At 66.9% G+C, this 111766-nt stretch carries 94 protein-coding genes and 2 pseudogenes (1 of these 96 only partly in view); 51 read left to right on the plus strand and 45 right to left on the minus strand.

What is annotated here, in order from left to right; translation table 11 throughout:
- A protein-coding gene (locus ABD768_RS38420) for an LLM class flavin-dependent oxidoreductase (protein ID WP_344849170.1) crosses the window boundary here: on the minus strand, positions 1 to 1011 show its 5' portion. It extends 600 nt beyond the left edge of the window; 1011 of the gene's 1611 nt are visible here — the first part of the coding sequence; it begins with the start codon at positions 1009 to 1011; the stop codon falls past the left edge of the window.
- Positions 1012 to 1103: 92 nt separating this feature from the next.
- Between ABD768_RS38420 and ABD768_RS38425 the strand changes: the two genes are divergently transcribed.
- Both ABD768_RS38425 and ABD768_RS38430 read left to right on the plus strand, forming a co-directional pair.
- Positions 1104 to 1535 carry a MarR family winged helix-turn-helix transcriptional regulator gene (locus ABD768_RS38425; protein ID WP_344849172.1) on the plus strand — a complete coding sequence of 144 codons (432 nt, stop codon included), beginning with the start codon at positions 1104 to 1106 and terminating at the stop codon, positions 1533 to 1535.
- Between the two features lie 17 nt (positions 1536 to 1552).
- Positions 1553 to 2476, plus strand: coding sequence for a PLP-dependent cysteine synthase family protein (locus ABD768_RS38430; protein WP_344849174.1), 924 nt, complete (start codon positions 1553 to 1555; stop codon positions 2474 to 2476).
- On the opposite strand, the gene ABD768_RS38435 is transcribed toward ABD768_RS38430, so the two are convergent.
- On the minus strand, positions 2453 to 5521 hold the full coding sequence (locus tag ABD768_RS38435; protein ID WP_344849176.1) for an AfsR/SARP family transcriptional regulator: 3069 nt from the start codon (positions 5519 to 5521) through the stop codon (positions 2453 to 2455). The genes ABD768_RS38430 and ABD768_RS38435 overlap by 24 nt on opposite strands.
- A gap of 123 nt (positions 5522 to 5644) precedes the next feature.
- On the opposite strand from ABD768_RS38435, the gene ABD768_RS38440 reads away from it, so the two are divergent.
- The 5 genes from ABD768_RS38440 (at position 5645) to ABD768_RS38460 (ending at position 8714) form a co-directional block, all read left to right on the plus strand.
- The gene (locus ABD768_RS38440) at positions 5645 to 6220 is read left to right on the plus strand and encodes an NADPH-dependent FMN reductase (RefSeq protein ID WP_343966421.1); all 576 of its coding nucleotides are present in this window, start codon (positions 5645 to 5647) and stop codon (positions 6218 to 6220) included.
- Positions 6221 to 6250: 30 nt separating this feature from the next.
- Positions 6251 to 6790 carry a dihydrofolate reductase family protein gene (locus tag ABD768_RS38445; RefSeq protein ID WP_344849178.1) on the plus strand — a complete coding sequence of 180 codons (540 nt, stop codon included), beginning with the start codon at positions 6251 to 6253 and terminating at the stop codon, positions 6788 to 6790.
- A 98-nt stretch (positions 6791 to 6888) separates the two neighbouring features.
- The gene (locus ABD768_RS38450; protein WP_343966425.1) at positions 6889 to 7461 is read left to right on the plus strand and encodes a hypothetical protein; all 573 of its coding nucleotides are present in this window, start codon (positions 6889 to 6891) and stop codon (positions 7459 to 7461) included.
- Positions 7458 to 8033: a hypothetical protein gene (locus tag ABD768_RS38455; protein WP_344849182.1), complete on the plus strand. Its 576-nt coding sequence runs from the start codon at positions 7458 to 7460 to the stop codon at positions 8031 to 8033. The genes ABD768_RS38450 and ABD768_RS38455 overlap by 4 nt, the downstream gene beginning before the upstream one ends.
- An 81-nt stretch (positions 8034 to 8114) precedes the next feature.
- On the plus strand, positions 8115 to 8714 hold the full coding sequence (locus ABD768_RS38460) for a class I SAM-dependent methyltransferase (protein ID WP_344849184.1): 600 nt from the start codon (positions 8115 to 8117) through the stop codon (positions 8712 to 8714).
- Here ABD768_RS38460 and ABD768_RS38465 read toward each other — a convergent pair.
- Positions 8711 to 10081, minus strand: coding sequence for an FAD-binding oxidoreductase (locus ABD768_RS38465; RefSeq protein WP_344849186.1), 1371 nt, complete (start codon positions 10079 to 10081; stop codon positions 8711 to 8713). The two genes, ABD768_RS38460 and ABD768_RS38465, sit on opposite strands and share 4 nt — an antisense overlap.
- A 305-nt stretch (positions 10082 to 10386) precedes the next feature.
- On the opposite strand from ABD768_RS38465, the gene ABD768_RS38470 reads away from it, so the two are divergent.
- Positions 10387 to 10944, plus strand: coding sequence for a dihydrofolate reductase family protein (locus ABD768_RS38470; RefSeq protein WP_344849188.1), 558 nt, complete (start codon positions 10387 to 10389; stop codon positions 10942 to 10944).
- A gap of 39 nt (positions 10945 to 10983) precedes the next feature.
- Here ABD768_RS38470 and ABD768_RS38475 read toward each other — a convergent pair whose 3' ends face one another.
- On the minus strand, positions 10984 to 11553 hold the full coding sequence (locus ABD768_RS38475) for a flavodoxin family protein (protein WP_344849190.1): 570 nt from the start codon (positions 11551 to 11553) through the stop codon (positions 10984 to 10986).
- Between the two features lie 93 nt (positions 11554 to 11646).
- On the opposite strand from ABD768_RS38475, the gene ABD768_RS38480 reads away from it, so the two are divergent.
- Together ABD768_RS38480 and ABD768_RS38485 are read left to right on the plus strand one after the other, a co-directional pair.
- Complete coding sequence (locus tag ABD768_RS38480) at positions 11647 to 12681, plus strand: alpha/beta hydrolase family protein (RefSeq protein WP_344849192.1); 1035 nt, start codon at positions 11647 to 11649, stop codon at positions 12679 to 12681.
- Between the two features lie 5 nt (positions 12682 to 12686).
- A complete protein-coding gene (locus tag ABD768_RS38485) occupies positions 12687 to 13433 on the plus strand; it encodes a DUF429 domain-containing protein (RefSeq protein ID WP_344849194.1) in 747 nt (248 codons plus the stop codon).
- Between the two features lie 193 nt (positions 13434 to 13626).
- On the opposite strand, the gene ABD768_RS38490 is transcribed toward ABD768_RS38485, so the two are convergent.
- The 3 genes from ABD768_RS38490 to ABD768_RS38500 form a co-directional block, all read right to left on the minus strand.
- Positions 13627 to 14442 carry a methyltransferase domain-containing protein gene (locus ABD768_RS38490; protein WP_344849196.1) on the minus strand — a complete coding sequence of 272 codons (816 nt, stop codon included), beginning with the start codon at positions 14440 to 14442 and terminating at the stop codon, positions 13627 to 13629.
- Positions 14443 to 14503: 61 nt separating this feature from the next.
- On the minus strand, positions 14504 to 15199 hold the full coding sequence (locus tag ABD768_RS38495; protein ID WP_344849198.1) for a hypothetical protein: 696 nt from the start codon (positions 15197 to 15199) through the stop codon (positions 14504 to 14506).
- On the minus strand, positions 15196 to 15549 hold the full coding sequence (locus ABD768_RS38500) for a hypothetical protein (RefSeq protein WP_343966443.1): 354 nt from the start codon (positions 15547 to 15549) through the stop codon (positions 15196 to 15198). The genes ABD768_RS38495 and ABD768_RS38500 overlap by 4 nt, the downstream gene beginning before the upstream one ends.
- A gap of 169 nt (positions 15550 to 15718) precedes the next feature.
- Here ABD768_RS38500 and ABD768_RS38505 point away from each other — a divergent pair, with 169 nt between their 5' ends.
- Positions 15719 to 17737: a sensor histidine kinase gene (locus ABD768_RS38505; protein WP_344849200.1), complete on the plus strand. Its 2019-nt coding sequence runs from the start codon at positions 15719 to 15721 to the stop codon at positions 17735 to 17737.
- Positions 17734 to 18381 carry a response regulator gene (locus ABD768_RS38510; protein WP_344849202.1) on the plus strand — a complete coding sequence of 216 codons (648 nt, stop codon included), beginning with the start codon at positions 17734 to 17736 and terminating at the stop codon, positions 18379 to 18381. The genes ABD768_RS38505 and ABD768_RS38510 overlap by 4 nt, the downstream gene beginning before the upstream one ends.
- Here ABD768_RS38510 and ABD768_RS38515 read toward each other — a convergent pair whose 3' ends face one another.
- On the minus strand, positions 18382 to 19347 hold the full coding sequence (locus ABD768_RS38515) for a helix-turn-helix transcriptional regulator (protein ID WP_344849204.1): 966 nt from the start codon (positions 19345 to 19347) through the stop codon (positions 18382 to 18384).
- A 61-nt stretch (positions 19348 to 19408) separates the two neighbouring features.
- On the opposite strand from ABD768_RS38515, the gene ABD768_RS38520 reads away from it, so the two are divergent.
- From ABD768_RS38520 to ABD768_RS38550, 7 genes and pseudogenes are all read left to right on the plus strand, one after another.
- Entirely contained in the window at positions 19409 to 20560 is a 1152-nt protein-coding gene (locus ABD768_RS38520; RefSeq protein ID WP_344849206.1) for an epoxide hydrolase family protein, read from the plus strand.
- 135 nt (positions 20561 to 20695) lie between these two features.
- Positions 20696 to 21103, plus strand: a complete 408-nt coding sequence (locus ABD768_RS38525) for a hypothetical protein (RefSeq protein WP_344849208.1) — start codon at positions 20696 to 20698, stop codon at positions 21101 to 21103.
- Positions 21104 to 21201: 98 nt separating this feature from the next.
- Positions 21202 to 21573, plus strand: a complete 372-nt coding sequence (locus ABD768_RS38530; RefSeq protein ID WP_344849210.1) for a hypothetical protein — start codon at positions 21202 to 21204, stop codon at positions 21571 to 21573.
- Positions 21570 to 22217: a hypothetical protein gene (locus tag ABD768_RS38535; RefSeq protein ID WP_344849212.1), complete on the plus strand. Its 648-nt coding sequence runs from the start codon at positions 21570 to 21572 to the stop codon at positions 22215 to 22217. Before ABD768_RS38530 ends, ABD768_RS38535 begins: the two co-directional genes overlap by 4 nt.
- Before the next feature lie 24 nt (positions 22218 to 22241).
- Positions 22242 to 22652: pseudogene (locus tag ABD768_RS38540) on the plus strand (RibD family protein); the annotation flags it as partial.
- A 100-nt stretch (positions 22653 to 22752) separates the two neighbouring features.
- Positions 22753 to 22911, plus strand: a complete 159-nt coding sequence (locus ABD768_RS38545; protein ID WP_344849325.1) for a hypothetical protein — start codon at positions 22753 to 22755, stop codon at positions 22909 to 22911.
- Positions 22904 to 23350 (plus strand): cytidine/deoxycytidylate deaminase family protein, encoded by a 447-nt coding sequence (locus ABD768_RS38550; RefSeq protein WP_344849214.1) that lies wholly within the window; start codon positions 22904 to 22906, stop codon positions 23348 to 23350. Before ABD768_RS38545 ends, ABD768_RS38550 begins: the two co-directional genes overlap by 8 nt.
- A gap of 49 nt (positions 23351 to 23399) precedes the next feature.
- On the opposite strand, the gene ABD768_RS38555 is transcribed toward ABD768_RS38550, so the two are convergent.
- The 7 genes from ABD768_RS38555 to ABD768_RS38585 all read right to left on the minus strand — a co-directional run bounded on the left by ABD768_RS38555 (position 23400) and on the right by ABD768_RS38585 (position 32780).
- On the minus strand, positions 23400 to 25064 hold the full coding sequence (locus tag ABD768_RS38555) for a TIGR02391 family protein (RefSeq protein ID WP_344849216.1): 1665 nt from the start codon (positions 25062 to 25064) through the stop codon (positions 23400 to 23402).
- 10 nt (positions 25065 to 25074) lie between these two features.
- On the minus strand, positions 25075 to 25842 hold the full coding sequence (locus ABD768_RS38560) for a DUF6339 family protein (protein WP_344849218.1): 768 nt from the start codon (positions 25840 to 25842) through the stop codon (positions 25075 to 25077).
- Positions 25842 to 26666, minus strand: a complete 825-nt coding sequence (locus ABD768_RS38565; protein ID WP_344849220.1) for a hypothetical protein — start codon at positions 26664 to 26666, stop codon at positions 25842 to 25844. Before ABD768_RS38565 ends, ABD768_RS38560 begins: the two co-directional genes overlap by 1 nt.
- Before the next feature lie 68 nt (positions 26667 to 26734).
- The gene (locus tag ABD768_RS38570; RefSeq protein ID WP_344849222.1) at positions 26735 to 28594 is read right to left on the minus strand and encodes a hypothetical protein; all 1860 of its coding nucleotides are present in this window, start codon (positions 28592 to 28594) and stop codon (positions 26735 to 26737) included.
- Between the two features lie 11 nt (positions 28595 to 28605).
- Positions 28606 to 29616: a PD-(D/E)XK motif protein gene (locus ABD768_RS38575; protein ID WP_344849224.1), complete on the minus strand. Its 1011-nt coding sequence runs from the start codon at positions 29614 to 29616 to the stop codon at positions 28606 to 28608.
- Between the two features lie 4 nt (positions 29617 to 29620).
- Entirely contained in the window at positions 29621 to 32203 is a 2583-nt protein-coding gene (locus ABD768_RS38580) for a Z1 domain-containing protein (protein WP_344849226.1), read from the minus strand.
- A gap of 82 nt (positions 32204 to 32285) precedes the next feature.
- Positions 32286 to 32780 (minus strand): very short patch repair endonuclease, encoded by a 495-nt coding sequence (locus ABD768_RS38585; protein ID WP_344849228.1) that lies wholly within the window; start codon positions 32778 to 32780, stop codon positions 32286 to 32288.
- 119 nt (positions 32781 to 32899) lie between these two features.
- On the opposite strand from ABD768_RS38585, the gene ABD768_RS38590 reads away from it, so the two are divergent.
- The 8 genes from ABD768_RS38590 to ABD768_RS38625 all read left to right on the plus strand — a co-directional run bounded on the left by ABD768_RS38590 (position 32900) and on the right by ABD768_RS38625 (position 39489).
- On the plus strand, positions 32900 to 34012 hold the full coding sequence (locus tag ABD768_RS38590) for a DNA cytosine methyltransferase (protein WP_344849230.1): 1113 nt from the start codon (positions 32900 to 32902) through the stop codon (positions 34010 to 34012).
- Between the two features lie 195 nt (positions 34013 to 34207).
- On the plus strand, positions 34208 to 34444 hold the full coding sequence (locus ABD768_RS38595) for a hypothetical protein (protein ID WP_344849232.1): 237 nt from the start codon (positions 34208 to 34210) through the stop codon (positions 34442 to 34444).
- The gene (locus tag ABD768_RS38600) at positions 34425 to 34934 is read left to right on the plus strand and encodes a DUF6879 family protein (protein WP_344849234.1); all 510 of its coding nucleotides are present in this window, start codon (positions 34425 to 34427) and stop codon (positions 34932 to 34934) included. Before ABD768_RS38595 ends, ABD768_RS38600 begins: the two co-directional genes overlap by 20 nt.
- 36 nt (positions 34935 to 34970) lie before the next feature.
- Positions 34971 to 35828, plus strand: coding sequence for a helix-turn-helix domain-containing protein (locus ABD768_RS38605; RefSeq protein ID WP_344849236.1), 858 nt, complete (start codon positions 34971 to 34973; stop codon positions 35826 to 35828).
- Between the two features lie 375 nt (positions 35829 to 36203).
- Complete coding sequence (locus ABD768_RS38610) at positions 36204 to 36464, plus strand: hypothetical protein (RefSeq protein WP_344849238.1); 261 nt, start codon at positions 36204 to 36206, stop codon at positions 36462 to 36464.
- A 137-nt stretch (positions 36465 to 36601) separates the two neighbouring features.
- Positions 36602 to 37348 carry a DNA/RNA non-specific endonuclease gene (locus tag ABD768_RS38615; protein WP_344849240.1) on the plus strand — a complete coding sequence of 249 codons (747 nt, stop codon included), beginning with the start codon at positions 36602 to 36604 and terminating at the stop codon, positions 37346 to 37348.
- A gap of 26 nt (positions 37349 to 37374) precedes the next feature.
- Entirely contained in the window at positions 37375 to 37767 is a 393-nt protein-coding gene (locus ABD768_RS38620) for an antitoxin YezG family protein (RefSeq protein WP_344849242.1), read from the plus strand.
- A 42-nt stretch (positions 37768 to 37809) separates the two neighbouring features.
- Positions 37810 to 39489: a M14 family metallopeptidase gene (locus ABD768_RS38625; RefSeq protein ID WP_344849244.1), complete on the plus strand. Its 1680-nt coding sequence runs from the start codon at positions 37810 to 37812 to the stop codon at positions 39487 to 39489.
- Positions 39490 to 39588: 99 nt separating this feature from the next.
- Here the strand turns inward: ABD768_RS38625 and ABD768_RS38630 are convergent, their stop codons facing one another.
- Positions 39589 to 40338 carry a DinB family protein gene (locus tag ABD768_RS38630; protein ID WP_344849246.1) on the minus strand — a complete coding sequence of 250 codons (750 nt, stop codon included), beginning with the start codon at positions 40336 to 40338 and terminating at the stop codon, positions 39589 to 39591.
- 145 nt (positions 40339 to 40483) lie between these two features.
- On the opposite strand from ABD768_RS38630, the gene ABD768_RS38635 reads away from it, so the two are divergent.
- Positions 40484 to 41458: an aldo/keto reductase gene (locus ABD768_RS38635; RefSeq protein ID WP_344849248.1), complete on the plus strand. Its 975-nt coding sequence runs from the start codon at positions 40484 to 40486 to the stop codon at positions 41456 to 41458.
- A gap of 32 nt (positions 41459 to 41490) precedes the next feature.
- On the opposite strand, the gene ABD768_RS38640 is transcribed toward ABD768_RS38635, so the two are convergent.
- Entirely contained in the window at positions 41491 to 42387 is an 897-nt protein-coding gene (locus ABD768_RS38640; protein ID WP_344849250.1) for a LysR family transcriptional regulator, read from the minus strand.
- Positions 42388 to 42519: 132 nt separating this feature from the next.
- Here ABD768_RS38640 and ABD768_RS38645 point away from each other — a divergent pair, with 132 nt between their 5' ends.
- The 6 genes and pseudogenes from ABD768_RS38645 to ABD768_RS38670 all read left to right on the plus strand — a co-directional run bounded on the left by ABD768_RS38645 (position 42520) and on the right by ABD768_RS38670 (position 48070).
- Complete coding sequence (locus ABD768_RS38645; protein WP_344849253.1) at positions 42520 to 43410, plus strand: SEC-C domain-containing protein; 891 nt, start codon at positions 42520 to 42522, stop codon at positions 43408 to 43410.
- Between the two features lie 580 nt (positions 43411 to 43990).
- Positions 43991 to 44398 carry a hypothetical protein gene (locus ABD768_RS38650; protein WP_344849255.1) on the plus strand — a complete coding sequence of 136 codons (408 nt, stop codon included), beginning with the start codon at positions 43991 to 43993 and terminating at the stop codon, positions 44396 to 44398.
- Positions 44399 to 45191: 793 nt separating this feature from the next.
- A complete protein-coding gene (locus ABD768_RS38655; protein WP_343966478.1) occupies positions 45192 to 46055 on the plus strand; it encodes a L,D-transpeptidase family protein in 864 nt (287 codons plus the stop codon).
- A 58-nt stretch (positions 46056 to 46113) separates the two neighbouring features.
- Positions 46114 to 46812 carry a hypothetical protein gene (locus ABD768_RS38660; protein WP_343966480.1) on the plus strand — a complete coding sequence of 233 codons (699 nt, stop codon included), beginning with the start codon at positions 46114 to 46116 and terminating at the stop codon, positions 46810 to 46812.
- Positions 46802 to 47158 (plus strand): annotated as a pseudogene (locus ABD768_RS38665) (helix-turn-helix domain-containing protein); the annotation flags it as partial. The gene ABD768_RS38660 and the pseudogene ABD768_RS38665, both read left to right, overlap by 11 nt.
- 69 nt (positions 47159 to 47227) lie before the next feature.
- Positions 47228 to 48070 (plus strand): ImmA/IrrE family metallo-endopeptidase, encoded by an 843-nt coding sequence (locus ABD768_RS38670; protein WP_343966610.1) that lies wholly within the window; start codon positions 47228 to 47230, stop codon positions 48068 to 48070.
- Here the strand turns inward: ABD768_RS38670 and ABD768_RS38675 are convergent.
- The 8 genes from ABD768_RS38675 to ABD768_RS38710 are packed head-to-tail and all read right to left on the minus strand — an operon-like array spanning position 48049 to position 56915.
- Entirely contained in the window at positions 48049 to 49449 is a 1401-nt protein-coding gene (locus tag ABD768_RS38675; protein ID WP_344849257.1) for an amidase, read from the minus strand. The two genes, ABD768_RS38670 and ABD768_RS38675, sit on opposite strands and share 22 nt — an antisense overlap.
- Positions 49450 to 49501: 52 nt before the next feature.
- A complete protein-coding gene (locus ABD768_RS38680) occupies positions 49502 to 50305 on the minus strand; it encodes an SDR family NAD(P)-dependent oxidoreductase (RefSeq protein ID WP_344849258.1) in 804 nt (267 codons plus the stop codon).
- A 25-nt stretch (positions 50306 to 50330) separates the two neighbouring features.
- A complete protein-coding gene (locus ABD768_RS38685; RefSeq protein ID WP_344849259.1) occupies positions 50331 to 51785 on the minus strand; it encodes an aldehyde dehydrogenase family protein in 1455 nt (484 codons plus the stop codon).
- Positions 51782 to 52660, minus strand: coding sequence for an ATP-binding cassette domain-containing protein (locus ABD768_RS38690; protein ID WP_344849261.1), 879 nt, complete (start codon positions 52658 to 52660; stop codon positions 51782 to 51784). The genes ABD768_RS38685 and ABD768_RS38690 overlap by 4 nt, the downstream gene beginning before the upstream one ends.
- Positions 52653 to 53642 carry an ABC transporter ATP-binding protein gene (locus ABD768_RS38695; RefSeq protein ID WP_344849263.1) on the minus strand — a complete coding sequence of 330 codons (990 nt, stop codon included), beginning with the start codon at positions 53640 to 53642 and terminating at the stop codon, positions 52653 to 52655. Before ABD768_RS38695 ends, ABD768_RS38690 begins: the two co-directional genes overlap by 8 nt.
- On the minus strand, positions 53639 to 54457 hold the full coding sequence (locus ABD768_RS38700; protein ID WP_343966495.1) for an ABC transporter permease: 819 nt from the start codon (positions 54455 to 54457) through the stop codon (positions 53639 to 53641). Before ABD768_RS38700 ends, ABD768_RS38695 begins: the two co-directional genes overlap by 4 nt.
- On the minus strand, positions 54454 to 55401 hold the full coding sequence (locus ABD768_RS38705; protein ID WP_344849265.1) for an ABC transporter permease: 948 nt from the start codon (positions 55399 to 55401) through the stop codon (positions 54454 to 54456). The genes ABD768_RS38700 and ABD768_RS38705 overlap by 4 nt, the downstream gene beginning before the upstream one ends.
- The gene (locus ABD768_RS38710) at positions 55401 to 56915 is read right to left on the minus strand and encodes an ABC transporter substrate-binding protein (RefSeq protein WP_344849267.1); all 1515 of its coding nucleotides are present in this window, start codon (positions 56913 to 56915) and stop codon (positions 55401 to 55403) included. The genes ABD768_RS38705 and ABD768_RS38710 overlap by 1 nt, the downstream gene beginning before the upstream one ends.
- A 170-nt stretch (positions 56916 to 57085) precedes the next feature.
- Here ABD768_RS38710 and ABD768_RS38715 point away from each other — a divergent pair, with 170 nt between their 5' ends.
- Positions 57086 to 57835 (plus strand): FadR/GntR family transcriptional regulator, encoded by a 750-nt coding sequence (locus tag ABD768_RS38715; protein WP_344849269.1) that lies wholly within the window; start codon positions 57086 to 57088, stop codon positions 57833 to 57835.
- Here the strand turns inward: ABD768_RS38715 and ABD768_RS38720 are convergent, their stop codons facing one another.
- The 10 genes from ABD768_RS38720 to ABD768_RS38765 all read right to left on the minus strand — a co-directional run bounded on the left by ABD768_RS38720 (position 57836) and on the right by ABD768_RS38765 (position 77483).
- Positions 57836 to 58840 carry a type IV toxin-antitoxin system AbiEi family antitoxin domain-containing protein gene (locus ABD768_RS38720; protein WP_344849271.1) on the minus strand — a complete coding sequence of 335 codons (1005 nt, stop codon included), beginning with the start codon at positions 58838 to 58840 and terminating at the stop codon, positions 57836 to 57838. It abuts the gene before it with no gap.
- A gap of 170 nt (positions 58841 to 59010) precedes the next feature.
- Complete coding sequence (locus tag ABD768_RS38725) at positions 59011 to 59511, minus strand: hypothetical protein (protein WP_344849273.1); 501 nt, start codon at positions 59509 to 59511, stop codon at positions 59011 to 59013.
- Positions 59512 to 59603: 92 nt separating this feature from the next.
- Entirely contained in the window at positions 59604 to 60023 is a 420-nt protein-coding gene (locus tag ABD768_RS38730) for a hypothetical protein (protein WP_344849275.1), read from the minus strand.
- Entirely contained in the window at positions 60020 to 60625 is a 606-nt protein-coding gene (locus ABD768_RS38735; RefSeq protein WP_344849277.1) for a hypothetical protein, read from the minus strand. The genes ABD768_RS38730 and ABD768_RS38735 overlap by 4 nt, the downstream gene beginning before the upstream one ends.
- Positions 60585 to 63458, minus strand: a complete 2874-nt coding sequence (locus ABD768_RS38740; protein ID WP_344849328.1) for an RHS repeat domain-containing protein — start codon at positions 63456 to 63458, stop codon at positions 60585 to 60587. The genes ABD768_RS38735 and ABD768_RS38740 overlap by 41 nt, the downstream gene beginning before the upstream one ends.
- Positions 63458 to 65683 carry a SpvB/TcaC N-terminal domain-containing protein gene (locus tag ABD768_RS38745; protein WP_344849279.1) on the minus strand — a complete coding sequence of 742 codons (2226 nt, stop codon included), beginning with the start codon at positions 65681 to 65683 and terminating at the stop codon, positions 63458 to 63460. Before ABD768_RS38745 ends, ABD768_RS38740 begins: the two co-directional genes overlap by 1 nt.
- Before the next feature lie 25 nt (positions 65684 to 65708).
- The gene (locus ABD768_RS38750; protein ID WP_344849282.1) at positions 65709 to 72359 is read right to left on the minus strand and encodes a LamG domain-containing protein; all 6651 of its coding nucleotides are present in this window, start codon (positions 72357 to 72359) and stop codon (positions 65709 to 65711) included.
- A 168-nt stretch (positions 72360 to 72527) separates the two neighbouring features.
- Positions 72528 to 74147 (minus strand): amidase, encoded by a 1620-nt coding sequence (locus ABD768_RS38755; RefSeq protein ID WP_344849284.1) that lies wholly within the window; start codon positions 74145 to 74147, stop codon positions 72528 to 72530.
- On the minus strand, positions 74147 to 74449 hold the full coding sequence (locus tag ABD768_RS38760) for a hypothetical protein (protein ID WP_343966516.1): 303 nt from the start codon (positions 74447 to 74449) through the stop codon (positions 74147 to 74149). The genes ABD768_RS38755 and ABD768_RS38760 overlap by 1 nt, the downstream gene beginning before the upstream one ends.
- Before the next feature lie 391 nt (positions 74450 to 74840).
- Positions 74841 to 77483 (minus strand): MXAN_6230/SCO0854 family RING domain-containing protein, encoded by a 2643-nt coding sequence (locus tag ABD768_RS38765; protein ID WP_344849285.1) that lies wholly within the window; start codon positions 77481 to 77483, stop codon positions 74841 to 74843.
- Positions 77484 to 77940: 457 nt separating this feature from the next.
- On the opposite strand from ABD768_RS38765, the gene ABD768_RS38770 reads away from it, so the two are divergent.
- Positions 77941 to 79182, plus strand: coding sequence for an MFS transporter (locus tag ABD768_RS38770; protein ID WP_344849287.1), 1242 nt, complete (start codon positions 77941 to 77943; stop codon positions 79180 to 79182).
- A gap of 83 nt (positions 79183 to 79265) precedes the next feature.
- Here ABD768_RS38770 and ABD768_RS38775 read toward each other — a convergent pair whose 3' ends face one another.
- The gene (locus tag ABD768_RS38775; RefSeq protein WP_343966524.1) at positions 79266 to 79451 is read right to left on the minus strand and encodes a DEAD/DEAH box helicase; all 186 of its coding nucleotides are present in this window, start codon (positions 79449 to 79451) and stop codon (positions 79266 to 79268) included.
- Positions 79452 to 79568: 117 nt separating this feature from the next.
- On the opposite strand from ABD768_RS38775, the gene ABD768_RS38780 reads away from it, so the two are divergent.
- Positions 79569 to 80906, plus strand: a complete 1338-nt coding sequence (locus ABD768_RS38780) for a GGDEF domain-containing protein (protein ID WP_344849288.1) — start codon at positions 79569 to 79571, stop codon at positions 80904 to 80906.
- Positions 80907 to 81000: 94 nt separating this feature from the next.
- On the opposite strand, the gene ABD768_RS38785 is transcribed toward ABD768_RS38780, so the two are convergent.
- On the minus strand, positions 81001 to 81975 hold the full coding sequence (locus ABD768_RS38785) for a zinc-binding dehydrogenase (protein ID WP_344849289.1): 975 nt from the start codon (positions 81973 to 81975) through the stop codon (positions 81001 to 81003).
- A gap of 132 nt (positions 81976 to 82107) precedes the next feature.
- Here ABD768_RS38785 and ABD768_RS38790 point away from each other — a divergent pair, with 132 nt between their 5' ends.
- The 3 genes from ABD768_RS38790 to ABD768_RS38800 are packed head-to-tail and all read left to right on the plus strand — an operon-like array spanning position 82108 to position 86885.
- The gene (locus ABD768_RS38790; RefSeq protein WP_344849290.1) at positions 82108 to 83229 is read left to right on the plus strand and encodes a hypothetical protein; all 1122 of its coding nucleotides are present in this window, start codon (positions 82108 to 82110) and stop codon (positions 83227 to 83229) included.
- The gene (locus ABD768_RS38795) at positions 83195 to 85603 is read left to right on the plus strand and encodes a DEAD/DEAH box helicase (RefSeq protein WP_344849291.1); all 2409 of its coding nucleotides are present in this window, start codon (positions 83195 to 83197) and stop codon (positions 85601 to 85603) included. Before ABD768_RS38790 ends, ABD768_RS38795 begins: the two co-directional genes overlap by 35 nt.
- Positions 85596 to 86885 carry an SWIM zinc finger family protein gene (locus ABD768_RS38800; RefSeq protein ID WP_344849293.1) on the plus strand — a complete coding sequence of 430 codons (1290 nt, stop codon included), beginning with the start codon at positions 85596 to 85598 and terminating at the stop codon, positions 86883 to 86885. The genes ABD768_RS38795 and ABD768_RS38800 overlap by 8 nt, the downstream gene beginning before the upstream one ends.
- Here the strand turns inward: ABD768_RS38800 and ABD768_RS38805 are convergent.
- Positions 86868 to 87155 carry an iron chaperone gene (locus ABD768_RS38805; protein ID WP_344849295.1) on the minus strand — a complete coding sequence of 96 codons (288 nt, stop codon included), beginning with the start codon at positions 87153 to 87155 and terminating at the stop codon, positions 86868 to 86870. The two genes, ABD768_RS38800 and ABD768_RS38805, sit on opposite strands and share 18 nt — an antisense overlap.
- 112 nt (positions 87156 to 87267) lie before the next feature.
- Here ABD768_RS38805 and ABD768_RS38810 point away from each other — a divergent pair, with 112 nt between their 5' ends.
- Positions 87268 to 90204: an AfsR/SARP family transcriptional regulator gene (locus ABD768_RS38810; protein WP_344849297.1), complete on the plus strand. Its 2937-nt coding sequence runs from the start codon at positions 87268 to 87270 to the stop codon at positions 90202 to 90204.
- Positions 90205 to 90308: 104 nt separating this feature from the next.
- Positions 90309 to 91274, plus strand: a complete 966-nt coding sequence (locus tag ABD768_RS38815; RefSeq protein ID WP_344849299.1) for a glycoside hydrolase family 6 protein — start codon at positions 90309 to 90311, stop codon at positions 91272 to 91274.
- Positions 91275 to 91295: 21 nt separating this feature from the next.
- Here the strand turns inward: ABD768_RS38815 and ABD768_RS38820 are convergent, their stop codons facing one another.
- The 6 genes from ABD768_RS38820 to ABD768_RS38845 all read right to left on the minus strand — a co-directional run bounded on the left by ABD768_RS38820 (position 91296) and on the right by ABD768_RS38845 (position 100082).
- Positions 91296 to 92273 (minus strand): GDSL-type esterase/lipase family protein, encoded by a 978-nt coding sequence (locus ABD768_RS38820; RefSeq protein WP_344849301.1) that lies wholly within the window; start codon positions 92271 to 92273, stop codon positions 91296 to 91298.
- Between the two features lie 135 nt (positions 92274 to 92408).
- Positions 92409 to 95309 (minus strand): CBM35 domain-containing protein, encoded by a 2901-nt coding sequence (locus ABD768_RS38825; RefSeq protein ID WP_344849303.1) that lies wholly within the window; start codon positions 95307 to 95309, stop codon positions 92409 to 92411.
- Between the two features lie 43 nt (positions 95310 to 95352).
- Positions 95353 to 96228: a carbohydrate ABC transporter permease gene (locus tag ABD768_RS38830; RefSeq protein ID WP_344849305.1), complete on the minus strand. Its 876-nt coding sequence runs from the start codon at positions 96226 to 96228 to the stop codon at positions 95353 to 95355.
- A complete protein-coding gene (locus tag ABD768_RS38835) occupies positions 96225 to 97109 on the minus strand; it encodes a carbohydrate ABC transporter permease (protein ID WP_344849307.1) in 885 nt (294 codons plus the stop codon). The genes ABD768_RS38830 and ABD768_RS38835 overlap by 4 nt, the downstream gene beginning before the upstream one ends.
- Before the next feature lie 6 nt (positions 97110 to 97115).
- Complete coding sequence (locus ABD768_RS38840) at positions 97116 to 98477, minus strand: ABC transporter substrate-binding protein (RefSeq protein WP_344849309.1); 1362 nt, start codon at positions 98475 to 98477, stop codon at positions 97116 to 97118.
- 12 nt (positions 98478 to 98489) lie between these two features.
- Positions 98490 to 100082, minus strand: a complete 1593-nt coding sequence (locus ABD768_RS38845; protein WP_344849311.1) for a glycoside hydrolase family 13 protein — start codon at positions 100080 to 100082, stop codon at positions 98490 to 98492.
- A gap of 126 nt (positions 100083 to 100208) precedes the next feature.
- Here ABD768_RS38845 and ABD768_RS38850 point away from each other — a divergent pair, with 126 nt between their 5' ends.
- Together ABD768_RS38850 and ABD768_RS38855 are read left to right on the plus strand one after the other, a co-directional pair.
- On the plus strand, positions 100209 to 101225 hold the full coding sequence (locus tag ABD768_RS38850) for a LacI family DNA-binding transcriptional regulator (protein ID WP_344849313.1): 1017 nt from the start codon (positions 100209 to 100211) through the stop codon (positions 101223 to 101225).
- Between the two features lie 98 nt (positions 101226 to 101323).
- On the plus strand, positions 101324 to 101773 hold the full coding sequence (locus ABD768_RS38855) for an Hsp20/alpha crystallin family protein (RefSeq protein WP_344849315.1): 450 nt from the start codon (positions 101324 to 101326) through the stop codon (positions 101771 to 101773).
- 74 nt (positions 101774 to 101847) lie between these two features.
- Here ABD768_RS38855 and ABD768_RS38860 read toward each other — a convergent pair whose 3' ends face one another.
- Positions 101848 to 102651 (minus strand): TrmH family RNA methyltransferase, encoded by an 804-nt coding sequence (locus tag ABD768_RS38860; protein ID WP_343966559.1) that lies wholly within the window; start codon positions 102649 to 102651, stop codon positions 101848 to 101850.
- A gap of 211 nt (positions 102652 to 102862) precedes the next feature.
- Here ABD768_RS38860 and ABD768_RS38865 point away from each other — a divergent pair, with 211 nt between their 5' ends.
- From ABD768_RS38865 to ABD768_RS38895, 7 genes are all read left to right on the plus strand, one after another.
- Positions 102863 to 103849, plus strand: coding sequence for an ATP-binding cassette domain-containing protein (locus tag ABD768_RS38865; RefSeq protein ID WP_343966562.1), 987 nt, complete (start codon positions 102863 to 102865; stop codon positions 103847 to 103849).
- The gene (locus ABD768_RS38870; protein ID WP_344849318.1) at positions 103846 to 104670 is read left to right on the plus strand and encodes an ABC transporter permease; all 825 of its coding nucleotides are present in this window, start codon (positions 103846 to 103848) and stop codon (positions 104668 to 104670) included. The genes ABD768_RS38865 and ABD768_RS38870 overlap by 4 nt, the downstream gene beginning before the upstream one ends.
- Positions 104671 to 104843: 173 nt before the next feature.
- A complete protein-coding gene (locus tag ABD768_RS38875) occupies positions 104844 to 106034 on the plus strand; it encodes a hypothetical protein (RefSeq protein ID WP_343966566.1) in 1191 nt (396 codons plus the stop codon).
- Positions 106031 to 106732, plus strand: a complete 702-nt coding sequence (locus ABD768_RS38880; protein WP_344849320.1) for a hypothetical protein — start codon at positions 106031 to 106033, stop codon at positions 106730 to 106732. Before ABD768_RS38875 ends, ABD768_RS38880 begins: the two co-directional genes overlap by 4 nt.
- Positions 106732 to 107385 carry a hypothetical protein gene (locus ABD768_RS38885; protein ID WP_343966571.1) on the plus strand — a complete coding sequence of 218 codons (654 nt, stop codon included), beginning with the start codon at positions 106732 to 106734 and terminating at the stop codon, positions 107383 to 107385. The genes ABD768_RS38880 and ABD768_RS38885 overlap by 1 nt, the downstream gene beginning before the upstream one ends.
- Positions 107382 to 110675 carry a coiled-coil domain-containing protein gene (locus tag ABD768_RS38890; protein WP_344849323.1) on the plus strand — a complete coding sequence of 1098 codons (3294 nt, stop codon included), beginning with the start codon at positions 107382 to 107384 and terminating at the stop codon, positions 110673 to 110675. The genes ABD768_RS38885 and ABD768_RS38890 overlap by 4 nt, the downstream gene beginning before the upstream one ends.
- Positions 110676 to 110954: 279 nt before the next feature.
- The gene (locus ABD768_RS38895; protein WP_344849324.1) at positions 110955 to 111608 is read left to right on the plus strand and encodes a hypothetical protein; all 654 of its coding nucleotides are present in this window, start codon (positions 110955 to 110957) and stop codon (positions 111606 to 111608) included.
- Positions 111609 to 111766 lie beyond the last annotated feature (158 nt).

Below are 111766 nucleotides of genomic sequence, written 5' to 3' on the forward strand. Positions count from 1 at the left end.
GCGGGCGGGCGCGGGTGAAGGAAAGGAGGGCGCAGTGGAGGCGGCCGAGGCGCTGGCGGAGGTGGCGCCGGTCGCCGAGTCACCCGAGGTGGCGGTGGAGCCAGCGCTGGACCCGGCGGTGGTCGCTGCAGCGGTAGCGCGGGCCGCCGCTACTGCTTCTCGGACGGCGGGGGCCAGGTCGGCGAAGCGGCGGATGTCTTCTGGGTTGTCTGAGGCGAGGATGTAGGTGCTCATGCCCTCGGTGAGGGTCAGCTCGGTGAGCTGGTCGATCCAGAGCTCCTCGCCGCCCTGCAGGAAGCCGCCGTGGCCGTTGAAGTTGCCTGAGATGTTGTAGAGGCGGCGTACTGCCGACGGCTCGCGGCCAGCGGCCACAGCCGCCTCGTCGATCAGCTTGTTGAGAGCAGGGAGCTCCGCGGGCGGTACATAGGCGCTAGACGGCAACCACCCATCAGCAAGCCGTCCAGTGACCGCCAGCATCCGAGGCTTGTAGGCGCCCAACCAGATGGAAACCTCATGCGACGGCTCAGGACCTCTCTTGGCCCCAGCAACCGTGTAGTGCTTCCCAGCAAGCCGAATCCCACCAGTACCGCCGGCCCAGACCTCGCGAATGATCGCAATGGCCTCCTCCAGCGCCTCAACGCTCTCCCCCGCCGTCAGCCGAGGCCCAGCGTTGGCCGCGACCGCCTCCAGGAACCCACCGGCCCCCAACCCGAGCTCCACCCGCCCACCAGTGATCCGGTCGAGCGTGGCGACGCTACGAGCCAGCACGACCGGGTGGCGCAACGGCAGGTTGGCCACGTTCGTCGACACCGACACGGACTGCGTATGGGCCGCGATGACCGACAGCAGCGTCCACGCATCGAGCAACCGCGGCTGGTACGGATGGTCCTGGACTGTCACCAGGTCGAGCCCGAGCTGCTCGGTCAGCTGCGCCAGCGCGATCACCCGCTCGGCGTTCTCGACGTCCGGCGTCAGGAACGTGCCGAAGACCAGCTCGTGCCCGTAGTCCATCGTCCACCTCTACCCTAAGTAGTTCGTGCCACGTAATATTGACTCGACGAACAAATTACTTCGTGCCACGAACAATCACAAGTGGAGCCGCCGTGAAACAGACGCAGGGCGCCGCCAACGGCCTGGTCAGGCTGACGTTCCTGGTGCAGAACCTGTACGCCGAAATCGGCCGCGACTGTGATCTCACCGCAGCGCAGGCGCAGATGCTGTGTTCGCTGGCGGACCGTTCGATCGGGATGGCCGAACTGTCCGGCCTGCTCTGCCTTGAGCGGTCCAGCCTGACCGGGCTGGTCGACCGCGCCCAGCAACGCGGCCTGGTCGCCCGGGAGAGCGACCCCCACGACCGCCGTGCCGTCAAGGTCACCCTGACCCCAGAAGGCTCCAAAGCCCTGCACCGCTTCAACGACGAGCTCACCGAGCGGCTGGACAAGCTACTGGCCGACCTGCCCACCGCCGAGCGCGACCGGTTCGCCAAGACACTCAATCGCGTCATTGCCGAAGCACCTGCCGTCCTCGGACACTAACCCGCGACACTGGAAGCATGATCCTCACCAGTGCGCTCCAGGCGATCGGCAACACCCCAGTCGTCCGGCTGCAGCGGATAGTGCCGGCTGGCTCGGCACAGGTGCTGGTAAAGCTGGAGGGCGGCAACCCGACCGGCAGCTACAAGGACCGGATGGCCCTGGCGATGATCGAGGGCGCCGAGCGCAGCGGTCGGCTGCAGCCCGGTCAGCGCGTAGTGGAGTTCACCGGCGGTAGTACCGGCTCTTCGCTCGCCTTCATCTGTGCGGTGAAGGGCTACCCGCTGTCGGTCGTCTCCTCGGACGCCTTCTCGCCCGAGAAGCTCCGGACCATGCAGGCGTTCGGTGCGGATCTAGTAGTCGTCTCTAGTGACCAGGGCCGGATCACACCCGACCTGTTCGTCCGGATGCGCCACGAGGTCGACCGGATCGTTGCAAGCGACAACGCCTTCTGGACGGACCAGTTCAACAACGAGGACGCCCTGGACGGCTACGCGATCCTCGGGCAGGAGATCCTCGACCAGACGGCCGGTACCGAGCTGCACACCTTCTGCGCCGCCGTAGGCACCGGCGGCATGATGGTCGGCGTAGGACGGACCCTCCGCCCACACCTCAACCGCATCGTCGCCCTGGAGCCGGCCAGCTCTCCCATGCTCACCAAGGGCTTCGGCGGTGCACACCGCGTGGAGGGCACTGCGACCGGCACCATCCCACCCCTGCTCGCCGAAGGCGCCTACGACGAGGCAAGAGCAGTAGAGGAGGCCGAGGCCCGCGAACTGGTCAAGTCGCTGTCCAGGCAAGAGGGAGTCTTCGCCGGTACCTCATCCGCACTCAACGTCCTCGGTGCGATCCAGCTGGCATCCGAGCTGTCCCCGGACCAGACCGTCGTGACAGTAGCCGCCGACACCGGCCTCAAGTACCTAGCCGGCGACCTCTACCTCTGAGAACGCCACTTCCAGCTCCAACTGGCTACCTGCCCGGTACTCCGTATCGAACCCCTCCGCACCAAGCACACTCCGAGCAGCGTCAGCAGCACGGTCGACATCAGCCTGCTCAGCCGCAGTACCCACATAGCCCTCCGCAGCCCGTACTGCGGCCGCAACCCCCAGCAACCGCGCAGCCAACGCCTTGTCGTCGACACACGCCGCAAGACCCTCCAGGCTCCAGCACATCCCCCGCCGAGACTCGTGCTCCAGCGAGATCCGGAACGCCTCCGCATGCAACTCCCGAGCACGCTCCAACGCACCCCGCAGCTCCAGCGCATACCCGAGCTCCACCAGCAGTATCGACAGGTACAGCACCGGCTCATCCTGCTTGCGCACCGCATCGAGCATCGCCTGCAACCGCCGCTCGGCAACCTCCAAGTCACCCGACCGCCGGGCCGAGAATGCCAGCACGAGCTCCGCCAGAACCTGCGTCGACCGGTGCCCCTGCTCGGTCGCCAACCGCAACGCCCGCTCGCCATAGGCCGTCGCCTCGGCGTACGACCCCTGCCGCACCGCAGTCCACCCGAGCCAGCCCAACTCCCCAGCCACCTCCGGCCAGAGATCGAGCGACTCAGCCATCTCGAGCCCCTCCGAGTGCAGCCGCGCAGCGAGCTCGAAGTCGCCGTTCAACTCCGCCAGAGCCCCCAGCCACCCAGTGGCCTGCAGCAACCCCCACTGGTCACCCACTAGCCGGAACAGCCGAGCACTCTCGACCGCATCTCTCTCCAACGCACGAAGGTCGGCCCGCACATGCGCATGCTTCGCACGGGCCACCAACACGGCCGCAATGCCCCACTGGTCCCCCGCAGCCTCAAAGGCGCCCAGCGCATGCTCCAGCATCGCTAGACAGGCAGCAAGGTCACCGGAATCGCTTGCAGTAAAGGCGATCCACCACTCCGCCCGCGGATCGGCGTCGCGAACCCGCTCCCGCACAGCAGCCGCACCAACATCACCCTGGGCATACATGAACCCAGCAAGCCAAGCAGTCGCCTTGGCAGACGACGGCAGAGCCTCCAGCGACCGCCGCGCCTCAGCGAACCGCCCCCGCAGGAACCAGTACCAAGCAAGCGCATCAGCCAGCCGCTCAGCCACCAACAACTCCCCAGCGCCCACAGCGCCGTCGAAGGCGCTCCGCAGGTTGCCGGCCTCGTCATCAAGCCGCCGCAGCCACTTACTCTGCGATGGCCCAGTCAAGAACCCACGAGCTGTCTCAGCGAACTCCGTGTAGTACAACCGATGCCGCTGCCGAACCACCTCCAGCTCACCAGCCGCATGCAGCTTGTCGACGCAGTACGCCGCCACCGACTCCAGCAGCCGGTATCGCGGCCCGTCCGCCCCATGCACCGACACAACCAACGACCGGTCGACCAACCGCATCAGTACGTCCAGTACGTCGACGCCGTCCTCACTGCACACCTGCTCGGCCGCATCCGCAGTACACCCGTCCGTCTGTACTGCGAGCCGCCGAAGGACCGTTTGCTCCGGCTCGGACAGCAGGTCCCAACTCCAGTCGATCATCGCCATCAACGTCTGCTGCCGAGGCGCGGCACCCCGATGCCCAGTGGCAAGCAACCGGAACCGGTCATCCAACCGAGCCACCAGCCCCTGCACTCCAAGCGCCCGCACCCGCGTAGCGGCCAGCTCCAACGCCAACGGGATCCCGTCGAGCCGTCGGCAGAGCACGGAGACCGCAGCAGCCGACTCCTCGTCCAAGGAGAACCCACGATCCGCCGCAGCAGCCCTGGCCACGAACAACTGCACAGCAGACGACTCCTGCAGGTCCGGCAACCCAGCACTCAGCGCAGGCACCTCCAAAGGAGGCACACTCCACACAGCCTCGCCCCTGAGCCCCAGCGGCTCCCGACTGGTCGCCAGCACCTTCAACCCCGGCGCAGCAGCCAGCAAATCGTCAACTAGCCCCGCAGCCGCCTCCACCACATGCTCACAGTTGTCCAGGACCAAGAGCAGCTCCAACGACTCCAGCGCCGCAACCAATCCCCCGGCCCCAGCCGAGTCCCGCAGATCCAGAGCAGCCTGTACTGCATCCGCCAACGACCCACCAACGTCCAGTGCATCGGCAGCGACGGCCGCCAACTCCACGAGCACAACCCCATCAGGGAAAGCGAGCCCATCGGCCGCGGCCAGCGCCAGCCGGGTCTTGCCCACTCCCCCAGGCCCGGTCAGCGTGACAAGCCGATCGGAGTACAGGCGGCTCCTGATGTCGGTGATCGCCTCACCCCGGCCGACCAATGAGGTCATGGCCGCCGGCAGGTTGCTGCGCCGCCGGGCCTGGGGCAGCTCCTGGGTCAGGATCGACTGGTGTAACTCTGCGAGCTCAGGAGTCGGGTCTAGGCCAAGCTCGTCAGCCAGTAGCGTCCGCAGCTGCTCGTAGCTCTCCAGCGCCTCACTCTGCCGCCCAGCCCGATACAGGGCCTTCAGATGAACCGCCCGGAGCCGCTCCCGCAGTGGGTGCTCCGACAGGACATCCGCCACCTCACCGATGAGCGCGTTGTGATCACCACGCACCAGCCGCGCTTCGAAGTAGTCCTCGGTAGCAGTGAGCCGCTGCTCGCTCAGCCGAGCCACAGCGGTCTCCACGAACGCCTCGTCCGCAAAGTCCGCGTACGCCGGTCCCCGCCACAGCGCCAGCGCCTCCTCGAGTCGCCCGTGTTCCAGATGCGCCGCGAAGCCCAGTGAGTCGTACGAGCCGCTGTCGACCTTCAGTGAGTAGCCAGCCGGTCCGGAGACGACCAGTGCTCGGCTCCCCGGCTCAGCGTCGTCGAACGCGCGCCGGAGTTGGGACACCTTCGCCGAGAGCGTCCCTGCGGGGTTGCCGGGCAGGTCCTCGCCCCAGAGGTCGTCGATCAACCTGTCCGCCGGTACCGGTCGCCCCTCGTGCACGAGCAGGTCAGCCAGCAGTGCACGCACCTTCAGCCCCGGGACGGTCACCGGCTCACCACTGTCCGTCCAGGCCGTCACCGGTCCGAGCACCCCGAAACGCATGAGCGGCACTCTAGCTTTCCGGCGGTTTCCGGGAGCACCGATAAAGACCGGAAAGAAACCGTAAACCCTCTCGGGCAGAGTCTTCCTCAACAGCAACGGACAGCACGGAGGAGGTGAGCAGGGATGAACCTACGACTCGCGGTGATCATCGGCAGCACCCGCCGCGGGCGGTTCGGCCCGACAGTGGCCGGCTGGTTCGCCCAGCAAGCGGCCAAGCGCGCCGACCTCGACGTAGACGTCGTAGACCTGGCCACTGCGAACCTCCCCCAGACACTGCCCGACACCGACGAGCCCACGCCCGCCACGGTCGCAGTACTGGCTCCCCGGCTCGCTGCTGCGGATGCGTTCGCAGTGGTGACGCCGGAGTACAACAGCAGCTTCCCGGCACCGCTGAAGACCGCACTCGACTGGTACTACGAGGAGTGGCACGCCAAGCCGGTGGCCATCGTGGCGTACGGCCGCGAGACCGGAGGCCTGTACGCCGCTGCGCAACTGCGGCAGGTCTTCACCGAGCTGCAGGCGGTAGCGATCCGCAACACCATCACCCTGCCCTGCTACTGGGAACAGTTCGCCGCAGACGGCAGCTGGCCCCGCCCCGGCTCCGGCTATGACGCCACCGCCAAGAACACACTCGACCAGCTCGTCTGGTGGGCACACGCACTCCGGGCCGCCCGCATCCGGCAGCCCTACCAACCCTGAAACCAAGCAACAGCAAAGAAAGGCAAGACCATGAGGAAGCTGATCGAGTCCACCTTCGTGACCCTGAACGGTTCCATCGACAACCCGCAGCACTGGAGCCCGCCGTACTGGGACGACGAGCACTCCGGCTACTCCCTGAAGCTGATGGAGAACACCGAGGCGCTGCTGCTCGGCCGGGCCACCTACGAGAGCTTCGCCGAGGCCTGGTCGCAGCGCAGTGGCGACCCGTACACGGACAACTTCAACGCGATGCCGAAGTACGTCGCCTCCCGCACGCTGACCGAGACCAAGTGGAACGCGAAGCTGCTGGAGGGGGATGCCGCGGAGGCAGTGCGCAAGCTGAAGGAGGAGGACGGCGGCGACCTGCTCAAGTTCGGCACCGGCTCGTTCTCCCAGACGCTGCTGGAGCACAAGCTCGTCGACGAATACCACTTCTGGATCTTCCCGGTACTGGCCGACGGCGAGCAGCTCTTCGCGGAGTCGAAAATCGGCATCAACCACCTCGAACTGCTCGGTACGACCACCTTCAAGTCCGGCATCGTCGTCCACAAGCTGGCGCCGAAAGCCTGACGTACCGCCGGACGCCCGGACCCCGCTCGGGGGTCCGGGCGTTTCGTCGTCCAGGGATCGGGCACCGAAGTGGCTGACTCAGAAGGGACTGAGAACCGATGGGAACCGTCATCACCATCATCGTGATCGTCCTGGTCGTACTCGTCGCTGCGGCGGCCCTGTACACGTACCAGCGACGACGCACCGAGCAGCTCCAAGAACGCTTCGGTCCGGAGTACGAACGCACGCTTGAGCAGTCGGGCGACCGCAAGGAGGCGCTGCGCGATCTGCGGGGCCGGGAGCAGCGGCGGGCCAAGCTCGACGTGCACCCGCTCAGCGGCGAGTCCGCCGAGCAGTACCGCGCAGAGTGGAGTGGACTCCAGCAGGGCTTCGTTGACGCGCCTGGGGACGCTGTAGCGCAAGCAGACCGGCTGGTACTGCGCATGATGCGCGAGGCCGGCTACCCGGTCGACGACTTCGACCAGCGTGCGGATGACATCTCCGTGGACCACCCGGAGGTCGCGCAGAACTACCGCCAGGCCCACAGCGTCGCTGTCGCCCAGACCCAGGGTCCGGTCGACACGGAAGACCTGCGCCAGGCAGTAACCGCCTACCGCCGCCTAGTAGTCGTTCTGCTCGAGAACCCCGCCGACCTGAACGGCCACACCAATACCAAGGAGCAGCACTCATGACCAACGATCCCCTGGACCCCGCAGCCACTCCGTACCCGAGCGCCGGCGCCCGTACTACGGACACCGCCCCGCCCGTCGACGTAGACCCCCGCAGCACGGCAGCAGACCGGCCGGACGACTACGACTCCGGTACTACGAACGCCGAGCGCCCGGACTACTCCGTAGACCAGATCGGCGACGACCAAGCGCCCGTGGACACCACTCGTGCCGCTGACGAGGCCGCCTACCCCACGGATGCAGACGCGACGCCGACCACCAGGAACGTCGCCGCCCACGCCACACCCACCGCCGACGGTGTTGCCGCCGACGAGCCCTTGGTCCCGACCACGGAAGGCGTGGACTTCAAGGCCCGCTGGGATGTCATCCAGCAAGGCTTCGTCGACGACCCGCGGACAGCGGTGACGGATGCCGACAAGCTGGTCGGCGACGTCCTCGACCGGCTCTCCAAGACCTTCGACGAGCAGCACCGCACACTCGAAGGCCAGTGGTCGAACGGCGAGCCCGACACCGAGGCCCTGCGCTCCGCCCTCCAGCGCTACCGCGCCTTCTTCGAGCGCCTGCTGACCATCTGACCCGCTTGCAGGTTGATGCAAAAGTAGAACCCTCTGCCCTGCTCACGTCGTCCAATAGACGTGTCAGGGCGGAGGCAGCAGATGATGTCGTGGGAAGAGGCGCAGTCGTTCGATCGACTGGCTGCCGAGTACGACCGGCTGGGTGAGCTCGACGACGGCGCAGTCGGCGAATGGCTTCCATCTGTTCTCCCGGCCGACCCGTCCGACCAGCGGGCCGGCCGGGCGCTCGACCTGGGCCGCGGCGCCGGCAGGCTCGCGGTGCTGCTGGCTGCTCACTTCGAGCAGGTCGATGCCGTGGACCTGTCCGGTGTCCTCGACATCGAAGGCAGCTACGACTTCATCGTCAGCTCGGCCGCTATGCACCACGTGCGCGACCTACCTGCAGCACTGGCCCACATCAAGAGCCTGCTGACCCCCAGCGGGCAGGCAGTGCTGATAGACGTCGTCTCCCCGCGAGCAGCCAACCCAGGCGGGTGGCTGCTCGGCGGCGAGCTCCGCCGGCTAGCCCGCGACCTGGTACGCGGTGATCGGTACTTGAGTCGCCAGCAGTTCGAGGAGGTCTACTCACCCGTCTTCCCCGGCGCGGCCTTCACCCAGATCGGCCATGCCCACGCCATGTGCTGGCGCAGCGCGGCACCCATCTCAACCGACCAGGGCGCCGCGCAACGTAGTACAGGCTAGGGAGCGATGTTCTGGTTGAGGTGGAACAGGTTGTTCGGGTCGTACTTGCGCTTCACCTCCACCAGCCGGTCGTAGTTGCCCTTGTAGTTGTCAGCGATCCGGGCCTGGTCGTCATCGGCCATGAAGTTGATGTAGCCGCCGGACTCAGAGTGCGGCGAGACAGCGTCGTAGTAGTTGCGCACCCACTCGACACCTGCGTCGTTCTGCGTCGGGTCTGGCCACATGCCCGCGATCACTGTCGCGAAGTTGGCCTCCCTGTAGGCAAAGGCCGTCGCATCCGCCGGTACCCGGTGGCAGGCGCCATCGATCGGGTAGATGTGCACAGTGGAGTTCACTGCCGGTAGACCGGGCGCATGCTGCAGGTGAGCCTGGATAGCGTCGTCTGTGAGCTCAGTGACGAAGTTGGCCTTCCAGTAGTGCTGCAGACCCGGCGGTACCAGCGCATCGAACGCACTGTTCAGCGCTGGGTATGGCATCGGTCCAACGTGCTCCGCCACGACAGGGGCGAACTGGCGGAACTTGTTGACCTCCTGCTCCCCCTGAGCCGGATCGCCTGCCCAGCAAGCCACTATGAGCGTGAACGCGTCACCGTGGCGGTCCTCCGGGATAAAGGGCAGCGGTGGCGCCAACTGGAACGCGGGGAAGCCGCCCAGTTGCTCCGGAGCGTCCTTGATGAGGTCCCTGAACCCTGCGAGCACTGCTGCTCCGTCGGACATCTCGAACAGCATCGGACCGCCGTAGATGGTGTCCACCTGCGCCAGCCGGAACTCCAGCGCGGTCACGACGCCGAAGTTGCCTCCACCACCTCGCAGCGCCCAGAAGAGGTCCTCATGCTCCTTCTCACTGGCCGTCAGGAACCGGCCGTCCGCAGTGACCACGTCCGCGGAGATCAGGTTGTCGCAGGACAGCCCGAGACCGCGCGTCAGGTACCCGATCCCGCCACCCAGCGTCAGCCCTCCGACGCCGGTGGTCGAGATGATGCCGCCCGTGGTGGCCAGCCCGAAGGCGTGGGTCGCCGCGTTGAAGTCACCCCAGGTCGCGCCGCCGCCGGCGCGCGCAGTACGGGTGACCGGGTCGACCCGGACGTTGCGCATGGGACTCAGGTCGGCCACTACGCCGTCATCGACGGTACCGAAGCCAGGCACGCTGTGTGAGCCGCCGCGGACCGCCAGGTCCAACTCATTGGCCGCTGCAAAGCCGACGGCCGCCATCACGTCACCCGCGTTCTCGCACCGGACGATCACCCGCGGGTGTTTGTCGATCATCCAGTTGTGGACCTTGCGCGCCTCGTCGTACCCCTCGTCCGCGTCGGTGATGACGGGTCCCCTGGTGCGCTCCTTCAAGTCTTCGATCGTGTACTCGCCCATGACTCCTCCACAGTCCGGCGGGCTTTCCCACGTTTCGGCCGGCGCGCGTCACCGCAACGCCGACCAGACCGGCGAGCCACCTGCGAACGCAGCGCGAGAAAGTTCCACCCCAGAGAGCAGCTGGTCCACGGACGGCTGCCGGACCTCCCCTGACAACCCCGTTCCCCCCGACGCTCCCCCTCACGTCACTCTTAGTCAACCCCCGCCGAACCTTCGCGCTGATTTCCTTCGTCCGCCGATGTCAAAGGCCGCGGGCCGGCTCCGACCAAAGGCCGTCAGCAGGCCAAGTCCCCGGGGAGCGGATCATGCGCAAGATCATGTACTACGTCCACCAGTCGCTCGACGGCTTCATCGAGGGCCCGAACGGCGAGTTCGACTGGCCGGTACTCGGACCGGAGCTGGGCGCCTACTCGATGAGCCTCGCGCACCGCGCCGACACCTTCCTGTACGGCCGCACGGTCTGGGAAATGATGGCGTCGTACTGGCCGCACGCCCTGTCGATCACCCCGGACGAGCAGCATGCGATCGAGTTCGCTCCGGTCTGGGCGAAGACGCCGAAGCTCGTCCTGTCGAGGACCCTGGAGAGCGCTCCCTACGACGCCGAGGTGATCCACGACGTCGAGCAGCTGCGCGCGATCAAGGACCTGCCCGGCAAGGACATCCTGCTGACCGGCAGCGCGAGCGTCGCGGCGGCGTTGACCGAACGTGGACTGCTGGACGAGTACCACGTAATCGTCCACCCGGTCGTCCTAGGCGGCGGCAAACCCGTCTACCACCCGGTCGCCGAGCGCCTGAACCTCCAACTCACCGACACCCGCACCTTCGACAACCGCACAGTCCTCCTCCGCCACGACCTCACCTGACACCGCTCTCCGGACTAGCGCCGACGGCGTACCGCGTGCTCAGCTGGCGGTGAGCGCTCTCCTGGCGAAGAGTTCCTGAGCCGCGGTGTGCACTCCATCGGCTGCGACGGCCTCGTCCGGGCGGTTGCCGTAGGCGAGAAGTTCGCCGCCCCAGCGCATGCCGAGGTAGCCGGCGCTCAGGCGAAGTGTGCCCAGCAACGGCTCGACCTGCCTCGGGTCATCCGAGGTGTGCGCCGTGACCGCCCACAGCGTCTTCCCCCGCATCCGCTCGCGGAAGTCCACCCCCGGCACCCGCAGCCACGCAGTCCAGTAGTCGAGGTAGAGCTTCACGCTGGTGGAGACCGTGTACCAGTACAGCGGACTCGCGATCACCAGATCCGTCGCCGCCAGAGTCGCGTCTAGCAACTCACGCTCGGTCCCGGTCGGCTCCGGATAGACCCCGGTGCCCTCGTGCCGCAGATCCTGGAACGGCGCCAGCGGCAGCTCCGCCAGCCGCACCCAGTTCTGCTCGACCTCAGGCGTCAGCCCACCCGCGGCCAGTCGCGCCAGCGCCTCGGTGTTCCCACCCGGCCGAGTACTCCCCAGCAGGAACAGAAAACTCTCCGCCATCATCAACTCCATGCTTGTGCATTTATTGCATGAGCCTACAACCTGCGAGCGCACTACGTCGAGCACCTTGGGGAGGGCTGCACTATGGGGAACATGAAGCTGCCGTGGCTGGGGGTCGTCGCTCTGGGGCTGGTTGCGGCGGTTGGGTGCTCGTCGACGACTAATGCGGACCCGACGCCGCCCACCAACTCCACACCGAGCACACCGACGTCCGGACCGAGCAAGCCCAGCTCAAGCGTGCCGACGAGTAGTACACCGTCCACTGCCCCGGACCCCGTCTCGCTCCAGGCACTGATGGCCAAGAAGTACGACGGCCGGGACCTCCGCCTCGGCCGGGTCATCACCCGCACAGACGCCTACACCCGGTACTTCGTCACGTACGCGAGCGGCAAGCTCAGGATCTCCGGCATCCTCAACGTGCCGACTGCTCCCGGCCGCCACCCCGCACTGGTCCTCAACCACGGCTACATCGACCCCGCCGTCTACACCAACGGCCGCGGGCTCATGCGCGAGCAGGACTACCTGGCCCGCCGCGGGTACGTCGTACTGCACACCGACTACCGCAACCACGCGCAGTCGTCCAAGGACCCGCAGTCCGAGGTCAACCTCCGCATCGGCTACACCGAGGACGTCATCAACGCAGTACTCGCTCTGAAGGCTTCCCCGTACGTCGACCCGCAGCGCGTTGCGTTGTTCGGCCGGTCGATGGGCGGCGGCATCACGTACAACGTGCTGGTCGCCCAACCCGGCCTGGTCAAGGCAGCCGTCGTCTACGCCGCAGTCAGCTCCAACGCCGTCGAGAACTTCGACCGCTGGACCCGCCCGGAGGCCGCAACCGCTGCTGCGATCATCCGCGCGCATGGTGACCCCGCGAAGAACCCGACCTTCTGGCGCAACCTGTCAGCCGTCAACTTCTTCAACCGCATCACGGAGCCGCTCCTGCTCCAGCAAGGCCTCGCCGACTCCACCTGCCCACCGGTCTGGGCCCAGCAAACCCTTACAGCACTGAAGAAAGCCGGCAAGCAAGCCACCCTCTACACCTACCCCGGCGAGGAACACGCCTTCGCCGCCGCCTGGCCGACCTCGATGGCCCGCTCCGTCGCCTTCCTTAAGCAACAAGGGGTGTAGGCCCCGTGACCCGCGTACTAGGCGTCGATGCCTGCAAAGCCGGCTGGGTCGGCGTACTACGTACCGACGGCCAGACCACCGCCCTGGTCGCCCCCACCATCGCAGAACTCGTCAAACAGGCCGAGCAACCCCAGCCACCTGCACCCAACGCCACTCAACCGCTCGCCACCGCCGCTGGCCGCCAGCCGCCGGAGCCGATTGCTGTCATCGCCATCGACATGCCGATCGGGCTGCCCGACACCGCACCGCGCCAAGCGGATCTGCTCGCGCGGGCCGCGATCGGCCGGCTCTCCTCTTCCGTCTTCACCACACCGGTCCGAGCCGCCCTCCAAGCCCCGACCCACGGCGAAGCGGTCCTGGTCAACCGCGAACTCACCGGCCAAGGCTTGTCGATCCAGGCGTACGGCCTGCGAGCCAAACTGTTCGAGGTCGACGAATGGATCCGCCGAGCCACCACCCGAGTCGTCGAGGTCCACCCCGAGGTTAGTTTCGCTTACCTAGCAGGCGCCCCGCTGACTGTCCGCAAATCCACCTGGTCCGGCGCCGAACGCCGCCGCGCCCTCCTCGCTGACGCCGGCATCCAACTATCCGGCGACCTCGGCCTGGCCGGCCACGCAGTAGGCGTAGACGACGTACTGGACGCAGGCGCCGCCGCCTGGTCCGCCCTCCGAGTAGCCGAGGGCAACGCCATCTCCCTCCCCAACCCACCCCAAACCTTCACCGACGGCTGGCCGGCCGCAATCTGGGTCTAGGGCCCGGACTCCCACGCCACCAATCGGCCGATCTGGAGCCCTCAGCCGGCGGAGCGCCCGCCCAGCACTGACTCGATTGATGGCGTGACGATCCGGGGTGCCAGAAACCCTTCAGTACAAGGCAACTGGGGAGGGAAACGTCCCATATCAGGAGTACAACCCTCCCCAGTCCCAACGAGCGCTGGAGGGTGGGCTAGGCCGACTTCGTGGCCGCGACGGCGTACATCGTGAGGGACATGTGGAAAGCGCCCCGATCCGCCGCCTCCTCGAGCCCGCGATGAAACGCCTCCGCCTCCGCAGCGGTGATCACCCCAGCGGCCGCCGACGTCTTCCCCATCATCGACAGAAACCCTTGTTTCGCGCCGCTCTGCGGCTCGATCCACGTCGCAGCTGTCTCACCGGCGACCGTCAGCCCCGCATCGGCGAGCAGCCCGCGGAGCGTGCGACCGGAGTACGGGTTGGCGGACTCGGCGTGGAAGAAATCGATCATCCGGCCGAGCACCTCAGGATCGGCGGGATGCACGATCGCCGTCGCCCAGTCCGTGTCGATCAGGCAGATCCGCCCGCCAGGGCGTAGTACGCGCGCCATCTCCCCAGCCGCGGCCGGCGCGTCATCGACATGCTGCAGAACGCGTTCGCACCGAACCACGTCGAACGACGCACCATCGAAGGGCAGCGCCGAGGCAATACCGTCGACGAGCTCGAGCGAAGGATGCCGTTCCCGCGCGACCGTACGAAGACCACGATTCGGCTCCACCCCCACCGCCCGGCCGCTCGGCCCGACCCGGTCCAGAAGCTCGGCAAGGTCCTCACCAGTCCCCGACCCGACGTCCAGCGCCGCCTCGCCGACCGCCGGCGCCAACGCGTCGAGCGCCCAAGCCTTCAAGGTCCGTACCGACGGCTTGGCGGCCATCAGGTCGAGAACCATCGCCAGCAGCCCACCGTCCTCGCGATCGGCGTCCCGCAACTTGAATCCGACGCGGGACTCGTCCAGCTCCTGCTCGCTCATCTCACTCCCCCTGTAGTGGATGATCAAGCCTAGCGCTGGACGAGTCCAGTCCGTTTGCCCTTCAGGGCAAAGCAGGAAGGTCCCATTCGTCGTTGCGCAGTTGGAGAATCGCCCACCCCACCGCGGCGAACCCGACTGCCTGCAACCCCCAGCCGACCAGGTCGAGCGGGTGGTTCGGAATGATGACCGCGGCAACGAAGTGGATCGGCTGCGACACGATCACCGCGACCGCCGCCCACCGCGCCACCACCTGCGACCGCCACAGCGCGACACCGAGCAGGATGGTGCCGAGCACGTGCCCGAGTACGAAGAACACCCCGGCGATCGCGCTCGTCGGATGCGCTGCCTCCGCGATCCGGGTGATCGTGCCGGCATCCAGACCGGCATGCGCGCCCGACCAGAGCAGCTGGTCCTCGCCGACCAGCCAGCCAAGCGCCAGGTAGCCGGGGATCAGCAGGGCCAGCGCCACCAGAGTCAGCCTGGGCGCCCGCCGCCGCGTCAACCGACCCGCGGCGTACGCGGCCGGCACCAGCGTCAGTACGGCGAGGCACCCGAACCACAGCACCGCCGACCCGCGTCCCGGCTCCGCGATGACCTTCGCTGCCATCGCCTTGGTGTCGTCGGTCGTGTAGTAGGGCAGTACGAACCGCAGTACTGCGACCGCGGCCGGCCCCAGCGGCAGTACGATCGCCGCCGCCCACCGGCTGACGCCACGGGTGTCCGCGGCCGTCGTAGTACGGGCTGCCGTGGTAGTCATCGCACGCCCGCCAGCTCCTTGGAGGGCACCAGCAGGAGCGCGATACCGGCCACTGTCAGTACAACGATGATCCCTGCAGCAGCCACTGCCGCCGCGGGGACGTCACCGGCGAAGAACGCCGGTACTGCGCTCAGCGCCGACAGCACCCGCAGAACGATCAGCGGCACCACAGCCCGCCGTGCCCCACGCCAGGCGAACACCACCAGCACCAGGCTGACCAGCCCCAACGCAGACCCGATCAACGCGATCGACATCGGCGGGTGCTCCCCATCCGTCAGCAACGGCCCCGCGAGGTCCCCTACCGACAGCAGCCCGAGCAGTACCAGCCCAGTCCGAAACATCCGAGACATCTCCAACCTCCCCTGTACGCCGACCCCAGTGGGCCGCTCCCCACCACAGTCGGCCTGGAGCTACTCCCGACGCCCGGGCCCGGCGTCACCACCCCGCAGGAGATCGCCCGACCACCCCAGGACCCCATTCCCGAGACACCGGGACACCCCAACGCGCACACTGATCCCCATGACGGGAGTTGTTGCCCCTACCGCGCCGCAGACCGGCGATGCCCGCGCACCCGAGCGTCGGCGGGCGCTGGCGGCCGTATTGGGCGGCTTGGGCGTCAGCGAAGTACTGGCTGGGGTGGTGCTGGCGGTAGTGGTCCGCTGGTCCTTCGATACCGCGCTGGACAGCTTCCTGGTGACCAACGGGCTGATGGGGCTCACCTTCGCGACCTGTGGTGCCGTGATCGCCTGGCACCGCCCGGCGAACCCGATCGGCTGGCTCTTCATCGCCGACGGCATCGGTCACGCGACCACGGCCGTCGGCGCACCCCTGTCGCAGCTCCTGCACGACAGGGCGACCCCCATCGAGGTACAGCGCGTAGTAGCGACCATCATCTCCTGGTCCTGGCCATGGTCGATCGCCCTGTTCCTCCCACTGGCCCTGCTCCTGTTCCCCAACGGCCACCTACTCTCACCCCGCTGGCGTCCAGTTGCTATCGGCATCGTCGTCACCGCGCCCTTCTTCGCCGTCGAGATGGGCACCGGCCCCGGCGCCCTCTTCGAAGGCGGCCCCAACAGCTACCTCCAGCTGCCCTCGTACGACGCCCTGCAACCGCTCTGGACAGCCACCGAGATTCGTGGCCTGATCGCGTACGCCCTGGCGATCGCCAGCCTCGTCATCCGCTACCGCCGCGCCGACGACACCGGCCGCCGGCAACTGCTCTGGTTGCTGCTGGCAACCGTCGTCATGCTCCTCGTGATGGCCCCCTGGGCTCTCATCACCGGTACGCCGGTCTTCGTCCTACTAGCCATCCCCCTCATCCCGGTCGCCGTAGCAGTCGCCATCGTGCGCCACCAGCTACTAGACATCCGCCTAGTCGTCTCCCGCGCCCTCACCTGGGCCCTGCTCTCCGTACTCGCCGTCGGCGCCTATGCCGCCCTGGTCGCCATCACCGACTCCTTCGTCTCCACCCGCTTCGGCCGCTCAGCGGTCGTCACGGTCCTCATCGCCCTCCTGATCGCCCCTGTCCTCCCCCGCCTGCAACGCCTGGTCGACCGTGCCATGTACGGCGACCGCCGCGACCCCGCCCGCGTCGCATCGCTTGTAGGCGAGGAGTTGTCCTCCGGTGTAGCCGGCGGCATGCCCGGCGTCGTCGAAGCCGTCCGCTCCGCGTTAAGGCTCCCGTACGTCGCAGTCTCGGCCAACGGCTCGCTACTCGCCTCCGCCGGAGTCGCGGGAACCGTAGTACCGGTGGACCTCTCCTACGGCGGTACTACGGTCGGCTCGCTCCTGGTCGGCCTCCGGTCAGGCGAATCCGGCCTGTCCCAGACCGATCGCAACGTGCTGACCCTGGTCGCCGTACCGCTCGCAGTCGCCGTCCACGCGACCCGCCTGTCCACAGAGCTGCAGACCTCACGCGAGCGACTAGTGGCAGCCCGCGAGGAGGAACGCCGACGGCTCAGACGAGACCTGCATGACGGACTCGGCCCAACCCTGACCGGGGTGGCCTTCACCGCAGATGCAGCCGCCAACCTCGTCTCCACCGACTCAGAGCGCGCATCGGAGCTATTGAGTACGTTGCGGACGGATACGCGAGCCGCGATCGCCGACGTACGCCGCCTGGTCGACGACCTTCGCCCACCCGCACTGGACGAACTCGGATTGGTAGGAGCCTTGCGACAACGAGCAGACGCCCTGTCCTGGCGCGCAGACGGCGCATCCGTCTCAGTACAGGTATCGGCCGACGGCCTGCCCCCATTGCCGGCAGCGCTCGAGGTAGCGGCGTACCGGATCGCCACCGAAGCCCTGACCAACGTGGTACGCCACTCGCGCGCGACAACCGCAGTACTAACCCTGCGCTGCGACTCGGCCCTAGAAGTCCTGGTGACCGACGACGGCCCACCCAACGGCGCCTGGCGCCCAGGCGTAGGCCTCCAGGCCATGCGGGAACGAGCAGCCGAACTAGGCGGCGCCTTCGAAGCCGGCCCCTCCCCCAGCGGCGGCCGAGTCCACGCCACCTTCCCCATGGCCACGCCATGACCGATGTCCGCGTGGTACTCGCAGATGACCACCCAGTAGTACGGGCAGGCCTGGCGGCACTCCTGTCATCCCTACCTGGCATTGAAGTAGTCGGCGTAGCGGCCACCGGCCGCGAAGCCATCCGCGAGGTAGTGACAACCCACCCCGACGTAGCCGTCCTAGACCTGCAAATGCCCGATCTGGACGGCTTCGCCGCAACCCGCGAACTGGCCCGCACCGCCCCCGACGTAGCTGTACTAGTCCTGACCATGTTCGAAGACGACGACTCAGTCTTCGCCGCCATGCGCGCCGGCGCCCGCGGCTACCTGGTCAAAGGCGCCGAACAAGAAGAAATAGCCCGAGCCATCCGCGCAGTAGCAGCCGGCGAAGCCATCTTCGGCCCCGGCGTAGCCCGCCGAGTCCTGTCCTTCTTCTCCACCCCGCCCGCCCCCGCCGCCGACCCCTTCCCCGACCTGACCGCCCGAGAACGAGAAATCCTCAACCTCCTAGCCTCCGGCCTCTCCAACTCCGCCATCGGCACCCACCTCGGCCTAGCCTCCAAAACGGTCGCCAACAACGTCTCCACCATCTTCACCAAACTCTCAGTAGCCGACCGAGCCACCGCCATAATCCAAGCCCGCAACGCCGGCCTCGGCGACCTCTAACTACTCGATGGCGCGGAGATAGCGCTCTCCGATGAGTTTGAGGTGCTCTACAAGGGCTTGTGGAGCGGTGACCTGGAAGTCCAGACCCAGCATTCCGATGTACACGGCAACGACTTCCAGGCTCTCCGCCCCGGTGATCAGGACGCACGTGTTGTCGTCCACCGGCTCGACGATTCCGACCGCGGCGTGGATGCGTGACAGCACCTCGGCGGCGGAGGCGAAGACGGTGATCCGGGCGTGTACCTTCCAACCGGTGGACGCGACGTCACGTAGTACGAAATCCATATAGTCGTCTTCTGGCATCGGGCGGGCCTTGTACTTCCGTCCCGTCGCCATCCGCAGGTCCATCCAGTCGACGCGATAGGTGTGCCACTCGCCGGTCTCGTCGCGCGCGACCAAATACCAGTACCGCTGCCAACTCACCAACCGATACGGCTCCACCAGAATCGGCAGCGAAGGAGCGCTCTCCGGTACCAGGTAGTCGAACCGCATGTAGTGCTCATCGCGAACCGCCGCCGCGATCGTCGTCACCACCACCGGATCGACCTCCGGATCCGGCACGTTGGACCCGGTGTTGTCCGGCCCCTTCGACAGCGTCGTGTGGATCGCGTTCACCTGCCGCCGCAGCCGATGCGGCAACACCTGCTCGAGCTTCGCCAGCGCCCGCGCCGAGCTCTCCTCCATCCCCGCCACCCCGGCGCCCGTCCGCAACCCGACGGCGACGGCGACCGCTTCCTCGTCGTCCAGCAGCAACGGCGGCAACTTCGCCCCGACGCCGAGCTGGTAGTAGCCGGCCGCGCCCCGCGTCGCATCCACCGGATACCCGAGCTCGCGCAACCGATCGATGTCGTTCCGGATGGTCCGCGTACTGACCCCCAACCGCTCCGCCAGCTCCGACCCGGGCCAGGCCGGCCGCGACTGCATCAAAGCCAGCAACGACAGCAATCTCGAAGAGGTTTCCCGCATGCCTCAAAATGATAGTTCAATTGGGAATCTAGCGTTCCTATATGGCTTCTACGGTAAAGCCATGAACAACAACGGCAGCACCTCAGCAGACATCCGCTCCTTCCGCGTCGAGATCGCCCAGGCCGACCTGGACGACCTGAACACCCGCCTCGCCAACACCCGCCTCCCCGAGCCGGCCCCCGGCGACGACTGGGAACTCGGTACTCCGAACAGCTACCTCCGCGAGATGGTCGACCACTGGCAGACCGGGTTCGACTGGCGGGCGCAGGAGGCCCGGATGAACGAGTACCCGCACTACCTGACCGACATCGACGGCCAGACGGTCCACTTCATCCACGTACCGTCCGCCGAGGCCGACGCCACCCCGCTGCTGCTGATCCACTCGTACCCGGGTTCCTTCATCGACTTCCTCGACATGATCGGCCCGCTGACCGACCCGGTGGCCCACGGCGGCCAGGCCTCCGACGCCTTCTCGGTCGTCATCCCGTCCATCCCCGGCTTCGGATTCAGTACTCCGCTGGTCGACCGCGGCTGGACCATGGCCCGCGTCGCCCGTACCTTCGACACCCTCATGCGCCGCCTCGGCTACTCGGCGTACGGCTCCCACGGCAGCGACGCCGGCGCCATGGTCTCCCGCGAACTAGGCCTCCTGAACCCCGAAGGCTTCCTCGGCCTGCACGTCCTCCAACTCTTCTCCTTCCCGTCCGGCGACCCCGCCGAGTTCGAGAAGTTCACCCCCGAGGACTACGCCGCCCTCGAACACCTCCAGTGGTTCCAGTCCGTCGGCGGCTACAACGCCATCAACTCCACCCGCCCCCAAACCGTTGCCGTAGGCATCTCCGACTCCCCCGTCGGCCAACTGGCCTGGAACGAGCTCTTCAACTCCTTCGGCAACGGCACCTCCCTCGTCACCCCAGACCAGATCCTGGCGGAGGTCTCCCTCTACTGGTTCACCAACACCAGCGCCACCGCCGGCCGCTACCACTACGAAGAAGCCCACGCCGGCACCGAACCAGCCATCAACAACGCCCCCACCGGCGTAGCCGTCTTCGCCGACGACTTCAAAACCATCCGCCCCCTGGCAGACCGCGACAACACCAACATCATCCACTGGACCAACTTCAAAGAAGGCGGCCACTACGCCTCCCTCGAGCGCCCAGCCGACGTAACCACCGACCTCCGCACCTTCTTCGCATCCCTCCGCAACGCCTGATCGAACCGGCCGGCCCCCGCACACCGCGGTGGGCCGGCCAGTTGCATGTATTGACACCGGAAACCAGCCCCAGACCCTGCCCGTCTTGGCTAACGTCTGTTGCCCAGCGCATCTACCCCCCCCACTGGAGGCCCCATGAGCAACGGCTCGGTGATCGCCGCAGTCCTCGGCTACAACAACGTCGAGGAGATCCAGGCAGATCAGGAGAACGCGGCGTTCCGCCTCGCTTACCTCCTCGACTATCCAGCCCGTACCTCGGCAGCACTCCTGGTCTTCGCCAAGATCTTGTACCTGGTCAGCGAGGAGGCCGTCGTCCCATCCGTCCGAGACATCCCCGCCCTGGTCGAAGAAACCAGCCGAATCGCCGGCCGCGCCGCCCCACTGGACGAACCCCTCCGCCTAGCCGCAGCCCACGGCTTCGGCGTAGACGACAACCCCGACTCAGTGGCAGCCGTCTACACCGTCTGCGACCGCGCCGTCCGCTTCCTCTTCAAAGCCATTACCATCTCCCGCGGCGAGACCGACCAGCCAACGGCCGACTAGCCGACCAGCGGCACAACAGATCCACAGCTGTGGAGATCTCCCGCCCACGAATACCTCATTGCCATAGGGTGACGGAGTCACTCGTGGAAGGAGCCTGGATGTCATCCGAGACACCTCATGACCGGCCGAACGGTGAGCGCCTGCTCGTCATCGACACCGCGACTGCCGCCCTCAACCTCCCCCGGATGCTCGGCCGCTTCCGCGAAGGTCAAGCGGAGCCGTTGTTCTTCGGAGACGAAGGCAAGCCGGAGGCCGTCGTGATCTCCTTCGCCGAGTGGGAGCGCCTGGACGCCCTCGCGGAGGAAACAGATCAGACGGAACGCACCCGCGAGACGACACGTCAACGGCTCACAAGCGCCGGCCCCGACGAGTACGTACCGGTCGATGACTTGGCCGCAGAATTCGGCTGGGACCTCGACGACGATGACGAACCCCCCAACAACGGCACCGGCTCAGCGCCGCAACCATGACCGCGAAGTACCACCTAGTCCTGCACCCGGACCTCCAGGCGGAACTCCGCGACCTGCACGCCGCAACATTGCGAGATCCATCAGGTCCCGAGGCGGAACAGTTCGCCGCAGTCCGTACCGGCCTAGCCGCCCTTCGAGCCGGCCGAGAGACCGATTTCAACGGTGAGCGCCTCGGCTACTCAGACCGCCACGCCGACCTCCGCGACTGCGCCGAAATCAAACTCCCGGTAGTCGAGGAGTTCAACCGCAGCGGCCGGCCAATGGGCCCTTCCCACCGCCTGACCTACCGCGAGTTCAACGGCCCATCCCCCGACCACCTCCCCGTCCGCCAGGTCCTGGCCTTCGCACCCCGCAAAGACGGCCGCCCCTTCGAGGTAACCGCCATCCGCCTGGGCCGCACCAGAGGTACTCCGCTTGCAGAGCTGGACACCCTCCCAAACGTCGAGCCTGCAGTTGGACCAGACAAAGACCCAACACCCCCAATAGCCCCCATCCGCAGACCCCTCCCACCCGACCTAGCTCAGGCAATGAAGGCCCTAGAAGGCACCCCACCCGCCTCCGGCGCCGCCACACCCCCTACCGCCACACCCCAACGCCCGCCCAACCACACCCACTCCCACAACGCCCCCACCCGCGAACACTGAGCACCACCACCCGGAGCCCGTCAGATGCCGAACACTCCGTACGTCGTACTGTCCGCCGCCACCTCGATCGACGGCTACATCGACGACGCCACGGGCCAACACCTCCTCCTCTCCAACGACGAGGACTTCGACCGAGTACACGACGTACGAGCCGGCGTCGACGCCATCCTTGTCGGCGCCAACACCGTCCGCCAGGACAATCCCCGACTCCTGGTCCGCTCCCATGACCGACGCGACCGCCGCTTGGCCGCCGGCCTGCCCTTCTCCCCCATCAAGGTGACACTCACCTCCACCAGCAACCTCTCCTCCACTGCCAACTTCTTCACCGAAGGCGCCGTGGACAAACTCGTCTACGCCCCCGCACCCGAGAAGGCCTCAGCCTCCCTGAGCGAGGCCGCCACTATCGTCGAAGCCACCGACCTCCAGTCCGTACTTCGGGACCTCGGTGCCCGAGGCATCCAACGCCTGATGGTCGAAGGCGGCACCACGATGCACACCCCTCACCGCCGGCCTGGCAGACGAACTACACCTAGTCATCGCCCCGTTCTTCGTCGGCGACCCCGCCGCGGCCCGCTTCGTAGCCCCCGGCCCCTACCCTCAGAACTCAACCCGCCGGACGAACCTCACCGAGACCCGCCAAATCGGTGACGTAGTTTTGTTGTGCTACCTCCTGGAAAGGCCCGCCGATGACTAACCATGACGACCGCTACTGGCTCGGGCAAGCCATAGACCTGTCCCGCTCCTGCCCACCCTCAGAGACCTTCAACGTCGGCGCGATCATCCTCGACAAATCCGGCGAGGTCCTCTCGACGGGCTATTCCCGCGAAACCGATCCCCACGACCACGCCGAAGAGACAGCCATCAACAAGCTCCCCCTCAACGACCCTCGCCTCGCCGGCTCAACGATATACAGCAGCCTCGAGCCCTGCAGCAAACGCGCGTCCCGCCCCCACACCTGCACAGAACTCATCATCGGCGCCGGCATCACCCGCGTAGCCCTGGCCTGGCGCGAACCCAACATCTTCGTAGACTGCGAAGGCCTGGAACTCCTCACCACCGCTGGCCTGGAAGTAAGCGAGTACCCCGACCTCGCCGACGCGGTTCGCCAGGTCAACGCTCACCTACTTGCCTAGGGCACCTACCTACAGATGTCGGCATCTTTGCGCCCCCGTGATCGGCGTTTTACGAGCTCGACGGCAGGTCCATGGCCCTCTCGAAATGTCGGTAGAGGTGCGAGACGATACTCAGTGCATCCAGGCAGTCCTGGTAGGTCATCGCCTCGGTCTCGATCAGGAGCAGTTCCTCCTCGTGCGCGACCGGATTGCGGAAGGCCGCAACAACACCGTCCGACAGCTTCCACTGTCCGTTGCGAATGTTCTTCAACGTCTTGATGTCGAACCCGGCATCTGCGTACGCCTGGGTGACGTCGATCTGGGCGGGGTCGTTGCCATCGAACTTGAATGCCTGGTTCACGATCGCGGAAGCTTCCTGGCCCTGAAGCCCGGTGGCCTTTCTGATGTCGTTGACGAACCGCTTCAACGCCTCCGACATCGCTGCGTGGAAGTGGCCGGACTCGTAGTACGACTCCGAGACCTGCTTGATCGCGGGGTGCAGATGCCGCCAGTGCAGATCGGCATAGTCCGGTGCGATGGTCCGCAGGCTCTCGAAGAGCGAGTCACGATCCTTGTCGTCCAGAGCGGAGTCAGCTGATGTCAGGATCGAGGCAGCTCGGCCGACGGCATCACGTTCCTCGCTCCGGATCGATCCGACCCACCCGTCCAGATCGACTCCGTGATCGGACTCGATCCGTTCCTTGGTTGCCTTCTTGCGAGCTGCACGACGTTCCAACGAGGCCCAACGTAAGAGTTCTTGAAGGTAGTTGTTGAGCTCAACCGTCAGATCTCCGTCCCAGCTGATCGATCGACGGTCGGTGGAGATAACATCCGCGGCGCCGTCATCGATGTAGTCAACATCGAGGTACCCCGTGAGGTACGAGAACGCGTAACTCGACTCCGAAACCCCGTAGAACTCGGGCTCGTTCGCCAGCCTGCCGTGTGCGTAGAGCGCGATACCGCGTTGCTCGGCAGGAACCGGTTTGGCTGCCGCAACGATCCGTCCCCGGATCCTGTTGTTGGGTAGCTTCGCCTTCAGATCCACAGACAGGTCTTCGGGGATGAGCCACTCGATGTCCCGATCGATAGAGTCCAACCGGGCGTCCCTGTCCACTGGCCGACTGACACCTGCCGCGTCGACGACCTCGATCGTGAACTCGTCATCGAGATAGCCGAACAGCCTGCCCAAGCTGTGCGCCAGTTCACGCGCGTTGACAGGCGTTCGACGATGCAGTCTGGTCAACTCGACGGAGGTGCCGTGCGATTCCGGTGTAGCAGCATGAGCGGAGAGAGCCGGGTGGTACTCCGTGCCGGTCGCGCTCTTGATCTCGGACCAACTGAGCGCGACTCGCAATTCTTCGGAGGTGCCCTGCCGCTTCGTGGTCAGGAGGATGGTCTCCCCGATCCCAAAAAGCGCCAGCTTTCCCAACCCTTTCTTACCGGCAACTGATCGTTTGCCCGACTCCGACCGGTCGTTCCCGTCGGCCCGTCGATTGCGACCGATCCGGAGATACTTCTCCTGAAGGTCACCGACCCCCATACCGTGTCCGTTGTCCTCGACGATGACGGCGCGGTCGCCCTGATCGTCACGAAGCACCACCCTCACCTTCGTCGCATCTGCGTCGTAGGCGTTGGCGATGAGTTCTGCCAACGCGTTCGGCAAGTGGGAGTACATCTTGTACCCCAGGTGCTCGATTGTCAGCGGATCGAACTGCAGAGTCAGAGGGAAGCTCACTGATGTCATCCTAGAAGGTCGGCCGATCGGCCCGGATCGCGCCGATTGTTTCGAGTGCGACGACTCGGAGTTCGAGGTCAAGCGTGACGGGCTCCAACGCGTCGAAAACCACGAACGGGCTCAAGCGCAGCAGTCGTTGCAGGAAACCCCGCAGGACGTCTCGTTCGTCGAGCTCCGCCAGATCAAGGCTCGTCCAGGTGCGAAGAATCGCCTTTACCAAGTGCGGACTTGCTCCCAGCGCCTTCCGTCGAGCGTAAATCTGGTCGAAGGCGGCTTCGCCAAGGACTCCCAGCGCCTCGTACGGGACCTGATCGTCGTTGGAATACACCAGCTGTGCCCGCCACCAGAGCCTGCCGAAGACGTGCCGGGTGATGTCTGTCGCCAGAACGCGGTCACCTGGTGGACGAGGGTAACGCCAGTACGAGACATCGGGAAGCAGGACCAGGGCAAGGAACGCCCATACGTCCCCCGCGGCAGCCTCAGCCGGAACCATCTGCATACCTGAGTGCAGAAACTCGGCGATGCGCAGATCGAATTCGCGGCGCGCATCACGCGTGGACTCGCCGGGGAACCCGTACTCGGCAGCGAGCTGGACAACCCCGGCGCGGAGTGCGGCCAAGTCCTCTACGCGGGCCCTGTCGCCACCGATAGCAGCGAAGATGCTCGAGTCGTGCGAGGTGCTGTGTCGCCGGCTCAGCTCGGCAATCTCGAGAGTGCGATAGAGCTCGTGCAGCGTCCTGGCCTGCTCAGCCAGAAGTCGAGGGTAGAGAACTCCCATCAATCGTCTCCGAACACTCTGACCGCAGCTTGGATCTCCGACGCGAAGTGTGTCGGAGCACTCTCCATGCGCAGTCTGAGATCGTTGATCGAGCTACCTGGGAACAGCTGATCGACGAGCGCCAGGAGGGTAGCGCCCAAGGTGTCGTCGTCGTACTCCGCCGTATCCGAGAACTCCTCCGAACGTAGCGCGTGTTCGATCATCGTCCGAGCGACATCCATGTATATCGACGACAGAACTGCCTTGTCGACAGCACGTGGTTTCGCGGCATTCTGGAAGGCCGACAGGGCAACTGAGTTGCGTTCGTTGATCAACAACAACATCGCGCCCATCGTCGCTGCAGAGAGGTTCGACGAAATCTGCAGGTGCCAGCCGGCATCGTTCGGAAACGATGTTCTCTCGAAGTCGACAACGGCCAGGGGGAACTGGGGGGCATCACCTTGAAGTCGAAGCTCGCGGCGCTCACGCCAGAGAACCGAGCCTGCGCGCCTCGCCGCGACCGGCGAACCGTCGACCATCCGGTCGTCCAACACGATCACGGTCTCGAGGGCCAGTAGGCCCCCGAGGTCCGCGCCTGCTATCCGTACCTCGAGGTCGATGAAATCGCGTTCCGTCGCCTTGACAGGTACGCGACAAGCCGAAGCCCGAAGACCAGAGCCCGACGCCGTCCACACAACCGTGAGTGCGACAGGCGCGTTCGGCGGCAATGCGGCCGCAGCTCGCAGGGCGTCCGCATCGATCTCAACAGTGCGTCTGAGGTGGAGATTCATCCGATAGTCCCAGTCAGGCAGATGGCTCGGTAGCGGCACCTGCTCCTCGTCCACCACGAGCATCCAGTCATCGGCCCGGACCGTGTCCGCCGGTGGCTGCCGATACGGAAGCGAGAGTCGCCTCATCGCGAGCCCGACAAGGATTCGACCCTCAGGTCGATCTCGGTCACCGTGTCCGAGGCCGGACTCACCATCACCCTCCAGGTCGACCCGTCGCCACCAACCGTGCGAAGTACTCGATCGCTCACGATCGGACCGTCGGGCCGTTCCCATCCGACGAACTCGGGTACGTCTGCCCCGAGAGGCGGCTCCGTCTCTCGGGTGCCGGGTCCGGCCAGGACCGCTGTGTCGACATGTATGTGGTACTCGCCCTCGTCTGGCAAGCGGAAATCCTGGATGACGACTACCCGGCCGCCCCGGTGGTCGAGATATGGGTCACCGTCGTACTCGATCCGGCTCCGCCGAGCTGTGCTCCCACCTCCGCTCCCCGAGCCGCCGGCCCCGTCAGAACCTTGTCCACCGGCGGTCTGTCCCCTGCGTGCAGCGCCCGAATGCGACCTGTAGTCGGTCGCACCGCCAAGACCTTCAGCGCCGGTGACGAGCGAAGCGAATCTGCCGCTGGCTGCTCCGAGGGAGATCGCAGAGGATCCGCCACGGACCGATCCCCCCAACTCGAGCAAACCTTCCAACGCCTCCCCGATACGTCGGAAGGTAGTGCGCACGAACGTGCTCTCGGGAAGCTGTAGAGAATGGGGATTCCAGCTGTCGTGGGTCGGCGGTTCAGCCCGCGCATAGACATCGTCCATACCGGCATCGGCTCGGAACACGCCTGCATAGGACAGCAGCTCACTCGGCGGTCTCGGCCCCTTGTGGTAGGTCACCACCAACTCGGCCGGGCGCATCAGACAGACGTGGTGAACAATATCCTCGACACCGGCCGTCAACGAAGCCACGCTCGCTTCGACAGGCAGGCCGACCCTCTTCGCCAACCCCAGCCGTCCCAGGACCTTCTTCGGGCTCCGGCACTCAAGAGTCCGCGCCTCACCTGCGGTCAGTTCGCGGTAGGCCGCGACGAAGAGGTCCAGCGGCCGCGTGTGCTCCGGGTCGGGAATCGATACCTCATTGCCGTCGCAGCGAACTGAGAAGCGCATGGATGGTCGATGGGCCCCAGTCATGAGCATCTTCGGCCATAGCTGCCAGGCGATTGTGTCTGCCACGTACTCGGCGGCCTGAGCAGGCTCCAGCCCGTCGAGCACCGGATCGATGATCACGACGGTCGTCCCGGTCTCCTCCCCCTCGAAAGGTCGGAGACCAAGGCGTCGAGCGGCCTGGTCGGCTGCCTCACCGATCAGCGGTTCGACGATTCCGCTGGACGGATCACCCCACCAGTGACGCCCCGTATAACGCTTCTCCTCGGCGTCTTCCTGCCCTACATAACTCTTCCAAAGGGCACACCCGATCAGGCGTGTCTGCAGGCCGTCCTCCGTGGCGCATCTCGTATGGAGGAGAACTGTGCCGGGCTTGGAGACGAGATAGAAGATTCCCTTTCCGAATCCATAGGTGCCACCCCCAAGTTCTGTATCACGCGGCTCACCGATGTTGCGGACGAACGAGACGAAGTCGTGGTTCTCGCCCTGTGCCACATCTGCACGCGTCGGTCCGCCGAGCCCGGTGGTTCCCCTGTCCGACACACTGAGGATTCGAATGTCGGACGGACGCAGCGCGCCCCGCAATGGCAGCTGATGGTCCAGCGGGGCGTTCTGCAACAGCAACTCACGCCAGGTGGACAGGTGAGCCGCGCTCACTGAACCGAACTCCATCTGGAACTCGACGGGCGTGCCAAGGCCACGCACCCGAGCGTCCCACGAATTCTGAGCAGCTTCGCGAACCAATATGGTCAGAAGATCCAGCTCTGGACGCCCCAGCTGATTCCTGATCCCCTCGGCCGCACTGGCGCCGTCCGGCGGGAATGTCTGCGCCATCCATCCGGGCGTCATTTCGAACCATCTCGGAGCATTGCGACGAGGTGTTCCTCGGCATGCTCAGTGGAGACAGGTACAGGCGGCTCAGACGACAGATCGACCGTGTACGCGACATCTGTCACGTTGATCGGAATACCTGCGTCCTGCAGGTCGCACGCGACGAGGCGAGGAAAGTCCGGGCCGACGGAGTATTGGCGTCTGTCGACGACAGCGAACCGTGTCTCGTCGTAGTGGCGCTGATCGACGATGTTGTAGCCGGATGCCGCCAACCGAGTGCGCAGATCGCTCTCATCATCACAGAGCTCCACTGCCACCTCGATCAGGCTGTTCAGGCTGCGGGCGGATTCACCCCCTGTCTCGAGGCGAAGCCAATGCAGATGCAGACCACCGGGCGGTGCCTCGAGCTGGTCCAGCCCATGGACCCTGATCCGCCGACCGTCGGACGCCGTCGTTGCCTTGACCTCGACGGCGCGACCACCTCCGACGAAATCATGACGGTGTCGAGCCGGACCGGCCCATGTCCGATGGGCGCTCGGGTCCAGTTCGAGCAAAGCTATGAGCACCGTCAGTTCGGCGAAGAGCCCGGCCTGTTGCTCGGAACCCAGCAGTCGGCTGGACGTCCGAAAGAGTGCTCGCCAGTGGTCCACGCGTCGGTAGAGAATCTTGAGCGCATCGTGCGGCTCTTCCTCAACACTTCGCAAGACGTCCGCGCACAGGCCGGTGAATACGTCGTCGAGGTCTCTACGGAGGCAGCCCAGATCAGCAAACGTGCGTCGGTCCTCATTGTCCTGCAGCGTCCGTTTCCGAAGTACGAGCGCGGGGCCGTCAAGACCTCCACGGACGAAGCGATCGGAGGCCACAGGCACCAGCAGATGCCTGCAACCTGCGTCGTCCACCGCAGCCATCAACGAACCTGTAGTGGACGTCACCGGAGTTTCCGTGACTCGTAGCCGGTCCGAACCCGGTGAAACATTGCTATCCAAGGCGCCCCACAGATCCTCCATGACATCCCGCAGTGTCATCGCCTCACCCCTCCAGTTCGCTGAGCGGGGCGAAGTCCTCGACCTCGATGTCCACCTTGGACAGATCTGCCGAGATGTAGTTCCACTCGACCGCACTGTCGACGCCTGGCTGCGGAAATACCAACCCGACGCCGATGACGTCGACGTCAGCATTCAGGGCTGCACGCGCCTTGCGGCCGGCGGACGGCTGCGAAACCCGATCTATGGGGTACAGCACCAGGAGCCCCGAATCGGGCAACTGATCGAGTCGCTCCCTCCTGATCGTCATCTCGTCGAACTTGCTCGTATCGCCGACAAGATCGATCGCGGCGTCCCGCCGGCTCATCAGCGTCTTGATATCGGCAGTCGACCGATCGATCGACATCGAGGCGCTCGACTCGGCGGGTCCCAGTCGCGCACGAACGATCCGGCCGACTGTCAGCTCCTGCGCGAACGTGTAAGACCCCGGCGCCGAGTCGACAGGGTTGCCGACGACAGCCACATTCCACGCTCCGAGCGCCCCGGCCTTCCGACGCTTCTCGATGTACTTCGTCAGGAGGTTGGAATCGCATTCCTGGGACTTCTCATGGAACCGATACGAGCTGAGGAACTCGAGGACGTCGTCACTGTTGACACCCCGAATGACATGGCGCCCCTCTTCGGTCGGAACGTCGTGCCGCCCAGTCGCAAGGGCGCGCTCCACCAATCTGTCGGCCGCGCGCTGATTGGGCACAAGCCACTCTTCAGTCAGATCGAAGTACCGCGTCTGGACCCGCTGACCGCCGTACGCCGACGAGGCGCGGGCCGCATCCTTCATCTTCGCAGCAGCAGTCACGCGAAGCGCCGGATGTTCCCGAAGCCTGACTGCGAATGTCAGAGGCGATTCGTCCTCGGTCATGTAGACGTTGATGTCTCGACGCATCTCGGCCTCGACCGTCGACAGATGACGGAACCAGTCCTGCAGTTCCTCGGTCATCCAGATTCTCGGCAGGTCGGCGTAGCCGTCCCGGTAACCGAACCACCGCCCCATCTGCAGCAGCGTGTCGTACGCCGAGACTGCTCGAACGAAGTAGCTGACCGCGAGCCCTTCAAGCGTGAGTCCCCGCGACAGCGTGTTACCGCCGACTGCGATGGCGACGACCGGTCCGCTCTCGTAGTCGAGCCGGTCCTCACTACTCGAGTTGTCCATGATGATCCTGCAGTCGTCAACGACGCCGGCGAGTTCCGGTAGCAGCGCCTCGAACTCGACTGTCTGCTCACCGAAGTCCTCAGCGGGCACACGGGTGATCTCTTTTTCCCACAGTGATCGCAGTTCGTCCGGTACAAGGTTGGCACGAAGATCGCTCAGCAGCTTCACTCGCAGCGTCTCCAACGGTGGTTTGAACCGGTGGTGAACGATGGTGTTGACGCTGGTGTGCACCAACATCGTGCAATGCGGAACACCGGTACCGCGGACCCGACGGGCAGCAGTGCTGAGCCAGAAGTAGTGGATGGCATCACGGAGCGTATCCGTGATCTCAGGCACGAAGCCGTCGATGTCGACGCGCTTGAGCGGCCGTACGCACGCCACGTCGGAGTCCGGGACGGTCCTGATCATGTCGTAGCCGTCGTCGACGTCTTCCGGATCCTCACCATCGAGTGCATAACGCCCGAACACGACCTCGGTACCGAAGTGACCGACCGGCTTCGGCAGGTTGACGATGAAGTCCTTCGGATAAAGATCCTCAGCACTGGGATCGATCAACAGGTTGGCGAACGGCGAGGCCGTGTAGCCGACGTACGCCGATTTCGGCAAGGTGCCAAGGATTTCGCGGATCAACGGGTTGATCGACTTGGTCGCCACCGTAGCCTGATCAGCCTCGTCGTCGATGATCAGAGCAGGGCAATCGGCAAGATAGTCCGAGGCCGAAGCCAGCCAGTCCGCGAACTTCCGCAGCACGGTCGCGTTCTTCTTCACGACGCAGAGGACGTGCGTCTTGTTCGTTTTCCCGAAGAACGACGCTGCGTTCGCCGGGGGCACGAAATCCCTCTCCAGGTCCGTCAGCGGTTGCCAGCGGGTCGGGTTCTGCTCGACCAACTGCTGCACCAGGCGCGCCTGGGTCTGGCGTCGAAGGCCGTTGTGGACACCTGCAAGAACGATGAACAGCTTGTAGCCGCGATCCGCGGCCTTCGCCATCACGGCTGTGAAGTTCGTCGTCTTCCCCGACTGGACGTACCCCACCACGAGGCCACGCGTCGCGAACAGCTTTTCTCGCGGATGGCTCAACAACGACACCACCCGCGTCGAAGCAGCATCCAACGACTCGATGGCAGGATCCCATTTCCATCCCGAACCCTCGAGTTGCCGGACGAGCGCAGGCCAACACTTGTCCTGTGGTCGTGGCCCCGTGTACCAGGTGTATCTGTTGTCGAGCACCACGGCCCGAGGTTCTTCCATCTCGCGGATTTCGATGACCCGTTGCTCATGGCGCTCGATGATCTGCTGGATCACCTGATCCTCGACCTGGAAGATCTCCAACGCCTTGACGGCGTCTTCGGGTGTCTTGGTGTCCAGGAGATCGACGAAGACTTCGTACTTGGCATCCAGGTCATCGATCAGGTCACCCATATCAGCATCTCTCTCATTCCCCTACCCCGTCGCCCCGTCGACATCACGGCTCGGTAGCCATATCGCGGCCACCGACCGAACGTTACGTACGGTCACCTGAACCTCTCCCAGTAGTCAAGGCCTCGACGACCTGGACCACTGCTGTCTCCGGATCCTCGTGCTCCCAGATCCGAATGACCCTCCACCCAGCCTGCTTCAGACGGTTGTCGGTGTCCCGATCGCGTTCGACGTTCTTCCTGAGCTTCTCGGCCCACCACGCTCCGTTGTTCCGCGGGCTGGTGCCGTGCGCCGGGCAGCCGTGCCAGAAGCATCCATCGACAAATACGACGAGTCGATTGCGCCCGAAGGTGATGTCCGCGCGTCTGCGGGGCAGGCCCGGAAGCGGTCTGTTGACGCGGTAGCGATAGCCAAGGCGGTGGAGTCGTCGACGTAGTTCGATCTCGGGCTTCGTATCGCGGCGCGCCTGCCGCGACATCCTCGCGGAGACCTGAGCCGAGGTCACCAGCGAGGTACGCGAGCGCGCCGGCACATCGACTCGATCGTCGGTCGTTTCCTCGCTCGCTCGGCTCTTCTCCATGACGCCAACCAACCTCTCACGATGCGCGAACCATGTCTTCCGAATCGCCGAGCGCCATCTACCGGCTCGCCGGCGTTGCGTGAACGCCGACCGGCAGCAGCCCCCTATACTTGCCCGTCATGACCCGGGATCAGCACGGTCTACCTCTGAATGTGCACATGGTGGATCTGTTCGCAGGACCCGGTGGGCTGGACGTAGCCGCACAATGGCTCGGCGTGGCCGCGGACGGTATCGAATGGGATGCTGATGCGTGCGCTACGCGCTATGAGGCGCACCTGGCGACACACGAGGGCGACGTCCAGAAATTCCGGCCGAGGAATTTCCCGGATGCGAAGGTCCTGACCGGCGGACCGCCGTGCCAGACGTACACGGTCGCGGGAAGCGGTCACGGTCGCCGCGCCCTGAACGAAGTCGTCACAGCCGCCGAGGGCATGGCTTTCGGCGAGGACCCCGCAGAGGTGTTCACGACCCTTGACGAAAGGACCAGGCTGGTCCTCGAGCCGCTTCGCTGGGTTCTCGAGGCACACCAGGACGGTAAACCCTACGAGGCGGTCGTTCTGGAGCAGGTTCCGGCTGTCCTCCCTGTCTGGCGTGCAGTGCGGGATGTCTTGAGACGCATCGGCTACAGCTGTGAGTGCGAGATACTCCGGACAGAGCAGTTCGGCGTTCCACAGACCCGGCGCCGCGCCATCTTGATCGCACGTCGGGACGCCGTGGCCAGTATGCCCACTCCGACTCATCGCCAGTACCGCCGAGGAGTCCCCCGCGATGAAGGCGACCAGTCCCTACTGCCTTGGAGGACCATGGGAGACACCCTGGCCAGGCCAACATCCTTCACTGTCATCTCGAACTACGGAACCGGAGGAAATCCGAAGCTCCGTGGACGTCGGGGCTCAGATGAGCCGGCATTCACGGTCACCGGCAAGATCCGACGCAACAGAGTTCAGATGCAGGGTGGAATCATCGAACGATTCGACTATGCCGAAGCAGGCATGCTGCAGACGTTCCCGAATGATTATCCGTGGTCAGGCCGCGATATCGCCCAACAGATCGGGAACGCCATCCCGCCACGCCTGGCAGTCCATGTCCTGGCCTCGGCGCTCGGTCGGAAGATCGACGAAGATTCGCTCGACGACGCGGTCACCCGGAGCTGGACCGACGCCAAGGTCGAGTCGCCGCTGGTGCGTTCGACGGCTGCGGCCGCCGACGCCTCAAGCGTCGACGTGAAGTAGGCAGGTCGACCGCAAGGCCGGTGCCGGTCCTCGGCGGCTACCGGGCGTCCCAAGGTTTCCGAACAGACGGCCTCACGCAACAAACTTGCGCGAACTTGCGACCTCGGGCTTGTACGGTTGGCTGGGAGGCGGGATCGGGCTGAGGATGTGACTCGGGGCGCATGCGATCGCAAGCGCTCGATACTGGAGGTCACGATGGCTGTGCAGTTTCATGGCAAGGACCCGGAGTGCCCCGGGAACAACTGTCCGGCGGTCTTCCGGGACGACGCGAGTGGCGACTTCTATTTCCAGGGCGAGACGGTGATCGACCCGGAGATGCTGGTGAAGATGTCGGCGGACTGTGCGCCGTCGGACTCCGAATCCGTCGTGAGGCTTCCGGCCCGCATGGTCGAGACCATTCTGGAGGCGTGCCGTGCCGGAGTCGTTCGATGAGCTGCTTGCGAAGTGCACCAGGACGGCTCTCAAGCTGGAGCTCCGCGACCAGTACATGATCGACGATCCCGCCTACCAAGCCTGGCGGGCGGGCGATCTGGACCGAGCGGTCGAGGAGTACGCCGGGTGGACCGAGGTTGCTCGTAGCGCGATCGAGCGCGGGATCCAGATGAAGCGTGTACGGATCGTCAGCGAACCGTTTTCGGAGTACATCGCGTTCGAGTACGCGGTGACGTCCCGGGTCAACATCGCCGCTGGTGAGCAGATCCGCTGGGTTGGCCGTCCGCGGGTATCAGACCTCGCGCTGCCCGGGAACGACGTCTGGATTTTTGACGACAGCGTCCTGCAGTTCTATCTCTTCGCCGGCGATGGGCGCTTCATGGGCAGCGACGTGAGTACGGACCCGGAGGTCGTGAAATTGTGCGCCTCCGCGTTTGAGGCCGCCTGGGAGCGCGGTGCCGACCATGACCAGTACCCGGCTTCCACGTAACTGACGACTGACCACGCCCGTTGAGGGCTCAGACCAATGACAGAGTCAAAATTCTCCAGCGCACAAAGCGCTCGCCAGGCTCTCGCGAACCGCCTGCAGGAGATCAGGCTCGATGCCGGCCTGACCGCACGAGCGCTGTCTTCCGCGGCGGGCTGGCACGAGGCGAAGACGTCTCGGATCGAGCACGCCAAGCAGCAGCCATCAGAAGCTGATCTGCGGGCGTGGTGCTACGTCTGCTCGGCGCCGAAATTGATAGCTGAGCTCGTCGGTGAACTGCGTGCTGTCAACTCGATGTGGCTGGATTGGCGACGAGCTGAACAGGCCGGTCTGGCGCAACTCAATGCCTCCGTGCGGGACATCTACGAGCGGACCAAACAGTACCGGTCGTATTGCCAGAGCATGATTCCTGGCTTGCTGCAGACCTCCGAGTACACGACCGCGGTGCTGGCCTCGCTCCGAGACCGCCGCCAGGTTCCCGTCGACGACGTCGCGGTCGCCGTGGCTGAGCGCATGGACCGGCAGCACATTCTCTACGAAGGCGACCACAAGTTCGCGTTCGTCCTCGAGGTAGCCACGTTGCGCTACCAGGTCGGCGGCCCCGAGATACTGGCCCAACAGCTGCGCCACCTACTCGACGTCATGCGGCTGCCATCGGTCAGTCTCGGTTTCATCCCGACGACCGTGGACCGGACGCCCCGATGGCCGGTGGAAGACTTCTACATCTTCGACAACAAGCAGGCCAACGTCGAACTCGTCTCGGGGTTTCTGACGATCACGAATCCGCGCGAGATCGGCATGTACGCGGAAACCTTCACAGCGCTCACCAAGCTCGCGGTCTACGGACCTCGAGCGCGCAATCTGATTGCCGAAGCTCTTCGCGAACTGCTTGAGTAGGGGCTGTTCGTAGGTGGTCTGACGATGGCGCTCGCAAGTTCCCGCAAGTCCATCGAGCTACTACCCGTGGCTTACGTAACGTTCCATCTATGACGACATCAGGGACAAGTTCGAGCGGGCGACCGGCGCCCGAGTGATGGCGCTTGAAACTCCCTGAGCTGATCTGACCCGCCCGACCTGGCATTCCCTGACGGATCAGACGGCCCGAATGCCGGCTGGCGCGGCGTTGTGACTTCCGCCTGCGCTTGCCAGCCGTTCCACTCCCGAGGCTCGGACGGCGGCCTCGGGGAATCCCCGCCGTCCCTCGTCGCATGCGCCTGGCGAGGGACGGCGCATGGGGCCGTTCAGCGATCGCATTCGAGAAGTGAGGCAAATGTGTCCCAGATCGAACAGATGAAGATGCAACTCCATGGCTTGGCCGACCAGTCTCGTCAAGGTGCGGCGAGTCTGGCTGGGTTCAAGCAGCGCTTCGAGCAGTCCGGTCAGCAAGTACAAGCACTTATCCGGGGATCGGCCACCGGCGCAGATCGTGATATCTCCGCTGTGCTCGAGGCAGCTGGGAAGTCGGTTGAGCAGGCCGTTCAAGCACTCCAGATCGCTGAGGCCGGCTGTCGCAGCTATGCCGACCAGATCTAGCCGGCGCCGGCATGCCCTCGGAGCTGCAGCGGGTTGCTCAGCAGTTGCTCGCCGCTTTGGACGAGATTCCGCGCGTGGTGGCGTATCTACAGGACCGCGCCGGCAGGTACCGAGAGTCCGCTGGATGGGTTGGCAGTATGAGCAACAATCCCGCTGCCCGCATGGCGGCGATACAACTGGATGAAGCCGCAAGGCGATGCGAGGAAGCAGCGCACCTCCTGTCGATGGCCCCTTCCCGAGCACGCGGCTGGGTCGAGCAGATGGTCAGTGGTGTTCGCGCCGCCGAACCGGCCGGAAGCTCGAGAGCTCGGAGAGCGGAGTCGCCTGGCGGAAGTACGCCGATAATCGGCCCGCAGCGCGACGAGGAGGCTCGGACCAGGTCGACGAGAAAGGTCATCGAGTTGTCGACCTCCGATTTGGATCACAAGATGTCTTTGAACAGTCCTCCACCCAACTCGACGATCCGCGTTGATGAGAAGTTCACGTTCGAGACAGACGAGTTGGGCCGTGTCATCCGGGCCAGCGCGATCCTTGACGTCCTCGATCTCGACCATCCACGCGATCCGACCGCGCAGCGCAAGCTGATCGGCAAGCTGCCCGGGGATCACGCGGGTCACATCTTCGCCCGCATCTTCAGAGGTCCGATCGGCCGAATGAACCTGATTCCGATGGAGGCGGCCAAGGTCAACCTGGGGCAGTACGCAGTAGTCGAGAAGAGGTGGCGAAAGGCAATCGAGAACGGCGAGCAGGTGGAAGTTTCGGTCGATCTCGGCTACGGCCGGCGCCGGGACCGTCCCGATATCATCGTCGTCTACCACAAGATCGGCAGCGGCAAGCGCCTCAGAGTCCGGATACGAAACGTACCCAAAGCAGAAGAGGAATGACGATGTCCCTCGACAGGAACACCGAGTTGCTGACCGTCATCGGTCGATCGATGGTTGCCTCAGCGCCCGACCAGTGGGAGGAAGTCACACTCCTCGTGAGCGCTGTCCACTCGATGATGGAGTCTGGTTTGGAAGCCAGGACAGCCGACGGAAGCATCGTGGACACCGAAACCATCGACGATGCTGGTGAAGAAGCGCTCGAAGAGCTCCGCGACGTCATGTATCAACCGGGTAAGGGAACTTGGTACGGCGCGAAGTTCACCGTCGATGCGACCGGCAGGTTCGAGGCGGATTTCGACTACGACAACCCGCCGCTGGATGGCGATGCAACGGCGGAGATGCTCACCGACGATCAACAACGGTTCCCACGGTCCCCCGATCAGCTCCCCGACTGGCACCCAGCCAAGAACCCGGGCTGAACCCAGGCGGTCGTGGGCTGGCGGCGGGGTAGGGTCCGCAGGGTGGAGCTTGATCGGTTTTTGCGTTATGAGGAGCTGGCGGAGACGTTGGCGGGGCTTGTCGAGCGGTATCCCGGCTTGGTGAGTGTTGATTCGTATGGGATGTCGTTCGAGGGGCGGGCGTTGCTGTTGGCAACGGTTACTGATGTGAGTACGGGGGCGCATGACAGTAAGCCTGCGCATTGGGTGGATGCGAATATTCATGCCACGGAGGTGACCTCTGGGGTGGCGGCGCTGAGTTTGTTGCAGCATCTTGTGACGGCGGGTGAGCGAGGGGATGAGGTTGCGGTTGAGGCGTTGAGGACTCGGACGTTTTATGTGGCACCGCGGGTTAATCCTGATGGGGTCGAGGCTGCGTTGGCGGACTCCCCCGTTTATCGGCGTAGCAGTATGCGGCCTTGGCCTTATCGGGATGCGCATCAGTGGCCGGGGCTGGTTGAGCATGATGTTGATGGGGATGGGCGTGTGCTGACGATGCGCATCGCCGATGCCAATGGTGGGTGGGTCGCGCATGAGGATGATGCGCGGGTGATGGTGCCGGTGCCGGCGGATGGCGTCGTACCGGCTGGGGTTCGGCGGTACAGGTTGCTTGCTGAGGGCACCATTCGGGACTTCGATGGGTTTACTGTTCCCACGCCGCGGCCGCCGCAGGGGCTGGATATGAATCGCAACTTTCCGGCGGGATGGGGTACCGGGGTGTTGGGGTCCGGGGATCATCCGTTGAGTGAGCCGGAGATTGACTCGCTGATCCGGGCGATCGTCGCGCGGCCTAATATCTGTGGGTACAACGCTTATCACACGTCGGGTGGGGTGTTGCTCCGGCCGTCCAGTACGCAGGCTGATTCGGCACTCCCGTCGACGGATGTGTGGACGTGGAAGGAGTTGGGGCGCCGAGGTACGGAGCTCACTGGATATCCGGTGCACTCGGTGTTCGAGGACTTCACTTGGGACAAGACCGAGACTATGAGCGGTGCGTCTGATGACTGGGCGTACGAGCATCTTGGCGTGTTCTCTTGGACGACCGAGTTCTGGGATGCTGTGCACGCGGCTACTGGGAAGCGCAGCTCGACTGATATTTGGTACGTCGGGTTGTCGCCTGCTGAGGAGTTGGCGATCGCTAAGTGGAGTGATGCGCACGGCGAGTACTACCTGCCTTGGCGGCCTTTCGAACATCCGCAGCTCGGGCCGGTTGAGATCGGTGGTGCGGACTGGTTCCGGCTGCTGTCCAATCCGCCAAGGGCGTTGTTGGCGGCTGAGGTTGCTCCGCATGCGGACTTTGCCGTGCACCAGGCGTTGGCTGCGCCTTGCATCGAGATCTTGCGCGCCGAGGCGACCTCGCTTGGCGACGATCTGTGGCGCGTAGACGTCGGCATCGCTAACACTGGTTGGCTGCCTACACAGATCAGTGCGCGTGCTGCTCGGGAGAAGCTGGTACTTCCGTTGACAGCTGAGTTGAGGCTGCCCGCCGGCGCGTCGATCGAACGCGGTCCGAACCGGGTCACGTTGGGACAGCTCAGCGGGCGCAGCGCGTTGCGGCTCGACGGAGGGTCGCGGAGCGACGGTACGGCCGATCGCGTGCTGACGTCGTGGATCGTCCGTGCCGCTTCGATCGAGGGTCTGGTCGCGATCGCGAGTCATCCGCGGGCGGGAACCAAGCAACGCGCCGTGATCACCGCGCAGTGAACGGGAGGGCCGCGCTCTGATCGCCGGGGCACTAGCGGGAGCAGCGTGCTCTGATCGCCGCGCCGTGCGGACGAACTGGCGGGTCCAGCGGTTGTGGTACTAGGCCTCGAGTACGGCGAGGTCGCGTACTGCGTAGCGGTGGTGTTCGGCTTCTTCTTTCAGTACCACCTTCAGGCAGCGGCGTACGACGTACTCGGTGTCGGGGTACGGGTCGGCGGGCTTGCGGGTGCAGACTCGGTCGAGCTCTGAGTCGGTGAGGGCTTCGACGGCGTGGCGCATCTTGGCCATGCGGGCTCGGCGTGGGGCTAGTACCTCGTCGAGGGTTGGGGTGGCGTCGAGGGTTAGGCCGAGCTTGGCCGATTCGTCGGCGGGCATTCCGCCGGCGGGGAAGCCAAGGGGGTGGTACGGGGAGGCTTCCTCTAGGACGCAGTTGCCTAGCCAGGCGTCTGCGGCGAACAGTAGGTGGCGGTGGGTTTCTACGAAGGACCATTCGCCGGCTACCTGCTCGTGGAGCTTTTCCTCCGGTAGGAGTTTGGCCCGAGTGAGGGTTGCCTCCCACATGGTCTCGATGGCGTCCCAGGCGGTTCTGTAGTCGTCGGGGGTTTGCGCCTCGCGGGCTAGGGCGCGGGTTGGGTGGAGGCGGTCCAGTTCGGACTCGACGTACGCGGTGACGTCGACGTCGTTGACGGTCAGGCGCTTGAAGTCGCCGCCGAGGGAGATGTCGGCGCCGTAGCAATCGACGATCTTCAGGTTGGTGACCTCGCAGTCGCGGATCTCCAGGCCGGCGAGGTCGCTCAGGTGGATGCGGGCGCCACGGAACTGGTCGGTCTCGACATACTCAGCAGACATCGCAGCAGTCTGTCGCAACCGTCCGGTCAGCGCCAGGTTCGCCGGCGGTGGCGGTACGGCGTACCGGGGACTCAGAAGACTGAGTGATCGAACTGAGTGGATTCTTCTGTTGGAAATCTGGGCCGGAGCGAGGGAGGTTGGGGATATGGAATTCACTCAGCTTGGGCGTACGGGGTTGTCGGTCAGTCGGATCGTGTTGGGGACTATGAATTTCGGGCCGCATACGAGCGTGGAGGACTCGCACGCGATCATGAGTGCGGCTCATGAGGCTGGGATCAACTTCTTCGACACCGCCAACGGGTACGGGCGGGCGATCTACCCGGGGCGGACGGAGGAGATCGTTGGTGAGTGGTTCGCGAAGGATCCCGCCAACAGGCACAAGACTGTGCTGGCCACGAAGGTCTATGGGGACATGGGCGATGGGTGGCCTAACGAGGGGAAGCTGTCGGCGCTGAACATTCGGCGGGCGCTGGATGCTTCGCTGAAGCGGTTGCAGACGGACTACATCGATCTGTACCAGTTCCACCACGTCGACCGGGCCACTCCGTGGGAGGAGATTTGGCAGGCGATGGAGGTGGCGGTGCAGCAGGGGAAGATCCTGTACGCCGGTAGCAGCAACTTCGCCGGATGGCATATTGCTCAGGCGCAGGCCGAGGCGGCTAAGCGCAACTACACCGGGCTGGTCAGCGAGCAGTCGATCTACAACCTGATCGTGCGGGATGTGGAGCGCGAGGTGCTGCCGGCGGCGCAGGAGTTCGGGCTTGGCGTGATTCCGTGGTCGCCGCTGCAGGGTGGGTTGCTGGGCGGCGTACTGAAGAAGGACGTCGAGGGTGTGCGTCGACTCGAGGGCCGCGCCAAGGAGGCCGTCGAGAAGATGCGGCCGCAGATCGAACAGTACGAAGCGTTCGCCGACGAACTCGGCCATGCCCCGGGCGACGTCGCCCTCGCCTGGCTACTCCACCAGCCCGCCGTAACCGGCCCGATCGTCGGCCCGCGCACGATGGAGCAGTTGGAGTCCGCAGTACGGGCCGTTGACCTGAAGCTCGACGACAAGGCACTCGCCCAACTCGACGAGATCTTCCCGGGCTACAAGACCGCCCCCGAGGACTACGCCTGGTAGGTCTTAACCAGGCTCAGCAAGCCGGTAAGCCGTCAGGCTGCCGGCTTGTTGATTTTGGAGGTGGGGAGCAGACCGAGCAGGGCATCGGCGGCGAGAGATGCGGCCGAGCCGGTGGGGATAGCCACGGAGACTTGCCAGGAGTCGGCTGAGTTCGGGACAAGTGGCACTGTGACGTGGTCGCCGCGCTTAGCCGCAATACGTTCGGGGACCAGCGCTACGCCGAGGTTGTGACTGACCAAGGCGAGGAGTGTGTGGACGTCGTTGACCTCGATGGTCACCGGGTGCGCGACGCCCGCGGTCGTGAATGCGTTGTCGGAGATCGAGCGAGCGCCCCACGTGCGGTCGAAATCCACGAAGGACTCCCCTGCCAGGTCTCCGAGTGAGACCGCTGAGGCGGAGGCTAGGCGGTGTTCGGCTGAGCAGACCATGACCATGTCTTCGGTGGAGAGGGGGCGGAGGTCCAGGCCGTCGATGGGGTGTCCGGCGGTGGCTACGAAGGCTACGTCCAAGCGGCCTGAGGCTAGTTCTTCGAGCATGGGGGTGGAGCCGCCTTGGCGGACTTCGATTTCGACTGCTGGGTAGGCGGAACGGAACTTGGCAAGGAGGGCGGGGACGTCTACTACGCCCAGGCATTGCTCTAGGCCGACGGTTAGGTGGCCGCGGAGTAGGCCCTGTACTGCGGCTACCGCGTCCTTTGCTGCCTCGGCGGCTGCCAGGGTGCGGCGGCCTTCGCAGAGGAGGGCTCGGCCCGCCTCGGTGAGTTCGACGCTGCGGGTGTTGCGGACGAAGAGGGAGGCGTGGAGTTCGCGCTCGAGGGCACGGATCGAGGCGGACAGGCCGGACTGCGAGATCGACATCGCCTCCGCGGCCCGGGTGAAGTGCTTCTGCTCGGCGACGGCGACGAAATGCTCGAGATGCCTCAGCTCCATGACTCAGAAGTATAGGTGATTGGTTCCGGTCGATTCTTCGGCGGCAGATGTCACTGTGCGCGATGAGAGTGGCTTGTCCACAGGTTTCAGATCGTTCCGGGGCAGCGGGCAAACGTCCATATCTTCTCTGGCATGAACGACTTGACAGCAGACCAGCTCCGTACTTCGGAGGCCGACCGACTCACGAATCTTCTGGACTCCGCGCAGGGGCATCTGCTGGGCGGAACTCCGGACAAGGCGATCGCGATCTGGAAGGAGATGATCGCCGAAGGGGGCAATTTCGCCGACTGGGGTCGTCTTGAGTACGCCGACTATTTGTTCCGGCGAGATGAGGATGAGAAGGCTCAGGCCGAACTGGTTGGGCTCACCGATGGGCGGAGAGTGCTCGGCGCCCCGTGGTCTCTTGCCGGGGAGCTGCTGGAAGAGCGGGGTGAGCTGCAAGCCGCATTGTTCTTCTTCTCCACTGCGGTCAGTGCTCTCACAGCTGAGCAACGGAGCGCGGGCGCGCCGCTTTGGGCTCGCCAGCTCACGGCCAGCCTGCGCCGGGTGAAGTGGGCGTTGGAGATCCGCCTTGATGACCAGGATCTGGTGGCTGAGGCCGGTCCGGTGGAGCTGGAGGACAAATCGATCGACCTGCCGTACCTTCTGGGCAATCCACGGGTGATTAGCGGCCGCATTCATTTCTGGGCGCGCGACCAACTCGGGCACGCGGACTGTCTCTGGCCGCATAGCATCCCGGCGGACAGTGCCGACGAGTACTACCAGGACGTTGAGCGGGTACTTCGTGCGCATCCGAGCGGGCGGGTGCTGACTGTGCCGCGTTCGATCGGCACGGTCGACGACGACCCGGACCCGGCAGTTCGCGACGCCAGATCGATGGCGGAGGTACTGGCGCTCGTGAACCAGATCGACGAGGGCACGGTGATCGAGTGGCCACCGGGGCGCAATCAGGTCTGCTGGTGTGGGTCGGGAAAGAAGTACAAGGTGTGTTGCGGCGGGCCATATGCCACCGCTGGCTTATGAGCCCAGACGACGGTGTGCCGAGCGGTCGGAGCGATGTCGCAGGACTTCGTTGCGGTAGACGAGCCTTGCGTGGCGGCTGTGACCAGCGGGCAACCGATGAGCCCGCATTGGGGGTTGGCGGGAACTGGCGTTGGGGGTAGCAGGAGCTGGCCTTGCGGGTGGCGGGAGCTGGCGTTGCGAGTTGGCGGGAGCTGAGGTTGCGGGGCGCCGGGAGCTGGCGTTGTGAACGAGCGGGCGGGAGCGTGGCGCGAACGCAGGGTTTGCACGGAAGACGAATCCAAGAGGGTTGTCCGGCTTAGCAGTCGGTCGGCCGAATAGGCGCGCACGGCAACCAGATGCCGTCACCAAGTGGGCGACGAAGGAGGCCAAACTCGGAGGGGTGGGTGGGGGCTAGGGCCGTGTGAGCACGGACGGCTTGGCGCATGGTGGCCATGCGCGGCGTAGGCCTGGGCGTAGGCGTGGGCGTAGGCCTGGGCGTGGGCGTGGGCGTAGGCGTGGGCGAGTTGCTAGGAATCCCCTGTTGAGGACGGTAGTTGGGTTGGTGCGCGAGGGCGGCCGATCTGGTCGGTAGGGTGGGGGTATGGCTGATGAGTACCGCGTTGAGGTTGAGTTGGATGACGCTGAGCATGGGTTGTCGTTCTTGGAGCGGTTGCGGGCGGTGGATCTTGATCATGCGGCGGAGAAGCGGCTGGGTGGGCAGGTGACGGTTACCCGGGATGGGTCTCGGTTGCTGATTTATGCGAACACCGAGGCGGATGCTCGTGAGGCTGAGAAGACTGTGCGGGAGCTTGTTGCCGACGATCGGTTGAGTGCGGACTACACGTTGACCCGGTGGAGTCACGCGAAGCAGGAGTGGGTGGATCCGAGTACGCCGGCCGATGACGCGGATGCGCCTGAGCCGAGCTATGAGGGTGTTGAGACGCCTGATCCTCGGTATGTGGTGATGCAGGCCTACAAGCCGGAGTTCCTGCGGGATCTTGGGCTCTGAGAAGCCGGAGTTCCTACCAGCCGTCGGTCTCTGAGCGACGGCTGAGCAGTCTGCTGAGAGGTTAGGGCAGGTTGGGCGGGACGCAGGCCGTTTGATCAGGAGTTGCTGGGCGGCGGTGGTGTGGGGGCTGCCTTGGTTGGGGTGGCTAAGGCTCCCGGGAACTGCATCGAACGAGTTGCTTAGGCGGTAGGTGCTTCGGCTAGGCAGTAGCGGGCTTCGGCTACGACCTGTGGGTAGCGCAGCTGCTGAGGCTGAGGTGAGGACTTGGGAAGACCGCGCTTTGGCGGTGTCGTCTCCGCGGCGGACCCGGCGGAATTCAAGGCCAGCGCGGGTCGCGGGGGCGATCGTCGCGGCGGCCTCGACGGTTCAGTAGGCGGAAGCACGCCAGGTCCGTCGGTTCCTCGTTGAGGAGATAGCCGCGATCGCGGGCGGAATACCTGGGAGCCGACGAGCCAGCGTACGCAGGTATGAATCATGCCACTGGGGTTGGCTGGATACTGCACGTCCTCCCAGTGGCGCTCGACCAACTCGTCGATTGAGACCAGCGCGCGGGCGGACTTGTCGAAGGGCAAGTTTGCCGGTCGGAGCAGGTCCTTCGCGGTTCGATGGGTGTCCTGTTGACCGCAGGTGCGTCGACTGCCGAGCGCAACGGTTCGGTGACGGGTTGGAACAGATGGGGGTCGAGGAGCCTGCGGTGGTACTAGCCTCGGCGGGCGGTGGTGGCGTGCGGCGGGTCTTCGGCTGATGGCGCTGTCGCTCTGCGACTCTGGGAAAGCCGACGGAAAGGGGAATCGTGTCTCGACGGCGTGGTCTCGTTGCTGGTGTCGTCCTGCTCGCCGTTACGGTGACCGGATGCGCGGATGTGGCGGCTGATTCGGGTTCCTCCGGTACGCCGAGCGCTACCGCCACGTCCCCGAGCCCGTCGAGCAGTACGAGCGCCTCGAGTACGCCCAGCACGTCAAGCACACCTGGTACTTCGAGCACGCCCGGAGCATCGAACACGCCCGGTACGCCGACCACGCCAAGCACCCCACCGACCGTCAAACCCACGACCAAGCCGACGGTGAAGCCGAAGCCGCGCCCCATTTCGGCGTACGCGAAGCAGGTGGAGGCGAAGCTCGACGCGCTCGGATACCCCGTCGGCGATGTCGACGGCGACATCACGAAGCGGGCCAAGCAGGCATTGTGCGCCTGGCGCGAGACCAACGGCATGCCGGTCAGCCGTGGCGGGCTGACGGGAGCGGACGTCCGGTCGGTGCTGACGGCAACGAAGCGGCCGGCGGCGACCAAGGAGCCCGGGATCTACGTCAACAAGACGTGCCTGGTGCTGTACCAGATCGTCGGCAAGGAGATCCGCCGGATCGTCTGGGTATCGACCGGCGGACCGGGGTACGAGACGCCGAACCGGACCGGCAAGGTGTGGCGCAAGTGGGCGGGCGCCCACGAGAGCAGCCTGTACGACGACGCGTTCATGTACGACTCGCTGTACTTCCTCAAGGACCGGCCGGGGATCGCGCTGCACGGGAGCCGGGTCAACACGCTGATCAAGACGTACCCGGCGAGCCACCGCTGCGTCCGGGTGATGCGGCCGCAGATCCACCACATCTTCGAGGAGACCCCGATCGGGACCAAGGTCCAGGTCTACGGGGAGTACTGACCGCGACACCCACTTGATTTCCCGGCAATTGTCCGGGGGTTCCGCTATAACTTGTCGCATGCATGAAGACCTGCTCGACGAGGTGACATCGGACTGGAAGGCCAGTGGTGTCCTGCCGGAGTTGATCGGCTTGCTCCGTGACGTGTGGCGGACCAATCTCGATCGGCACGAACCGGCGCTGGGCGATGACGCGGTCACGCTTGGGATGGGGTCGGCGCGGAACTTCGCGAATCGGACCGTGCAGGAGTTCGCGCAACGGGTTGATGTGCGGGCGGATCTTCAGGGGAACTCGTTGCGGGTTGTGCATCTGGGGCGGATTCTGCGGGCGTCGAAGTTGCCGGGGAAGTCTGTGCGGGCGGATCCGTACTCGATCGATTGGGACTCGTCGGCGACCAGGCACGAGGGGCCGGCGGCCAACAGTCAACAGCTGGAGCTGTTCGAGGGCTTCGAGCTGCCGGAGGAGGAGTTGGCGGCGAACTCGGCTGCTGGGTCGCCGCGGTATTTGCATCTGGCGTGGGCTGGTGATGCCGAGACGGGCGATGTTGCTGTGCATGTGGGGTTTCCGCGGGACACGAAGGATGGCGCGGGGCCTTGGTTCGCGGTGAAGCTCGTGTACCGGGATCTGCCTGGTGACCAGCTGCCGATCGTGCCGGTGACAGGGTACGACGCGGATCGGTTCGATCAACGGCCGGTACCTCCGATTGCTGTCCGTCTCCGCGGTACTGACCAGCAGGCGGCCGCCAACGATGGCGCGTGAGCAAGACGCGGACCCGCAGAACAGCCGGTCCGCAAACGCTGCCGCACGCCTCGATGCGGGTGTCGAGGAGTCCGCGGGGGTGGTGGTTGACGTCGGCTCGGGCACAAAGGGGGCCGCCGGAGATCTTGTGCGGCTTGATGTCGGGGCTCGGGAGCGCCGGGCGGCGGGAGTCGCGGTGCGGTTTGATCCGTTGCGGTTGGCGTTGGCGCGGCGGCTTCGGGGGGTGCGGCGGGGTGAGTTGGCGGATTTGATTCGGGTGACGCCGGCGGCGGTTAGTCAGTTCGAGCGGGGGCAGACTCGGCCGACCTTGCCGTTGGTGGCTGCTATGGCGTTGGCGCTGGGTGTGCCGGGTGAGTTTTTTACGCTGGGGAGGTCGTTGCAGCCAGGGTCGGCTTCGAGTCCGCACTTCAGGAGTTTGCGGACTACGAGTCAGTTGCAGCGGGATCAGGCGTTGGCGTTTGCTGAGTTGGCTGCGGACGTACTGACTGCGCTTGAGCAACATGTCGAGTTGCCGCATCTGCTCTTGCCTGATCTGCGGGCGCCTGAGGCTCCGGATCTCGCGGACATCGCCAAGCTGGCGGCTGAGGCGCGGGCGCATTTCAACCTCGCGGCTGGGCCGGTGCCGCATGTGGTGAGGATGCTCGAGGCGGCTGGGGTTTTGGTGTTGCGGTTGCCGGAGATTTCGCAGTCTGTTGATGCGTTCTCGGCTCATTTGCCTACTCGGCCGGTGGTGTTGCTCAATCCGGCCAAGGGGGATGCGGCGCGGGCGCGGTTCGATTCGGCGCATGAGTTGGCTCATCTGGTGATGCATTTCGATGCGGCGCCGGGGTCGCGGATTGTGGAGAAGGAGGCCGACTCGTTTGCGGCGGAGTTCCTGATGCCTGCGGACGAGATCGTTGAGGAACTCCCCCGTCGGCTTGACTGGGAGAGGTTGCATCACCTCAAGCAACGGTGGGGCGTTTCGCTGAAGGCGCTCGTCTATCGGGCGCACCACCTCGAAGTACTGACTCCGAATGCCTATCGGCGTGGCATGCAGCAGCTCAACGAGTGGGGGTATCCGGAGCCAGGTCAGTTGACTGCGATCGAGGCGCCGACGCTCCTTCAGCTCACCTTCGAGTTGCTGGAGAAGTCCGGGTATGGGTCGGACGAGCTGGCCGATGAGTTGCATCTGCCCGCGCCGGTGCTGATGGAGATTCTGAAGGCTGGGAGTGATCCTCGACCACAGTTGAGGCTTGCTCAGGCCGGCCAAGGGCGGTGATCGGGGACCAGGGAGTCGACGTAGGCGGCCAGGCGGAGGGCGGCCAGGTCGTTGAAGCGGGGGGCGGCTATCTGGAGGCCGATCGGCAGGCCGGTGCTTGAGAAGCCGCAGTTGACGGTGGCGGCGGGGTGGGTTGACATGTTGTACGGGACGGTGAAGGCGATGTGCTCGAAGGGCTTCAGCGGGTCGTCTGTTGGGTAGGCGAGCTCGGCTGGGAAGGCCGTGATCGGTGCGACCGGCGAGAGGATGAAGTCGTACGTGGCGAAGGCGGCGTCGACGGCGACGGCCATGGCGTGCATCTGGGAGTAGCCGTGGAAGACGTCGAAGGCGGTCAGTTCGGTGGCGGTGGAGACCCAGCGGCGGATCTCTGGCAGCACTTTGGTGCGACGGCCCTCGGGGATGGCGTTGATGTCGTACGCCGAACGCACCCGCCAGAAGTGGTCGAGGCCGTCGAGCATGGCACGGGTGATGATCGGCGGGATCGGTTCGACGATGGCGCCGGCCTTCTCGAGCAGGGTTGCTGCGGCGGAGACGGCGGCGCTCACCTCGGGGTCTACCGGCAGGCCGAGGCCGGCGTCGAGCAGCAGGCCGATGCGGAGGCCTTGCGGGTCCAGGGCCGGGTTGTCGCTGTTGCCGTGGCTGGTGCTGTCGGGCAAGGGTGGGAGGGAGGTGTAGTCGCGGCGGTCGGGGCCGGAGATGACGGTGAGGGCTAGCGCGGCGTCGGCTGCAGTACGGGCTAGGGGGCCGATTGCTCTGCCTGGGTAGGGGTTGCCGACCGCTACTCGGCCGTGGGTGGGCTTGAGGCCTACTACTCCACACCAGCCGGCGGGGAGGCGGATGGAGCCTCCGATGTCGGTACCTAGGTGGATCGGGCCGTACCCGGCGGCCGCTGCTGCGCCTGCTCCGGCGCTGGAGCCTCCCGGCGTACGGGCGGGGTCCCAGGGGTTGCGGGACAGGTGGTGGAAGGTGGAGACGCCGGAGGAGAGCATGCCGTACTCCGGCATGGTGGTTTTGCTGAAGATGACGGCGCCGGATGCGCGCAGGCGGGCGGCGGCTGGGGCGTCATCGGTTGCTGGGGTCAGGTCTGCGGCGGCTGTTCCTTGCGGGACTGGGGTGCCGCGGGTGGCGATGTTTTCCTTGACGGTGACCGGTACGCCGTCCAGCGGGCCCGCCGGTTCCCCTGTACGCCACCTGTACTCCGAATCGCGGGCTGCCGCGCGGGCCGCCGTCGGGTCTGGCGCATAGAGGGCGCAGAGCCTGGGTTCCAGGGAGTCGACTCGGGCGAGTACGTCCTCCAGCACCTCGACGGGTGACAGAGAGCCTTCCTGGTAACGGGAAACGAGCTCGACGGCGGTCAGATCGGCGAGGCGCTCAGTCATCTTTGCTCCAGTCGAGGTCGGGGCTGGCGGTGGGGGCCGGGGCGGCGGCGCGTCAGTTCGGTGGGTCGAAGCGGCCGTCTACTGCGGTCCAGCCGCCGTCTACGTGGAGGACGCTGCCGGTGACGAAAGTCGACGCGTCGGAGGCTAGGTAGACGACGGCGCCGGCTAGCTCGCCGGGGGTGGCCCAGCGGGCTAGGGCTGACTTCTGGGCGTAGGCGTCGTACCAGGCTGGGTTGGCTTTGATCTGGGCGGTGAGAGGGGTTTCGACCACGCCAGGGGCGATGGCGTTGACGCGGACCCCGTTGGGGCCGAGTTCGGCGGCTGCGGTGCGGAGGAGTTGGACCAGGCCGGCTTTGGTTGCTGCATAGACCGATTGGCCTGGTTCGACTGTGGTCGCGCGGATGGAGCTGAAGCCGATGATGCTGCCGCGGCCACGCGTCGACATCGGGCCGCCGAAGGCGCGGATCAGGTCGAAGGAGGCGCGGAGGTTGAGTGCGACGACGCGGTCGAATTCCTCGCCGGTGTAGTCGAGGATGCGCTTGCGGACGTTCGTCGCGGCAGTGAAGACCAGCACGTCGACGTCGCCGAGCTCCTGAGCAGCTCGCACGACTGCTTGCTCGTCAAGAACATCCAGCCGGTACGCCGTAAGCGTGCCCGCTCCGACATCGGTGCCGGTGCCGGTGCCGGTGCCGAGAGACGCTGTCTCCGTGGCGGCGGCCAGGTCGCGGTCGGCGGCGGTGACGCGGGCTCCTTGGGCGGCGAGGGCCAGGGCGGATTCGCGGCCGATTCCGCTGCCGGCGCCGACGACGACCGCGTGCTTACCGTCCAGCCGGAACAAGTTCGCGTAGTCGGTCATCGGGGAACCTCCTCGGAGTTCGCGATCAGGGCTTCGGGGGCAGGGGTTTCGGGCGGATGATCGCCATTCGGGTGGTGGTCAGTTCCTCGATGGCGAAGCGGGGGCCTTCGCGGCCGGTACCGGAGTCCTTGACACCGCCGTACGGCATCACGTCGGAGCGGAACCCCGGTACTTCGTTGACCACCACTCCCCCGACGTCGAGCTGATCGATCGCAGCGAAAGCGGTCTCGAGAGAGCTGGTGAAAACACTGGTATGCAGTCCGTACCGCGAGGCATTGACGGTGTCGAAGGCTGTCGCAAGATCAGGGACGGAACGAAGAGCGATCACCGGACCGAAGATCTCCTCATCCCAGGCCGGTTGCCCATCCGGTACGTCGATCAGCATCACCGGACCCAGTACGCCGTCAACCTGCGACCCGGCTGTCGCGACAGCGGCGCCTGCGCGCGAGGCTTGCAGCAACCAGTCCTGGACGCGGGCGGTCGCGCGTTCGTCGATGAGCTTGGAGATCTGGGTGTCGGGCGATCGCGGGTCGCCGACGATGACCTTCTGGATCCGCTCGTTGAGCGCTGCCTCGAAGTCTTTGCGGACCGATTCGAGAACTATTACGCGCTGGATGCTGATGCAGGCTTGGCCGGAGGCGTAGTAGCCGCCTCTTACGACGGCGTCGGCGGCCGCGGGGAGGTTGGCGTCGGCGGCTACTACCAGGGCTGAGTTGGAGCCGAGCTCCAGCAACACCTTGGTGGGGGCGGCGTCCCGGGCTATTTGGTGGCCGACGGTGGCCGAGCCGGTGAAGGAGACTGCGCCGATTCGGCGGTCGGTGGTGAGGGTGGCGCCGACCTCTGGGCCACCAGTTACTAGTTGGACCGCGGCAGGTGGGGCGCCTGCTGCGACGAGGGCTTCGCGCACTAGGTGGACTAGCCAGAGGGTGGCGAGTGGGGTTTGGGGGGCGGGCTTGATGATGACCGGGCAGCCGGCGGCGAGGGCGGGGGCTAGTTTGTGGGAGGCGAGCAGGAGCGGGTAGTTGAAGCCGGTGATGCCGACGACTACGCCGATCGGTTTGCGGATCCAGAAGCCTTGCAGGCCGTCGCCGCTCGGCAGGAGGTCGAGGGGGACGGTTTCGCCGTGGAGGCGGGCTACTTCTTCGGCTGAGGTCTCCAGGGTGAGAAGGGTGCGCTCCACCTCGACGCGGCAGTCGACGAGTGGCTTGCCTGTCTCTAGTACGAGGAGGTCGACGAAGGCGTCGCGCTGTGCGGCGAGGGCGGAGAGCGCTCCCTGGAGGGCGCGGCGCCTCACGTGGGAGGGCAGGCGGCCGACTTCGGCCCGGACAGAGAGCGCGTTCTCGAGGGCTTGGCGAGCCAGGTCGACGGTACCGATGGGAGCTTGGGCCACCACGCTTCCGTCGTACGGGAAATGGACGGGGGCTGTGGACGGCGCGGGGATCCAGCCGGAGCCGATCGGTAGACCTTCGGGGAAGTTCATTCGGCGGCTCCTTTCAGGAGGTCTGACGTGGTGGCGCCGGCCAGGGCTCGCGGGAGGGTGGGGATCGCGGAGACGAGGCGGCGGGTGTACGGGTGGGTGGGGGTTGCGTAGACCTGACCGGTAGGGCCGGTTTCGACCACCGAACCGGCGTGCATGACGGCTACCCGGTCGCAGACGTGCTTGATCACCGAGAGGTCGTGGGAGACGAAGACGAGGGTGAGGTTGAGTTCGTCGACGAGGTCGGAGATGAGGTTGAGGACCTGGGCGCGGACGGAGACGTCGAGAGCGCTCACCGGTTCGTCGGCGATGAGGATGCGCGGGCGCGGCGCCAGGGCGCGGGCGATCGAGATGCGTTGACGCTGCCCGCCGGAGAATTGGTGCGGATAGCGGTCGCCTGCGTCGGCCGACAGGCCGACTGCTTCCAGGAGCTCGCGAACCCGGGCGCCGGAGGCTGGATGGCCTTGTACTACGAGCGGCTCGGCGATGATGTCGCGCACTCGCATGCGGGGGTCGAGGGAACTCATCGGGTCCTGGAAGACCAGCTGCAGGTTCGAGCGGAGGAACTTGAGGCGGCGTTCGGGGAGGCGGGTGATGTCGGTGCCTTCGACAACCACCTGGCCGGAGGTCGGGCGGTCGAGGGCGGCGATGATGCGGAGAAGGGTCGACTTGCCGCAGCCGGACTCGCCGACTATGCCGAACCGTTCGCCGGGTTGTACTTCGAGGCTGACTCCGCGCAGGGCGTGGACGGGCGGGGTCGCCTTGAGCAACGAGGTGCGGGCGCGGGGATAGTCGCGGCGGACGTCGATCACGCGGATCACGGGCTCGCTGACGCCGGGTTCGCCGGGGCCGCGGTCGGCGGGAGGTGGGTTAAGCATGGGCGGGCTCCAACGAAGGAGCTGGGTGATGGCAGGCGAAGCCGTGGTCGGCCGTGCCTTCCCAAGGAGGAGACGAAGCGCAGGTGTCGGTGGCGAAGGAACAGCGGGTGCGGAAGACGCAGCCGGACGGGAACTGGCCGGCCGCGGGGACGTTGCCGGGGATCGTCGGCAAGCGGCCTTCGGCGGACTCCAGGTCAGAGGCGGCGAGCAGGCCTTGGGTGTAGCGGTGGCGCGGGTTGGTGAAGATCTCGGCGACTGGGCCGGATTCGACTACCCGGCCGCCGTACATGACGAGGACTCGCTGGCAGACGGTGGCGACTACGGCGAGGTCATGGGTGATGAACAGCAACGCGGAGGAACGGGCAGCGACGCCCTTCATGATCAGGTCGAGGATCATCGCCTGGACCGTCACGTCCAGGGCGGTGGTCGGTTCGTCGCAGATCAGCAGGGCGGGATCGTTGGCGAGGGCAAGAGCGACGACTACTCGTTGCCGTTGGCCACCAGACAGTTGATGCGGGTACGAGCGAGAGGTGCCGGGCAGGCCGACACGGTCCAGGAGTTCGGCGGCGGCCACACGGCCGGCGCGACGTCCGGAGACGGTGTGGTGGATGAGCATCGCCTCGGCGACCTGATCGCCCACGCGCATGGTCGGGTTGAGCGCGGTCATCGGCTCCTGGAAGACCATCGCCAGCGAGCTACCTCGCACCCGAGACATCTGGCGTTCGTCGGCGCCCAACAGTTCGTGTGAGACGCCCGCCAGCCTTACCGATCCAGCAGCATGAACGTCTTCGGGCAGCAATCCGATGATGCTCAAGGCCGTCAGCGACTTCCCGGATCCCGACTCGCCGATCAGACCGACCCGCTCCCCCGGCCCGACGGTCAGATCCACATCGGCGACGAGTGTCTTGTCCCGCACCGTCACCGTCAGCCCCTGCACCGAGAGCACATCAGCCCGCGCCTCATCGCGCAGTACGTCGGTCATCGCCGGTCCTCCAGCTTCGGATCGAACCGGTCGCGCAACCCGTCCCCGAGCAGGTTGAACCCCAGTACTGCGACAGCGATCGCCACCCCCGGGAACACTGCCAGCCGCGGCGCGCTGAACAAGAACTCCTGGCTCTCCTGCAACATCCGCCCCCACGAGGGAGTCGGCGGTGGCGTCCCATACCCGAGAAACGACAACGCCGCCTCGGCCAGTACCGCGATCGCGAACGACACCGAAGCCTGCACAGTGATCAGGCTCGTCACATTGGGCAACACATGCCGCAAAGCCACCGGAAACGGCCGCCGCCCGGCAGCCCGAGCCGCCAGCACGTACTCCGTCCGCATCACCTGCAACGCCCCACTCCGGATGACGCGAGCGAACGAAGGCACCGTAGCGATGCCGATGGCAACCATCGCCGTCAACGTACTCGCCCCGAAAACAGCCCCGAACATGATCGCCAGCAGCAACGCGGGAAACGCCAGCAACAAGTCGTTGCCCCGCATCACCACTTCCGACACCCACCGCGGACTCATCGCAGCGAAAACACCGACCGGTACGCCGATGACGGCCGCGACCCCCACCGCCACCAACCCGACGAAGAGCGTCGTCCGCGACCCGACCATCAGCTGGCTCAGCACATCCCGCCCGAACTTGTCCGTCCCGAACCAATGCGCCCACGACGGCGAGGCCAGCCGCACAGCAGGGTCCACCAGCGTCGCGTCGTACGGAGTCCAGACGAAGGACAGCAAGGCGACGACCACGATCAGCCCGACGATCGCCAAGCCGACAACGAGACTTGGATTCCACCGCCTCATCGCGCCACCCGCAACCGGGGATCCAGCGCGACGTACAGGAGATCGACGAGGAAGTTGACCACCAGCACGGCGACGACAAGCACCATCACCACGTCCTGCACCAGCAGCAGATCGCGATTGGACACCCCATCGAGCAACAGACTGCCGAGCCCCGGAATGACGAACACCCGCTCAACCACAACCGCCCCGATCAGCAACGTCGCCAACTGCAATCCGAGCACGGTCACCACCGGCACGGCCGCATTGCGCAACCCATGCCGCCACAACGCAGGAAACGGCCGCAGCCCCTTCGCTCGCGCGGTCCGCAGATAGTCCTCACGCAGCACATCGAGCACAGCGCTCCGCACATACCGAGTCAGCACAGCACCCTGTACCAACCCAAGCGACAGCGCCGGCAAGATCAACTGCTTGAGGAACATCCCCGGATCCGAAGCCGGCGGCGTCCACCCATTCGCGGGCAGCCAGCCGAGCTTCACCGCGAAGACCATGATCAGCAAGATCCCCGCGAGAAACGCCGGGACCGCGACTCCCAGTTGGGACAGCGCAGAGAGCGCCAGCCCAGAGAGCCGGCGATGGCGCGCGGCCATCACCGTTCCCGCCGGAGCGGCGAGCACCAGCGCGACGACCATGCCGACCACGACCAGCCAGAGCGTGACCTGAAAGCGGTCGGCGACCTGTGGGCCGATCGCGACCTTCGACACGTACGACGTACCGAAGTCGCCCTGCAACAGTCCGCCGAGCCAATCGAAGTACTGCGTGGTCAGCGGCCGATCCAGCCCGAACTGCTGACGCAACGCGGCGACAGCCTCGTCCGACGCGTTGACGCCGAGGGCGACCCGGGCCGGGTCGCCCGGGAGTACCGCCATGAATCCGAAGACGAGCACCGAGGCGACCGCGAGGCTGATCACCAGCACCGCGGCGCGCTCGACCAATCGAAGGATCATCAGGAACGGGCGAGCCGGGACAGATCGAAGGACTCGGTGATCGCGTTGGTGGGCAGGCCGGTCAGGTTCTTGTCGGCGACGACCAGGTTCGGCAGCAGGAACAGCCAGTCGGCGGCGGCCTGCTCGGAGATCCGGCGCGCGGCTTTCTTCATGTTGTCGACCTGCGCGGCCTCGTCGCCGGAGTCCGCCGAGGCGAGCAGGGAGACCAACGTCGGGTCGTCGTACCGGGTGTAGTACTTCGCGTTGAAAACGGCGCCAAGGTCGCGCGGCTCGACGTGCGCGATGATCGACATGTCGTAGTCGGCGTTCTTGAACACCGTGGTCAGCCACGCCGCCGGGAACTCGAGCTGGTCGATCGTCACCTTCAGCCCGACCTGCTCCAGCTGGCTCTTCACCACCTGACCGCAAGAGGTTGCATAGGGCAACGTCGGGAGCCGGAGCCGCAGCGTCGCACCAGCAGCACCCGCTGCCTTCAAGGCGGCCGTCGCCTTCGCCTTGTCGTAGGGCGCGACGCCGGTCAGGTCCTCGTACCACGGGTCGGTCGGCGGGACCATACTGCCGATCAGCTTGCCGCGGCCCGCGAAACACGTGTCCAGCAAGGCTTTGTGATCGATCGCCTGCCGGATCGCCTGCCGCACCCGGATGTCCTTGAACACCGGCCGCGAGTTGTTGAACGACAGCACGACCTCGCCGTTGGTCGTCCCCTCGATCACCTGGTACTTGCTGTTGCTGGTGAACTGGGTGAGAGCCTCCGGCGCCTGCACCGTGCCGATGACGTTGATCGTCCCGGTCAGCAGCGCGTTGTTGAGCGCCGTCGGATCCTTGAAGTACTTGAGCGTGACCTGGTTGAAGAACGGCTTCGTGCCCCAGTACCCGTCGTTGCGCTGCAGCACGATCGAGTCGCCGCGCTTCCAGCTGCCGAACTTGTACGGTCCGGTGCCGACCGGGTCGGTGGCCAGCTTGTCGATGCCGGTCTGGGAGAACATCGCGCCGACCCGGGTCGTCATCCGGAACAGCCAGCCGTTGCTCGGCGCGCTCAGCGTCACCTGCAACTCGGTCGGCGAGACGGCCTTGGCGGCGGACACGACGTCCATGGCCGACTTCAGCGAGGTCGTCCACGCCGTCTTCACCCGGTTGATGCTGAACACCGCGTCGGCCGCGGTGAAGGCGGCTCCGTTGGTGAACTTGGCATTGTCGACCAAGGTGAAGGTGTAGGTCTTGCGGTCGGGCGAGACGGTCCACGACTTGGCCAGGTCCGGCACGATCTTGCCGGTCTCATCCTGCTTGACGAGCCCGTTGTAGACGTTGCCGAGCAGCACCTGCGGGATCGCGGCGCCGTCGGTCGTGGTGAAGTCCAGGCTGGCCGGCTCGGCGACCAGGCCGACGGCCAGCGACTGGTCGCCGCCGGGAGACGAGCCTGGCGTAGTACCGGAGCCCGCGGAGCAGGCCGCGGCCGATGCGGCCAGTAGAGCGGCGCCGAGCAGCGCGATCGCCCGGGTGGAATACGACTTCACGCGAACTCCTCTGACCGTCATGCGCGCATTTTGCCTGGCCACGGGGTGACGGGCGTCGGCGGATCGCCGGTGGGCACCGGACCCGTAACTGGTCAGACCAGTGGACTAGGTATGAATAGGCCACTAGGTTTGTCGCTACCGAACGGACTGTCAAGCGATCGAGGTGACCGATGCCGAATTTCCAGCCGGTGCAGACGGTCCGCGCGTACCAGCGGATCGTCGAGCAGATCGAGGACGCGCTGGCCGACGGCTCACTGGCTCCCGGTCAGCGGCTGCCCAGCGAGCGCGAACTCGTCAGCCAGTTCGCCGTCAGCCGGTCGACCGTGCGCGAGGCGCTCAGGGTGCTGGAGAGCAACGGCGTCGTCCGCTCCCGGCCGGGCGACCCGAACGGCCCGGAGATCCTGCCGTTCTCCCAGGGCCCGCTGCGCAAGCAGATGACCCGGCTGGCCCGCGTCGACGAGCTGACGCTGAGCGAGCTGATCGCCTTCCGGATGATCATGGACGGCGCGGCGATCCAGCTCGCCTCCCGGCTGCGCACCGACGAGCAACTCGTCGAGATGGAGCAGACCCTGGTCGCCATGCGGGCGGCGATCGACGTCGACTTCGCCGCGTTCAGCGAGGCCGACGTCGCCTTCCACGAGGCAGTCGCGCGAGTCAGCCGCAACTCCCTGCTCCAGACCTGCAACGAGGTCGTGCGCGGCGTAGTACTGAGCCTGATCTCGGACAAGATCGCCCACGCGACCAACAGCCGCGCCCTCATGCTCGAGTCCCTACGCCACCACACCGAGGTAGTCGAGGCCATCCGAGCCGGCAACGGCCACGCCGCCGCCCGCCTAACCCGCCAAAACCTCTACGACTACTACGCCACCTACGTCCCAGCCCCCGAACGAGACCCCCTCCGAGCGCTGATCGACGACTGACTAGCGACTTGTTCGGCGGCTGACGCCCTGCAGGTTGCCAGCGGCCGAAAGAACTGCGTTCGACCGCCTTCGGGACCGGTCGCGCGCCTGGGCCACGCGGACAGCGAAGGCGGCGGGGGCGGAGAGATCCGGCCAAGTGGCTCGGACGACCTCGTAGCCGAGATCGCGGAGGGCATCTTCGCGGGCCTTCTCCAGTACCAACGGAGCCGAACCCTTGCCGGCGTACTTCAGCGCACCGTCGAACTCCACGATGACGCCCCACTCCTCGAACAGAAAGTCGACTCGTCCCACCAGGCGACCCGACAGGTCTCGGATTTCGGCCTGCAGGCGGGGCTTGGGCAATCCCAGGTCTGCCATCAACACCCGAAGGCGTGACTCACCCGCGGATTCGGAGCGTCCGTCGCCGAACTGCACCGCTCGGGTCGCGGTGCCGATGCCCGTCCGACCACCGAAGAGGCCCAGCGCCTCCGACAACTGCGCGGCTGTCGCGAGTTCTCGCCGCAGCGCTTCGTCAACGACCGAGACAGCCACCGGGTACGACGTACCGCGGATCGCCTCGACGACCGATCGCGGTGCCGGTGTCAGGCAGACCCCCTCGACCTCGACCGGATCCAGGACCGGCGGCCGCGGCGCGTGCTGACACATCCATCTGGTCGAGCGGCCGAGCCTCGCGAGATTGGTGAGGTGTACGCGGCTCAGGTCGAGATCGCCGATCTGGACACCGTGCAATAAGAGAGCCGACTGATGACTCAGAACTGCCCCGCCGCCGGCCTGATGGTAAGCGGCTTTCGCAGTACGAACATGTCGCCAGATCCTTTGATCCCAGGACGCCAGCAAGTCGTAGTCGACACCGACCTCCGCGTACACCCCGCGGAACAGCCTGACCCAGCTGCCGTCCTTGATCCGCAGGTGGATGTCGTCGTCCGAGTACCCGGCCGCCAGCACGTCCGCGCGATCGAACCAGCCACCACGCCTCGCCGCAACCGTCGAAAGTTTCAAGTTCATGCCCCACAACATGCACCCGAACCCCGCGCCCTCCACCCCCAAACCTCCACCCCTGTGGACAACCGGGCCCGCTGCCGCACACTCCCCGCAGGGCGAACGCTGTTTCTTCGGCGGCTGGCGGCCTGTAGGGCGTCAGCGGCCGAAGAACGCGTCAGTGGCTGCCGGATCGGCTAGTCCGCGTGTTCCAGGACCCGGATTCGGGGGACTTTCAGTTCCTTGCGGGCGTTGGTGGGCCAGTTGGAGCAGAGGAAGCGGGCTACCGTTTCGGGCCAGGCGACGACCACTACTTCTTGGCTCTTGGTGCTGTTGACCAGGGTTTTCAGGGCTAGGAGGATCTCGCCGTGGGTGATGGAGACGTTGACCCGGCAGTTGTTGTGGGCGCGGAGTCTTCTGGAGCTGTGTTCGATCACCGAGGCCAGGTCGAACTGGGGGTCGGCCAGGGCGGTCGCGGTTGAGGTGCGGCCGGGACTGGTACCGGCGGACAGGCCGGCGACGTCCGCGAAGCTGGAGCCCAGCAACGCCATCGGGCCGCCGATGCCCTCAGTGGGGTGACTGGAGACGAGGACGTGATAGTCGACCGTCTCCTCGAGCCTTGCATGCAGGGCGGCGACCCTTCTTGCGTCGCCCTCGCTCATCTCACGTTCGATGAGCACCACCACGTCGTACGTCATTCGTGGCTCCCTTCGCCACTTCCTTTGTAACCCCGCGCGCCAGCTTGTGCAGGCATGATCGCCGGGTTCGCGACAGAAAAGTCACAGAACTCTCATACCGACCGGTCCTGGCCGAGCCGCTTGCGGGTGCTCCCGACGAGCCGCATGAAGTCCGGATCCAGCGCGGCCAGCGCGGGTCCGAAGCCGTCCTGCTCCAGCATCCGGACGATGTTGCGGTCGATCGTCTCCCAGCGCCAGTCACCGTCCGCCTCACGGACGAGCCGCCCGAGCACGCCCAGGCAGCGTCGTACGACCCCCTCCGACCCAGGCAGCGAGGGCCGGAGCAGGTCCAGATAGAGCGCGTCGGCCACCTCGGCGTACCCCGGCGGCGTCAGCTCCCGGCTGTACCGGATGGCGTCCTCCACTTCCTTCGCCAGCAAGCCGGCGAGGAGCGGACGCGCCTCCGGTACAGCCATCCAGAGCCGATCAGCGAGGTCCGAGCCGAGGCTCAGCGCCATCCGTGCGTCGGTCAAGCCACCCCTCCGACCTGCGGATTCAGGTACTGGTCACAGATGCCGGCCATGTCGAACACACAGAACCCTTCCATCATCTGCTGCTTCGGGCTCGCTCCGGGCGTCGGGCCCCGGAAGATGTCGATGGCTATCGGTACCACGGACAGGAAGCCCATTCCCCGCAGGAACCCACGGGTCGTCGCGCCCTTGTTCTTGTAGACCGGACTCCGGCCGACCGGATTCTCCGGCTTGTAGTACTGCGCGTCGGTGACCTTGGTGTAGGCCATCTTCTCGGACGCCTTCTTCAACGGCTGCTCGAACTGGTCCTTGCGCCCCGGCTGCGAGTTCGTCGTCCGGGTCACGACGCCACGGCTGTCGGGCTGGTTGAGCGCACCCCACAACTCCTTGGCCTCGTTGATCGCGATGTTGCGTTCCTCCCCGCTCAGTAGCGAGCCGCCCTTGCCGCGGGCGATGTCGTCCTCGTCGATCAGGTCCACCAGGCCGGCGAAGTCCTGCGCGACCGACACGTCGTGGTAGATGCCGTGCGTCGCCCGGCCGGTCAGCAACTCGTTGCGCAACGCGTCAGCGCTCTTGCCGCTGCCGATCCAGTTCTTGTCGCTCACCTCGGCGTAGATGTGGTTGAGGTGATTTCTGCAGCTTCTGGTTGGTGACAGTGGGCTTCGGCGCCTTCGGCTTCTGCTGGATGTCCGGGATCTCGATGACCGTGGCAGGGGTCGGCGGAGGCGGCGGTGGTCCCGCGTGACCGCAGATGCAGAAGCTGCGACCACTGGGATCCGAGTACGTGACCGGATTGTTGTTGGAGTACGAGTACCCCTGCAGTTGCTGCGGGTCGGCCAGATCCATCACCGGGTCGACCGTGATGAACCGCCCCGTCGACGCCTCGTACTCCCGGGCGCCCAGATGGGTCAGGGCAGTGCTGTCGTCCTCTGTACCGCCGACGAAGCCCTTGCTCCCCGGGAAGTCGACCTCACTCCCCCGGGTCTCACCGAACGGTGTCTGCCACCGCCGGACCACTGCCTGCGAGTCGGCGCCGATCGCGATCGTCCCGGTGCCCTGGTGGTCGGAAGCGGTCCAGGTCAGGCCGGCCCCCGTACGGACGGCGATCGATTCGCCGGCGTGGCTGTAGTACCTGGTTGCGCGCAGTTGCCCGGTGGCCTCGTCGAGCCGCAGCTCCTCGCCGTTCAGGTAGAGCGTGCGCGCGCCCGGGTCGCGGCGGACCAGCCGGTTGCCGTCCGGGTCGTAGAGGAAGGTACTGCTCTTCCCCGCCTGGGTTGCCTTGGCCAGGTGGCCCTCGACGTCCCACTCCAGCGTCTGGCTGGTACCGGCGACCTTCCGCGAGGTGGTGTTCCCGGCGACGTCGTACCCATAGTCGTCAACACGATCCGCGCCAGTGCCGGTCGTAGTGACCGAGTTCAGTCCATGCGGCCGATCGGCACCCGCAGCCGGGTAGGCGTAGGTCTGGGTCGTGTTGCCGCCGGCAGCGTGCACGGTCTTGGTCTTGCGATTGCCGGTCGCGTCATAGCTGAACGATTGCCAGTACGGCGCCGGCCCGGCGAGCGCGGCCGTCGAGGGGTCACTACTGCAGCCACCACCCGGCGTCCAGGCTTCAGTGAGTCTCCGGAGGTAGTCGTACCGGAAGCACTGCACGTCGGCCGGCTTGTCCATCGCGGTATCCGAGATGGAGGTGATGTTGCCCGCCGGGTCGCGCTGGTAGTTGAGGTCAGCCTGCATCGGCTGGGTGACCTCGGCGTCGACGATCGTCCGGTTGAGCCGGCGGCTGCTGTCGTCGTAGTAGTTCGACAGCCAGGCCCGCTTGTCCCCTTCACCGAGCTGCATCCGCTGCAGCTCGCCGTACCGGGTGTACTCCGTGTTCTGCGCGTACTCCACAGTCGACCCGCCCATGCCGCCGTACGTGCGCAGCGGATGGCCGAGGTCGTCATACGTGTGGTTGAGCGTCTCCGCCGCCAGGTCACCGGCAGCCGGGTACGTCGTACTCGCCAGCGACCCATCAGCGTTGTACTTGCTCGTGCTGGCGTAGGACCCGGCCAGCTGCCCCTCTGCCTCGGGGATCGTGATCGTGGTCGTCGAGGGCTGATCCAGAGCGGTATAGGCATCGACGGAGACGGAGTACGCCTGCCCGTTGTCGTACCGGGTAGCCGTCGCCAGCTGTCCCTTGCCGTACAGCGCCGTGTCGTAGGTCCACTTCGACAGCACCGTGCCGTCCGCGCTCCCCGACCGGACCGTCAGCCGCCGGCCGAGCGGGTCGTAGCTGGTGAACAACTTGTTGCCCCTGGCATCGGTCAGCTGGGTGAGCTGCCCGGCCGCGTCGTAGACCATCGTCGACGCGCCCTTGTCCGGGTCGTCCGTCCGGACCTGGTTGCCGGCCAGGTCGTACTTGTACCGCCACGTGTTGCCGGCCGGGTCCTGGACCGTGCTGAGCTTGCCCGTCCGCGTGTAGGCGAACTTCGTCGTGTCGAAGCTGGTCGCCGTCTTGTGCTGCCGGTACTCGACCGTCTGCCCACGAGCGTCGAAGATCGAGGTGGTCGGGGTGTCCCCCTGCGGCGGTGTCACGCTGACCCCGTCACCCTCGTACTTCGTCGTCGTCCGCCACTTCTCCTGCACCCCGGCCTGGTAGATCCGGGCGACCGTGCGACCGGCGCCGTCGTACTCCGTGACCGAGAGCCCCGGCACATCGGCGTCACTCGACGTCCACAGCTCCGCGTCGACCGCGCCGTCGTTGTAGTACGGCTGGGTCTGCTTCCAGATCCGCCCCTGCGAGTCGTACCGGGTGTCCGTGATCAGGCGCCCGCCACCCACCGCCGGCGCCTGGGTCTGCCGCAGTCGCAGCAGCCCGTCGTAGAGCTGGTTGGTCGTGACGAAGCGATTGTTCGGGCCGAGCGTCGTCTCGGTGACGACCGTGGGCGCGTCGTTGCGGTACTGGTAGCTGAAGGTCTGGCTGGCCGGGAAGTTCGACCGCGGCCGGTTGGCCGGCCAGATGGCGATGACCCGGCCGAGTGCATCCACACTCGTCTCGGTCTTGCGCTGGTTCGCGTTCACCGTGAGCACGCCCAGACCCCAGGCAGGGTCCAGCGTGGTCGTCGTGGCGAATCCGGCGGGGTCGGTGATCACCGTCTTGGTCGCCGGGCCGCCGGTCGCCGGGGTGTAGACGGTCGTGGTCACCCGATCGAGGGCGTCGGACTTCGCCGTCTCCCGGCCGTACACGTCGTACGAGGTCGTCGAGGTCGAGTACGACGCCGGTCCGGTGGCCGGCCGGTCCACGAGCCGCTCGACCTTGGTCGCGTTCCCGACCGTCGGTACTACGCCACGTGCGTGGCCGTCATAGCTGGTGTAGACGTCGGAGACCGCGTCGTCCGGGAACACCGGCGTCTTGTCGCAGGCGACCGAGACCGTCTCGGCCCGCGACGGAAGGTCCATCAGCCAGAGGTCGCGGTTGCGGACGTACGTCGTACGGACGCATTTGTCGTCGTCGGCCTTGGTGACGTCGCCCAGGTCGTTGACCTCGATCGGGACACCGAGCTCGTCGTACTTCGTCTCCGTCTTCGTGGCAGCCAGCCGCGATCGTTGTCGAGCGCGGTCATCGTGCGCGACGACGCGGAGTCGACGATGTAGGACTTGAAGTCGCCCCGGATCGCCGTCGGACCCTGCCACACCGGTTCGTTGATCGTCTTGCTGACCACCTGGCCGGTGTCGCCGAGGTAGCTGATCGTCTCCAGCAGGAAGCCCTGCAGCCAGTCCTCGTCGTGGTGCGTGCCGTTCTCGGAGTCCTTGACGTCCACGGTGCGCGTGCCGTTGGCGAGGTGGTCGCCGTTCATCCCGCGGTAGAACCGCTGCTCGGTGACGACCTGCGGCCCGGACGGGTCGTCGGCCGTGCCCTTGCGGATCTTGACCCGCCCGAAACCACGGAACTCGTTCCAGGTCTTCTTGTCGGCCGGCACGAACTCCGAGTCGTCGTAGTGCCAGGCGGCGCCGTCGAGGTACTCGTAGCTGGTGATCTGCATCGGGTTGGAGCTGATCCGGTCCGACTCGGTCACCGATGCCACGACGTACTTGTTGAAGTAGTCCGTCCGCTCGGCGTGGTTCTTCTTCGTCCACCGGACCGGGAAGCACCGCAGGGTGTTCGTCTCGGCGTTGGTGGGCGGCGCCAGGCAGTCCGGCGCCGCGTAGTTGATCGAGGTCACGCCGCCGGTCTCGGAGACGATGCCGGTGATCCGGTAGCGGATGATCGGCGCGAGGTCGTCGGCCTGGTAGACGCGGTTGGCCAGCTTCGCGCCCTCGAAGGTGACCGGCGGCAGCTCGACCGGGGTCGCCCCGGCGAGGCCGGTGTGCTTGATCGACTTCAGCCAGAGCGCTGCCTTGCCGCCGTCACCGGGGTCGGGGAACTGCTGGTCGAGGGTCCACCGATCCACCTCACCCCACGACGATCCACGCCAGATCGAGGTGGTGATCGTCGACAGCCGCTGGGTGCTCCAGAAAGTCGGCCAGTAGTGGTCCTTGCAGGTGGCAGCGTCGCAGCGGTCCTCGAGCGCGACGTCCGGGAAGTTCTCCGGCTTGTCCAGCGTGCAGGTGCTACCGGGGACACACCGGTACGCCGTTGCGAAGTCGACCCGGCCGGTCGGCTGGCTCGACGCGCTGGTGTGCAGGCCGTACTCGATGTTCTTCAGCCAGCCGCCGCGGACGTACTCGACGCCCGGGTCCTTGAGGTTCTGGCCGTACTTGTTGGTCTCGGTCTCGTAGTTGTAGAGCATCACGTTGCCGTGCGGGTCGACGACCTTGTCGAGGTTCCATCGCCAGGCCTGCTTGCAGGACGACTTGTCGAAGGTGTCCCCGTGACAGGGCTCGCCGGTGTCGTCGCCGTACACGGGAACGGTCCAGGTCGACTTGGAATCGGACCGGGAGCCGAAGTAGTACTGCGTCCCGTCGGTCCCGGTGATGCGCCAGTACTCGCCGTCGGCGTCGCTGTTCGAAGCGCCGGTCAGCCGCTCGATCCGGGCGCCGTCGTCGCGCTTGTTGCGCCAGCCGTCCTTGCCCAGGATCAGGGTGCCGCCACCGCCGCCGTACGACGCGGTCGCATTGTCCGATCGCCAGCACAGGTCGGGGGTGTTCTGCCCCTTGGTGCTGCCGTCCTTGTCGTCGGCGCAGCCGCCGTACGAGCGCTCGACGAAGCCGGGGTCGAGCGACCAGCCGTCGCCGACCCAGGAGGCCTGGTTGTTGGTCGCGCTCGTCCGCCCGTCGACGGCCGACGAGGCGTAGCTCAGGGCGAGGTTCGGCTCCAGACCGCCAGGCGCGGGCGGTACCCGCAACGGGTAGTTCCAGGTGAAGTCACCGGTCTGCGCGGCGACGTCCCAGGTCGCCGAGGGAGCCAGCGGCGTCGCACCCGACGTGCTGCCACCCTCCTTGGCGCTCCCCGCCGCGGGCTGATCGCCGTGCAGCTGGCGGCTGGTGGCTTCGTCCACCGGCCGCGGTGCCATCGACTGCTTGCCGACCGGTACGGACGGGACGTTGGTCAACGGGACGGTCGGTCCGGTGGCCGCCGCGGCGATCGACGGACCGGCCGCCTGGGTCACCCCGACCGCCACCATGATCGAGGCCATCGTCAGCGCGACCGATTTCTGGGCGCGCGACAGTCTGATACGGCGCATGTTCTTCCTTCCGGCGAGACGCTGGTCAGGCGAAGATCGGGGCAGTGGCGGGCAGTGTGGTGAGGACGAAACCGAGCTGCTTGTCGAGCGTGAAGCCCTCACAGTTCTGCTGGAGGGAGACGAACTTCTCCCCGTTGATCGCACACCGGTAGATCGGCTGGCTGGTCAGCCCGGCCGGTGCCGCCGGCCAGATGTTGCCGGTGGCACCCAGTACGGTCTTGCCCTCGCAGTCGGCCTGGTCGGACAGGAAGTTGTCGACCCCGTCCCGGCAGGCCATCAGCGGTTCCGTTCCAGCAGTGGCTGCCTTGGCCAACCAGCCTTGCGGGCCCTCGAAGCGGTAGCCCGGATTGACGTCGAACGTAGTACTGAGGTGATCGACAGCGGTCGGACTGTTGTACCTGGCCAGCCGCCCGTAGGCGAGCGTGTAGCCAAGTACCTCGGTCTGCGTCCCGAGCCCCTCGCAGTCGGACTGGAGCGAGTCGATGCCCGAACTGCAGTGGTACAGCGGCAGCGTCGACAGGTTGGTCGGCTTCACGGTGTACACCCGGCCGAAGTCCAGCACCTTGGTGTTCTCCCCGGCCGCCACCGGCGCTCCGAGCGACCGCTCGAAGTGGTAGCCGGCCCGGACCGGAGCATCGGTGCTCCCGGTGTAGCGATCCCCGGCCGCGTTCAGGAACCGGGCGATCTGACCACCGGGCGGCTGCGGATACACCGCCCGCAAGGCGATCTCGTCATCGGTGACGATCCCCTGCTCGGTCCGTACCTCGTCGATCAGGCCGGTGAAGTAGTCGGCCGGTGCTCCGTTGACCTTGGCCCGGCCGATCGTCAGACCGCCCCAGGCGTTCAGCACGGTCACGTCGTCCTTCGTACCGGCCAGCTCTCCGTTGACGTACAACCGCAACTGGTGCGCCGCGTAGTCGTTCACCGCGACGAGATGCGTCCACTGGTTCAGCACCGCCGGCTTCGCGGCCACCGCGTACTTCGAGGCCGCCCCGTCCGCATCCTGATCCGCCGTACCGAAGACCCAGCGCGCCTGTCCCGGCCGGTACTGCAGGACGAACCCGCTCATCCGGTCGCCGTCCTGGGCCATCACCGTGGCGACCTTGTCGGCACGCGTCAGCTTGGCCCAGGCCGAGACGGTGTAGCTGTCCCGGGGCGGAGCGTTCCAGTACTGCGCTGTCGCAGCACTCGCGCCGTCGAGTTGCAGCGCCTGCCCACCGACCTGGCCGACCGGGTACGCCGGCGTGCCGCTGGTCGTCGTGGGGTTGTTGCGGAACGACCAGTCCCGGGCCGTGCCGTCGTCGAAGCGCCAGAAGCCCATCATCGCGGCCGCCGGGGCGTCATGCACCTTGCGCATCTCCCCGTCGGACAGTGCCCGGTTGTACAACTGGACCTCGTCGATGCCCCGCGGGAAGTAGTCGACCGGCCCACCGTTCCACTTGCCCCGGCCGATCGTCGTCGCACCCGTGGAAGCCAACGGGGTGACCCCGACCTGGGCCGCGGACAGCGCTCCGTTGACATACAACTTGAGTTGCTTGAGCCCCGCGTCGTACACGAGACCGACGTGGGTCCACAGCCCGTTGGAGACTTCCTGTGCCGACGTCAGCAGTACGTTGGCGGGGTTGTCCTGGTCAGCCGAGGGGACGATGACCGCCCACCGGTTGAACTGGCTGTTGTACTGCATGAGGAAGCTGCTGACCCGGTTGCCGTCCTGGGCGACGATCGTCCGGTTGCCCTGGCCGGGAAGGGTCAGGTAGACCCACGCGGAGACGGAGAAGCTCTGCGCGGTGTTGAGCACCGGCGCTGCCGTCTCGGCGTACCCGCTGGTGCCGTCGAGCCAGCCGCTCGCCCCGGTCCGGCCGCCGGTCCAGCCGGTGCCGCCCTTCATGGTCGCCGTCTTCCCGTTGCCCGAGGCATCGGCGATGGTCGTGCCGGTGCCTTCGTCGAACTTCCAGTAGGCCGCCGGGTCCTTCGGCGCGACCGGCGTACCGCCACCAACCAGCGGGTACGACGCGTACAGCGCCTCGATCCGCGACTTGTCCAGCCCACCGGTGTAGACCCGGACGTCGTCGATCTGCCCCGGCCAGTACTCCGCGGCTGCGCCGTCCACTCGGCCCCGTCCGAGCTGCAGCCCGCCCGTCGCCTTCCACGGCTGATTCAGTGTGCCGTCGCCCTGCCGGGTCGCGTTGACGTACAGCCAGATCTGCTGCGCCTTCGCGTCGTAGACGCCGACCAGATGCACCCAGTTGTCGAGGTCGGACTGCACCGCCGAGACGGCCGCCTTCGTCACCGTGCCGTCGGCCTCCGGCATCTCGAACGTCCAGGCGCCGAACAGGTTGTTGTCGACGTCGGTCACATGGCCGAGCCGGAACTTGCTGGTCGCACCGCCGTCGAGGCTGACCGCGGTCAGCCGGCACTGGAACTCGGCACCGGGGTCGCAGATCTTGCGGAGCTTGACGAACGCCGAGACGGTGAAGCTCTTCGAGGTGTCCACGTCCACACCGGTCGTGGTGGCCGAGTCGTCCACTCCGTCGAAGTCGAGCGCGTTGCCCAGGTGCCCGGCCACGTGGCTCGCTCCGGTCAGTGTTCCGGCGCGGGCGCCGACCGAGTCTGCCGCGGCGGTACCGCTCGGCTCGTCCAGACGCCAGTTGTGCGCCAGGGTCAGATCCCGCCCGGCCATCGCGCGGATCTCGTCGGCGAACAGCACCCGGCTGTAGACGTTGACGTCATCGATGGAACCCGGGAAGAAGTCGACCTTGTCCCCGTTGCCCCAGGTGGCCCGGCCGATCTGGACAGGTCCGGCCGCATAGTCCCAGGTGTGCTTGTAGGCCTGGGTCCCGGCGAGCACGCCGTTCACGTAGATCGAGATCAGTCCAGCTGACGCGTCGTACACGCCGGCCAGGTGGGTCCACGCCCCCAGCTGCGGAGCCGGTCCGGTCGCTCGGGTCTCGGTGCAGTTCCAGCTGGCGTCGCAGCTGCGCATCGCGACCACCCACTTCTTGTCCCAGGCCAGGTGCATGTTGAAGGCACTGATCCGGCCCGCGTCCTGGGAGACCACCGCGGCACCGTGGGCGTCGGAATCGAGCCGCACCCAGGCGGTGGCCGAGAAGCTCTGCTTCAGGTCGAGAGCGGCCGGCGCGGAGACGTGCGCGGTGGTGCCGTTCAGCTTCAGCGACAGGTCGCTCGGCGCGGGGTTGGCCGTCTGGCCACCGGCCCAGGCGACGCCGTCGCCGAGGGTTCCGTTCAGTGCCGGGGTCCGGCCGGAGGTGTCGTTCGCGTTGCCGTCGAGCTTCCAGCTGCCGGCCGTGACGTTGCTTCGGGCAACAATTCCCTGGAGCTCGGACTCGGACAGCTCACGGTTGTAGGCACGCAGGTCGTCGACCGAGCCCAGCCAAGGACCGGTCAGGGTGCCACCCCACTTGCCCCGGCCGACGGTCAGCGGCCCGGTCGCGTTGAAGCCGGCGGTCTGCGCGACGGTACCGGCGAGCTTGCCGTCGACGTACAGCTTGATCTGGTGGGCCTGCGCGTCGTAGACACCAGCCACGTGAGTCCAGACGTTGAGCTTCGCCGTCACGTTGGACAGCACCTGGGCATCGGCCGCACGCGGTGTGCCGGTGTCCGCCGACGGGGACAGGAACTCCCACTTGCCGACGCCGCTCACGGTGCGATAGCTGAGGAAGAACGCGCTGTTCACGGTCCCCTCGGCCGACATCGCCACCAGGGCCTGGCCCTCCGGCGGCGCCTGGGTCAGCTTCACCCAACCGCCGACGGTGTAGCTCTGGTCGGTCCGCATGACCGGTCCGCTGGTCGCGGCGAAGCTGTTGATGTCGCCATCCAGCTGTACTGCGCCACCCACGGCACCGCCGCTCGTCGGACCGGTCAGCGTCGCGTGGCCGTTGAGCACCAGGTCGGAGCCGCCGTCGACGTCGTTGCGGGCGGTGGTACCGGGCAGGTCGTCGAACTTCCACTGGCCGGTACGGACGTTGTCGCGACCGACCGAGGCGCGGACATCGGCGTCGGTCAGCGCCCGGTCGAAGACCTGCACCTCGTCGATCGAGCCCTTGAACCAGTCGCCGAAGTTGCCGTTCCACTTGTCCCGGCCGATCGTCAGCGGACCGCTCGCGTGCCAGGCGTAGTTGGCCGGTACCGGCGCTTCGCTGACCTTGGCGCCGTTGATGTACAGCCGCAGCTTGTTGGCCTGCTTGTCGTAGACGCCGGTCACCTGACTCCAGGCACCGATCGGCAGCGCCGGCCCCTGGGCCCAGACCGCGTTCGGGCTGTCCTTGTCCTCGCTGGTCAGCTGGAAGGTCGTCTTCTCACCCTCCGCGCGGTAGTTCAGGTAGAACGAGCTGACCCGATCGCCTTCCTGGGTGGCGATCGCGGCCACCCCGTCGGTGACCGGCAGCGACTCCGGCTTGACCCAGGCGGACACCGAGAAGCTCTGGTCGGTACGGACCGCGCTCGGCGCGGAAACCGAGTCGTCGAACCCGTCCAGCCGGATCGCGTTGCCGAGCGCGCCGGTACCGTACGTCGGTCCGCCGGACACTGTCCCGTCGTGGTCACCGAGGAACGCGGTGTCGTCCGCGTTCCCGTCGAACGGGTACTGCGAGTACGCGCCGTTGCCGGCCCGGACGTAGATGTGGTGGGTGGTGACGGGGCTCTTGTTGCCGGCCCGGTCGACGCTCTGCACGAAGATGTCCTGCGGACCGTCGAAGTCCGGGGTGAACGTCGCAGTCGCCGGTCCACCCAGCGCGCCGGTCGCATCGACCGAGTTGTCCGGCGGGTTGACCGTTCCCCACAGGTAGTGGTCGACGTCCGCCGTGCCCGCGTCGGGCAGGGGCTGCGATGTGCGCTCGAAGGTCAGCGTGTCCGGTACGCCGACGCCGCCGTGCCAGCGGTTGTCCTGACGGTAGAGCCCGGCACTCACCTTCGGTCCCGAGGACGGCGCCGTCTTGTCGACGATGAACGGACCCGGCCCGTGCACGAAGGCGCTGGACGCCAGGCGCTGGCCGTCGTCCTCGTTGGTGTCCCAGCCGCGGACGTACCACTCCATCGTCTTGCCGTCAGTCAGGTTGACCGTGGTGTCATGCGTCGCGCCGTTGGCCTGCAGGCTTCCGTACCGCGTCTCGAGGGCGCCGTTGGTGTAGATGTCCCACTGCGGCAGCACGCTGTTGCCGTCCGGGTCGGACAGCCCGGCGATCAGCCGGATCGAGTTGCCGGCGAAGTACTGCTTGCCCGCGCACCACTTGCAGGGGCTGGCCAGCGCGGGGTCGGTACGGACCGAGCCGGGCGTGTTCGGGGACGCGTTGAACCTGATCCGCAGCTTCGTGGACGCCGGGTCGTACTTGCGCCAGAACGACGAGTCGCCCTCGTTGCCGGCCTGGATGTAGTACGTCGACAGTCCACCGGGGTTGATCTGGTTCGTCGGCAGCCCGAAGGAGAACGGCTTCCAGCCGCCACAGCCGCCGTTGTCGTTCGCGCGGGGCGCTGAGGCGCCGGCGATCTCGGGACCCTGCGGCATGTTGTTCCAGGTCGTACCGCCGCCGACCGCACCGCTGACGTGCAGCGTGTGCCAGCTGTCGGTGCAGTTGCCGCTGTGCACCACGGCCGTGTCGAGCCAGACGCCCATGATCGCCTTGCCCTGCAGGATTCCGCCCGCGCCGGTGTCGAACTGGAAGTACGAGCGCGCGGTCCCGATGCCGTTGCAGCCGCTGAAGTTGCACAGACCGACCTGGGCGACCGTGTTGCCGCCGGGGCTGGTGTTCGGATAGGCAGTGCCTGCCTTGCCGGAGACGACCGAGGTCCAGAAGTTCTTGTCATAGGTGGCCCAGTTCGGGTCGACCGTGATCGGGAACTTCGCCTTCGGGTCGGTCATCAGCTTCAGGTCCGGGGTGAGGGCGAGCTGGCCGGCCTTGATCTCGACCTTCGCGACCGAGCGCAGCGTGCCCGCGTCCCACATCGCCGACGGCGGTGCGGTGAACGCGATCTGCCCCTTGGCGTCCTTGGCCTCCAGACCCCCGGTCTTCGTCGTCGCGACCGTCAGGCCGGTCGTCTTCAGACCGAGTTCGACGCGGGTCAGCTTCTTGGCCGCTTCCGCGTTCTTGACGACGAGGTGCTGCGTGTAGCCGGAGGCCTCGGCGGTCATCACGAGGTCGACGCCGGGGAGGACTTCCTTGTACGTCGCAGTTGCGCCTTCGAGGTCTGGCGTCGGCAGGTTGGTCGGCCAGGTCAACGCCAGACGCTTGCCGTCCTTGCCGAAGGCCACCAGCGGGGTCGTCTTGCCGCCGCCGGAGAAGCTGACGTCGAGGGTCGCCGCCTTGGGGCCGACCGAGCCGTCGGTACGGCGTACCAGGTCCGTCTCGACGCCGACCCAGGAGTCGCCCCGCTTGACCCGCACGGGGACCGGCGACAGCTCGAGGTTCATCGCGCCGGTCGGGTCGGCGAAGACGGTCTGCTTCTCGGTCCGGAGGTTGGTGACCTCGACCTTGGAACCCTGCCGGCGAGCGGCCGACCGGGCCCCCTGGACGTCGGGTGCACCGGCGACCGCCTTCGGCTTCGGCGCCGTCGCCGCCCCGGCGGTTTGGACGATCGGTGCCATCGGCAACAGCGCTGCCAGCATCGCCACGGTGATCGCTCCGGCGACGCGCCTGCCCAGATATCCCTGCAACGGACCCACGGCCCACCCCTCCAGTCACGGCAGGCTGTCACCCCGACAGCCATCGCCGGAGAGGACGCTAGATGGGCGAGGACCGCGGCGCATCACATTCGACCGACGCTGAAAGGGGGACCGTCGGCAATCGATATCCGGCGCTGCTACCTCACGTCCGGCTCCGAGTTGCGGGCGCTACTGCATCAGATCCGGGACCTCCTCCGCGCGGATCCGGCCACGGTCCTGGCCGATCGTCCTCGCCCGTGCCCCGCCCTGCTGCTCCCCCGGACGGACGCCTTGCGGGTCTTGAGGTCGCCGGTGGTGCCAGTCGGTGAGCGCCTGGTAGGCGGCCGCGACGGCCAGCAACCGCTCCTCGCCGAACGGCTTGCCGCCCAGAATCGTGCCGATCGGCACTCCGGCCGAGCTGAACCCGATCGGTAGGGCCAGCTCAGGGAGGCCGATCGAGTCGAACGGGTTGGGACTGGTCTGCACCACGACATCGCACTGCGCGAACAGGTCGTCGAGCACCCGTCGGAGCAGGAGCACCTTCGCGCGCTGGCCGATCAGGTATTCGTCGGCGCCGAGCAGCGCGCCCTGGAGCCAGCCCGTCACCGAGACGCCGAAGCCACGCAGGTCGGCGCGCAGCATCGGGAGGAACGGCTCGCTGCGTTCGGGGAGCCGGACGTTGTTGAAGGCGGCGTTGGTCAGGACGTCCCATTCGTCGGGCAGGGTGACGTCGACGACGCGGAGGTCCTGGACGTCGGCCAGGGTGTCGAGGGCGGCTCGGCGGGCCGCTGCCACCTCGGTGGTTCCCGCGGTGAAGCCGGGGATGACGCCGACCCTGGTCTTCCAACGGACGCGGACTTTGCGGTTTCGGAGTACGGGGGTGGCTGCGGTGATCAGGTCGGGGACCGGCGGGAGGCCCTGGGTGCGGGGGTCGTTCGGGTCCTCGCCGGCCATCGTGGTGAGCATGATCGCCGCATCCATGGCGTCGCGTGCGAGCGGGCCGGGGTGGTCGCGGGTGTAGCTGAGCGGGACGATGCCGTGCAGGGAGACGCGGCCCATCGTTGGTTTGAGACCGGTCAGGTTCTGCGCGTTCGACGGCGCGATGATCGAGCCGCCGGTTTGGGTGCCGACGCTCGAGGTCGCCATCCGGGAGGCGACGGCAGTGGCGGATCCGGAGGACGAGCCGCCTGGGTCGGTGCTCGGGTTGCCCGGCGTCCAGGCGTTGACCGTGGTGATCCGGCCGTCGGGTGTGGTCGCGCGGGTGGTGGCCAGCGGACCCATCTGGGTCTTGCCGATGACGATGGCGCCGGCCGCTTTGAGTCTGGTCACGGCGGTGGCGTCGAAGGGCGGGACGAACTTCTCGAACAGGTAGGAGTTGGCCGTGGTCGGGATGCCGCGGGTGTAGTAGTTGTCCTTGATCGCCAGCGGGATGCCGTGGAGTGCGCTTCTGCCGCGACCGAGCTGCTTGGCGCGGGCGAGGGCCTCGTCGGCGAGGACGAGGTTGAACGCCTGGTAGATGCCGTCGTACGAGCCGATGCGGGCGAGGTACGCCTCGAGCAGCTTCTCGGGCTTGAGGCGGCCGGCGCGGATGAGGGTGGCGGCCTCGGCGATGGTCAGCTCGGTGATGTCTAGTTGCGCTTCCGGGCGGACGGTGGCGGTGGCGGTGGCTTGTGTTGGCGTGGTGGGCGGGCCGGCGTACGCGATCTCGGGGAGCGCGACGGTGCCGACGGTTGCGACGGCTGCGAGGGCGCTGGCGCGGTGGAGGAAGGAGCGGCGATCGACGCGGGTGTCCTGCGGGGCGTCTTCCATCAGGACTGCCGTTTGATGTCGATGGACGGGTAGAGCGAGGGCGGCGAGAGTTGCTGGGCCAGTGCGGCCCGGTCCTCGTCACCGTCCAGGCCCGGTACGGCGAATTGGTACGCGGCTAATGGGGCGACGGTCGTCCGGACGAAGCTGCGGAGGCCGGCCAGCGCGGTGTCGCGGCCCGGGCTGCCTGTCTCGGGGTCCGGCTGGGTGCCGGGTGGGAGCTGATCGAGATCGATGCCGAGGGAGGCGAGACGCGCGCGGATCATCACGTCCAGCTCGGCGTCGGTGGGTTGGCTCAACGTCACCGGAGTACTCCTCAAGTCTGCGGCGGAAACCTGCAGACTCGTTATGTCACGACATGTGAGTCCCCAGGTTTCGCTGACGTCGCGGCGGTGTTAAGGGTGCACGGGAAAGTCTGCTGCCCGGAGGGAGGGACCGCCAGCCCATCAATCGAGCCCACCTTGCCATCGGCACCGCCGTCCGGCAGGCATCGAGCTGCCCCATTGATGGCCTGGCGGTTCTGCCCCGCCGTCAGGACCCTGTCGGGCCGCTGACCAACCGGGGGCAAGCAGGCGCGGTCACCATGGCCGCAATCGAGCAGACCACCCGCCAGAACGGCGAGTCACTCCCGGCGGCAGGCGCCGCGCCCCCAAACGCTCGACGCCCGCCGTCCCCATCGCTTGGCTGAGCTTGTAGTCAGTGGGTCGGGAGGGTGGCTCGGGTGTCCGGAGCGAGGGTGGTGAGGAGGTGGGAGGCGTCGATCAGGTTGAGGTTGGCCGGGTCGAGCAGGTGGGGGTGGAGGGCGTAGACCTCGGCACCTGACTTGGGGTCGATGTCGCCGTTGACGACCGCGGCGAAGTCGGCGCGGTTGGCGGCGTCGAGGTCCCAGTGGCGGTCGGGCTCCAGGCGCGCGGTCAAGCGGCGGGCGAAGCCGGCGACGTCCTCGGTGTCGCCGCGCAGGTAGCCGACAATCGAGTTGTCGGCGCAGCGGACGACCACCTCGTTGGTACGGGCGGCGGCATGCCAGCAGGACAGCTCCCACAGGCTGACCCGATCACCTGCACCGTGGACTTCCTCCATCGCCGCGGCCATCAGCGCGATGTGACCGCCGTACCGCGCGATGTTGTGCCCGTACCCGGCTGCACTGAGGTTGACGTCGTACCAGCGAAGCTCCTTCGTCCGCAGGTCGATGCCGAACGGCAGCAGGATCTTCGCCGGCCCGGTCAGGTCGAACCGCTCCTCCACCGCCACCGGATCGAACAACCCCGACGGCTGCCGCATCACCCCGACGAAGCCACGCTCCAGATGCTCGAAGGCGACGTCGTTGTAGCTGAACACCACCGGCAGCACGTACCGGCCGCCAACCCGCTGCACCGCGACGAGATCCAGGTCGACGAACTCGGTCGCCCCCAGCGGCAGCGGCGCCGACGTCAGATCACCCGAGTGCACCAACGCGTCCTGATCGAACCGGTACCGCGTGTAGTCGCACAGCCCGACGAACGCCCAGTCCTCATCGAACACCGCCACCGAGAGATCCAGATCGACGCGCCGCCCCTCGGGCTCGACCCAGTGCAGGAAGAGCCGCAGCAGGTCGTCCTCCGGAATCGGCTGCGAACTCCCTCGGGTCATCCGCAGCAACGAGGAGGACGCGCTCCGCTCCGACCCCGGCGCCGAGAGCCGGGACAACTCCTCATCCAGGAACGCCCGGCGCACCCGCGGCAAAGCCGTTGCCCGACGCAACAACTCCCCCACCAGTACGCCGCCCAGCGCGGCGGCCAGCTCGGCCGGCAACGGCTCCCGCTCGTCCACGACGGTCCAGATCCGCGTCGCTCCCCCGCGCGGAAAGAACAGGCGCAGATCGCCCGGCGGCGTACGAACCTGGCCGAGCGCAGCCGTCAACACGACCGGCGAAACATCCGACACAGCGGTCGCGGCAGCCTCGACCAAGGTCGCCTGCGAGTCCCCCGGCATCACCCGAGCCAGCTGCGCCAGTCGCCGCAGCATCTCCCCCGGCCTCGCCCGTAACAACTCCAACGCCAACTCGGGCCGCCCATCCGCCAACGCCCCCTCAACCCGACTCGCGAAGGTGCTCATCACCAGCTTGCTGCCTTCGAGCCGGATCAGCGGATGACGGGCCGCCTCGCTCAACACCGCCCGTCCCGCCGGGGTCGTCGCGTCGAGTTTCGTCTTGCGCAGGACCGCGAAGGCAAGCGCAGCCCTTGGATAGCTCGCGGCGAACTCGAACGGGTGCAGGTTCTCCGCGACCCGCTTCCACGCGCGCTCGTGCCGCAGCATGTCCTCGACGAGCAACTCGACCGGCAACCGATCCAGCCGCCCCAGCACCGTACGCCGAATCGCCCGAGGCAACGATCGCCGTCGCAACGGCGGCGTCCGCAACCCCGGATCCGCCATCATCAGCACGTACAGCAACCGCAGCGCATCCGTCGCCGTCTGCACCAGTTCGTCAACCAACGCAGGGAATCGCGGCATCAACTCCGCCAGCACGACCGCCCGCGTCTCGCGCACCGGAATCACGTCCGGCAACCAACTCGGATCCGCCTCAGCCAGCAACACGGTCAGATCCAACCGGTCGCGCGCCGACAAGGGAGCCCGCCGCGCAAGCAACTCACCCGCCGTACTCCGCACAGCATCCGCCGGCGCAAGCGACAACAACCGCAGTCGCTCAGCCCGCGCAGACCCCGAGCCCGACCCGGACCCTGACGTCGAACCCAAGCCCGAGCCCCGCCCAGACGCAGAGCCCGACCTTGACGCCGAGCCAGATCCCGACGTCGGAGGCTCGTTGGACAGAGGCTCGAGGAAGGGGTCGCTGAGGTCGATGCGGCGCAGGCAGAGTGGGCAGGCGCTGAAGTCGGCGCCGTCCCAGCACGACCAGCAGACCAGATGCGCGCACGGCGAGACCGGGTGGACCGTCTTCGCCTCGCCGCACAACACGCATGGCTGCTCCGGCTCCTGCAGCAACCGGGCGAAGACCCGATCGATGTAGAAGGTCTCCGTATTGCCCGGCACGCTCTCGGGGAACCCACGGAAGAGCGGCACCTGAGACGCGCTCGCACCCGACTCCTCGTCGAGCAGCTCGAGCACGGCTTTGCCGAGGCCGGCCAGCGCGAGCGGGCTCAGGCCGGCGCAGTGGCGATAGAGGTCGGCGGACAGCAGCAGCCCGCGCTGGATGAGGTCGGCCTGCAACGCGGTCAGCCCGGCCTGGGTGCTCAACGGGTGCCGGAGCCACTGCCAGGCGGATCGGCGTACCGACGGGGTGAGCCGGCCCGCGTCGACCAGCCGTCGGCGGCGCAACAGCAGCGCGGCCACAGAGTCAGGCACGGCGAGCCTCCCCGAGGCGCCCGAACGGCGGGCGAAAGCGTCACGGACATGAGCGCCAGGGGCGGAGAGCGGACGCGCTACATGCCTGGTGAAGGAGAAGGAAGCACGTCCAGGAGCCGCCCCTGGCAATCAGAACGCTACCGGGCCCCACCGACAGTTTCTGTGGCCCATCCGGGAAGAAAGTCACCGGACATGAAAGAGGTCCGGCACCAGGGTCGGGGCCGCCCCGCCCAGACCCCGGTACCAGACATCACCAGGATAGAGCGGCCGGACAAGGAGTGCTGCACCGGCTGCCACTTTTGACACTGATCTGCCCCTTCAAACGCCTGAATTCTGCACACCAGTGCCACCGCTGGTACTGACCAGTGATCGAGTGCTCGCTCACCGCAGCCAACCGCCGCGCGCGGGAAAACCCTAGGTCTCACGGCATGGAGGTGTCGCGCTACGGATAGTGGTTATGTTCGAAGGTGTGGCGGATGCGGTGATGGCGAGGGCTCGGTGGCGGGACGTGTTCGGTCATGCCGAGTTCCGTGCCCTGTTCGTGGCCGGCGTGCTGTCCGTCATCGGCGACCAGCTCGCCCGGGTCGCACTGTCGGTCCTCGTCTTCGACCGCACCGCGTCGGCCGGGCTGACGGCTCTGGCCTACGCCCTGACGTACGTCCCGGATCTGCTCTTCGGGCCGCTATTGGCCGGATTCGCCGACCGCTACCCGCGGCGCCGGGTGATGATCGTCACCGACCTTGCCCGCGCGGTGCTCGTCGCCTTGATGGCGATCAACGCGCTGCCACTGTTGGTAATCATCGGCCTGCTGGTCGCACTGCAGGCTTTCGGCTCCCCGTTCAACGCCGCACGGGCCGCAACCCTCCCGGTGGTACTGCCAGACGACCACTACGTCCTGGGCAAGGCCGCGAACGACATGGTCGTCCAATTCAGCCAGGTGCTCGGCTTCGGAACAGGCGGTCTCGCGGTGGTCGCGGTGGGGACCTCCGGAGGCCTCCTGGTGGACTCCGCGACCTTCCTGCTGTCCGCTGCGTTCATCGCTTTCGGCGTACGGTCGCGCCCTGCACCCTCCCAGACCTCCGGGGACGAGCCCAGGCGCAGCTACCTGAAGGACCTCGCCGCCGGAGCATCTCTGGTGGTCCGTACGCCGTCTCTACGGTCTCTGGTCGCGCTGGCCACTGTTGCCGGGTTCTACGTCACAGTGGAGGGCCTGGCGGTGCCGTACGCGGCCGAGATCGGGGGCGGGCCAGAAGCAGCCGGGCTCCTGCTGGCCGCCCAGCCCGCCGGTGCCGTCCTGGGGATGTGGCTCATCACCCTGTGGGCGCCCGAGCGCCGGATGCGATTCCTCGGGCCGCTAGCGATCCTCGCCTGCGTTCCGTTGGTGTTCTGCGCGCTCCAGCCAGGCTTGCTCGTCACGATGGTGCTCTGGGCCCTGTCCGGCGCCGCATCGGCGTACCATCTGCCGGCCAGCGCGAGCTTCGTCCAGGCCGTGCCCGACAAACAGCGTGGCCAGGCGTTCGGTGTCGCGAGCACCGCCCTGCGCTCCAGTCAGGGCCTCGGAATCCTGCTCGCCGGGGTCCTGGGCGAGCGATTCAGTCCGTCGACGGCATTGGCCGTGATGGGCTCGGCCGGTGCATTGGCGGCGGTCGGGGCGGGCACCGCCTGGCGGCGTGCCCGCCGAATTCCGGCCGCTCCGTAAAATCGGTGTAAATCGATTCTCGAAACACCTCACCGGAAATCAGTCCGGCCATCCGTAAAGGGACGGTAAAGATTTACCTTTCGTCACCAGTCGTTACCGCCGCCGGCGGCCGGGACGAACCAGTCGTTGCCGCCGGTGAACCAGTCGTTCCCGCCGCCGGCGAACCAGTCGTTCCCGCCCGTGAACCAGTCGTTTCCCCCGTGGAACCAGTCGTTGCCGCCGGTGAACCAGTCGTTGCCGGTGCCGGTCGTACGCGCTGCCTTGCTCATGATTTCTCGACCCTTCGAAGAGGTGGTTCCGTGGAATGAATCCGGATTCAGGGGTGACCTGCCGTGAACAGGCCGTTACGATGAACGCATAACCGACTCAGTCGAACTGTGAGGCTCATGATGATTCTGGTCGGTCGGAGCAGCTGGGTGCCACCCCGGCAATGGAAGCTCTGGTCGTTGCCGGCCGCCGCGCTGGGATATGTGATTGCGATTGATTTGATCGCGGTCACGATTACCACACTGGCTGTCCGCGCGACCATGACCGGACCTCATGCCGGCGTTACTTCGTCAGAATGGGCCGCGTTCGCCGTCCTGGCGGCCGCCTCTACGCTGCACCTGGAGTCCGCCCGCGGGATCGAGCGGCGCCGGGAGATGGCCGCCAACACGTCCCCGCACACGAACCTGAAGTGCCTGTGGGTCTTCGCCAGCCTGCTGTTGCTGCCGCTGTCGCTGGTCGTCCCGCTGATCGCGTGGTCGTACCTGTACTCGTGGTTCCGGGTGTACGGCCGGACCGTGGCCCACCGCAAGATCTTCTCCACGTCCACCTACGTCCTGGCCAGCGCCGCCGCTGCCGCCGTACTGCGGGCAGGTGGGCTGATCGCCGAGCCTCGTGTCCCGACCAGTTTCTGGACCCTGCTAGTCGTGATCGCCGCCGCGGCGACCTGGTGGCTGGTCAACTACGCGCTGGTGATCGGCGCGATCCTGCTGGCCTCCCCGGAGGCGACCGCCCGCGAAGCGCTGGGCGAGCTGTCCGACCAGCTGGTCGTCTGCGCCGGTCTGGGCCTCGGTGTGGCGATCGCCGCGATGCAGTCGTCATACCCATGGGTCGTCCCCGTGCTGATGGTGACGGTGCTGGCGCTGCACCGGGACCTGCTGCTCCCGCAGTACCAGCGAGCAGCCGGCACGGACGTCAAGACCGGCCTCGCCAACCCGTCGTACTGGGCCAGTGCGGTGCCGGTGGAGCTCGCCCGGGCCGAGACCCTGCGCAGCACGGTCGGGCTGCTGATGCTCGACCTGGACAAGTTCAAGGAGATCAACGACACCTACGGGCACCCAGCGGGTGACCAGGCGCTCAAGGCGGTCGGTGAGAGCGTCCGGGCCGAGGTGCGCCAGGGTGACCTGGTTGCGCGCGTCGGTGGGGACGAGCTGGCCGTACTGCTGCCCGGTGCCTCGGAGACCGAGGTGCTGGAGGTCGCGGAGCGGATCAGGGACCGGCTGGCGACCCTGACCGTCTCGGTCAGCACGACGGGCACGCAGAAGACGGTCATCACCGGCGTACCGGCATCGTTCGGTGCGGCGGTCTATCCGGAGGTGGCGGCGACGATGGACCAGTTGATCCTGGCCGCAGACAACGCGTTGCTCACCGCGAAGCGAACCGGCCGCAACACGATCGTCACCGCGCGACCACTCCCGCCCGCCGTTGGCGAGCGCACCGACCAGCCGGTCGGCGACTGAACGTAGTACCGCCTCACGCAGCGACATGGGTCCGCCTTCCTCAAGGCGCTGGTGCCTAGTCAGTGCCCCGAGGAGGGATCGGTCTAACGCAGGGTCATCGAATCCTGATCAAAGCCTTACCGAGCAGTGACCGTCCCTCGACCGCGGTGTGTGCGTCGGCCAGCTGGTCGAGGGTGAAGGTCCGATCGATCACCGGGATCAGGTCTCCGCGGGTGACCCGCTGCAGGACATCGGCACCGGTGATGGTGGTCTGGAGGTTGTCGATCCGCAGGTCCATGATGCCCTTGACGGTGATGTTGCGGCGCTCGGCTTCGGCCGGGTCGTACTTCGCGAAGCGGCCGCTCGGGGCGCCGTGCGCGGAGAACCAGCCGCCGTCCTTCACGGTGCTGAACGCGGCCGCGCCGAGCTCTCCGCCGGCACCTTCGAAGGCGACGTCGACGCCTTCGTTGTTCGTTGCCTCCAGCACCGACTTCTGCCAGCCGTCGACGCTGTAGTCGATCACCACATCGGCACCCTGGGCCTTGACGAGGTCGAGCTTGGCCTGGCCACGCGCCGCTGCGATGACGTGCGCTCCGGCCTTGTGAGCGACCTGCACGAGCAGGACGCCCATACCGCCGGCCGCGGCGGTGATCAGGACCTCTTTCCCTTGCAGGTCAGGGGAAAGCTGCTCGAGAAGCAACGTGGTGAAGCCGTCGCCAGCAGCCGCCACGGCGGTCTCGAGGTTCAGCTCGGCCGGTACTTCGACGAGCTCCGCGACCGCGGCGACGCCGACCTCGGCGTGGGCACCGAAGTCGACCGTCCGGCCGATCACCCGACGCCCTACCCACTGCTCGTCGACTCCCGGCCCGACCTCGCGGACCGTGCCACCGAACGAGTTGCCCGGCACGTACGGCGGCTTCACGTCGAAGAACCCACCGTGCTCCCCGTTCCGGATCGCCGTCTCGACGAAGATCAGATCGGTCAGCTCGATATCGACGAGCACCTGCCCGGCACCGGCCACCGGCTCCGGCCAGTCCTGTACTTCGATGACCTCGGCGCCGCCGAACCTCGACACTACTGCTGCCCGCATCTACCTGGCTCCGTTCCATTGCCGTCTGCTGTCGTCGTCGAGCCTGCAACCTCAACTTGAGTTCAGGTCAAGCCCGCCGCCCTGTGGATGAACGAACCCGAGTTGTCGGTGGCGCTAGGTAGGGTTCGTCAGGTGTTAGAGGTCACCTTCAAACCAGCCGACCCGCCCCGCGCGGGCCGCCTGATCCTGTACGGCGACCTCACCCCCACGGCCCTGATCCCCCGCGAGAAACTCGAACTGGTCGTCCCCCGAGGAAACAGCATCCGCCGCGCTCAGATCCCCGCCCTGACCCTCGGGGTCGCGGAGGGGCTGGCCTTCCTCCGGCGCAGCGACGAACGCTCCGGAGGTGCCGGCTCGGGCAGCACCCGGTCGGACCGCATCGGTTCAGACGTCGACTCCCGCGGCGCCGGTCCGGGCAGCACCCCGTCGGACCACGTCGGCTCGGGCGTCGGCTTCGGCGACATCGGGTCGGTTCGCCCCGAGGTGAGCAAGGAGTCGGCAAGCCTGCGGGTGTGGGCGGCCGCTGCGTTGGCTGGGGTTGGGTTGGTTGGGCGCGGGCGGTTGGTGCCGGATGTCAGTCCTGGTGGGTTCGGGGCTTGGCGGGTGGCGCCGTTGGATCCGGCGGATCATGGGTGGTTGCGGAACTTGGTCGCCTCCATGCCCGCGACGGGACATGCGTTGGCGATCGAGGGGTCCCGGCCGCTGCGGTTGGTGGATCCGGAGCAGTTGGTTCGGGCCTTTTGGGATGCGCTGGCCGACACGTTGGTGCGAACGCCCGCGGCAGCACTCGCAGTACGAGCCGGCGCTGCTCCGTTCGCCGACGTCGACCCGATCGAGCTGACCGGTTCGACGGCTTGGCTCGAGGAGACCGCCCGAAGCGAGAACGCCGGAGCCCGACTCGTCCTGAGAATCGAACCACCCGCAACCATCGAGCCGGCCGGGGATGGCGCCGCCGTTGTCGGCCGAGGTGATCGACCGGACGCAGTCGGCCGGACGCCGGCGGATGTCGAGCCCGCCACAGGCATCGAGCCAGCTCCGGGTGGCTTGCTGGCCGGCGGTGACATACCGCCTGCGGGCGACCTGCCAGCCAGCGATGACGTAGCGGCCGGGGGTGACGTGCCGGCCGGGGACGAGGTGCCGGCCGAGGGTGACCTGCCAGCCGGGGACGAGGTGCCGGCCGAGGGTGACCTGCCAGCCGGGGACGAGGTGCCGGCCGAGGGTGACCTGCCAGCCGGGGACGAGGTGCGAGGGTGACCTGCCAGCCGGGGACGAGGTGCCGGCCGAGGGTGACCTGCCAGCCGGGGACGAGGTGCTGGCTGGGGGTGAGGGCGAGTTCAGGGCGGTGTTGCAGTTGCGGAGTGGGGTGGATCCGAGCCTGCTGGTGGATGTGGCGGATGTTTGGAATGCGCCTCCTGCCGTGCTGGCCGCGTTGGGTGAGCGGGCCGAGACGGATCTGTTGCTGGCTTTGCGGCGGGGGGCTCGGGTGTGGCCGCCGTTGGGGGCTGCGTTGCGGGATGCGGCGCCGGCGGAAGTACCGATTGGTGATGCGGCGCTGGATGAGTTGGCTGGGGACAGCGACGCGCTCGACGGGGCTGGGATCGAGGTGTTGTGGCCGGCTGAGTTGTTTGCGGGTGAGTTGGCGCTGCGGGGCGCAGTACAGGCGACGCCTACTCCTGGTGCGGTGACCGGTCCGGACTTCAGCTTGACCGATCTGCTGGCCTTCAAGTGGCGGCCGACGCTGGACGGGCAGGATCTGACCGAGGCGGAGGTCGCCGCGCTGGCCGAGGCGAAGCGCCCGATGATCCGGATGCGTGGGCGCTGGGTGCGGATCGATCAGGAGCTGGTTCGCAAACTGCGGCAAGGTGGGTCGCGCAAGCTTTCCGGCGCCGAGGCGCTGGGTGCCGCGTTGACGGGATCGCTGGAGATCGACGGCGAGCTGGTCGCCTTCGACGCGGACGGTTCGCTGCAGACGATGGTCGACAGGCTGCGAACCGCCGAGCAGCCGGAGCCGATGGCTGAGCCGGTCGGGTTGCGGGCGACGTTGCGCGACTACCAGCGGCGAGGGGTCGCGTGGATGGCGCAGCTGGCCGAGCTCGGGTTCGGCGGGTGTCTCGCGGACGACATGGGGTTGGGCAAGACGATCCAGGTGATCGCCCTGCACCTGCAGCTGTCGCAACGCGGACGCGGCCCGACGCTCGTCGTCTGCCCGTCGACGCTGCTCGGCACGTGGGAGCGGGAGCTGACCAAGTTCGCGCCCGACGTACCGGTACGCCGGTACCACGGGGCCGGCCGGTCCTTGTCGGACCTCATGCCCGACGAGGTGGTGCTCACGACGTACGGGGTGGTGCGTCAGGACCATCATGTGCTGGGTGAGATCTTCTGGGGACTCGCCGTTGCGGATGAGGCGCAGCATGCGAAGAACCCCTTGTCCCGCACGGCTCGCGCCTTGCGAACGTTGCCCGCAGCAACCAGATTGGCACTGACCGGCACGCCGGTGGAGAACCGGCTGTCCGAGCTCTGGTCGATCCTCGACTGGGCCGCGCCCGGGTTGCTCGGGACGTTGGACCGATTCCGGCATGACGTCGCGGTGCCGGTCGAGCGGTATCACGACGAGGAGGCGACGGCCCGGCTGGCGCGGGTGACGCGACCGTTCCTGTTGCGGCGGAAGAAGAGCGATCCCGGGATCGCGCCCGAGTTGCCACAGAAGACCGAGCACGACGTCGTCGTACCGTTGACCGCCGAGCAGGCCACCCTCTATCAAGCAGTCGCCAAAGAGACCCTCGCCAAGATCGAGGAAGCCGAAGGCATCGCGCGCCGAGGTCTCGTCCTGAGCCTGCTCACGCAACTGAAGCAGGTCTGCAACCACCCCGCACAGTTCCTCCACGAGCCCGGCCCACTCCCCCGCCGCTCCGGCAAACTCGCGGCGCTCGACGAACTGCTCGACGTCATCCTCGCCGAGGGCGAATCGGTCCTGATCTTCAGCCAGTACGTCGAAATGTGCCGCCTGATCGAGTCGCATCTGGCCGCCCGCCAGGTCCGCACCCTGTTCCTGCACGGCGGTATCGGGGTGAAGAAACGCGAGCAACTGGTCGAGCAGTTCCAAGCCGGCGAAGCCCAGGTCTTCCTGCTGTCGTTGAAGGCCGGCGGCGTCGGCCTGACCCTCACCACGGCGACCCACGTCGTCCACTACGACCGCTGGTGGAACCCAGCCGTAGAAGACCAGGCAACGGACCGCGCCTACCGAATCGGCCAGGACAAACCAGTCCAGGTCCACCGACTCGTCACCGAAAACACCCTCGAAGACCGAATCTCCACCGTCATCGCGGCAAAGCGCGAACTCGCCGACGCCGTAGTCGGCTCCGGCGAAGCCTGGCTCAGCGAGCTGTCCGACACCGAACTGACCGAGCTGGTCGAACTGTCGAGCACCCCCGCAAAGTCCGGCGCCGCCAGCGCCTACAACCCGTCAGCAGTAGGCCGCGCTGCAACGTCAGCCGGCAACTCAGCACCTGCCCGGGGCGCAGCCTCAGCACCATCGCCTCACTCTCCTGCGCCCGTGTCGACCTCGGCGGCGCCCTCCTCGTCCTTCTCCGCGGCACAGCCGCGGGATGTGGAGGTAGGCGATGAGTGATCGGACGCCTTGGCAGGGGTGGCGGGACAGGGATCGGGAGAATGCTGGGTTGCCGGCGGCCAAGGGGGCGGGGGCTCGGCGGCCGTTCGGGGGGACTTGGTGGGGGAAGGCGTGGCTGGGGGCGTTGGAGCGGCAGGCTCAGCTTGATCCGAATCGGTTGGGGCGGGGGCGGTCGTACGCGCGGCGCGGGAGCGTGCTGGAGATGGTGGTTGATCCGGGGGTCGTGCGGGCATCCGTGCAGGGCAGTCGGGTTACGCCGTATGTGGTGACGGTGAAGATCCGGGCGTTTGATGATGCCGAGTGGGATGCGGTGCTTGATGTCGTGTCGGCGCAGATCGGGCGGGTCGCCGCGTTGCTTGACGGCGAGTTACCTCCGGAGTTGGTGGACGATGCGCAGGCGGCGGGGCTCGAACTGTTGCCGGATGCGGGTGAAGTACGGACCGATTGCAACTGCCCGGATTTCGCTGTGCCCTGCAAGCATTCCGCGGCCGTTTGCTATCTGATCGCCGATGCGCTGGACGAGGATCCCTTCGAGCTCCTTCTCCTGCGCGGCAAGCAGAAGGACGAGTTGCTCTCGGCGCTGAGAGCCCGCCGATCGACACCGGCCGGCGAGCAACCGGCCATCAAACCCAAGCCACTCGGCGTCGTCGCCAAGACAGCCTTCGCCAGAACGCCCGGCCCCATCCCGATCCCAGTACGCCCGTTGAACCAGCCAGGCGCGCCAACCGCAGTACAGGTGCTCGAACCCCCACGCCAATCCGGTGTCGACGGCAAGGACCTACTCGCCCTGGCCACCGACGCAGCCAGACGAGCTTGGGAGTTGGCGGCCGGCGATGGCGACGGCGGGCTCAGCCTCACCCGCGACCAAGACCTCGCCCGCAGAGCAGCCGGCCTGCTCGGTACGCCGGCGCTGGCCGACCTAGCGCACAGAGCCGGCCTCACAGCCCGCCAACTGACAAGCTGGGCAGTCGCCTGGCGCGAAGGCGGCCCCGGCGGCCTGGCCATAGCAACCGCCCCACCGACCACCCACGCCCCGGCCGAAGCCCCTCCAGCTCCCGCCGGAGCCACGGACCCGCCGGCCGCAGTCGCGGATCCGGGGGCGATGGCTGAGGGGTTGACCGTGCTTGACGGTGTTGTCGAGGGGAACTGGATTACGGCGGAGCGGGCGCAGCTTCGGCTTGCGGGTGACGGGCTCTGGTACTTGTTCACGAAACAGTTCAGCGACTGGATGCTGAGTGCGCCGCCGTCGCCGGATCCGGCCGAGCTACTCGGTCGGGCGTGAGGCGACGAACGCCTGGGCCAGGCGGGCGATCAGGTCGTACGGGATCGGCTTGGACAGTGGGAACTTCAGGGTGCCTTTGCCTGCGAGATAAGGCTCGATCTCCGTCGCCAGCGGCTCGGAGACGGGCGGGATCGGGTAGACGGAGATGTGGTTCTTCCAGCCGCTGAAGTACATCAGCGACTTGCCGTTCAGAGTGATCGCCGGGATCTGGACCTCGGCGGGGAAGGTCGCGATGTAGTCGTCGACACTCTGGAAATCCGTGGACGCCATCCAGCCATCGTGACCGCGAGCATGTGTGACGGCAATCGCCAAGCCTTACCATCTGGGTCGAAAAGGTGGCGGCTGTTTGACGGGAGGCGGGGGGATCAGCGCAGACTCTGGTATGGCCGATGGGTTCTGTCTCGATCTGCTCGGGCCGTTGACGGTCCGGTACGGCCGGGTGCCGCTCAGCGCGGGGCCGATCCGGCAGCAGGCGATGCTGGCCGTGATGGCGCTGCACGCCAATCAGGTCACCTCGGCCGAGCAGCTTCTGGACCTCGTCTGGGACGAGAACCCCCCGTCCAGCGGCCTCCGCGTCATCCCGACCTACGTCTACCGAATCCGCCAGACCCTGCCACCCGAGGTCGCTCTCGAGCGCACGACCGGCGGTTACGTACTCCGGCTGCCACCTGGTGCCCTCGACATCGATCGCTTCGAATCGGCCGTGAAGGCTGCCGAGCAGGCCAAGGATCCATCCCTGTACCGCGATGCGCTGGCCCTGTTCCGTGGCGAGCCGTTGAGCGGGTTGCCCGGCAACTACCTGGCCGGTCAGCGGCGGAGACTCACCGAACGGCGAGATGACGCGCTCAGCGAGCGACTGGGCCTTGAGCTCAGCGCGGGCCGCTTCGCGGACGTAGTACCGGAGTTGTCGGCTCTGGTTGCCGAGCGGCCGCTGGATGAGCGGTTCGCCGCGCAGCTGATGACGGCGTTGTTCCAGAGTGGGCGGCGGGCCGAGGCGTTGGAGACCTATGCGCGGACACGGTCGTTGCTGGTCGACGAGTTGGGCGTCGAGCCGGGGCAAGGTCTGCAGGCCGTCCATCAGCTGCTGCTCCGCGACCTCGCCGAGCCGGCCGGCGGTCGCGACGAACTCCCTTACAGCGGCGCGACTTTCATCGGGCGTACGGCGGAACTCGAGTCAGTCGTCAAGGCGCTGACCCCTGGCACCCGTGGCGCGCCGCCGGTAGTCGCCATCGACGGGATGGCGGGGCTCGGCAAGACCGCGCTCGCCGTCCAGGCCGGTCGGCGGGTCGCGGCGCAGTACCCGGATGGCCAGTTGTTCGTGGATCTGCACGGCCACACGCCCGGTCGTGAGCCGCTCGGCGTCGATCACGCGGTGGATCATCTGCTCCGAGGCATCGGCGTACCGGCGGAGAAGCTGCCGTGCGATCCCGCGGAACGTGAAGCGCTGTGGCGATCGGAGACGGCCGGTCTGCGGCTGCTGATCGTGCTCGACAACGCGCCCGACACCCGCGCGATCCTGCCTTTGTTGCCTGGGGCACCGACCTGCGCGGTGCTGGTGACGAGCCGTCGGCAACTCTCGAGCCTGGACAGCAGCCTGCGACTCGGCCTCGATCTGCTCGCCGAGGACGAAGCAGCGGCCTTGCTGACCGAGCTGGCCGGCGCTGAACGAGTCGCCGCCGGCGATGCCGTCGACGAGCTGATCGAGCTGTGCGGCCGGCTGCCGTTGGCGCTGCGGATCGCCGGTTCGCGGTTGAGGCATCGACCGTCCTGGCCGGTCGCTCACCTCAACGAACGTCTCCGAGCCCGGTTGCTGACTGAGCTCAGTGGCGAGACCGACGGCGTGGGGCCGGCCTTCGCTGTCTCCTACGAGCAACTCAGTGCGGATCAGCAACTGATGTTCCGGCGGCTGAGTCTGATGCCGGGCAAGGACATCGACCGCTACAGCGCAGCAGCGCTGGCCGGGATGACGTCTACCACGGCTGAGGACGTACTGGAGAGCTTGGTCGACGCGAGCCTGCTACTGCAGCCCAGGCCCGGCCGTTTCGAGTTCCACGACCTACTGCGCAAGTACTCCGCGCAGGTGATGACCACCGACGACCAGGGATCCGAGGCGATCAGCAGCCTCCTTCAGTATTACGTACGCACCGCCCGCCGCTCCGCAGCGCACCACCACGACCTACTGCCCGAAGACTGCGACCACCTGGACGCCGACGACCCCGACGTGAGCCAGGATCTCGCCTGGGCTGACGCCGAGCGGGCCAACCTGGTCGCCGCGGTCCAACTGTCGGAGCGCGAAGGGCATGACGAGCTGACCGTGCCCCTGACCATCGCTGTCGCTCCCTACCTGCACCTGCGCACCAGGCAAGACGAGCTGGACGTCGTACTGACTGCAGGCCTCGCCGCAGCCCAGCGGTCCGGCAACAGCGCAGGCGAGGCGCGCCTGCTCTTCCTCCGCGGCCATATCGGCCAGTTCCGCTGCGGCCCGGCCCATGGCGTGTGCGACCTGCGGCGGGCGGCCGAGCTGGCGACCGGCGAAGCACCTGCTCTGCAGTCACACATCCTCGGCTCACTCGGCTACACGGTCGGCTCGCTCGACCTCCACTCCGACTGGCCCGACCTGCTCCGCGAGTCGCTCCGGCTGGCTCAACTGGCCGACGACCAGCGCGCGACAGTCTCCACCCTCGGCCACCTCGCCGCCCTGCACGCCAGGCAGTGGAACTTCGCGGTAGCCCTCGAGTACTACGAGCAGGCCCTCTCCATGGCTCGCACCTTGGGAGACGAGCGCCTCGAGCCCAACCTCCTCAACGGCATGGCCGGCTGCCACCTGGACGCCGGCAACGCCCACCCAGCACTCCAAGCAGCTCGGACGGCGCAGGAGTTGGCCGCGACGCATGCACTGGAGTTCCCGCTCAGCTACGCGCTCTGCCATCTCGGTGAGGCGTACCGGCAGCTCGGCTGGCATGCGCAAGCAGTGGAGACCCACCGCCGCGCGCTGGAGATCGCCGTCGACAACTGCACCTACCTAGACGAGGTGGACGCCCGCCTGAACCTAGGCCGCAGCCTGCTGACCCACAACTGCCGCGACCAGGCCGAAGACCAATACCAGCTCGTACTACGCCTCTGCGAGGACCGGCAGTACCCACTCGGCATCGCCCAGGCACTAGTCGGCCTGGCCGACTGCCGTGAGTCGCTGCAGCCAGGCGAAGCCCACAAGCTCCTACTCCGGGCCTTGGCAGCAGTCAGCGACGGCGTGCACCCAGTACTGGCCGGCCGACTCCAGGACCGCCTGGCCGCGGCGACCTCGGGCAGATCTGCATAGCCGACCAATATAAGTGATGGGATGTCGTCCTGTCAGTCATCGAGATTTCATCGGTGTGCAACAGTCTCGGGACGTCCCACCTCCCCGCCCGCAGAGGACCCCGCATGAAACGACTCCTGATCGGCGCGGCCGTCGCGCTGGCCTTCGTAGCCACCTGCACCACCGCCCAAGCAGCGCCCGCAGGCAGTCCTGTCTCGATGACGACTGGTTTCTATGTCGACCCGGACTCCAACCCGGCCGTCTGGGTGCGCGACCACCCGTCCGACGCCGCCGCCGCGAGCATCCGCGCGAATATCGCGGAGAAGGCCGGTGGGCGCTGGTTCGGCAACTGGAGTGGGAACATCCAGCAGGCGGTGTCGGCGTTCACCGGCGCCGCGGACGCGGCTGACAAATTGCCGATCCTGGTCGCGTACAACATCCCCGGTCGCGACTGCGGTGGTGACTCCAAGGGTGGCGCCGGGTCGCCGGAGGCGTATCGCACCTGGATCAGCCAGTTCGCGGACGGCATCGGCAACCGTCCGGCCGTCGTGATCATCGAGCCGGACGCGCTGGCGCAGCTGGACTGCATCCCGGCCGAGGTGAAGCAGACGCGGCTCGATCTGCTGAAGTACGCGGTGAACCAGTTCGCGAGCAAGAACCCGAACACCTGGGCCTACATGGACGGTGGCAACGCGACCTGGATCGACGCGGGTGAGATGGCGCGGCGGCTGAACCTGGTCGAGGTGAACAAGATCCGCGGCTTCGCGCTCAACACGTCGAACTACTACACGACCGGGCAGTCCGTCACCAAGGGCAATGCGATCCGGGCGGGGCTGAGCAGCCCGGCCCAGTTCGTGATCGACACCAGCCGCAACGGCAACGGGCCCACCGCGGACAACCAGTGGTGCAACCCGGCCGGCCGCAAGCTGGGCGACACCTCACGCGATGGCAGCCACGTCTCCGGCACGCTCGACAGCCTGCTCTGGCTCAAGGTCCCCGGCGACTCCGACGGCGACTGCGGCTCGGTCCGCGGCATCCCCGCCGGCACCTTCTCCCCCATCCTCGCCACCAACCTGATCACCGGCCACTGACCCCACCCGCTGCGCCCGGCCTCAGCTCGCCGGGCGCAGCAGCTTGGTGAGTTGCTCGGTCAGGTGGCCGGCGATCTTGGCGTGGCCCTCGACGGAGGGGTGGACGTCGTCCGTGCAGTCGGCTTCGGTGATCCAGCCGTCCGTACCGACGTACCGGATCTTGGCATCATCGGCCGCCTTCACCGCCGCCTCGATCTCACTCGCGTGCTTGCCGCTGAAGGGGCTGAGGGCAACGATCTCGCAGCTCCCGTACTTCGACCGCACCAGCCGCAGGTACTCCCCGTACTGCGCAGCGCTCAGCGTCTCGTCGTTGACCCCCAGATTGAGCACCACCAGATCCGGCTCCTCGACCCGCTCAGCGGCCGACCCGGCGAAGTTCCACCCGAACGACTCCAGCCCCGACGGCACCTCCCCGTTCCCCGTCCGCACAACGCCCTGCCGCCCGAAGCCGACCTGGTACGCCGATGCGCCGAGCGCCCGAGCTGTCAGATACGCGAACGACTTGGTCCCGTCCGCGCCTTCCGACTCGGGATGAGCGCTGAGCGCCCGCACGCCTTGCGTGATCGAGTCGCCGTAGAACTCGAGTCGCGGCCCACCCGGTCGCCCGGCCAGGCGCAGCCGGGTGTCGGCGTCGAGCACGAGCCCGGCGAAGACGACGGCGCACTCGAAGGGCGGGTTCCAGCGATTGGCGTGTTCGCTCACGTCCTTGACGACGATCTCGACCTTGTGCGGCCCGGCGACGTCTGCCGTCAACTCGATCACCGGTTGCTCAACGACGTACAGGGTCGATGAGCCGTCGTCGATCGTGACCCACAGGTGCGGCGCGGTGGTCAGCCCGCCGACGTCGAACAACGCCTGCACGGCGGTCCCGTTGAAGGTGAAGGAGATCCGCGACCCCGAGTTGACGGTGATCGCCAACCCCGGCTGCTGCCCCCACTGCCCTTCCAGCACGATCCGGGGATCCCCCGGCGCCACTACCTCGCCCGCTACGAATGCCACGTCATCGCTCCTCGCTTCCGGCACCCGAGCATTCTCCCCAACGGGGTCGGTGAGGGGCGGGCCGCCCTGCCGTTCGGAGTACAGGCCGGCCTCCCGCGGCGGTCAGGATCGCGGGAGGCCGGAGCTGGGCGGAGGTCAGAAGCCGGAGTTGCCGGGGCCCCGGATCAGGGTGTAGCCGAAGGCGTTGTTCAGGCCGCCGGAGCCTGTGCCGGAGACGGTGACGTAGTTGAAGGTGGCGGAGCCGGCTACCTGGAGGTCTATGCCGTAGGTGCCGGTGGTCTGGACCTTGACGTGGTCGAAGGTCAGGTTGGTGACGTTCTTCTGCCAGCTCATCAGGATGCCCTGATAAGTACTGTCGATGATGTCGACGTCCTTGATCAGCACGGGTGCGGTGATCTCGCGGGCTTCGGCGTAGATCCACAGGCCGCCTTGACTGCTGTTCCAGTCGGTGTTGAAGCCGCCGGCCCGGGTGATCGTGTTGCGTTGGACGGACGTCGTACCGGAGAACGGCTGGGCCGAGTGCCAGGTGCTGATCGTGATCCCGGACGCGGTGTAGACCGTGTCGGAGAACAGGTTGTCCTCGATCCGGTTGCCGTTGCCGCCGTAGATCGCGGCCGTGTTGGCGAGCGCCGGCAGCGTCGCGGTGTTGAACGTGAACGCGCAGTTCGCCACCGCGCTGTTGAACGACCACATCGCCAGCGCGTCGTCACCGGTGTTGCGGAACACGCTCTGATCGACCCGGCTGTTGCTGACGGCGCTGCCGTCGCCGCTGAAGGTGTTGAGATTGACGCCGTCGGCGAACATGTCGCGGATGCGCACGCCGGCGACGTACAGGCCGTTGGTCCCGCTGTTCGCCCACAGCCCGACCTTGGAGTGCTCGAGCCAAACGTTGTGAATCAGCGAGCCAGTGCCGAAATTGCCTTCCAGAGCAGCGTCCGTCGTGACCGAGCCGTCCGGATCGCGGTAGCGCACATCACCGGCGAAGTAGAAGTCGGCGAGCTGCACATTGCCGCCCGTCGCGAACAACCCGCCACGGCCCGCGTTGCCGCGAATCGTCGAATACCACATGCCCGCACCGCGAATCGTCACGTTGTCGACGTTCACCCGCGCAGTCAGATCGAAGACACCATTGGGAATCCACAACGTTTTGCCGGCCGACTTCGCCGCGCTGATCGCCGAGTTGAACGCCGCCGTGTCGTCACCAGAACCGGACACGGCGCCGTAGGCGGTCACATCAACCGAGTTGGCGGGAATCGTGTAGGCGTCGGCGACCACCTCCGTGTCGATCAGGTCGACCGTGATCGGCGTCGACGTGTCGTTCTGCAGCTTGATCACCGTGCCGGCCGGGTACGACGGCAGCGTCGACCGCACCTCGTCGTAGAACCGGTGACCGTTGCCCAGACCGGGATCGTTCGGGAACGGGTAGTTGCCGTAGACCCAGCTGTACGCCGACGTCAGTGTCAGGTCCTTGACCTTCGCCCCGCCGACATAGACACCGAGCGGCGCCGTGATCCCGGTACCGGCCGCGTTGTCCGGAATCGAGTAGCGCACGACGATCGAGTTGGCCGGCTTGGTCAGCGTGAACTGCGTGTACTTGCCCGCGTTGTCCAGCCGTACCGCCCGCCGCCCGGACGACTCCGACGCAACCGTGCGATAGGTACGGTCAGGCCCGATCACCACGCCATTGGTACTGCTGTTCTCAGCCTCGTACTCCGTATAGGGCACCGTCGCGCCCCGAGCCGCCAGGTCCGTCGATCCGGTGACCGCGAGATCGTCGAGCGCGACGTTGCCGCTGTCACCCGCGTCGTACTGGTACCCGATCAGGTTGAGCCCGGCGCGGAGCGGGAGCGTCTGGGCGACCGTGGCCCAACCGGTTGCGGCAGGCAACGACACCTGCCCGGTCTTCACCCCGTTGGCGTACACACTGAGCGTCTTGGTGGAGCCAGTCGTGTTGCTGTAGCGGAGGGTGCTGGAAGCATTGCCGGCCGCGGTGACGTTGACCGTGCGGATCGCGCGGCTGCCGGTCGTGGTGAATCCGGTGACGTAGCCGGTACCGGCGTACCCGGCGATCGAAGTACCGACTGTGGTGCCGCCGGACAAGAAGGCGTTCTCCAACGCCGGACCACTGGATGGCGGTGGCGGGTCGGTCGGCGCCGAGACCGTGATGTTGTCGAGGTTCACGTTGCCGGTGTCAAGGGTGTCGAACTTGTAGGCGACGGAGTTGGTGCCCGCGGTGAGCGGGACCGCCTCGGACGCAGTACCCCACGTGTCCCAGTTGGCCGTGGGCGGGAGGCTGATCTGCCTCACCTTGACCGCGTTGGCATAGAGCGACAGCGTCATCGCGACGCCGGTGCCGTTGGCGTACCTGAGCGACACAGCACTGTCGCCTGCCATCGATGAGCTCACGGTGAAGGTTGTGGCGGCATTGCCTTTGTTGGCGTCCGTATAGCCGCCCACGAACCCACTGCCGGTGTAGCCCGGGTGGTCTGTCGCGACGACCGCTCCCCCGGACAGTGTCGCGCTCTCGGCTTCCAGCGCTCCCGCAGGCGCCCCGGGCACATCGGTCACGGTCAGCTTGTCCAGGTTGACGTTGCCGGAGTCTGCCGAGTCGAAGCGGTAGCTGAGCTGGTTGGAGCCCGCTGGGAGCGACAGGGTCGTGTGCAGGTCTGACCAGCTGTCCCAGTTGGCCGATGCAGGCAAGGTGAGTTGCTGGACCTTGGTACCGGCGCGGTAGAGCGACAGCGTCTTCGCAGAGCCGGTCCCGTTCGCGTACCTGAGCGACAGGTCGTAGCTAGCTGCTGTGGGGATGTTGACTGCGGCAGTGACCGCAGCAGTCCCCTTGTTCCCGTCGGTGAACCCACCGACGAAGCCCGAGCCGCTGTAGCCGGCATGGTCGGTCTGGACGACCGCACCCCCGGCCAGCGTCGCGTTCTCCGCCTCTACTGTCGCAGTGAAGCTCGCGGCCGCAGCCGGGATCGACAAGTAGGAGGTGGCGAGTAGAGCTGCCAAGAGCGTGACGAACCTCTTTTTGGGCATGACTGTGGAGCCCTTCTGTCAGGGTCGAGCGGGGCGGAACTACTTATCCCTTGACTGCGCCACTGAGTGCGTTGGACTTGAGGAACAGTCGCTGGAACACCAGGAACAGCGCCACCGGAATCACCGTCGAGATCGCGAGTGCCGCCAGGAACACATCGAGTTCGACGAACTTCTGCAGCGCGGGAAGCCGGACGGACAGGGGTTGCAGATCGGGGTCGGGCAGGACCAGCAGCGGCCAGAGGAAGTCCTTCCAGGCCGCGATGATCGCGAACACCGAGACGACACCCAGGATCGGGCGCGACATCGGCAGGACGACGGACCAGAACATCCGGTACGGTCCGGCGCCGTCGACCCGGGCGGCCTCGAAGACCTCCCGGGGCAGGTTGTCGAAGAACCGTTGCACGATCAGGATGTTGAACGCGTTCGCGCCGGCCGGCAGCCAGACCGCCCAGAACGTGTTGATCAACGAGGTCTTCAGCAGCGGTGGGTCGACGATCGTGAGGTACAGCGGGACGAGCAGCACGACCGACGGCACGAAGAGCGTCGCGAGCACGATGCCGGTCAGGGCCTTGCGGTAGCGCGGGCGTAGTACCGACAAGGCGTAGCCGGCCGTGGTCGCCACCAGCAACTGGACGAACCAGGAGCCGGCCGCGAGGACGACGGTGTTGAGGAAGTACTTGTCGATCTCCACCCGCGACCAGGCGGTGGACAGGTTGGCCCAGTCGATGCCGTGCGGCCACAACGCGAGCGGCGCGCGCAGGGTGTCCTGGGTTGGAGTGACTGCCGCCTTGGCCAGCCAGAGCATGGGGCCCAGGCCGACGGCGATCAGCGCGGCTAGCAGCGAGACGTGCACTGACCGAGCGGTACGCCGTACGCCGGGGCGGCGCCAGTCCGACGACGAGAGGATGCCCCGGCTCATGAGCGGCTCCAGGATCGGGTCAGGCGGAAGTAGACGGCCGAGAGGATGCCCAGGGCAACGGCCAGCATGATGCTGAGGGCGGTCGCGGCGCCGTACTCGCCACCGAGACTGTTGGCGAACGCGTAGTCGTAGATGAGTAGCAGGATGGTGATCGTGGAGTTCGCCGGGCCGCCACCGGTGAACAGGAACGGCTCCAGGAAGACCTGCGACGTTCCGACGATCTGCAGGATGAAGGTGATCAGCAGGACGCCTCTGAGCTGCGGCAGCGTCACATGCCAGATCTTGCGCCAGATCGACGCTCTGTCGATCTCGGCTGCTTCGTAGAGATCAGTGGCGACCCCTGTCAGTGCGGCGAGGTAGATGATGACCGTGCCGCCGGCTGCGGCCCAGGTCGCCTCGATGACCAGTGCGGGCATCGCACTGCCCGAGTCCTGTAGCCAGGAGACCGGGCCGAGGCCTACTGCGCCGAGGATGGTGTTGAAGACGCCGTTGGGGCTGGCGTCGTAGAAGAACTTCCACAGCAGCACTGCGACTACTGGTGGGATCACCACCGGCAAGTAGGCCAATGCGCTGTAGAGACCTTTGAAGCGGCGTACCTCGCTCATCAGGACTGCAGCGATGAGCGGGACCGGGTAGCCGAATAGTAGGGCGAGCAGAGCGAAGTACAGGGTGTTCTTGACTGCTGTCCAGAGCAGGGGGTCGGCCAGGACGTCCCTGAAGTTCTGTAGGCCGACGAAGGTCGCAGGGGTGACCAGGTTGGTCTCCTGGAAGCTCATCACCACAGCCCTGAGGATCGGGATCCAGGAGAAGACACCGAAGACCAGTAGCAGCGGTAGCAGGAAGACCAGCGTGCTCAGGCCACTACCGCGACCTCTTCTCATCATTGGCTACTTCCGGTCGAGGAGGGTCTGCGCCTCGGCGTTGGCGTTCTTGAGCAGCTTCGCGATGTCGGCATCCTTGTTGGTCAGGACCGACTGCACGACCGGGTCGAGCAGCTTGTAGACCTCCTGGGTCGACCGGACCGGCTCGGTGAGCAGCGGCTGGTCGAACATCTTGTCCGTGTACGGCTTCATCTGCTCGAGCGGGACGTTCACATACTCCTTCACCCAGCCCAGCGACTCGTCGTACGTCGCCTTGTCGAACACCGGTAGCTGCGGAGCACCCACTGGCTGCTTGGAGGCGGCAACGGTCTTCGCATCGAGCACTGCGGCGTCCTTGTCGGCCAGCTTCTTCATGTAGAAGTAGTCGATCCACTTCACGGCAGCGGCCTTCACACCGTCGTTGGCCTTGGCACTGACCGTCGCCAGCGTCCCACCGCCCAGTACTCCGGCCTGGTCGTTGCTGGCGAGCGGGATGGTCGTCACGCCGTAGTCGGCCGGCTTGAGCGCATTCTGCGTGACCAGTGAGCCGTAGTTGCCGCCACCGGACACGTACATACCGATCTGGCCAGATGCGAAGGCCTGGTTGATGCCGCCCCAGTCGTAGAGGAAGTTGGAGCCCATGCTGTTGTCCGTCCAGCGCATGTCCTTCAGCAACTGCAGCACCGAGGTCATCTCGGGTGTGTCGAGCTGTGCCGTCGCGGTGTCGCCGTCGAGCTTCTCCGTGCGACCGCCGAACGCGTAGTCGAGAGTGGTGAGGATCCAGCCACCTGTGTTGTCGGTAGTCAGTTCGGCGTACCCGGCTTTGCCTGTCTTGTCCGCGATCTGCTTGGCGTCCGCACGGACCTCATCCCAGGTCGCCGGCGGCTTGTCGGGGTCCAGCCCGGCCTGCTTGAACAGGGACCGGTTGTAATGCAACGCCTGCCCGTACGCCGCGATCGGGACGGCCCACATCTTGCCGTCCTCGGCCTTGCCTGCCTTGGCGACGTTCTCGCTGAACTTGCTCGCGTACGGGAGAGCTGAGACGAGGCCGCTGATGTCGGCGATCTGCTTGCGCTGGATCAGGCCACGGCCGTCGGTGAACGGGACGGTGAAGACGTCGGGCAGCGTGCCACCAGCAAGCTGCGCGGTGAAGGTCGTCGCGGTCCAGTTGTACTCCTGCGGGACGACGTCGATCTTCGGGTTGTCCTTCTCGAACTGCGCGACCCTCGCGTCGAAGGCGGCGATCGCGCCCTTGTCGAGGCCGGGGTCGCGGGCGACCTTCAGGGTGACCGGGCCGTCGGGCGTCGCCTTGGTGTCCGAGCCGGAGCCCGAGCAGGCGGTGAGGCTCGCGGCCACAGCGACCACGAGAGCGATGGGAGTGATCTTCATTGCGTGGTTCTCCTACTTCGTGGTCAGCCAGACGGCTGCGTCGGTGGGGAGGCGATCGTCAGTGAGGGCGGCGCTGGCGAGCAGGACTTCGCCGTCCAGCTGGAGCGGCTCGGCGCCCAGGTTGACCAGGCAGCGGAAGCGCTCTCCGCGGCTGAAGGCGATGACGTCGTCGGTGGCGGTTTCGTGCCAGGCGAACTCGTTGGGGAGGCCGCGGCGGAGGTGCAGCGCGGCGCGGTACAGGGCGAGCATCGAGTCGGGGTCGCGTTCCTGCACCTCGACGGAGTGGCTGCCCCACTCGGCCGGCTGCGGCAGCCAGGGCGTGAAGCCTTGCGAGTTGAAGCCGAAGCTCGGGCCAGTAGTTGTCCAAGGCAACGGTACGCGGCAGCCGTCGCGGCCGGGATCGGCGCCTTCGGAGCGGTGGAAGATCGGGTCCTGCAGCGCGGCGAGCGGGAGGTCCTCGACCTCGGGCAGGCCGAGCTCGTCGCCTTGATAGACATAGAGCGACCCAGGCAATGCGGCCGTCAGCAGCGCCGCCGCCCGCGCCCGCCGTTGCCCCAGCGCCAGATCAGTCGGTACGCCGAACCGTTTGGTCTGGAACGAGAACGAGCTGTCCTCGCGTCCGTACCGGGTGGCCGGTCTGGTGACGTCATGGTTGGACAGCACCCAGGTGGCCGGCGCGTCGACGGGCCGGTGAGCGGCGAGCGTGGACTCGATCGACGCGCGGAGCTCGGACGCTTTCCACGGCCGGCCCATCAGGTCGAAGTTGAACGCGGTGTGCATCTCGTCCGGCCGCAGATAGCGGGCGAACCGCTCGGGGTCGGCGAGCCAGATCTCCCCGACGAGCACCCGCGGTTCGGCGTACTCGTCGGCGATGGCCCGCCAGGAGCGGTAGATGTCGTGGAGTTCGTCGCGATCGACGTACGGGTGCTCGGCGGTCTCGCCGTACTCCGGGAAGGCGGGATCCTTGACCGGCATGGTGGCCGAGTCGATCCGGATCCCGGCGACACCCCGGTCGAACCAGAACCTGAGGATCTCCTCGTGTTCGCGGCGGACGTCGGGGTGGTTCCAGTTGAGGTCGGGCTGCTCGGGGGTGAAGAGGTGGAGGTACCACTCCCCCGGCGTACCGTCCGGGTTCTTCGTCCTCGTCCAGGTGTCGCCGGAGAAGCTGGAGACCCAGGCGGTCGGCTGCTCCTCGCCGTCCTTGAACCAGAAGCGTTCTCTTGCCGGTGAGCCCGGGCCATCGGCCAGAGCTTCTTTGAACCACACGTGTTCGCTCGAGATGTGGTTCGGGACGATGTCGATGATCGTGCGGATGCCCAGGGCGGCAGCCTCCGCGATGAGTTGCTCGGCCTCCTCGACGGTGCCGAAGGCCGGATCGATCACCCGGTAGTCGGCCACGTCGTACCCGCCGTCGGCGAGCGGGGACAGGTACCACGGGGTGAACCAGATGGCGTCGATCCCGAGGCTGCTCAGGTACGGGAGCCGCGAGCGGACGCCGGCCAGGTCACCGGTGCCGTCGCCGTTCCCGTCGGCGAAGCTGCGCGGGTAGATCTGGTAGATCGCCGCATCCCGCCACCACTGCTGAGTACTCACCTCTTTGCTCACCTGAACTCCGTTCGATCGTGGTAGGTTTAGCGCTCCACCTTGGTGGGACCGTAAGGCCGCTTCCGGGCGGCTGTCAATGGGCGGACGGCGCTCGTATCCTGGCCGCGACAACCGAGAGGAGCCGCTGTGCGGGTCACGCTGAAGGACATCGCCGACGAGGCCGGGGTCAGCATGATGACGGTCTCGAACGTGGTGAACGGCAAGCGCGCCCGGGTCTCGCCGGAGACGATCGAGCGGATCCAGCGGATCGTCGCCGAGCGCGGTTACGTGCCGAGCGCGTCGGCCCGCAGCCTGGCCGCGAAGTCGTCACGGCTGATCGGGCTGCTGGTGCCGGCGGCCGACGAGGACAGCTTGATGATCAGCCCGCACAACGTGGCGATCGTCGGGCAGATCGAGCGCGAACTGCGCAAGGGCGGGTACCACCTGTTGCTCCGCGGGATCGCGGCGCCGGCGGAGGTTGCCGAGGCGTTGCAGTCGTGGAGCCTGGATGGGGCGGTGCTGCTCGGGTTCCTGGACGAGGAGATCGACCGGCTCACTGCTCGCGCGGTGGGGAAGGTGTCGTTGCTCGCGATCGACAGCTATTCGGCGAATCCGTTGACCACCGGCGTACGGTCCGATGACTACACCGGTGCGCTGCTGGCCGCGCGGCATCTGCTGGAGCTGGGGCATCGGGAGATCGTCTTCGCCGGGCCGTCGTTCTCCGATGTCGGTGTCGTGCACGAGCGGTTCGCGGGTTTCCAGGCTGCCTTCGCGGAGGCCGGGTTGTCGTGGCGGGAGCGGCTGGTCTCGGCGAACACGACACATGCCAGTGGCCGCGAGCTCGGGCGGCGGCTGATGTCCTCGCACCCCTCGGCCACGGCCGTCTTCGCGACCGCCGACATCCTGGCGATCGGGATCATGGAAGGGCTGGCGGAGACTGGGTTCTCGGTGCCTTCGGACGTTTCGGTGCTCGGGTTCGACGACCTCGATCTGAGCGCTTACGTCACGCCCAAGCTGACCACGATCGCGCAGGACATCCCGCGGAAGGCGGCGATCGCAGTACAGCTGCTCCTGGGCACGATCGAGGGCAAGGAGCACCCGGTCGACCCGATCACGCTGGAGGTCCGGCTGATCGAGCGCGCCTCGACCGCCGCGCCACGCTGACCGCCGAAAGTCCTTCAGAACAAGGCCGGAGGACCCTTTGGCGGCTATGAGCCGCGCGCTGGAGTGGAAGTAGGACGAGAGGATTTGGAGGCGAGAACATGAATGACCTCGTCAAGCGTGAACGCCCACTCACGGATCTGACCGACTGGCTCGAAGTGGAGTTCGCGGCCTTCCCCACCTTCCGGCCGTTCACCATTCCGGCCCTGCGGCCGTTCGCCGGCCTGCAGATGATGCGGGTGGAGGACTTCCGCGAAGGTGACGACTACGTGCTGCGTGCCGAACTGCCCGGCATCGACCCCGTCAAGGATGTCGACATCACGGTCGCCGACGGCATGCTCACCGTGAAGGCGGAGCGGAAGGAGACCACCAAGGAGGCGCTGCGGTCCGAGTTCCGTTACGGAGCCTTCTCCCGCAGCATGACGTTGCCGGCCGACTTCGACGACAGCGAGATCAAGGCCACCTACAAGGACGGCATCCTGGAGATCCGGGTGCCACTGAAGGAGGTGTCGAAGCCGGAGCCCAAGCACGTGGACGTCAAGACGACCTGACCACGGCGGCTTCGGAGTCGCAACCTGCACCCGTGGGGCCGGCCCGATGGCCGGCCCCACGGCCATACCAGAGATCACCAGCCCTCTTTGCGGGCACGGGCCTCGAAGAGCAGGATGCCGGCTGACAAGGCGACATTGAGCGAATCGGCCTGGCCGAGCATCGGGATGCTCACCTTCTTGAAGCCCTGCTCATGCCATGCCTGGTGAAGTCCCTCGCCTTCCGAGCCGACGACGAAGGCAGTCCTTCCTTGGTACTGCGGTGCTTTGTAGCTGCCGGTCGCTGCGGGGTCGGCGAGGTGGACCTCGAACTCGTGCTGCCTGAGCCAACTCGCTGCGCTGGCGATGCTCGTGAACTCGAGCACCGGAGTGGTGAGCACCATGCCGCGGCTGGCGGCGTACACGGCGGGGTGATTCGGGCGCGCCCGGCGGCTGGTGAGGACCAGGCAGTCCGCGCGGGCGGCGTCGACCGTGCGGATCAGGGTGCCGAGGTTGCCGGCGTACTCGACGCCATCGGCGACCAGTACCAGCGAGGACTCGCTGAGCCTGAGCTCCTCGGCGCGCCACTCGGGCAGCCGGGCAATGGAGATCAGGCCGTCGGACCGGCTCTTCCGGCTGACTCGTGCCAGCAGCTTCGGTGAGATCCGGTAGACCTCACGTGCTCTCGCGGCGATCTCGGCTGCTGTCCGTGGCTGTTCGCAGACTTCAGCGCAGTAATAGAAGGTGTCGATCACGGTCGGGGTGCTGAGCAGCTGGCTGTGCTCCCAGCTCCCCTCGACCAGGATCCTGCCGGGGACGGAATCCTTGCGAACGGCGAGCAGGGCGCGGCCACGCGGGTGCTGCGCTCCGATCGGCAGGACGTCGGGAAATGACGGTGCCATGAGGTGACTCCGGTGAATGAGAACAGCAGACCGCGCCCGGGGACGCCTTCGTGGGCATCCGCACCGGTCGGGTGTGCTGGGGTCGGCTAGAGCGTTTGAGGACGCACTAGCCGAGGAGTCTCATCATGCTTCGGATGGTAGGGAACGCGGTGCTCGGCGTCATCCGCTTTTTTCCGCATCGGTTGTCGGCGGCCCGCTCTAGGGTGAGCCCATGTCCAACGGACCCGCAGTCGAAGCGATCGATCTGGTGAAGCAGTTCGGCACGAACCGTGCCGTCGACGGCGTGAGTTTCGTCGTCCCCGAAGGAACAGTGCTGGGCCTGCTCGGTCCCAACGGCGCCGGCAAGACGACGACGGTGCGGATGCTGACGACGCTCAGCGTGCCCACCAGTGGTACCGGCCGGGTGGCCGGCTACGACGTGATCAAGCAACCCGCCGACGTCCGGCGCAGCATGGGCCTGACCGGTCAGTCCGCGACGATCGACGAACTGCTGACCGGCCGGGAGAACATCCGGCTGATCGGCAGGCTCTACGGGCTGCCGACCAAGTACCTGAGCAAGCTCTCCGACGAGCTGCTCGAGCGGTTCCTGCTGACCGACGCGGCCGACCGGGTGGCGAAGACGTACTCGGGTGGGATGCGGCGACGGCTGGACCTCGCGGTCAGCCTGGTCGCCGCACCGCCGGTGCTGTTCCTCGACGAGCCGACGACCGGACTCGACCCGCGCAGCCGCGCGGATCTGTGGGAGGTACTGCGCGGCCTGGTCCGGGACGGCACCACCTTGCTGCTGACGACTCAGTATCTGGAGGAGGCCGACCATCTCGCCGACGAGATCGTCGTGATCGACAAGGGCAAGGTGATCGCGGCCGGTACGCCGACGCAGCTCAAGGACGAGGCCGGCCGGGCCAGTGTGGTCGTCACAGTCGCGGCAGTGGCCGATCTGCCACGCGCTGCCGAACTCCTGCGACAACACGCGCCTGAGGTGCACGTCGAGGAGGTGAGCCGGCGACTCACGGCGCCGGCCGCCGGTCTGGCCGACATGACCCGGATCGCCGGGGTCTTCGCCGATAGCGGGATCGACGTCGACGACCTCGGCCTGAAACGACCGAGCCTCGACGACGTCTTCCTGCATCTGACCGGTCACCGCGCCGAGTCGACCGACACCACCGGGACGCTGACCGAGCAGGAGGCCGTCCGATGACCGCTGTGATGACCAGGCCGCCGATCCACCAGCGCACCTTGCTGCAACAGTCGCTGACCGTCGTCTGGCGCAATCTCCTGCACATCCGACGGATGCCGGAGATGCTGCTGGACGTAACGATCCAGCCGGTGATGTTCGTGCTGCTGTTCGCCTACGTGTTCGGCGGCTCGATCGACGCGCCCGGTACGTCGTACCGGGAGTTCCTGCTGCCGGGCATCATGGCGCAGACCATCATCTTCTCCTCCGCCATCGTGGCCATCGGCCTCACCAGCGATCTGGAGAAGGGGATCGTCGACCGGCTGAAGTCGCTCCCGATCTCACGCTCGTCCGTGCTCGTCGGGCGGAGCCTGTCGAGCCTGATCCATTCCGGTATCGGCATCGTGGTGATGAGCGTGACCGGCCTGCTGATCGGCTGGCGGATCCGCGACGGACTGGTCAACGGCGTGCTGGGCTACCTGCTCCTGCTGCTGTTCGGCTTCTCGATGATCTGGCTGGGCATCTGGGTCGGGTCGCTGATGCGCTCGGTGGAGGCGGTGAACGGCTTCATGTTCACCGTGATGTTCCCGCTCACCTTCGTCGCCAACACCTTCGCCCCGACCCAGGACATGCCCCGCTGGCTGCAGCTCATCGCGGAGTGGAACCCGGTGTCGGCGCTGACCGCGGCTTGCCGGCAATTGTGGGGCAACGGTCTGGCGCCCTCGGCGGACGCTCAGTGGCCGCTCCAGCACCCAGTGCTCGCTTCCATCGCCTGGTCGCTGCTGTTCACGGCCGTCTTCGCGCCGCTCGCCTTGGTGGCGTTCCGCCGCCGCTCGCGCGACTGAAGCCTAGGGCGCCTGCGCCGGCAGGCCTGCCGCGTGCGCCGGCGGCACGCCTAGGCGGGTTTGTCTGGAGGAGTTTGTCCACAGGCCCGGCGAGTGCCGATTTCGATCCGCCGTCCGGCGTCGATAAAGTCGCTTCTCTGGCTGTCTTCGGGGGCGGCCGCGGGAGGAGAAGCGTGGACGCGACATTGCTGGATGCGGAGGCCGAAGCGGCTGTCCTGCGCGTCTATCGGCAGGTCTTCGCCGTGCTCGCCCGGGAGGCCGGCGCGATGATCGTCGACCCGGAGCTGCTGGACGCGGATCAGGCGATCCTGGATGCGTTCGCGGAGGCGGGCAGCGACGGGTTGACCGTGGAGCAGGCCGCGCTCGCCTGCCGTGGATGGCCGCATGAGGTGATCGTGCGGCGTTTCGAAGTACTGCGGCAGTACGGCGCGATCACCAAGCTCGTGGACCGGCCCAACGAGTTGCGTCACCGGGCGGCCTTCGCGCCGTACGTGATGCTGATGTTCCTCAAGCGGATGTCGGTGCAGGGCGGGCAGGCCGAGCTGCACCAATTGCTCACCCTCGAAGCACACAGCGTGAGCGATCCGCGGGCGGTCGAGGAGCAGGGGCAGGCATCGATCCAGCGGCTGACGAAGGTGTTCCGGCTGCTGGGAAACGAGCTGTCCATCCTGGTGTCGACCAGCACGACCGCGCAGCTGCGGGAGAACGCACAGCTCGCCTGGGGTAACGAGCGGCTGATCGAGCAGGCCGAGAAGGTGCACCGGATCGTGCTCGAGCGGTGGCCCGGGTTGCACCAGGTGTGCACGCAGCTGCGGATGTCGCTGGCTGCTTATGCGGATGCTGTTCAGCTCGCGGCCGGACGGCTGGTCGAGCGAGCCGGTACGACGCGGGCGCTCGGGTTGTTGCCGATCGAGACTTGGCTGACGTTTACGCGGAGCAGCGATACCGAAGTACTGGCCGGTGTGCTGGACGGCTTGCTGTTCGACGCGGCCGCGCCTGACTTCTCCCCGGAGGGCATGCTCGAGGCAGTCGAGTCCGGCCGCCGAACCGGTACTGCGCGGATGGCACCGCCTCGTCCTTCCTCGGAGACAGACGCGCCCGAGTCCGCCGCCGCCACAGACCGCGAGGATCTCCGCGCCGAAGCCGAGCGAATCCTCGCCGGCCGCTCCTCAGTCAGCATCGTGGACGTAGTCGACGACGCCGGCGACTGGGTCACCGCCCGCCGGGTCCTGGCCGAGCTGACCGCTGCCCACCTCCACGACGAGCTCGACTACGAGCTCGTCTGGGGCGACGGCATGCGAATCGACCCCACAGCCGGCACCCCCTGGGCCACCGAGGGAACCTTCCGGCGGGTGACCCGATGACGTCGTCGGAGGTCGCCGAGAGCGGCCGGTCCTACACCGCCCTCTGGTGGGCCAAAGTCCAGTCCGCCGGACCCCTCCAAGTCTCCCCGGACACCCCTGCCGTCCCAGGCCTCACCCGAGCCCCCGAGCCCGACGGCTCCACAATCTGGATGCTTCCCACCCTCCCCGAAGGCGCCGGCCACTCCGTCCTGGAGGAGCTCGGCATGCCCCCGGTAGCGGTCGAGATGCCCAACGAAACCGCCCGAGTCCTAGCCATCTGCGTAGCCTGCTGCTGGCAAGACCGCAGCGGCTCGGTGTGGCCCGGCGTGGTCGGCACCCTCACCCAAGTGAAGGCCGTCTACGCCGGCCTCCGAGGCCGCCCCGAACAATCCAGCGACCTGACCCTGATCATCGGCAGCCTCCGCCGCCTACACGCCACCAGCTGGCTGATCTGGAACGAAAAGGCCGGCGAAGTCCGCCTTGGCCCCCGGGTAACCACCTGGACCCCTACCGCCCAAACCGGCCTGAGAGAACTCTGCCGAATCCTCCCCGACCCACCCCCAGCCGTCCTGGCCCCACCCCGCACCCCCGAGCCCACCCCCGACCCACTCCCCAACGACGGGGACGCACCCAGCCCCGCCCCTGCCACCCCCACTTCCTCCGGGCCAGACCAATCAGCTGCGCCCGGCTCAGACCTACCCGAGCCGGAGGAGGACTGATGAGTGAGCATCATGCGCTCTTCGATCAGTTGTTGCAGGATTTGAGCGATCGGAGCAGGGACGAAGTACTGGCTGCGTTCAGTGCGGTGCAGTATGCGGCGCACCCGGTGGCCGAGGTGCAGCTGGCCGGGTTGCGGGACGTGACGTTGCGCCGTCAGGTGCAGAAGATGTTGAAGTTGATCGGTCGGACGCTGGTGCATGTGGACGGCACCCACTGGACAGCTGGGTACGCCGACGACATCGCCGAGACGCTGACCGCGCAAGGCTGGCAACCGCTTTCAGTCGTGGACCGCGCAGTACTGGTGCTCGTCCTGGTCCACTCGGTAGCGATCCCCCGCAGCGAAGGCATTCTCACCGGCGACAGCTGGAAGTCCGCCCGCCCGACGACCGTCGACGAGCTCCGCACCACCAAGATTTCCAGCGAGGAGCGCCGCCTGGCCCTCCAGCGACTGCGCGCCGCCGGCCTGATCCAGCTGTCCGGCGACCACTCCGGCGGCCCGAGCTACATCCCGGGCCCACAACTCCAACGCCTCACCCCGGCCGCACGGCGCCGCCTGCAGGATCAGCTGATCCTCGCGGCCGCCCCGTCGAGCCCGATCGCGGAGGCCATCCGCGCTCGCAAAGGCATCACCGAAGAAGAAGGAGCGGCATGAGCACCCCCACCCCCGCTGAGGACGGGCCGTACGACATCCTCGGCTCGAAGGTGCTGCTCGGCGTCCAGGTCGTCGACCTGTCCCGGCTGTCGACCCACCCGATCCCGATGGTCGGCCAAGGCCTCGTCACCGTTGCCGGCCAGGGCCCGGTCGACTCCAACGGCGCCGGCAAGTCCTCCTGGATCGCCGCCCTCTCGCTCCTCCACGCCGACGACCAGTGGCGCCTCACCAGCGGCGCTCCCGGCGCGGCCGAGCTGCTCTTCACCGCCGAAGCGGCCGGCCAGGAAGGCACCTGGTCCAACGTCGACCGCGGCTACATCGTCGGCGTCTTCTCCGACCCGGACCTGACCGAGCTGGCCGAGATCGAAGCGGCCGCCATCACCGTCTGGATCAGGATCAACCGCAAAGCGTCGTACCTGGACCTGCGCTGGAAGAGCGGCCTGCACGTCCCGTACGGCGTCACCGAGGCCGAGCGCGCAGCCGGCGCCGACGCGCTCTGGGCCGCGCTCCCCCACTCCAACGGCCGCACCGACTTCCACGCCAACAAGCTCTCCACAGTCCTGTACGGCGGCCAGGTTCGCTGCGTGTCGTTCCTCTCGACCTCCGTCCGCTCGTCCCCGACCGCCAACCTGCTCGCCGAGCCGCTGAACGAGCTCGGCCCCGCCCGCATCTTCAACGCGATCGCCACGCTCACCGGTCTCGATCACGAGCTGGAGCAGGAGCAGGCCCACCGCTCCGCCGAGCACACTCAACGCGAGGCGACCAAGCAGGCAGCGGCCGATCTCCAGCGCTGGGAACAGGAGATGGCCACCGTCGAGGCCGGCATCCTGCAACGCGCCGCCGCCCGCGAAGCCCTCGCCGCCGCCCGCGAATCCTGGAAGGCTCGCTGCGCCCGGCACCTCGTCGACGGCGATGCGCGCAACAGCGAGATCCTCCAAGAGCTGGGTGTACTGGACGAGCGCGTCGCCGAGCAGGAGGCGCGACGGGAGACCATCGACACCGAGATCGAAGCGTTCGGCAGCGAAGAGAATCTGCTCCGCGACGTCCAGCTCACCCGCCAGGAGCGCGACAAACTCGACGCCCGCGACCGTGAACTGGATCTCGCCCAACGCTCGGTCCGCGAACAGCTCGAGCGCCTCGGCCAAGAGCACCGCCGGCTGCTCGATGCCGGCCGCTCGGCCGACGGACGCGACCTGGCGGCCGCCGCCGAGGAGCAAGAAGAAGCCCGCGCGGTCCTCGAGGAGCACATCGGCCGCGATCACGCCGCGCGTTCGTTCGTGGACCAGGCGACCGCCGACCTCCGCGAGGCCGAGAGCGGCCAAACCGTCTCGGCTCCGCAGCAACAGGTACTGGCGAACGCCGGCATCGAGTGCGGCGCCCTCACCGACATCACCGAGCTGGCCACCGCCGACCGCGCCGAGTGGGAGCCGCGGCTGGCACCGTACCGGGAAGCCGTTGTCGTCGACGCGTCCGACGTCGCGATCGCAACGTCTGCCCTGAGCGACGCCGGCTATCCGGGCTTCCTGCTCGTACTCGCCAACCGGCCCGATGCCGCCGCTTTCAAGGGCGGACCGTCATCGGCGGACAAGCGGTTCAAGCTGGACGGGTTCTTCGCGGCTCTCGCGGAGCGTTCGGCGAAGGAGATCATCGACGAGCCGGCCGGCGTGGTCGCCGTCGGGCAGTTCGAGGAGGCGATCACCGGTCGCACGGCGCGCATCGAAGCGGCCCGCCGTCGCCTCGACGCAGCCGTCGAGGCCCGGTCAGAGGCATCGGCCGCGCTTGAGCAGGCTCGTGCGCGAGTGGACCAGGCCGAGCGGCGTACTGCCGCCGCCCGCGCGCTCGGGACCGCTGCGGACGTACAGGAGCAGATCCTTGCCCTGCGTGAGGTGAACGATCAGCACGAGACCGATCGCGACACGCTCGCACCCGCCTTGCAGGCGGCCAAGGAATCGGCCGAAGCCGCCGCGGGGCAGCAACTCGTCCGCGACGAGCGCCTGAAGAACCTCGAAGCCACTCGCCGCGATCACGACCGCATCCTCGACGAACTCGCCGGTCGACGGCTCGTGCTCCTGGAGGAGCAGACCGGTCTCGACCTGGTCAGCAGGACGACCGCTTGGGGCGGCAGCGCCTCGGAAGCCTCCGAGTTCCTGGTCGCCTTGCCGGATGCCGCGGCCCAGCGTCGAACGACGGCCGACTGGAACCACCAGGCCTGCACCCAGCTCGACGACGTCGTACGCCGCTGCTTCCCGAACGCACGCTCGCGGGAAGAGATCCCGTCGGAGCTGTGGGAGATCCTCAACGGCGCCGACGGCTGGTCGAACGGGACCCTCGGCGCGCGCGTCGCCCTGGTACCGGCCCTGCAGCGGACGCTGGCAAGCCACCTCGCGCAGCACGAGACCTTCGACAGCCTCCAGCAACAGCAGATCGCCAGCCAACGAGCTGAGCGGAATGCTGCCCTCGAACGCGCTCGCGAGGGACTCGGCGAGGCCGAGAGCACCGCGCGGGCCCATCGCTCGTCGCTTGCGGATGGCATCAAGGCGCGACTGCGACTGGTGTCAGCGGAATTCGACCGGCTGGACCAGCAGTACGGCGGGTACGGCGCGAAGCTCGAGTATCCGGAGCCTGACCCGCCAGCGGAACCGGACAAGCCGTGGCGCTGGACGGTCACGCCGAAGTGGCGCCGGTCCGAGGGCGGGCCGTTCTCGGCGTTCAACGTCAAGGGCAACACCGCGCAGATGGACGAGAAGGCAGTGAAGCTCGTCTGCGCCGCGGCGTTGGCCGGCGGCAGTGACCGTCCGCTGCTCCTGATCCTGGACGAGCTGGGCCGGAACCTCGGCTCCCAACACCGCCGAGAGGCCGTCGCCCTGTTCGAGCAGATCGGCCGCGACCGGAACATCACGGTCATCGGCGCCCTGCAGGACGACATGGAACGCTACGCGCTGTCCTCATCCCGTCTCTACGTGAAGCTGCGCCGCTCCTCCGACACGATGGCCTACAACCAGGCACCGGTCGTGAAGGGCAACGAGGAGTACTCCGCCCGGGTAGAACTCCTCCGCACCTGGCTCGACTCCTACCGGGGCCCCCGCCCAACCCTCGACCTAGCCGAACAAACCCTCGACACCGCCGAGCTCGCCCAACCTGACTCAACCGTTCTAGCTGATTCCTCCACCGAGGCTGCCGACGCGGCTCCGGCGAAGGCGTCTGGCCGACGGAAGCCAGCTAAATCGGTCAAGCAATCGACCGATGCCGAGCCGGGCGAAGACACCGAAGCAACGGGAGCCGCAGGCTGACCGGGCTGAACCGCGCGCCGAGCGGACAGGGTGGGCGGACCGTCGTCGGCCTCCCTCGGCAGCGGTACCGGTTTTGGGCGGGAGGTTGCGGAAAAGGGACCCCGGTGGTCGGGGCTGACCCGTCGCTCGTTCACACTGGAGGGGTGTCGTGTGAGCAGATGGGCGTTCAGGCCTGCCCCCGCTGTTCACACGGAGTAGGCGGAGCTCTGGTCAACCCCTCGTCGTTCGGCGTACCGTCCGTTGGACAGGTCCAGCCGGCAGCTGATCGGAGGGCGTGAGATGGCATCTTGGCTACTGCGCGCCCAGTGGGCTCACCGAGACGAATCGGTCGAACACCGAGCGCTCCGCGTCGGGCGCACCCTGACTGCGGTCGCTGTGGCGTTCCCAGAGGTTCACCTGTGGACGCAGGACGAGCGCTGGGGTTTCCACGTGCTCGAGGCGGACGCCTCCACACCGCTCCAGGAGATGGTCGAGGCGACCACGAAGGTCCTCTCGAATGGTTCGAGTACCACCCGCCTGCACCTGCAGAGCGCCGGTGATCTCCCCTGGTTGTTCGACCTCTCCATGGGCGGCACCCTCACGACGGTCTCCGACCAACTCACCCTGCACTGGAGTGACGAGGACGCGCTGATCCAGTCAGAGCGCTTCGCCCAGGTCCTCCGCGCGGTCGTCACGATCTGGGAACCCGAATGGGCCAGCATCGCCGACACCGAACTGGCAGCTGCCGCCGGCGTCTTCCGCCGCGGCATCCCGATGATGGGCTGGCTCACCTACGTCCGCGGCCTGGTAGCCGGCGCCCATGGCATAGACATCGGCCTCACCCCGTTCGAACGAGGCACCCTTCTCCAGGCACCCGTCGCCCCCGCAGACCTGACCCCGATCCACATCTGCGCCGCCGCGGCACTGGTAGGAATCTCCCCCGACGACCTCTGACCTCTGGGCTATGCCCTGGCAGGTCCGCAGCTCTCAAAAGGTCTGTAAAACACATTAAGGGCCACCCCTTGCGGGGTGGCCCTTAACAGTGTGAATGTCCGGCGACGTCCTACTCTCCCACGACCTACCGGTCGCAGTACCATCGGCGCTGTCAGGCT

Origin of the sequence: Kribbella ginsengisoli (assembly GCF_039537185.1) — a bacterium.
GTDB lineage: Bacteria > Actinomycetota > Actinomycetes > Propionibacteriales > Kribbellaceae > Kribbella > Kribbella koreensis.

Bases quoted from the DNA above. Each gene is read 5' to 3' on its own strand.
- ABD768_RS38550 (WP_344849214.1), top strand. From the start codon at position 22,904: ATGACTAACCATGACGACCGCTACTGGCTCGGGCAAGCCATAGACCTG.
- ABD768_RS38815 (WP_344849299.1), top strand. From the start codon at position 90,309: ATGAAACGACTCCTGATCGGCGCGGCCGTCGCGCTGGCCTTCGTAGCC.
- ABD768_RS38780 (WP_344849288.1), top strand. From the start codon at position 79,569: ATGATGATTCTGGTCGGTCGGAGCAGCTGGGTGCCACCCCGGCAATGG.
- ABD768_RS38585 (WP_344849228.1), bottom strand. From the start codon at position 32,780: ATGGAGAAGAGCCGAGCGAGCGAGGAAACGACCGACGATCGAGTCGAT.
- ABD768_RS38505 (WP_344849200.1), top strand. From the start codon at position 15,719: ATGACGGGAGTTGTTGCCCCTACCGCGCCGCAGACCGGCGATGCCCGC.
- ABD768_RS38465 (WP_344849186.1), bottom strand. From the start codon at position 10,081: ATGGGCGAGTACACGATCGAAGACTTGAAGGAGCGCACCAGGGGACCC.
- ABD768_RS38560 (WP_344849218.1), bottom strand. From the start codon at position 25,842: ATGGGAGTTCTCTACCCTCGACTTCTGGCTGAGCAGGCCAGGACGCTG.
- ABD768_RS38500 (WP_343966443.1), bottom strand. From the start codon at position 15,549: ATGTCTCGGATGTTTCGGACTGGGCTGGTACTGCTCGGGCTGCTGTCG.
- ABD768_RS38715 (WP_344849269.1), top strand. From the start codon at position 57,086: ATGCCGAATTTCCAGCCGGTGCAGACGGTCCGCGCGTACCAGCGGATC.
- ABD768_RS38755 (WP_344849284.1), bottom strand. From the start codon at position 74,147: ATGGAAGACGCCCCGCAGGACACCCGCGTCGATCGCCGCTCCTTCCTC.
- ABD768_RS38890 (WP_344849323.1), top strand. From the start codon at position 107,382: ATGAGCACCCCCACCCCCGCTGAGGACGGGCCGTACGACATCCTCGGC.
- ABD768_RS38645 (WP_344849253.1), top strand. From the start codon at position 42,520: ATGAACGACTTGACAGCAGACCAGCTCCGTACTTCGGAGGCCGACCGA.
- ABD768_RS38785 (WP_344849289.1), bottom strand. From the start codon at position 81,975: ATGCGGGCAGCAGTAGTGTCGAGGTTCGGCGGCGCCGAGGTCATCGAA.
- ABD768_RS38800 (WP_344849293.1), top strand. From the start codon at position 85,596: ATGAGTGATCGGACGCCTTGGCAGGGGTGGCGGGACAGGGATCGGGAG.
- ABD768_RS38435 (WP_344849176.1), bottom strand. From the start codon at position 5,521: ATGCGTTTCGGGGTGCTCGGACCGGTGACGGCCTGGACGGACAGTGGT.
- ABD768_RS38860 (WP_343966559.1), bottom strand. From the start codon at position 102,651: ATGGCACCGTCATTTCCCGACGTCCTGCCGATCGGAGCGCAGCACCCG.
- ABD768_RS38480 (WP_344849192.1), top strand. From the start codon at position 11,647: ATGAAGCTGCCGTGGCTGGGGGTCGTCGCTCTGGGGCTGGTTGCGGCG.
- ABD768_RS38455 (WP_344849182.1), top strand. From the start codon at position 7,458: ATGACCAACGATCCCCTGGACCCCGCAGCCACTCCGTACCCGAGCGCC.
- ABD768_RS38865 (WP_343966562.1), top strand. From the start codon at position 102,863: ATGTCCAACGGACCCGCAGTCGAAGCGATCGATCTGGTGAAGCAGTTC.
- ABD768_RS38470 (WP_344849188.1), top strand. From the start codon at position 10,387: ATGCGCAAGATCATGTACTACGTCCACCAGTCGCTCGACGGCTTCATC.
- ABD768_RS38615 (WP_344849240.1), top strand. From the start codon at position 36,602: ATGAGCAACAATCCCGCTGCCCGCATGGCGGCGATACAACTGGATGAA.
- ABD768_RS38430 (WP_344849174.1), top strand. From the start codon at position 1,553: ATGATCCTCACCAGTGCGCTCCAGGCGATCGGCAACACCCCAGTCGTC.
- ABD768_RS38630 (WP_344849246.1), bottom strand. From the start codon at position 40,338: ATGTCTGCTGAGTATGTCGAGACCGACCAGTTCCGTGGCGCCCGCATC.
- ABD768_RS38870 (WP_344849318.1), top strand. From the start codon at position 103,846: ATGACCGCTGTGATGACCAGGCCGCCGATCCACCAGCGCACCTTGCTG.
- ABD768_RS38580 (WP_344849226.1), bottom strand. From the start codon at position 32,203: ATGGGTGACCTGATCGATGACCTGGATGCCAAGTACGAAGTCTTCGTC.
- ABD768_RS38440 (WP_343966421.1), top strand. From the start codon at position 5,645: ATGAACCTACGACTCGCGGTGATCATCGGCAGCACCCGCCGCGGGCGG.
- ABD768_RS38835 (WP_344849307.1), bottom strand. From the start codon at position 97,109: ATGAGAAGAGGTCGCGGTAGTGGCCTGAGCACGCTGGTCTTCCTGCTA.
- ABD768_RS38590 (WP_344849230.1), top strand. From the start codon at position 32,900: ATGACCCGGGATCAGCACGGTCTACCTCTGAATGTGCACATGGTGGAT.
- ABD768_RS38450 (WP_343966425.1), top strand. From the start codon at position 6,889: ATGGGAACCGTCATCACCATCATCGTGATCGTCCTGGTCGTACTCGTC.
- ABD768_RS38595 (WP_344849232.1), top strand. From the start codon at position 34,208: ATGGCTGTGCAGTTTCATGGCAAGGACCCGGAGTGCCCCGGGAACAAC.
- ABD768_RS38840 (WP_344849309.1), bottom strand. From the start codon at position 98,477: ATGAAGATCACTCCCATCGCTCTCGTGGTCGCTGTGGCCGCGAGCCTC.
- ABD768_RS38635 (WP_344849248.1), top strand. From the start codon at position 40,484: ATGGAATTCACTCAGCTTGGGCGTACGGGGTTGTCGGTCAGTCGGATC.
- ABD768_RS38825 (WP_344849303.1), bottom strand. From the start codon at position 95,309: ATGCCCAAAAAGAGGTTCGTCACGCTCTTGGCAGCTCTACTCGCCACC.
- ABD768_RS38690 (WP_344849261.1), bottom strand. From the start codon at position 52,660: ATGCTTAACCCACCTCCCGCCGACCGCGGCCCCGGCGAACCCGGCGTC.
- ABD768_RS38510 (WP_344849202.1), top strand. From the start codon at position 17,734: ATGACCGATGTCCGCGTGGTACTCGCAGATGACCACCCAGTAGTACGG.
- ABD768_RS38740 (WP_344849328.1), bottom strand. From the start codon at position 63,458: ATGGACCTTCCGTCGCGGGCCGAGACGGTCTCGGTCGCCTGCGACAAG.
- ABD768_RS38575 (WP_344849224.1), bottom strand. From the start codon at position 29,616: ATGACACTGCGGGATGTCATGGAGGATCTGTGGGGCGCCTTGGATAGC.
- ABD768_RS38570 (WP_344849222.1), bottom strand. From the start codon at position 28,594: ATGGCGCAGACATTCCCGCCGGACGGCGCCAGTGCGGCCGAGGGGATC.
- ABD768_RS38705 (WP_344849265.1), bottom strand. From the start codon at position 55,401: ATGATCCTTCGATTGGTCGAGCGCGCCGCGGTGCTGGTGATCAGCCTC.
- ABD768_RS38880 (WP_344849320.1), top strand. From the start codon at position 106,031: ATGACGTCGTCGGAGGTCGCCGAGAGCGGCCGGTCCTACACCGCCCTC.
- ABD768_RS38640 (WP_344849250.1), bottom strand. From the start codon at position 42,387: ATGGAGCTGAGGCATCTCGAGCATTTCGTCGCCGTCGCCGAGCAGAAG.
- ABD768_RS38700 (WP_343966495.1), bottom strand. From the start codon at position 54,457: ATGAGGCGGTGGAATCCAAGTCTCGTTGTCGGCTTGGCGATCGTCGGG.
- ABD768_RS38675 (WP_344849257.1), bottom strand. From the start codon at position 49,449: ATGACTGAGCGCCTCGCCGATCTGACCGCCGTCGAGCTCGTTTCCCGT.
- ABD768_RS38530 (WP_344849210.1), top strand. From the start codon at position 21,202: ATGTCATCCGAGACACCTCATGACCGGCCGAACGGTGAGCGCCTGCTC.
- ABD768_RS38775 (WP_343966524.1), bottom strand. From the start codon at position 79,451: ATGAGCAAGGCAGCGCGTACGACCGGCACCGGCAACGACTGGTTCACC.
- ABD768_RS38695 (WP_344849263.1), bottom strand. From the start codon at position 53,642: ATGACCGACGTACTGCGCGATGAGGCGCGGGCTGATGTGCTCTCGGTG.
- ABD768_RS38895 (WP_344849324.1), top strand. From the start codon at position 110,955: ATGGCATCTTGGCTACTGCGCGCCCAGTGGGCTCACCGAGACGAATCG.
- ABD768_RS38460 (WP_344849184.1), top strand. From the start codon at position 8,115: ATGATGTCGTGGGAAGAGGCGCAGTCGTTCGATCGACTGGCTGCCGAG.
- ABD768_RS38605 (WP_344849236.1), top strand. From the start codon at position 34,971: ATGACAGAGTCAAAATTCTCCAGCGCACAAAGCGCTCGCCAGGCTCTC.
- ABD768_RS38830 (WP_344849305.1), bottom strand. From the start codon at position 96,228: ATGAGCCGGGGCATCCTCTCGTCGTCGGACTGGCGCCGCCCCGGCGTA.
- ABD768_RS38680 (WP_344849258.1), bottom strand. From the start codon at position 50,305: ATGACCGACTACGCGAACTTGTTCCGGCTGGACGGTAAGCACGCGGTC.
- ABD768_RS38810 (WP_344849297.1), top strand. From the start codon at position 87,268: ATGGCCGATGGGTTCTGTCTCGATCTGCTCGGGCCGTTGACGGTCCGG.
- ABD768_RS38495 (WP_344849198.1), bottom strand. From the start codon at position 15,199: ATGACTACCACGGCAGCCCGTACTACGACGGCCGCGGACACCCGTGGC.
- ABD768_RS38855 (WP_344849315.1), top strand. From the start codon at position 101,324: ATGAATGACCTCGTCAAGCGTGAACGCCCACTCACGGATCTGACCGAC.
- ABD768_RS38805 (WP_344849295.1), bottom strand. From the start codon at position 87,155: ATGGCGTCCACGGATTTCCAGAGTGTCGACGACTACATCGCGACCTTC.
- ABD768_RS38520 (WP_344849206.1), top strand. From the start codon at position 19,409: ATGAACAACAACGGCAGCACCTCAGCAGACATCCGCTCCTTCCGCGTC.
- ABD768_RS38445 (WP_344849178.1), top strand. From the start codon at position 6,251: ATGAGGAAGCTGATCGAGTCCACCTTCGTGACCCTGAACGGTTCCATC.
- ABD768_RS38720 (WP_344849271.1), bottom strand. From the start codon at position 58,840: ATGAACTTGAAACTTTCGACGGTTGCGGCGAGGCGTGGTGGCTGGTTC.
- ABD768_RS38685 (WP_344849259.1), bottom strand. From the start codon at position 51,785: ATGAACTTCCCCGAAGGTCTACCGATCGGCTCCGGCTGGATCCCCGCG.
- ABD768_RS38535 (WP_344849212.1), top strand. From the start codon at position 21,570: ATGACCGCGAAGTACCACCTAGTCCTGCACCCGGACCTCCAGGCGGAA.
- ABD768_RS38475 (WP_344849190.1), bottom strand. From the start codon at position 11,553: ATGGCGGAGAGTTTTCTGTTCCTGCTGGGGAGTACTCGGCCGGGTGGG.
- ABD768_RS38525 (WP_344849208.1), top strand. From the start codon at position 20,696: ATGAGCAACGGCTCGGTGATCGCCGCAGTCCTCGGCTACAACAACGTC.
- ABD768_RS38885 (WP_343966571.1), top strand. From the start codon at position 106,732: ATGAGTGAGCATCATGCGCTCTTCGATCAGTTGTTGCAGGATTTGAGC.
- ABD768_RS38770 (WP_344849287.1), top strand. From the start codon at position 77,941: ATGTTCGAAGGTGTGGCGGATGCGGTGATGGCGAGGGCTCGGTGGCGG.
- ABD768_RS38725 (WP_344849273.1), bottom strand. From the start codon at position 59,511: ATGACGTACGACGTGGTGGTGCTCATCGAACGTGAGATGAGCGAGGGC.
- ABD768_RS38650 (WP_344849255.1), top strand. From the start codon at position 43,991: ATGGCTGATGAGTACCGCGTTGAGGTTGAGTTGGATGACGCTGAGCAT.
- ABD768_RS38490 (WP_344849196.1), bottom strand. From the start codon at position 14,442: ATGAGCGAGCAGGAGCTGGACGAGTCCCGCGTCGGATTCAAGTTGCGG.
- ABD768_RS38745 (WP_344849279.1), bottom strand. From the start codon at position 65,683: ATGCGCCGTATCAGACTGTCGCGCGCCCAGAAATCGGTCGCGCTGACG.
- ABD768_RS38515 (WP_344849204.1), bottom strand. From the start codon at position 19,347: ATGCGGGAAACCTCTTCGAGATTGCTGTCGTTGCTGGCTTTGATGCAG.
- ABD768_RS38660 (WP_343966480.1), top strand. From the start codon at position 46,114: ATGCATGAAGACCTGCTCGACGAGGTGACATCGGACTGGAAGGCCAGT.